The sequence below is a fragment of the Apibacter muscae genome (assembly GCF_007845635.1).
Classification (GTDB): domain Bacteria; phylum Bacteroidota; class Bacteroidia; order Flavobacteriales; family Weeksellaceae; genus Apibacter; species Apibacter muscae.
On the sequence record NZ_SELG01000031.1, the window covers coordinates 115,344 to 230,686 of the forward strand.

103 protein-coding genes and 2 pseudogenes (1 of these 105 only partly in view) are annotated in these 115,343 nt (G+C 30.3%); 38 read left to right on the top strand and 67 right to left on the bottom strand.

Annotation, left to right across the window (positions count from 1 at the left end):
- The 39 genes from ETU08_RS04565 to ETU08_RS04755 form a co-directional block, all read right to left on the bottom strand.
- Positions 1-758 carry the 5' portion of a cytochrome ubiquinol oxidase subunit I gene (locus ETU08_RS04565; protein ID WP_146261837.1) on the bottom strand. It extends 586 nt beyond the left edge of the window, so only the first 758 of its 1,344 coding nucleotides appear in the window; the start codon lies at positions 756-758; its stop codon lies beyond the left edge, outside the window.
- A 112-nt stretch (positions 759-870) separates the two neighbouring features.
- A complete protein-coding gene (yihA, locus tag ETU08_RS04570; protein ID WP_146261838.1) occupies positions 871-1,491 on the bottom strand; it encodes a ribosome biogenesis GTP-binding protein YihA/YsxC in 621 nt (206 codons plus the stop codon).
- A 17-nt stretch (positions 1,492-1,508) separates the two neighbouring features.
- On the bottom strand, positions 1,509-2,273 hold the full coding sequence (locus ETU08_RS04575; protein WP_146261839.1) for an alpha/beta fold hydrolase: 765 nt from the start codon (positions 2,271-2,273) through the stop codon (positions 1,509-1,511).
- A 295-nt stretch (positions 2,274-2,568) separates the two neighbouring features.
- Positions 2,569-3,702, bottom strand: a complete 1,134-nt coding sequence (locus tag ETU08_RS04580) for an efflux RND transporter periplasmic adaptor subunit (protein WP_146261840.1) — start codon at positions 3,700-3,702, stop codon at positions 2,569-2,571.
- A gap of 12 nt (positions 3,703-3,714) precedes the next feature.
- On the bottom strand, positions 3,715-8,022 hold the full coding sequence (locus tag ETU08_RS04585; RefSeq protein ID WP_146261841.1) for a CusA/CzcA family heavy metal efflux RND transporter: 4,308 nt from the start codon (positions 8,020-8,022) through the stop codon (positions 3,715-3,717).
- Positions 8,023-8,072: 50 nt separating this feature from the next.
- A complete protein-coding gene (locus tag ETU08_RS04590) occupies positions 8,073-8,654 on the bottom strand; it encodes a cytochrome b/b6 domain-containing protein (protein ID WP_146261842.1) in 582 nt (193 codons plus the stop codon).
- A gap of 93 nt (positions 8,655-8,747) precedes the next feature.
- Positions 8,748-9,140 (bottom strand): hypothetical protein, encoded by a 393-nt coding sequence (locus ETU08_RS04595; RefSeq protein ID WP_146261843.1) that lies wholly within the window; start codon positions 9,138-9,140, stop codon positions 8,748-8,750.
- An 80-nt stretch (positions 9,141-9,220) separates the two neighbouring features.
- Positions 9,221-10,636, bottom strand: a complete 1,416-nt coding sequence (locus ETU08_RS04600; protein ID WP_146261844.1) for an exopolysaccharide biosynthesis polyprenyl glycosylphosphotransferase — start codon at positions 10,634-10,636, stop codon at positions 9,221-9,223.
- Positions 10,626-11,870: an O-antigen ligase family protein gene (locus ETU08_RS04605; protein ID WP_146261845.1), complete on the bottom strand. Its 1,245-nt coding sequence runs from the start codon at positions 11,868-11,870 to the stop codon at positions 10,626-10,628. The genes ETU08_RS04600 and ETU08_RS04605 overlap by 11 nt, the downstream gene beginning before the upstream one ends.
- Positions 11,843-12,949 (bottom strand): DUF1972 domain-containing protein, encoded by a 1,107-nt coding sequence (locus tag ETU08_RS04610; protein ID WP_146261846.1) that lies wholly within the window; start codon positions 12,947-12,949, stop codon positions 11,843-11,845. The genes ETU08_RS04605 and ETU08_RS04610 overlap by 28 nt, the downstream gene beginning before the upstream one ends.
- A 65-nt stretch (positions 12,950-13,014) precedes the next feature.
- The gene (locus ETU08_RS04615; protein WP_221410413.1) at positions 13,015-14,673 is read right to left on the bottom strand and encodes a DUF6311 domain-containing protein; all 1,659 of its coding nucleotides are present in this window, start codon (positions 14,671-14,673) and stop codon (positions 13,015-13,017) included.
- Between the two features lie 64 nt (positions 14,674-14,737).
- Positions 14,738-15,520 carry a hypothetical protein gene (locus ETU08_RS04620; protein ID WP_146261848.1) on the bottom strand — a complete coding sequence of 261 codons (783 nt, stop codon included), beginning with the start codon at positions 15,518-15,520 and terminating at the stop codon, positions 14,738-14,740.
- A gap of 53 nt (positions 15,521-15,573) precedes the next feature.
- Positions 15,574-16,137 carry a glucosyltransferase domain-containing protein gene (locus ETU08_RS12105; protein ID WP_146261849.1) on the bottom strand — a complete coding sequence of 188 codons (564 nt, stop codon included), beginning with the start codon at positions 16,135-16,137 and terminating at the stop codon, positions 15,574-15,576.
- Between the two features lie 304 nt (positions 16,138-16,441).
- Complete coding sequence (locus ETU08_RS04630; protein WP_146261850.1) at positions 16,442-17,524, bottom strand: glycosyltransferase; 1,083 nt, start codon at positions 17,522-17,524, stop codon at positions 16,442-16,444.
- Positions 17,525-17,530: 6 nt separating this feature from the next.
- Positions 17,531-18,508 (bottom strand): glycosyltransferase family 2 protein, encoded by a 978-nt coding sequence (locus tag ETU08_RS04635; RefSeq protein ID WP_185145280.1) that lies wholly within the window; start codon positions 18,506-18,508, stop codon positions 17,531-17,533.
- Between the two features lie 5 nt (positions 18,509-18,513).
- On the bottom strand, positions 18,514-19,638 hold the full coding sequence (locus ETU08_RS04640; protein ID WP_146261852.1) for an O-antigen ligase family protein: 1,125 nt from the start codon (positions 19,636-19,638) through the stop codon (positions 18,514-18,516).
- 395 nt (positions 19,639-20,033) lie between these two features.
- On the bottom strand, positions 20,034-21,011 hold the full coding sequence (locus tag ETU08_RS04645; RefSeq protein WP_146261853.1) for a glycosyltransferase: 978 nt from the start codon (positions 21,009-21,011) through the stop codon (positions 20,034-20,036).
- On the bottom strand, positions 21,004-22,101 hold the full coding sequence (glf, locus tag ETU08_RS04650; protein ID WP_146261854.1) for a UDP-galactopyranose mutase: 1,098 nt from the start codon (positions 22,099-22,101) through the stop codon (positions 21,004-21,006). Before glf ends, ETU08_RS04645 begins: the two co-directional genes overlap by 8 nt.
- A 5-nt stretch (positions 22,102-22,106) precedes the next feature.
- On the bottom strand, positions 22,107-23,417 hold the full coding sequence (locus tag ETU08_RS04655; RefSeq protein ID WP_146261855.1) for a flippase: 1,311 nt from the start codon (positions 23,415-23,417) through the stop codon (positions 22,107-22,109).
- The gene (locus tag ETU08_RS04660; protein ID WP_146261856.1) at positions 23,410-24,435 is read right to left on the bottom strand and encodes a hypothetical protein; all 1,026 of its coding nucleotides are present in this window, start codon (positions 24,433-24,435) and stop codon (positions 23,410-23,412) included. Before ETU08_RS04660 ends, ETU08_RS04655 begins: the two co-directional genes overlap by 8 nt.
- Before the next feature lie 37 nt (positions 24,436-24,472).
- Positions 24,473-25,321, bottom strand: coding sequence for a dTDP-4-dehydrorhamnose reductase (gene rfbD, locus ETU08_RS04665; RefSeq protein WP_146261857.1), 849 nt, complete (start codon positions 25,319-25,321; stop codon positions 24,473-24,475).
- Complete coding sequence (rfbC, locus tag ETU08_RS04670; protein WP_146261858.1) at positions 25,318-25,872, bottom strand: dTDP-4-dehydrorhamnose 3,5-epimerase; 555 nt, start codon at positions 25,870-25,872, stop codon at positions 25,318-25,320. Before rfbC ends, rfbD begins: the two co-directional genes overlap by 4 nt.
- Positions 25,873-26,367 carry an acyl-CoA thioesterase gene (locus ETU08_RS04675; RefSeq protein ID WP_146261859.1) on the bottom strand — a complete coding sequence of 165 codons (495 nt, stop codon included), beginning with the start codon at positions 26,365-26,367 and terminating at the stop codon, positions 25,873-25,875.
- A 93-nt stretch (positions 26,368-26,460) separates the two neighbouring features.
- Complete coding sequence (locus tag ETU08_RS04680; protein WP_146261860.1) at positions 26,461-28,590, bottom strand: Tex family protein; 2,130 nt, start codon at positions 28,588-28,590, stop codon at positions 26,461-26,463.
- A gap of 88 nt (positions 28,591-28,678) precedes the next feature.
- Complete coding sequence (locus ETU08_RS04685; protein WP_146261861.1) at positions 28,679-29,125, bottom strand: GatB/YqeY domain-containing protein; 447 nt, start codon at positions 29,123-29,125, stop codon at positions 28,679-28,681.
- 9 nt (positions 29,126-29,134) lie between these two features.
- Positions 29,135-30,889 carry a cell division protein FtsZ gene (gene ftsZ / locus ETU08_RS04690; RefSeq protein ID WP_146261862.1) on the bottom strand — a complete coding sequence of 585 codons (1,755 nt, stop codon included), beginning with the start codon at positions 30,887-30,889 and terminating at the stop codon, positions 29,135-29,137.
- 13 nt (positions 30,890-30,902) lie between these two features.
- Complete coding sequence (gene ftsA / locus ETU08_RS04695; protein WP_146261863.1) at positions 30,903-32,261, bottom strand: cell division protein FtsA; 1,359 nt, start codon at positions 32,259-32,261, stop codon at positions 30,903-30,905.
- A 2-nt stretch (positions 32,262-32,263) separates the two neighbouring features.
- Positions 32,264-32,932: a cell division protein FtsQ/DivIB gene (locus tag ETU08_RS04700; protein ID WP_146261864.1), complete on the bottom strand. Its 669-nt coding sequence runs from the start codon at positions 32,930-32,932 to the stop codon at positions 32,264-32,266.
- A 43-nt stretch (positions 32,933-32,975) separates the two neighbouring features.
- Positions 32,976-34,337, bottom strand: coding sequence for a UDP-N-acetylmuramate--L-alanine ligase (gene murC / locus ETU08_RS04705; protein ID WP_146261865.1), 1,362 nt, complete (start codon positions 34,335-34,337; stop codon positions 32,976-32,978).
- Between the two features lie 2 nt (positions 34,338-34,339).
- Positions 34,340-35,446 carry an undecaprenyldiphospho-muramoylpentapeptide beta-N-acetylglucosaminyltransferase gene (murG, locus tag ETU08_RS04710; RefSeq protein WP_146261866.1) on the bottom strand — a complete coding sequence of 369 codons (1,107 nt, stop codon included), beginning with the start codon at positions 35,444-35,446 and terminating at the stop codon, positions 34,340-34,342.
- Complete coding sequence (locus ETU08_RS04715) at positions 35,433-36,620, bottom strand: FtsW/RodA/SpoVE family cell cycle protein (RefSeq protein ID WP_146261867.1); 1,188 nt, start codon at positions 36,618-36,620, stop codon at positions 35,433-35,435. Before ETU08_RS04715 ends, murG begins: the two co-directional genes overlap by 14 nt.
- 8 nt (positions 36,621-36,628) lie before the next feature.
- Complete coding sequence (murD, locus tag ETU08_RS04720) at positions 36,629-37,963, bottom strand: UDP-N-acetylmuramoyl-L-alanine--D-glutamate ligase (protein ID WP_146261868.1); 1,335 nt, start codon at positions 37,961-37,963, stop codon at positions 36,629-36,631.
- A 3-nt stretch (positions 37,964-37,966) separates the two neighbouring features.
- Positions 37,967-39,190, bottom strand: a complete 1,224-nt coding sequence (mraY, locus tag ETU08_RS04725) for a phospho-N-acetylmuramoyl-pentapeptide-transferase (protein WP_146261869.1) — start codon at positions 39,188-39,190, stop codon at positions 37,967-37,969.
- Positions 39,191-39,202: 12 nt separating this feature from the next.
- Complete coding sequence (locus tag ETU08_RS04730) at positions 39,203-40,657, bottom strand: UDP-N-acetylmuramoyl-L-alanyl-D-glutamate--2,6-diaminopimelate ligase (RefSeq protein ID WP_146261870.1); 1,455 nt, start codon at positions 40,655-40,657, stop codon at positions 39,203-39,205.
- Entirely contained in the window at positions 40,654-42,618 is a 1,965-nt protein-coding gene (locus ETU08_RS04735) for a penicillin-binding protein (protein ID WP_146261871.1), read from the bottom strand. The genes ETU08_RS04730 and ETU08_RS04735 overlap by 4 nt, the downstream gene beginning before the upstream one ends.
- Positions 42,611-42,958: an FtsL-like putative cell division protein gene (locus ETU08_RS04740; RefSeq protein ID WP_146261872.1), complete on the bottom strand. Its 348-nt coding sequence runs from the start codon at positions 42,956-42,958 to the stop codon at positions 42,611-42,613. Before ETU08_RS04740 ends, ETU08_RS04735 begins: the two co-directional genes overlap by 8 nt.
- Positions 42,958-43,860 (bottom strand): 16S rRNA (cytosine(1402)-N(4))-methyltransferase RsmH, encoded by a 903-nt coding sequence (gene rsmH, locus ETU08_RS04745; protein ID WP_146261873.1) that lies wholly within the window; start codon positions 43,858-43,860, stop codon positions 42,958-42,960. The genes ETU08_RS04740 and rsmH overlap by 1 nt, the downstream gene beginning before the upstream one ends.
- On the bottom strand, positions 43,844-44,314 hold the full coding sequence (gene mraZ / locus ETU08_RS04750) for a division/cell wall cluster transcriptional repressor MraZ (protein ID WP_146261874.1): 471 nt from the start codon (positions 44,312-44,314) through the stop codon (positions 43,844-43,846). The genes rsmH and mraZ overlap by 17 nt, the downstream gene beginning before the upstream one ends.
- A 302-nt stretch (positions 44,315-44,616) precedes the next feature.
- Complete coding sequence (locus ETU08_RS04755) at positions 44,617-45,303, bottom strand: potassium channel family protein (protein ID WP_146261875.1); 687 nt, start codon at positions 45,301-45,303, stop codon at positions 44,617-44,619.
- A 229-nt stretch (positions 45,304-45,532) separates the two neighbouring features.
- Here ETU08_RS04755 and sstT point away from each other — a divergent pair, with 229 nt between their 5' ends.
- From sstT to ETU08_RS04770, 3 genes are read left to right on the top strand one after another with little or no spacing between them, the layout of a single operon-like run.
- Positions 45,533-46,747: a serine/threonine transporter SstT gene (sstT, locus tag ETU08_RS04760; protein ID WP_146261876.1), complete on the top strand. Its 1,215-nt coding sequence runs from the start codon at positions 45,533-45,535 to the stop codon at positions 46,745-46,747.
- Positions 46,747-47,517: a Cof-type HAD-IIB family hydrolase gene (locus ETU08_RS04765; protein ID WP_146261877.1), complete on the top strand. Its 771-nt coding sequence runs from the start codon at positions 46,747-46,749 to the stop codon at positions 47,515-47,517. The genes sstT and ETU08_RS04765 overlap by 1 nt, the downstream gene beginning before the upstream one ends.
- Positions 47,518-47,559: 42 nt before the next feature.
- On the top strand, positions 47,560-48,234 hold the full coding sequence (locus ETU08_RS04770; protein ID WP_146261878.1) for a TIGR02117 family protein: 675 nt from the start codon (positions 47,560-47,562) through the stop codon (positions 48,232-48,234).
- Positions 48,235-48,253: 19 nt separating this feature from the next.
- Here ETU08_RS04770 and ETU08_RS04775 read toward each other — a convergent pair whose 3' ends face one another.
- The 4 genes from ETU08_RS04775 to ETU08_RS04790 form a co-directional block, all read right to left on the bottom strand.
- Positions 48,254-48,772: a hypothetical protein gene (locus ETU08_RS04775; RefSeq protein WP_146261879.1), complete on the bottom strand. Its 519-nt coding sequence runs from the start codon at positions 48,770-48,772 to the stop codon at positions 48,254-48,256.
- Positions 48,773-48,788: 16 nt separating this feature from the next.
- Positions 48,789-49,814, bottom strand: a complete 1,026-nt coding sequence (gene hemE, locus ETU08_RS04780; protein ID WP_146261880.1) for a uroporphyrinogen decarboxylase — start codon at positions 49,812-49,814, stop codon at positions 48,789-48,791.
- Positions 49,807-50,463, bottom strand: coding sequence for a uroporphyrinogen-III synthase (locus tag ETU08_RS04785; protein ID WP_146261881.1), 657 nt, complete (start codon positions 50,461-50,463; stop codon positions 49,807-49,809). The genes hemE and ETU08_RS04785 overlap by 8 nt, the downstream gene beginning before the upstream one ends.
- A gap of 137 nt (positions 50,464-50,600) precedes the next feature.
- Positions 50,601-51,173 (bottom strand): anthranilate synthase component II, encoded by a 573-nt coding sequence (locus ETU08_RS04790; protein WP_146261882.1) that lies wholly within the window; start codon positions 51,171-51,173, stop codon positions 50,601-50,603.
- Between the two features lie 43 nt (positions 51,174-51,216).
- On the opposite strand from ETU08_RS04790, the gene ETU08_RS04795 reads away from it, so the two are divergent.
- Positions 51,217-52,203 carry an aminodeoxychorismate synthase component I gene (locus tag ETU08_RS04795; RefSeq protein ID WP_146261883.1) on the top strand — a complete coding sequence of 329 codons (987 nt, stop codon included), beginning with the start codon at positions 51,217-51,219 and terminating at the stop codon, positions 52,201-52,203.
- Positions 52,187-52,786, top strand: coding sequence for an aminotransferase class IV (locus tag ETU08_RS04800; protein WP_146261884.1), 600 nt, complete (start codon positions 52,187-52,189; stop codon positions 52,784-52,786). The genes ETU08_RS04795 and ETU08_RS04800 overlap by 17 nt, the downstream gene beginning before the upstream one ends.
- A 6-nt stretch (positions 52,787-52,792) precedes the next feature.
- Here ETU08_RS04800 and ETU08_RS04805 read toward each other — a convergent pair whose 3' ends face one another.
- The 4 genes from ETU08_RS04805 to ETU08_RS04820 all read right to left on the bottom strand — a co-directional run bounded on the left by ETU08_RS04805 (position 52,793) and on the right by ETU08_RS04820 (position 58,232).
- Complete coding sequence (locus ETU08_RS04805) at positions 52,793-53,776, bottom strand: ABC transporter ATP-binding protein (RefSeq protein ID WP_260391064.1); 984 nt, start codon at positions 53,774-53,776, stop codon at positions 52,793-52,795.
- 248 nt (positions 53,777-54,024) lie between these two features.
- Positions 54,025-55,725 (bottom strand): MBOAT family O-acyltransferase, encoded by a 1,701-nt coding sequence (locus tag ETU08_RS04810; RefSeq protein ID WP_146261885.1) that lies wholly within the window; start codon positions 55,723-55,725, stop codon positions 54,025-54,027.
- Positions 55,709-56,923, bottom strand: coding sequence for a GDSL-type esterase/lipase family protein (locus ETU08_RS04815; RefSeq protein ID WP_146261886.1), 1,215 nt, complete (start codon positions 56,921-56,923; stop codon positions 55,709-55,711). The genes ETU08_RS04810 and ETU08_RS04815 overlap by 17 nt, the downstream gene beginning before the upstream one ends.
- A complete protein-coding gene (locus tag ETU08_RS04820; RefSeq protein ID WP_146261887.1) occupies positions 56,901-58,232 on the bottom strand; it encodes an SGNH/GDSL hydrolase family protein in 1,332 nt (443 codons plus the stop codon). The genes ETU08_RS04815 and ETU08_RS04820 overlap by 23 nt, the downstream gene beginning before the upstream one ends.
- 88 nt (positions 58,233-58,320) lie before the next feature.
- Here ETU08_RS04820 and ETU08_RS04825 point away from each other — a divergent pair, with 88 nt between their 5' ends.
- Genes ETU08_RS04825 through mscL form a run of 3 tightly spaced genes read left to right on the top strand, consistent with a single transcriptional unit; the run spans position 58,321 to position 61,552 of the window.
- Positions 58,321-58,983, top strand: coding sequence for a YceI family protein (locus ETU08_RS04825; protein ID WP_146261888.1), 663 nt, complete (start codon positions 58,321-58,323; stop codon positions 58,981-58,983).
- A gap of 47 nt (positions 58,984-59,030) precedes the next feature.
- Positions 59,031-61,154 (top strand): type IA DNA topoisomerase, encoded by a 2,124-nt coding sequence (locus ETU08_RS04830; RefSeq protein WP_146261889.1) that lies wholly within the window; start codon positions 59,031-59,033, stop codon positions 61,152-61,154.
- Positions 61,155-61,156: 2 nt separating this feature from the next.
- Complete coding sequence (gene mscL / locus ETU08_RS04835) at positions 61,157-61,552, top strand: large conductance mechanosensitive channel protein MscL (RefSeq protein WP_146261890.1); 396 nt, start codon at positions 61,157-61,159, stop codon at positions 61,550-61,552.
- Between the two features lie 36 nt (positions 61,553-61,588).
- Here mscL and ETU08_RS04840 read toward each other — a convergent pair whose 3' ends face one another.
- The gene (locus ETU08_RS04840; RefSeq protein ID WP_146261891.1) at positions 61,589-63,031 is read right to left on the bottom strand and encodes an OmpP1/FadL family transporter; all 1,443 of its coding nucleotides are present in this window, start codon (positions 63,029-63,031) and stop codon (positions 61,589-61,591) included.
- Between the two features lie 34 nt (positions 63,032-63,065).
- Positions 63,066-64,250 (bottom strand): hypothetical protein, encoded by a 1,185-nt coding sequence (locus tag ETU08_RS04845; protein WP_146261892.1) that lies wholly within the window; start codon positions 64,248-64,250, stop codon positions 63,066-63,068.
- Positions 64,251-64,436: 186 nt separating this feature from the next.
- Between ETU08_RS04845 and proS the strand changes: the two genes are divergently transcribed.
- The 9 genes and pseudogenes from proS (at position 64,437) to ETU08_RS04895 (ending at position 72,360) form a co-directional block, all read left to right on the top strand.
- Positions 64,437-65,909: a proline--tRNA ligase gene (proS, locus tag ETU08_RS04850; protein WP_375762808.1), complete on the top strand. Its 1,473-nt coding sequence runs from the start codon at positions 64,437-64,439 to the stop codon at positions 65,907-65,909.
- A gap of 65 nt (positions 65,910-65,974) precedes the next feature.
- Entirely contained in the window at positions 65,975-66,646 is a 672-nt protein-coding gene (locus ETU08_RS04855) for an SRPBCC family protein (RefSeq protein WP_146261894.1), read from the top strand.
- Between the two features lie 14 nt (positions 66,647-66,660).
- Positions 66,661-66,903 (top strand): hypothetical protein, encoded by a 243-nt coding sequence (locus ETU08_RS04860; protein ID WP_146261895.1) that lies wholly within the window; start codon positions 66,661-66,663, stop codon positions 66,901-66,903.
- A 164-nt stretch (positions 66,904-67,067) separates the two neighbouring features.
- Positions 67,068-67,423: pseudogene (locus tag ETU08_RS04870) on the top strand (3-deoxy-D-manno-octulosonic acid transferase).
- A 118-nt stretch (positions 67,424-67,541) separates the two neighbouring features.
- Positions 67,542-68,366: a glucosyltransferase domain-containing protein gene (locus ETU08_RS04875; RefSeq protein WP_146261898.1), complete on the top strand. Its 825-nt coding sequence runs from the start codon at positions 67,542-67,544 to the stop codon at positions 68,364-68,366.
- 10 nt (positions 68,367-68,376) lie between these two features.
- Complete coding sequence (locus tag ETU08_RS04880; protein WP_146261899.1) at positions 68,377-68,760, top strand: hypothetical protein; 384 nt, start codon at positions 68,377-68,379, stop codon at positions 68,758-68,760.
- Positions 68,761-68,778: 18 nt separating this feature from the next.
- On the top strand, positions 68,779-68,988 hold the full coding sequence (locus ETU08_RS04885) for a hypothetical protein (protein WP_146261900.1): 210 nt from the start codon (positions 68,779-68,781) through the stop codon (positions 68,986-68,988).
- 62 nt (positions 68,989-69,050) lie between these two features.
- Positions 69,051-70,298 (top strand): 3-deoxy-D-manno-octulosonic acid transferase, encoded by a 1,248-nt coding sequence (locus ETU08_RS04890; protein WP_146261901.1) that lies wholly within the window; start codon positions 69,051-69,053, stop codon positions 70,296-70,298.
- Positions 70,299-70,356: 58 nt separating this feature from the next.
- Complete coding sequence (locus ETU08_RS04895; RefSeq protein ID WP_146261902.1) at positions 70,357-72,360, top strand: ComEC/Rec2 family competence protein; 2,004 nt, start codon at positions 70,357-70,359, stop codon at positions 72,358-72,360.
- Here ETU08_RS04895 and ETU08_RS04900 read toward each other — a convergent pair.
- On the bottom strand, positions 72,344-72,847 hold the full coding sequence (locus ETU08_RS04900) for a thioredoxin family protein (protein ID WP_146261903.1): 504 nt from the start codon (positions 72,845-72,847) through the stop codon (positions 72,344-72,346). The genes ETU08_RS04895 and ETU08_RS04900 overlap by 17 nt on opposite strands.
- A gap of 197 nt (positions 72,848-73,044) precedes the next feature.
- Between ETU08_RS04900 and ETU08_RS04905 the strand changes: the two genes are divergently transcribed.
- Entirely contained in the window at positions 73,045-74,571 is a 1,527-nt protein-coding gene (locus ETU08_RS04905) for a hypothetical protein (RefSeq protein ID WP_146261904.1), read from the top strand.
- A 108-nt stretch (positions 74,572-74,679) separates the two neighbouring features.
- On the top strand, positions 74,680-79,272 hold the full coding sequence (locus ETU08_RS04910; RefSeq protein WP_146261905.1) for a T9SS type B sorting domain-containing protein: 4,593 nt from the start codon (positions 74,680-74,682) through the stop codon (positions 79,270-79,272).
- Positions 79,273-79,651: 379 nt separating this feature from the next.
- Here ETU08_RS04910 and ETU08_RS04915 read toward each other — a convergent pair whose 3' ends face one another.
- From ETU08_RS04915 to nadE, 3 genes are all read right to left on the bottom strand, one after another.
- On the bottom strand, positions 79,652-80,605 hold the full coding sequence (locus ETU08_RS04915; protein WP_146261906.1) for a PorP/SprF family type IX secretion system membrane protein: 954 nt from the start codon (positions 80,603-80,605) through the stop codon (positions 79,652-79,654).
- Between the two features lie 95 nt (positions 80,606-80,700).
- A complete protein-coding gene (locus tag ETU08_RS04920; RefSeq protein ID WP_146261907.1) occupies positions 80,701-81,441 on the bottom strand; it encodes a YebC/PmpR family DNA-binding transcriptional regulator in 741 nt (246 codons plus the stop codon).
- A 188-nt stretch (positions 81,442-81,629) separates the two neighbouring features.
- On the bottom strand, positions 81,630-82,415 hold the full coding sequence (nadE, locus tag ETU08_RS04925; protein WP_146261908.1) for an NAD(+) synthase: 786 nt from the start codon (positions 82,413-82,415) through the stop codon (positions 81,630-81,632).
- Between the two features lie 43 nt (positions 82,416-82,458).
- Between nadE and gldB the strand changes: the two genes are divergently transcribed.
- The 15 genes and pseudogenes from gldB to ETU08_RS05000 all read left to right on the top strand — a co-directional run bounded on the left by gldB (position 82,459) and on the right by ETU08_RS05000 (position 98,021).
- Positions 82,459-83,496, top strand: a complete 1,038-nt coding sequence (gene gldB, locus ETU08_RS04930) for a gliding motility lipoprotein GldB (RefSeq protein WP_146261909.1) — start codon at positions 82,459-82,461, stop codon at positions 83,494-83,496.
- A 6-nt stretch (positions 83,497-83,502) separates the two neighbouring features.
- Positions 83,503-83,829, top strand: coding sequence for a gliding motility protein GldC (gldC, locus tag ETU08_RS04935; protein ID WP_146261910.1), 327 nt, complete (start codon positions 83,503-83,505; stop codon positions 83,827-83,829).
- Between the two features lie 25 nt (positions 83,830-83,854).
- Positions 83,855-84,832, top strand: coding sequence for a porphobilinogen synthase (gene hemB, locus ETU08_RS04940; RefSeq protein ID WP_146261911.1), 978 nt, complete (start codon positions 83,855-83,857; stop codon positions 84,830-84,832).
- 75 nt (positions 84,833-84,907) lie between these two features.
- Positions 84,908-85,465, top strand: a complete 558-nt coding sequence (locus tag ETU08_RS04945) for a copper resistance protein NlpE (protein ID WP_146261912.1) — start codon at positions 84,908-84,910, stop codon at positions 85,463-85,465.
- Positions 85,466-85,587: 122 nt separating this feature from the next.
- Positions 85,588-86,517: a PstS family phosphate ABC transporter substrate-binding protein gene (locus tag ETU08_RS04950; RefSeq protein WP_146261913.1), complete on the top strand. Its 930-nt coding sequence runs from the start codon at positions 85,588-85,590 to the stop codon at positions 86,515-86,517.
- Between the two features lie 14 nt (positions 86,518-86,531).
- Positions 86,532-87,428, top strand: coding sequence for a phosphate ABC transporter permease subunit PstC (gene pstC / locus ETU08_RS04955; protein ID WP_221410538.1), 897 nt, complete (start codon positions 86,532-86,534; stop codon positions 87,426-87,428).
- 3 nt (positions 87,429-87,431) lie between these two features.
- A complete protein-coding gene (gene pstA / locus ETU08_RS04960) occupies positions 87,432-88,280 on the top strand; it encodes a phosphate ABC transporter permease PstA (protein WP_146261914.1) in 849 nt (282 codons plus the stop codon).
- Positions 88,277-89,146: a phosphate ABC transporter ATP-binding protein gene (locus ETU08_RS04965; RefSeq protein ID WP_146261915.1), complete on the top strand. Its 870-nt coding sequence runs from the start codon at positions 88,277-88,279 to the stop codon at positions 89,144-89,146. Before pstA ends, ETU08_RS04965 begins: the two co-directional genes overlap by 4 nt.
- A gap of 437 nt (positions 89,147-89,583) precedes the next feature.
- Positions 89,584-90,981, top strand: a pseudogene (locus tag ETU08_RS04970) (RtcB family protein).
- Between the two features lie 34 nt (positions 90,982-91,015).
- On the top strand, positions 91,016-91,636 hold the full coding sequence (prfH, locus tag ETU08_RS04975; protein ID WP_146261916.1) for a peptide chain release factor H: 621 nt from the start codon (positions 91,016-91,018) through the stop codon (positions 91,634-91,636).
- Positions 91,637-91,865: 229 nt separating this feature from the next.
- Positions 91,866-92,375, top strand: coding sequence for a tetratricopeptide repeat protein (locus ETU08_RS04980; RefSeq protein ID WP_146261917.1), 510 nt, complete (start codon positions 91,866-91,868; stop codon positions 92,373-92,375).
- A gap of 182 nt (positions 92,376-92,557) precedes the next feature.
- Positions 92,558-94,492, top strand: coding sequence for a DNA primase (gene dnaG, locus ETU08_RS04985; protein WP_146261918.1), 1,935 nt, complete (start codon positions 92,558-92,560; stop codon positions 94,490-94,492).
- A gap of 272 nt (positions 94,493-94,764) precedes the next feature.
- Positions 94,765-95,382: a 16S rRNA (guanine(527)-N(7))-methyltransferase RsmG gene (gene rsmG, locus ETU08_RS04990; RefSeq protein WP_146261919.1), complete on the top strand. Its 618-nt coding sequence runs from the start codon at positions 94,765-94,767 to the stop codon at positions 95,380-95,382.
- 85 nt (positions 95,383-95,467) lie between these two features.
- Positions 95,468-97,153: a glutamine--tRNA ligase/YqeY domain fusion protein gene (locus ETU08_RS04995; protein ID WP_146261920.1), complete on the top strand. Its 1,686-nt coding sequence runs from the start codon at positions 95,468-95,470 to the stop codon at positions 97,151-97,153.
- Positions 97,154-97,160: 7 nt separating this feature from the next.
- A complete protein-coding gene (locus tag ETU08_RS05000) occupies positions 97,161-98,021 on the top strand; it encodes a DUF2911 domain-containing protein (protein WP_146261921.1) in 861 nt (286 codons plus the stop codon).
- A gap of 125 nt (positions 98,022-98,146) precedes the next feature.
- Here ETU08_RS05000 and ETU08_RS05005 read toward each other — a convergent pair whose 3' ends face one another.
- From ETU08_RS05005 to ETU08_RS05020, 4 genes are all read right to left on the bottom strand, one after another.
- Entirely contained in the window at positions 98,147-98,653 is a 507-nt protein-coding gene (locus ETU08_RS05005; protein WP_146261922.1) for a DUF2480 family protein, read from the bottom strand.
- An 18-nt stretch (positions 98,654-98,671) separates the two neighbouring features.
- Complete coding sequence (trmD, locus tag ETU08_RS05010; RefSeq protein WP_146261923.1) at positions 98,672-99,346, bottom strand: tRNA (guanosine(37)-N1)-methyltransferase TrmD; 675 nt, start codon at positions 99,344-99,346, stop codon at positions 98,672-98,674.
- Positions 99,347-99,523: 177 nt separating this feature from the next.
- On the bottom strand, positions 99,524-99,925 hold the full coding sequence (locus ETU08_RS05015) for a hypothetical protein (RefSeq protein ID WP_146261924.1): 402 nt from the start codon (positions 99,923-99,925) through the stop codon (positions 99,524-99,526).
- A 90-nt stretch (positions 99,926-100,015) separates the two neighbouring features.
- Positions 100,016-100,492 (bottom strand): Lrp/AsnC family transcriptional regulator, encoded by a 477-nt coding sequence (locus tag ETU08_RS05020; RefSeq protein ID WP_146261925.1) that lies wholly within the window; start codon positions 100,490-100,492, stop codon positions 100,016-100,018.
- Positions 100,493-100,708: 216 nt separating this feature from the next.
- Between ETU08_RS05020 and ETU08_RS05025 the strand changes: the two genes are divergently transcribed.
- Positions 100,709-101,599, top strand: a complete 891-nt coding sequence (locus ETU08_RS05025) for an ion transporter (protein ID WP_246118424.1) — start codon at positions 100,709-100,711, stop codon at positions 101,597-101,599.
- Between the two features lie 11 nt (positions 101,600-101,610).
- Complete coding sequence (locus tag ETU08_RS05030; RefSeq protein ID WP_146261926.1) at positions 101,611-102,042, top strand: nucleoside deaminase; 432 nt, start codon at positions 101,611-101,613, stop codon at positions 102,040-102,042.
- Between the two features lie 15 nt (positions 102,043-102,057).
- Here the strand turns inward: ETU08_RS05030 and ETU08_RS05035 are convergent, their stop codons facing one another.
- The 8 genes from ETU08_RS05035 to eco form a co-directional block, all read right to left on the bottom strand.
- Positions 102,058-103,122 carry an inorganic phosphate transporter gene (locus ETU08_RS05035; protein WP_146261927.1) on the bottom strand — a complete coding sequence of 355 codons (1,065 nt, stop codon included), beginning with the start codon at positions 103,120-103,122 and terminating at the stop codon, positions 102,058-102,060.
- Between the two features lie 9 nt (positions 103,123-103,131).
- On the bottom strand, positions 103,132-103,773 hold the full coding sequence (locus tag ETU08_RS05040) for a DUF47 domain-containing protein (RefSeq protein ID WP_146261928.1): 642 nt from the start codon (positions 103,771-103,773) through the stop codon (positions 103,132-103,134).
- A 311-nt stretch (positions 103,774-104,084) separates the two neighbouring features.
- Complete coding sequence (locus ETU08_RS05045; protein ID WP_146261929.1) at positions 104,085-105,431, bottom strand: sensor histidine kinase; 1,347 nt, start codon at positions 105,429-105,431, stop codon at positions 104,085-104,087.
- Entirely contained in the window at positions 105,428-106,111 is a 684-nt protein-coding gene (locus tag ETU08_RS05050; RefSeq protein ID WP_146261930.1) for a response regulator transcription factor, read from the bottom strand. Before ETU08_RS05050 ends, ETU08_RS05045 begins: the two co-directional genes overlap by 4 nt.
- A 42-nt stretch (positions 106,112-106,153) precedes the next feature.
- Positions 106,154-109,252 carry an efflux RND transporter permease subunit gene (locus tag ETU08_RS05055; RefSeq protein WP_146261931.1) on the bottom strand — a complete coding sequence of 1,033 codons (3,099 nt, stop codon included), beginning with the start codon at positions 109,250-109,252 and terminating at the stop codon, positions 106,154-106,156.
- A 6-nt stretch (positions 109,253-109,258) separates the two neighbouring features.
- Positions 109,259-110,338, bottom strand: a complete 1,080-nt coding sequence (locus tag ETU08_RS05060) for an efflux RND transporter periplasmic adaptor subunit (RefSeq protein ID WP_146261932.1) — start codon at positions 110,336-110,338, stop codon at positions 109,259-109,261.
- A gap of 4 nt (positions 110,339-110,342) precedes the next feature.
- Positions 110,343-111,629, bottom strand: coding sequence for a TolC family protein (locus tag ETU08_RS05065; RefSeq protein WP_146261933.1), 1,287 nt, complete (start codon positions 111,627-111,629; stop codon positions 110,343-110,345).
- Between the two features lie 218 nt (positions 111,630-111,847).
- On the bottom strand, positions 111,848-112,348 hold the full coding sequence (gene eco / locus ETU08_RS05070) for a serine protease inhibitor ecotin (protein WP_146261934.1): 501 nt from the start codon (positions 112,346-112,348) through the stop codon (positions 111,848-111,850).
- 104 nt (positions 112,349-112,452) lie between these two features.
- On the opposite strand from eco, the gene ETU08_RS05075 reads away from it, so the two are divergent.
- Both ETU08_RS05075 and ETU08_RS11880 read left to right on the top strand, forming a co-directional pair.
- Positions 112,453-113,994 carry a M20/M25/M40 family metallo-hydrolase gene (locus tag ETU08_RS05075; protein ID WP_146261935.1) on the top strand — a complete coding sequence of 514 codons (1,542 nt, stop codon included), beginning with the start codon at positions 112,453-112,455 and terminating at the stop codon, positions 113,992-113,994.
- Positions 113,995-113,996: 2 nt separating this feature from the next.
- Positions 113,997-114,167, top strand: coding sequence for a hypothetical protein (locus tag ETU08_RS11880; protein ID WP_185145284.1), 171 nt, complete (start codon positions 113,997-113,999; stop codon positions 114,165-114,167).
- Positions 114,168-114,232: 65 nt separating this feature from the next.
- Here ETU08_RS11880 and ETU08_RS05080 read toward each other — a convergent pair whose 3' ends face one another.
- Together ETU08_RS05080 and ETU08_RS05085 are read right to left on the bottom strand one after the other, a co-directional pair.
- Positions 114,233-114,634: a hypothetical protein gene (locus ETU08_RS05080; RefSeq protein WP_146261936.1), complete on the bottom strand. Its 402-nt coding sequence runs from the start codon at positions 114,632-114,634 to the stop codon at positions 114,233-114,235.
- Between the two features lie 4 nt (positions 114,635-114,638).
- The gene (locus ETU08_RS05085; protein WP_146261937.1) at positions 114,639-115,208 is read right to left on the bottom strand and encodes an RHS repeat-associated core domain-containing protein; all 570 of its coding nucleotides are present in this window, start codon (positions 115,206-115,208) and stop codon (positions 114,639-114,641) included.
- Positions 115,209-115,343: the final 135 nt, after the last annotated feature.

Consider the following 115,343-nt stretch of genomic DNA (forward strand, 5'->3'; position numbering starts at 1 on the left):
TCCATTGCTGCAAGTTTTTCTGGTTGTCTTTTACTTACATCTTTGGCAGAAATATCTCCGCTAAGTGGTTGTATTAGGGCAGCTATGGATGCTGAAATAGCGGCAATTTTGAATGCTTTGGTATGAAATACTAAATTTTTCCCTTTTAGGATCATAAAAGCGTGAACTCCTGCAACAGCAAAGCCTGTAGCAATAAATGCAGCTATTATCATATGCAAGGCCTGAGAAAACCATGCATCATTAAACATGGCTTTTACGGGATTTACATTTAGGTATTCACCATTCACAAAATCAAAGCCCGCGGGACTATTCATCCAAGCATTTGCTGCTAGAACTAATATACCGGAAGCTAATCCACTTATACCTACCAATAATCCTGTAAACCAATGAAACCATGGATTTAATTTCCCCCAACCATATAGAAAAAAACCTAGAGCAATAGCTTCTACAAAGAATGCTGTTCCTTCTAGGGAGAAAGGCATACCAAAAATAGATCCGGCATGTTCCATAAATTTGGGCCAAAGTTGCCCAAGTTCAAATGACAGCATGGTTCCTGAAACAGCTCCGGTAGCAAATAATATTGCTATTCCCTTGCTCCAAGCTTTTGTTAGTCCTTTATAGATTTTGTCTCCGGTTTTTAAGTATTTGCAATGAGCTATAGCCATAAAAAATGGCATTACCATACCTACACAAGAGAAAATAATATGAAAACCTAAGGACAATGCCATCTGAGAACGAGCAGCAATAAAATCATCCATTATATAATTTTTTAGTCTTCTACAAAGTTACATAAGAATTTATAAATAAATTCCTTAAAAGATCTACATATTTATAAAAGAGTTAAGTAAATACAATTAGATGTTTAAAGACTTAGGTGAAAGTAATCTTGTTTCTTTCAAGATATTTGTTTGTATCTTCAATAAAGGATAAAATTTCTTCTTGACCAATTTTTTTTTCTGCTGAGGTTTTAAAAATTGGGGGTACTTCTTCCCAAGTTTTTCTAAGTTCTTGCATATATTTTTTAAAATTGAAAGCAAATTCTCTTTGAGATACTTTGTCAATTTTGGTAAAAACTACGGAAAACGGTATTTCTTTTTCTCCTAACCAATTAATAAATTCTAAATCATTTTCTAATGGTAAATGTCTAGCATCCACCAATATAAATACATTGACTAGATTTTTCCTATTTAAAATATATTTTTCAATCATTTTAGAAAAAATCTCCCTCGTCTTTTTAGATACTTTGGCATATCCATACCCAGGTAGGTCTGCTAGATACCAGCTATTATTAATGAGAAAATGATTAATTAATTGGGTCTTCCCAGGGGTTGAAGATGTTTTCGCTAAACCTTTTTTATTGGTTAACATATTAATAAGAGATGATTTACCTACATTTGAACGGCCTATAAATGCGTATTCTGGAAAATCAGGTTCTGGACACTCTTCTATCTTAGGACTACTTTTAATGAAATCTGCTGAATGTATGCTCACAATTTAATTTATTTGAATTATAATTCTCTACTTTTTAACCATTCGTAAAGAATACTATTAAATTCTTCAGGCTTTTCCATCATTGGTGAATGCCCACATTTATCTACCCAATATAACTTTGAATCAGGGATAAATTGATTAAATTCTTCTGCAACTTCAGGTGGGGTAACATTGTCTTGTTTTCCCCAAATTAAACAAGTGGGTATCTTAATATTTTTTAATTCTTCAGATAAGTTATTTTTCATTGCACTTCTTGCTATCTGAATTGTTTTTATAGCTTTTAATCTATCAGTTACAGTCTCATAAACTTCATCTACTAGCTCCTTAGTTGCTATGTCAGGATCGTAAAAAACATCTTGTGCCTTTTTTTTTATGTATTCGTAACTTCCTCTTTTTGGATATGAATCACCAAAACTTCTCTCGTATAGTCCAGAACTTCCTGTTAAAACAAGTGCTTTAACATATTGAGCTTTTTTTAAGGATGTAATTAGTCCTAAGTGACCGCCTAGTGAATTTCCTATTAGTATAGCCGGTTTATCCACTACTTTTTCAAGAAATTTTATTACATAGTTGGTCAATCCTGAAATATTCGTTTTTAACTGAGGCAATGTATACAGTGGTAATTGCAAAAAATAAACTTTGTAACCTTTTTGTGAAAAATATTCTATTTGATATTTAAAGTTACTTAATCCTCCCATTAATCCATGTAACAATACAATTGGACTTCCTTCTCCAACTTCTGTATATATAAATTTATTTTTTTTAGGAAGACTAAAAATCATATTAAGCTCATCTTATGCAATCATGCAAAAATACATCATTTTTACTAATATAATAGTATTATTTTATCCCACATTTTATAAAAAACATATCATAACTGATTTTCAGCTTATTAGACGCATTTTATCTATTTATTTATATGTAACTTTAACGTATTAATTCGATACATTCTTTTTATTGAAATAATCTTGAAAATAGATTAAGATTTATATGTTTAATCGAATTATAAATTCATTTATAATAAGAAACACAAGGGAATAATTTCCCTTGTGTTTTTGTACTATGTTTTTTAAGAATTTAGTGGCTATGTCCAGATTCAATCTCTCCAGCCTTTAAATAATAAGTTCCAGCAGTGACAAGTTCTTGATTATTATCTAAATCTAACACTTCTACATATTCAGAATTCTCGACTCCTGTTTTAATTTCTTTTTTATCGAATTTAGATCCATTTTTAATAAAAATATATTTTTTTCCGTTTTCTTCAAACACTGCATCTCTAGGAATTGTCAGAAGTGGATGAGTTTTATTAATGATTGAGGCATTTACAAAACGTCCCTCATAGAAATCATTGGCAGGTAATTTTGTCTTAATATCTACATGTACCTGAATTGTATTATTTTCTGTGTTAGTAGCCCTTCCTATCAAATGGATTTCTCCTTTTAATGTATCTTTTATTTCTGGTAAACTAAATTCAACTTCTTGCCCTGCAAATAGTTGAGATGCGTATTTAGACGGCACATTTAGTTCCAAATGTAATTCGTCTTGATTTATAATCTTAAATAATTCATCTGCTGTTGAAATTTGCTTTCCTGGAGAAATTTCTTCGGCTTGTATAAATCCGTTTTGCGGACTAATTATTGGTAAAATTGGATTTATAGTTTTAGTTTTTATAATCGTTGAGGGTGAAAATCCCAAAACTTTTAATTCAGAATGCAAACTTTCATACTCAGCGGAGGATACTTGATAAAGTGCTAAGGCTTGTTCGTATGCTTTCTGACTTATAGCATCAGCAGCTAATAAAGATTTCTTCCGTTGGAAATCTTTTTGATTTAAAAGCATATTATAGTACGATTCAAGAAACTGTTTTTGCAAAGGAATGAAAGATGGATTTCTTAATGTGGCTAAAACTTGTCCTTTTTTAACATACTCACCGGTAATGAAGTTTACTTTATCAATAAATCCATCTACTTGACTATGTACGGAGGACATATTTTGCGGTAAAGCATGTATTACTCCACTTACTGTTATTCGGGAATCAATAGATTTTAACTCGGGTTTCCCTATTTGTATATTATTTATTTTAATTTGTTCAGGAGTAATTTCTATTTCTGTATTTTCTTTTGTTACAGCTTCATGGTTTTCTTGCTTTTCTTTGCTGCAAGAAATAATAATTAAACTTAAAAATAGGGTTATATATATTCGTATATTCATTGCGTGATCAATTTAATTTTGTTGAGTTAAATATTTTATTTCTATAAGTACTTGATTGTAATCATGTATTAAGTCTAGATAGGTTAAGTGGGCTTCTACAGATGCTTTTAATAAGCTACAATATTGCAGATAATCAATTTCACCATATTTATATTTGGTAAGAGCTACCTTCCTCATTTTTATTAGTTCATTTAAATGATTCTCTCCTAAAGAAGCTATTTCTTTATTAAATAAATCTTCTTGTTCTTTTAACTGTTTAATCCTTAATTCTAAACTTCTTACTTTTTGTTCTTTATTATTTTCTATGAATTGATTTTCAATATATGATTGTTCTTTTAGTTTTTTATAGGAATTGTTAAATAGAGGTATATTTATCCCTACTACTCCAGAAAAATATGCAGATCTTTGGTCTATACTATGCATTATGGTTCCTACTGATAATTCTGGTAGTCTTTGTGATTTTCCAAGCATTACGGTTTGGTTATTAAATTGCATTGCTTGATCGAACTCTTGAGTAAATAATGGCAGTGGAGTACTTGATATGTAATCATTTTCTAATCTTGAAAAACTTTCAATTGGAATAATTTTATTATTTAAATCTATTTTACATAAGTTGTACAATTGATTTTCAACGTTTAAGTATTCTTGTTCATTGCTGGTTATTCTTCTTATTATCTGATCTAACTCTACTTTAAAAAATTGTTTCTCCATATAATCGGTTTCTCCTTGTTGATACCTGAATTCTGCTCTTTTTAAGCCTGATTGGTACAAAGAATCCATTTTAAGTAGTAAATTCCTCTTCTCAATAGAGTATAACCATTGGTTATAGGTTTGTTCTACTTGTAGTTCTAAAGTATGTTTCTTTAATAAGAATAGGGAATTTAACCAGTTGATTTTTGAATCGGATAAGTTTTGCATACTCCTATAAGAGAATAAGTTTCCTAAATTTTGTTCTAATTCTACTTGATAGTCCCCTTTTCTATCATTGTACTCTCCATAACCAGCAGTTATAGATGTATTTTGGACCGTATAGGCATATTTTTTTTCTAATTGCTCTTTTTCTATCTGCATACGATCTCCTTGGAGTTCCATATTTTCTGTTGAAACTCTTTGTAAAAGTTCAGGCAATGCTACTCTAGTTTGTCCCTGTATGGACATGATTCCTCCTAAGATGAATACTCCTAAGGTAGTATTTGTTTTATTTAAGAGTTTTTTAAAACTTTTGTTCTCTACTATATAATAAATTGCTGGTACAATTAACAGGGTTAATAAAGTAGAGGTTACTAATCCTCCTATAACCACTGTTGCCAATGGGTGTTGTACTTCGGAACCATTTGAGGAGGATATAGCCATTGGGTAAAATCCTAAAGTAGCTACCATAGCCGTCATAAATACTGGTCGTAAACGTGTAAGGGAACCTTGTATAATTAGATCTTTCAAAGAATTAAATTTACCCGATTTCTTTAAATCATTTAATTCTCCTACTAATACAATTCCATTTAAAACGGCTACTCCAAATAAGGCTATAAATCCTACTCCGGCTGATATACTAAACGGTAGTCCCCTTGCCCATAAGGCTATAATTCCTCCTATCGATGCTAAGGGTACAGCTGTAAAAATTATAAGAGCATCTTTTAAGCTTTTAAAAGCAACGTATAATAGAAAAATTATGGTTATAAGGGCTATAGGAATAACTATACTTAATCTTGCACTTGCTTGTTGCAAATTTTCAAATGCTCCACCGTATTGAATGCGGTAGCCTGGGGGTAATTTAATGTCTTTATCCAACTTTGTTTGGATATTTTTTACTAAGGTGGCAACATCTACTCCTCTTACATTCACTCCTATATTAATTTTTCTTTGGGCTTGTTCTCTAGATATCATCATAGGACCTGATTCATAATTCATGGATGCTACTTCTGACAATGGAATGAGTATTCCTGTGGGTGATTTTACATAGATTTGATTTAAATTCAAATCTTTTCTATAGTTTTCATTTAATCTTAAAACTATATCAAATCTTTTTTCACCTTCAAGTACTACTCCGGCAGATTGCCCTGCGATCGTTGATCTTATAATCTGATTTAAAGAATTAATATTTAGACCGTATTGTGCTATTTTTTCTCTGTTGTAGCTGATATTCATTTGTTTTAATCCTTCCGTCTGTTCCACTTTCACATCTGCCGCTCCTTTTATGTCATGTATACTTTCTGCTGCTTTGTCTGCTATCTTTTTTAATTCTTCTGTATCTTCTCCAAATATTTTTATGACTACATCTGCCTTTGCCCCTGTCATCAACTCATTAAATCTTAGTTGTATAGGTTGGGAAAACTCAAAAGAAGCACCCAATATAACAGATAATTTTTCTTTCATTTTATTGACTAGTTCTTCTTGTGTAGTCGCTGATATCCAATCTTTTTTTTCTTTTAGAATTATCATTATATCAGCATCTTCAATACCCATGGGATCTGTTGGCACTTCGGCAGTTCCAATTTTAGAAACCACATGTAGTACTTCTGGGAAATTCTCTTTCAATATTTTTTCTGCTTTCGTTGTAGTTGCAATGCTTTCATCTAAGGAGCTTCCAGGTTGAATACTCATTTGCATTGCAATATCTCCTTCTTGTAAGGTTGGTACAAATTCTGACCCCATCTTCATGAATACAAAAACAAACATAAGCCATATAGCCACTACTAAACTCACTATTGTATAAGGTATTTTTAAAACTTTCTGTAAAACGGGTAAATACAACTTTTTCAGGAAATTCATTATTTTGTCTGCAAATGTTATTTTCTGTTTTATGTTTTTATTTATAAACATTGTTGTCATTACAGGAACATAGGTAAGAGAAAGTATAAATGCACCTAAAATCGCAAAACTTACGGCTAATGCCATAGGTCTAAACATTTTACCCTCTATACCTGTTAAAGTCATTATAGGAACAAATACTAAAATAATTATCATAATCCCAAAAGAAGCTGATTTATATATATCTCCTGCTGCTTTAGTAACTACTCCATCCATTTCTTTTTGGGTGAGTTTCTTACCTAAATAACTAGTGTACAATACATGTATAACACTTTCTATGATAATAATTGCTCCATCTACTACAATTCCAAAATCCATAGCTCCTAGCGATAGTAGATTTGCTGAAACTCCAAATAGATCCATCATTGCTAAAGCGAAAAGTAGGGACAATGGAATTACAGAAGCAACTATAAGCCCAGCTCTTAGATTACCTAAAAGTAGTATTAAAACAAAAATAACGATGAGTCCGCCTTCTATTAAGTTTTTGGTTACTGTAGATATAGTTTTATCGATTAGATTAGCTCTATCCAAATATTCATAAATATCTAATCCCTCCGGTAGGTTTTTTTCAATTTCTGTGACTCTTTGTTTTACATTTTGTACTGTTTTATAGGAATCAGCTCCTTTTAGCATTAGAGTTATACCTCCAACAACTTCTCCTTGACCATCCATAGTCATTGCTCCAAAACGTTGTGCCGAACCTATTTTTACTTGTGCTACATCGGATATTTTAATAGGAACCTTATTGTTTAGTGATATAACAATATTTTCAATATCTTGAAAGTTTTTTATCATCCCTTCGGTTCGGATATAAAATAGGTTATGTTTTTGTTGTATATAGCCAGAACCTGAATTTTGATTATTATTTTCTAAAGCTGTGTGAACTTCTTCCAATGTTAAATTATAGCTTTGTAAAGCTACTGGATCTATAGATATTTCATATTCTCTAATATTTCCTCCGAAACTTGATATTTCAATTATTCCTTCTACTCCATTTAGTTGACGTTTAATGATCCAATCTTGTATGGTACGTAATTTTTCTGTATTATATTGATTCTCATACCCTGGTTTTACCTTTAGTACATATTGATAAATTTCTCCTAATCCTGTTGTTATAGGCATTAATTCAGGATCTCCTAACCCATCAGGTATTTCTGATTTTGCAATATCTACTTGTTCTTTAACCAACTGCCTTGCTTGTAAAGTAGGTATATTTTCTTTAAAGACAACCGTTATTATGGAGAGTCCAAATCTAGATATGGAGCGTACTTCTGTTGTTCCTGGAATATTTCTTAATTGTGATTCTAATGGGAAAGTTATTAACTTTTCAACTTCTTGAGGTGCTAAAGTTGGTGAAGTGGTTACTACTTGCACTTGATTATTTGTAATATCGGGAGTTGCATCAATAGCAATATCTTTTACTGAGTAAACCCCACCTATCAATAAGGCAAGTGTTCCTACAATAATTAATAATTTATTATTTATAGAGAATTCTATAATTTTTTTAAACATAATTTTATTATTAGTATTATATAATTAGAATGGGTATATAAAAATTAGTATTATCTGCTAATATTGTCTCCACCATTAATCATGGCAGAAACAATTCCTTTATCCGTTGATTTTTCACCTATGAATATTCCAATCATATGAAAAACCAAGAAAATCAACATAAAATATAATGATAGTTGATGAATTGATTTTAATGATTGAGCATATTCTTTAGGTGCATTTTGAATTAATAAACCTGTAATAAGAGTTATTCCTAAACCTATATAAAAAATTAAATACACCAAAGACTGAAATTTCTTTTTTAGGGAATATTTTATTAGTGATGAGGTTCTAAACTTCCCTTTTTTAATAATTATATAAGTAATTCTTAATAAGTATAATCCTAGCAATACATACCCAATGTATACATGCCAATTAAACATATTTCCCCTAATGTTTTTTGCTATACTTACTGCTTCCTTTTGGGTAATTTTAATATTATTTTCTTGTAAATTATTGAATATAATAGTAGCCATTATGTTTTTGTTCATCCAACCCAATCTAAGAAAAATAGTAATGAGTATAAAAATAATTGTGAGAGCCATAGACCAATGTAATAATCTATGTATTAATGAAAATTTATAATTATTCATTAGTGTTTATAATAAATTTGTTAACAATAAATAAAAATGAGATTACCTAATTCCAGCTGAAAAAAGATAAGATAAAAATATTGTGTGGATTTATTATATAATAGGAGGCGCTCTTAATCTAAGATTTCTAGGATGACTTTGATGTGAAAATAATAGATTAAAATCTGGGAAAATTGTTGATCTTTTTAATTCTTTAAATTGAAAACTTAAAAAATTTATTTCTGGAACCTCAAAGATTGAGATAGAATTTATTTGATATTTGTAATTAGAAATTTTAAAAATTTCTAAATGCTTTTCACCTAAATTTACATGCTTTATTAAATCAGCGATCGCACCAATAAAGGTACTATCATCCTTTTCCAATAAATCGTTATTATCAAATAAACATTCGTGAATAACTGTTTGTAATTTGGCTTTGTGCTGATGAGGAATAACCATATGTGCTACAACTATTAGTGTAGCTAAATACATAGATATTTTCCCCATAATTTTCATTCACGCAAAGTTAATTTATTTCCTATAAACTTAAGAGCTATTATTTAATTTAGAATTAATTTACACAATAGTTAAAATGCTTTTTTATCTCCTGAAATTATATTAAAAAATGTTCTTACAATAATTATTACATCAAGCAAAAACGACCAATTTTTTACGTAATATGCATCAGCAATTACTCTTTTATGAATGTCTTCCTTAGTGGCTATTTCTCCTCTAAAACCTTTGGACTGTGCTAAGCCTGTAATACCTGGTTTTACATAATGTCTTAAACTATACTTCAATATAATATCGTTATAATGCTCATCCTGTATTATCATATGTGGTCTAGGACCTACCACAGACATATTTCCAATCAAAACATTTATAAATTGTGGAAATTCGTCTAGACTAGTCTTTCTTAATATTTTACCAAAGCGTGTAATTCGTATATCTCCTTTAACTGTTGCTTTAATATTGTTATCTACACTTTTTTTCATGGTTCTGAACTTAAAGCAATTAAATACTTTCCCTCTTAACCCTACTCTTTTTTGAAGATAAAATACTGGACTCCCAGAATCTAGCAAAATTACCAATCCTATTAAAGGAAAAAGCCAACTTATGATAAATATTATAACGACAAGTGAAAAAACAATATCAAACATTCTTTTTAAAAATTGATTCCAAAAATTATCCAAAGGGAATTTTTTAAATGTTAATATGGGATATGTGTCATAATACTCTAAGTTCAAACTGCTATAGGAATCATAAATTTCACTAGGAATAAAACTTATTTCTATATGTAATTTCTGTACTAAATAAACAAGGTCATCATGTATTTGTTGTGAAAAATTACCATTTAAGGAATAAAAAATAATCTGTATTTTTTCCTCTAAAAGGAAAGATTTAAATTTATTAAGTTCAAAGTTATATTTTTTTCTTTTTTCATTATCTTTTATACTGGATAGAAAAAAACCACAATTAACTAAACCATAATCTTTCCTTTTAGATAATAATTTAATAAATGAATAGGTATTTATATTCTCATCAACAAAGACAACTCTCCGATAATTACCTCCATAACTCCTATATATTTTTATAGTAAAAAATAATATAATTTTAACAAAAGAAGTTACAATGAAAAGAGTAACTAAAAAATATATAGACAATCGATTGGAAAATAAATCACTTGTTTTAAATCCTGAAACAGCAAATACTATAATACTAAATAAAAGTACTTGATAAAGGTTCTTTCGAAGAATAGCTATTATTCCACTAAATCTACCACCTACATATAATTTTACATTTACAGATATAAAATACCAGCTTACTAAAAATAAAATTATTACTTTGTAGTGATAAATTATTAAATATTGAAGTGTATATTTATACCCTACACTCTCTACATATTGTATATTTAAAAAACATAAGGATAGAGATACTAAAATAGAAAAGTCTATTATATATTGTATAGATAATAAATTTCTAGAATATCTACTATACTTCATTTTTTATTTTTTTATCCACATTTAAAATCCCTTTTTGAGACTTAAATAGTATAGAATATGCAAATGTAAAAAAAAGTATTCCTTTTTGCCTATTTAAAAATGATTCTGTAAAGAATAATAGTATCATTATTATAACAAATGAAAATAAAAATAAATTATGTCTTTTTATTGATTTTACTAGTGGATAAATCAACATAATAAATAATAATATACCACCTATAATCCCCAATTCTATACATGTCTGCATATATTGATTATGAAAATTATATGTTTTATATCGAGGAACTTCATAATGATTATAATAATCATCTAACAGCTTTTGTGCAGAGGATAGACCTAAACCTTTAATACCAATATTTTCTTTTGAAAACATTTCAATACCAATTCTAAATTCTAATAACCTCAAAGTCGTTCCTCCAAAATAGTAATCTTTAAATGAATTATCCTTAAATATCTGTTTATAATTAGATTTATTTTCCTCTAAATAACGATTCTTTAGAGGCGAGTCTAAGAATATAAGTGTTATAAAAAATATAGCTGTAACTAATAAACTAATTATTATGAATAATTTTTGTTTTCTAGTTTTATTAAAAAATATAATAATTAATAACTGAATTAAAAAAGTTGTAAAAATGATATTTTTTGAAGATAGTAAAATTAAATAAATCAATAAAAATAAAATTATTATATAGTCATATATATTTTTTTTAGCTAAATTAATTGATCCTAATAGGGCAAAAGAAGTAAATACGGATATATAAATAGCATTATTTTCAAAGATTAAAGAAAGGTCATGATAAAAAAAATGATCTATATTATGATCTAAAGAATATAATTTATACGCTTTTATAATTGATACTCCAAAATAAATTAATAAACATAAACTCAATGTTCTAAAAATTATAAAAATATTTTCTTTTTTGATTGTAGGATACTGAGATATAAATAGTGGAATTAAACAAAATCCTATCAGTTTACTTATTCCTTTTACTGTTTGATGTTCATCTATGGTCCAAAACAATGAAAGAACAGCCCATAAAAAATATAATAAAAGTGGAATATAATTTTTATCATATTTTATTTTTTTATTTTTCACACAAAAATATATACTTCCTATCCCTAATAGAATTAGCATTACATTACTGAGAGCAAACCCAGGAATTAAAGAACCTAAGAATAGCCCATAAAATATTGCCAATAAAAAATTTATATTTGTACTTTCTCTTCTAAACATTGTATGATAAATTCTAAATATTTATTATTTATTATATCCCAAGTATAGTATTTTTGTATTTTTTTCGTATTATTTTCTATTTTTATACGATTATCCTGTTTATTTAACTTTTTTACTGTTTGCGTTATTTCCTCTTCATTAGAAAAATAAAATGCATCTTCACCTAAAATAGATTTATTAAAAATATTATTATGTGCTACAATTAAACAATTACTTGCCATAGCTTCTAAAAGAGAAGGATTAGTACCTCCTACTGAATGTCCATGAAAATATAGATTTGAATAGTACCTAATATTATTTAACATTTCTAAATCATAAATAGCTCCTATAAATTTTATTTGAGTATTATCTTTATAGCTTGAATACAAATATTTGCCATACTCTGTATTTTTATAATTCCCTATGATTATTAATGGCTTAAGATCATTTGAATTAATTATACCTTTAATAATTGTTTCTATATTATTTTCAGGTTCCATTCTAGCTATTAATAAGTTATATTGATAGGGAGTAAGCTTATAATCTTTTAATTTATCTTCTTTTGGATTTAAAAATAATTCTGCACCATAAGCAATAAATTGGGATGATTTATTGTATTTACTTTTTAAATATTCCTGAATCCCTTTAGAATCTGAAATGAGGAAATCACTATGATTGGCTCCTAATTTTTCTGCAAATTTTAAAAATTTCTGAACTTTTTTAGAGTATTTACTTCGTTTCCACTCTAGCCCATCCATATTCGTTATTATTATGGGTTTCTTTGGTAATAAAAAATACCAAATACTACTACTTGTATACCCTAATTGAAGTATTACATCAAAATTTTTTTTTCGACTATCTAAAATACAATTTAAATCATATATAAATTGCCCTGCTGTACCTATTTTGTTTTCAGGGTCTTTACAATGTATAAGATTAACTCCTTTAAATATATTATCTTTATAGGGATGTAGGGAAGAGTTATAAACATAAACCTCATGTTTCTTTTCTACCAAAAATATAGAAAAAAACTCAGCAAATTGTTCAAATCCACCATGATAATTAGGAACTCCTCTTGTACCTAATATAGCTATTTTCATTTAAAGTTAAATATTTTGCAAAGTTAGCTATTTATATCAGCTTATGAATATAGCAATGCTGAAAATTATTTTATTTTTTTATATATGAGATAATAATTATCAATTTCTTCACAGGATATATTCTCATCCTTAATTATATCTGAAAAAAAACTTAGATTTTCCTTTGTTGTAATATAAACATATTCATAATTAAGTGTTTTCTCTTCTATATTTTTATTAAATTCCTCAATAACTTTTCTTTTATCTCTACCTCTTGCATCTCTTGCAACATAAAAAGAAGATATTTTCACATTATTCTTTAGTGCTAAATATGATAATTCAGAGAAATCATTTTCTTTTAATAAACTTTGAGTAAAGATTGGGTAAGTTTGAATTACTTTAAAATTAAAAAGAATTTTATTCCATTTATTTTCAGTTAAATATGTATGATAATCTCCCATTGGGATTTCTTTGATATTACTTTCAAATAAAAGAGGCTTAATATCATATAATTGAAGAATAACTAGGAAAGATAAAACTACCGCTTTACCTTTTTTTGTTATTTTTTCTATTTTATTAAAATAAATTAAAGAAAAAATAATAATTACATAATAAAAAATCCATCCCAACCTACCACTAGCCCTAAAAGTTCCTAAAGAATCTAATATTTTCAATGGAAGATTAACTTGAAAAAATTTCTGATTAAAAACTATAATATTAGTGATAGCTAATAAAACATAAGCAAAACTAGCTATAAATAAAAGAATATATACATAATATTTACTAAATATTATTTTACTTTTACATAAATATGCAATTCCAATTCCTATTGATATCAAAACTAATGAAATCATCCCTAGTCCTAAATAAAGATACCCCTCATACTGGCCTTCATTTATATTAATTCCTTTTAATATAGATGAATATTGAAGGGGATTGTATAAAGCATTGAGATTTAACGAGAAATGTCCATATCCCCAAGCTGAACTAGAAGTTTTGTGTTTTAAATCAATTATCCCAATTAAAAAACAAGTTACACTAAGAGAAAAAATTGAAGCTATTGGTAATACAATTAACTGTTTTATTGTTAGTGTTTTATCAAAAAAATAGTTTTTAATTGGTAAAATTAAATTAAACAATAATACCATAAAGGTTAAGTAAGGATGTATCATAATGCTTAGATTAAGTATTATGATTTGATATATATTGATTCTAATTACATTATTTTTATTTGTTTTAATCAGATAATAATAAATAGAAGCAACTAATAACCATTGAGCACATAGACTATCATGTCCGCCCCCTCTAAATAAAAATACAGGGTTAAAAGTTAATAAAATTGCACTTAAAAGCAAAAGTATTCCTGTAATTTTATATAATTTGAATATTCTTATTGAATAATATGATAATAAAAGATAGCTCAAAAACATTGATAATCCTATATATTGGAAATTTTGAGGTAGAAAAAAATTAAACAGTTTAAAAAAAATAGCAAATAATGGAGTTGAATCTGTATTGGAAACAGTTGTACCTAATGGATAATAAATACTTTCTATCCTTCCTAAAGGAAAATCCCAAGATTCTTTACTATAAAAAGCCCACCCCAAATAATGTTGGGCTAAATCTCCTCTTGAGGACATAATCCAATTTATGTTTGTTGGTATTATAGTTTCTAAACCAAATTTTATATGATAAAATAAACATATAATAATTAACATAAGTATATAAATAAGCTTATTTTTCATAATAATTACTTAATTAACACAATATTAAAATTTGCTATTCTTAGCAAAGTTAAATACATTGAGGTTAAGGGAACCAAATTATATATTCATCCCCATCCCTATATATCTTATATATTCCTTGGTTAATATTAGGTTCATCTTTTACTTTTATTTGCTTATAAGTATCTAATTCTTTTTCAAAATTAAACATTTCTATTTTTAAATTATGTAAAATAAAAAATTCATTTATAAAATATTTATTACTATTAAAATTATTAGCTAGAAAAAAATATCCTGTAAACTTATGTTTACTTATAAAAAGAGAAACTGGAGGAGGATATTCTGGAGACCCTAAAATATATAGTTTATCTCCATTTTTAATGCCTAATTTATATAAATCATGATTAATTTGAGAAATAAGATACTCTTTATGATTTTTATATATTGTTAGAGATGCTCCATAAGAATACATTAAAGAAAAGAAATATATATATGGCAAAATTAATAAGTATTTCCAATTCTTCTTCATGACTTCATTAAAGGAATAAAGAATAAATATTATAAATATGGATGATCCTACTAATACCCTAGGAAGAATATTAAAATTTTCTGTAAAGATTAAAGCCCCTGGTATACATATAAAAATTATAATTGGAGAAACCATATATATAAGTGTAGTAACTTTATCTATAATTTTTTTACCAAATTTTATTGATCTTAGAGTTATAATACAAGATAATATAAAAGCTACTTCGAAAATTAAAATAATTTTCTTATTAAAACCAGCATTTATATAAACTAAGAAATTAAAAAAAATATTCCATACTTTTTTCATTCCTTCCTTATCTAAAGACACTGTTTGACTCATTAATTTCATATAAGGACTGGGGGTTTCTATATATACTAAGTATATTTTAATAATTATAATATAATATAATATAGAATATACCCTAATATCATTATTAAGAATGATTGAAGTAATATTTTCAATGCTTGAATCCGATTATTTTTATAATCATGTATAAAAAACAAAAATGAAAGAGAAATAAAAATATTTAAAGATGTTTGATAAATTCCAAGAGCTATAAAAAATAAAAATAACTTTATAAGAAATAGGTGCTTCTTTTTACAAACTATTGTTGTAGATATAATTGTTAAACCTAATGCTAAAGACATAGTTGCGTTATCATTTCTAAATGATAAATTCTCAAGAAATAATGGACTACATAAAATAGGTAGTACCACTAAATATGAAAACAAATTATAGTCAAGAGAAAGCCTTTTAATAAAGAACAAAGAAGAAACAGATATCAATATACATGTCATTATAAGAGTTAGTGGAAATATATCAATAAAAGTACCTCCTGTTATAATATAGTAAAAAGCATCTGCAAATGGCCTCCCCTCCCATCTCCAGCCAAATGGATGATTAATTCTTGCTGCGTCATCTAGATAACTAAAATTAGCTAAAATTAAAGGTAACACATAAAAAAAGAAAGAAGAAAAAGAGAGAAGAAACTCTTTTTATATTTATTCAAATCCATGAATTAATTTTTCTTTAAATGTAATTAATATAATATAAAAAGAATATTGTTTTATGTTTTTTTATGCTAAATTTAATTACACCTAGTTTTTGTATAATTTTACCCTATATCAGTCTCAAAGATTAAAAATTACTTCTAAAATTTAAGATCCAAAAAAATATATTTCCCATAGTTTATGAATAGTATAAAATTCTACTAAGACACTTGATAATGTATTTTCTTTCTTATTTCTATTATATAGTAAATTATAATATTAAACTTTTATTCAACTGATAAAAAAATTGATCTATCTCCTCTTTATTTAAATAATTATTATAATCCTCTTTATTTATATCTTCTTTCTTTTCAACACAAAGGTTTTGTATAGTATAAAGAAATTCTTCTGCTGAATTAAATAAGAATCCAAAACTTTTATATTTTTTTATTATTTCTCTAAAATAATTAATATTAGAACAAATACTTTTCTTTTTAAAATAAATAGCAGTCTCTAGTACACCACTTTGAGATATTTCTTTATAAGGAAGTAATATGTAGTCTGCATTTGAGTATAAATAATTTGCTTCTTCACCAGTAATATATCGAGTTATTTTTTTTATGTTTTTTATATCTGAATAGGATATTAATAAATTTTCCGGATCTTTGCCTGCTATTATAAAATTAGATTTCAATAAATATTGATCTTCCAATTTATTAATAACTTCAAATAATAAATCAATTCCTTTTGATTCTCGAATATTTCCAAAAAATAAAAAATTAACCTTATCCCTGTTTATTAATTCTTCTATTTCTTTTTTTATGTTTTTTAAATCATATTCCTTAGAATAGATATATTTTAAATGTGGACAATAGTATATTTCACCACTATACTTAATATTTTCAATAATTTCCTCTGTTCTACTGGAGTGATAGATAATTTTACCTGAAATTAATTTAACAAAAAATATTATAGCCCTACTTTTAATTTTATTTTTAATATCCAGCCCTACTAGTTCATGTACATCCAGAATAATTTTTTTTTTAGAAAAAAATAAAAATGGTATTAAAAAAATTACATCTTGTACCTCTCCATAAAAGGATGTGATAAAATAATTATTTTTACGAAGTTTGATAATTTGAACAATATAAGCAATATAGCTTATTATAAATAAATATATTTTTTCTGAAATATTACCCCCTATATAATAGTTTTTAAGAATAGATTGTTTTCCTTGATAATTAGAGACTATTTTTGTTTCATATTTTCTTTTTCTCAATTCTGAAACAAATGCATCTATATAATGATTCATTCCTGAATAAATTCCTATTCTATCTATTAATACCATTCTCATAATAAATCATTTAATAAACATCGACTCTAAAACAATTCTAGCTTCAGTAAAGTTAAACCTTCTAATCCTATTAAAAAACATTAAAAATGTTGATGTATAAAACTGAAAGGAAATTTTATAATATTTTTCACAAAATATTTTTCTACTTCTAAACATATGCTTCTGGGATAAAATACTTCTTTTTTTATGATTTGATGAAGTACCTATGCTTTTTCCTTCCTTATGGTATACTATTGCTTCTGGACACCAATCTGTCTTTAACCCTTCTTGTTTTGCTCTGTATGACCAATCTAATTCTTCATAATATAGAAAATAATCTTCACACAAAACTCCAATTTTATTTAAATTTTCATATGATACAAATAAAGAAGCCCCTATTGCATAATCAATTTTTTCTTCTAATTTATTTATTGTTGCTTTTAATCCCTCTCCTACAAGATATGGATAATAAAATTTTGGATGAAACTTACCACCAATTGCTTGAATTTTAGAAGGCTCATAATAATATAAAAGCTTAGCCCCCAATATTCCTACTGATTTATCCTTCTCATAGCAAGCGATTAAACTTGATAAAGTATTATTTTCTACTATTGTATCATTATTTAATAGCCATATAAAAGAATCTTTATTTCCATATTTTAAAATATAATGCAATGCTATATTATTTCCTGCAGCAAATCCTTTATTTTCTTTAGCTTTTGTGAAAATAATTTTATTTTTTTTGAAATTTATTAGCTCATTTTCCTCTATGAATATGCAATCAATTGGTTTCTCTTGTAGTGGATATATTATAGATGGAAAAGATGTTACTATACTCTCCCTCTCTCCTTTAGCCCACTTTTGAAAATAATTTATTGATGTATTAGTTTCACTATTATCTATTACTATAATTTGATAGTTGATTATTTTCAATTTTAACAGACTTTCTAAACATTCTATAGTATCTTCATACCCATTATAATTTAATAGTATAATATAGGTCATACCCATTATTTAAGATGATTTATTTTCTGGAGACTTAATGTTGCTCCTTTCGTATAAATAGACAAAAACAGAGTAGTTATAGTAAATATTCCTGGATCTCCATTTAGGATAATGATTAAAAAAAAATAAGAAAAAATAGATATATTACATATACCAAAAAAACTAGCTTGATTTTTATATTTTATAAAATTATAATTATATACCAATATGGCTGTAAAAAGTAATGTATATGCTATTATCCCTATTATTCCAAATTCTATCAAAACTATATAAAAAAATGATTCAAAGCCATAATACCCTCCCTCTAAAATAAAATCATTACGTAAAGGATCAAAACCTAAATTTTCACTTAACCATCTATAACCATTCCCTTTCCATACATCAGATTTCATTAATTCATATGATTTTTTTAGCTGCATCGTACGCATGGAGATAGTACTTCCTGAATTTTCATATGTTTTATTATCTAATTTAAAATTATCTACATCTGAATTTTTATTATCAGACTTAATTATATAATACTTACTTATAAAATGTTCACTGATATATCTTAGATTTAATTTTGTGGCAAAATTAAGTAATAACAAATAACAGATAGCTACTATAAAAAAAACTACCTTTTGTTTAATTTTAAATTTATAAAGCGATATAAATATAACAAACCCTAAAATCATTCCCCAACCTACTGATCTTGAATTCGAAATTAGTTGACTTATTATCATTATCACCAAAATAAAAATTTGAAATAAATTAAAATGCCATTTATTTTTTTTATTTACCCAGAAGAAAAAACGTATAAGAATTGCTATTGCAATAAAAGCTCCATTTTTATGCGGATGTGTTATAACAGAAGATATTGCTACTCTTGTTCTATTTATAAAATGACCTGATATATCATTAACATTATAAACTTTACTTATCAATAATGAATATGGATTATGTAAGGAAAAAAGCACATAAATACTGTACAATGCACATCCAAACATTAAGTAATAGAAGAACTTTGATAGCTTAATAACTTCATTAGTATTTTTAATAAAATAGCTAGAAAGTAATAAAATTAGAAAATAATCACACATATATGTAAATGCTCTAATTCCATTTTTTATAAGAGAATGTCTCTCATCCATTAAACATAAAATTAATATACTAATTGAAAATAAAAATATAATTTTTGTATATTTCGAATCTAAAACACTTATAGCACTACTCCTTGACTTTGTTTTATATAAGTCCCATAAAATTGAAAGAAAAAGGCCTAAAACCCAAACCCTTACTATTGGTGCTAAATAATTATAGATAATAATTCCATTATCTAAAAAAACAATACCAAAAAGGATCCAATACAATTTCTTATACCCCTTACTAAAGAGTATTCCCAAAAAAACTATGCCAATAATTGATAAGAATAAAAACTTCATCTAATTTAATTCAAGAAAAATCATATTATTGTAATAACTATTTTTTTAATTAATATTAATCATTACCTTATTTTCATTTAATATACTCTGCATTTTAAATCAATTTATTTATCATAATAATCTTTTATTTTTTTATTATTTATATTCCTATGTAATCCCTGTATAAGAGAAATATATAATAAAAAAACCGTCTTTTTTCCCTCTTTGAAAATAAATAAAGATTTTAAACTTTGTTTTAAAAAATAAATTATTATAAATATTTTGTTTGTGGTTATTTTATTACTATAATCTAATACATTTATTATTGAATTTCTAAATTCTAATAACCGAAAATAAGGTATTTTTTTTTCTTTTTTAAATTTTTTATAAAAAAAAATGTTTTTCACCTCTTTTCTAAAGAATTTATAATTTCCTAATTCAAATTTATTTATCTCATATTTTTTATGATATATACATGTGTTTTTAATAAGTAAACACTTAATACCTTTCTTTTTAATTCTTAGAGAATATTCAACATCATCATTAAAAATAAAATATTCTTTTTTAGGATAACCTACTTCTTCTATAATATCTCTATTCATCAAAAGCCCTATAAAAGAAATAAAGTCTATTGTAATAGAGATGTTTTTATCTTGAAAAAGGTCATAATTATTTATTGGTATCTGAAATATAGGGATATTTATTCTATCAAAATTTATTCTTCCTCTATGTAATTTATCAATATTTTCATTTTCTATAACTAATGGAGCTAAAACTCTTGCTTCCCCAGAGTACAACATTAACTTATTTAAGCAATCTTTTTCTGGAAAAGCATCATCATCCATTACCCAAATCCAATCATATCCTCTTTCATAGGCTTCTTTCATACCTCTATAAAACCCTCCTGCTCCACCTTCATTTTCTTGATTTATGACTACAATATCTTTTTGTTCTAAAAGCCAATTTTTAGTCCCATCTGTACTTCCATTATTTACAACTAATATATGTGTATTCAATGTTTGATCTTTTAAACTTTGAATACATTTTTTAAGTAATTCTAGTCTATTATATGTAACAATAACAGTAACTATGGTATTATTCATTTATAATTTTTAAAGCTTCTTCTATTACTTGGTCCATATTTAAATATCTATAGGTAGCTAATCTCCCCAAAAAAGTATATCTTTTTAATTCTTCAACCTCTTTTAGATATAATTCTAATTTATATAGATCTTCTTCTAATCTTTTAGGATAGTAAGGTTCATCATTATTACCTGTTTCTTTGCTAAATTCCTTAAAATAAATTGTTTTCTCATGATTTTCCCATGGAGTGAAGTGCTTATGCTCATGAACTCTTGTATAGGGTACATTTTCTTCTGCATAATTTATAACTGCATTTCCTTGAAAATCTCCAATTTCTTCTCCTCTTTCAAAATAAACGGTACGATAACCTAACCTGCCGTATTTGTAATTAAAAAATGCATCTATAGGACCTGTATAATAAATATGCTCAAAATTATCTATATTAAAACTTCCATTAAACTTTGTTTGTAATTTTATTTCTATATTAGGATGTGACAACATTTTTCTAAAAATTTCTGTATATCCGTTTCTAGGTATTCCTTGATAAATATTGGAATAATAATTATCTTCATAGTTAAATCTTACTGGTAATCGCTTTAGTATGGAAGCTGGAAGATCTTTAGGCTCGCAACCCCATTGTTTTTTTGTATACCCGTAAAAAAAGGCTTGGTAAAGATCTTTACCAATAAATTTTAATGCTTGCTCTTCAAAATTCTTAGGCTCAGATATAGATTTGTCTGCTTGTTTTTCAATAAATTCTTCTGCTTCTTTAGGATTAAAATTCTTATTGAAAAATTGATTGATCGTATGTAAATTAATGGGCATTGAAAATATTTGACCATCATAAACAGTTTTAACCCTGTTAACAAATGGCATCATCTCACAAAATTGGTTAATATAATCCCAAACCTTTTTATTAGATGTATTAAAAATATGTGGTCCATATTTGTGAACCATTACATTTGTATTCGGATCTCTTTCACTATAACAATTCCCTCCAATATGAGACCTTTCATCAATAACCAAAATTTTGCAATTTTCATTTTTTGTTAATTGCTCTGCTACAACTGCTCCTGAAAACCCACACCCAACAATTAAATATTTTTTCATATTTATTATTTAGCTCTATTAAACATTAATTGAATACATTGCTTTAATCTTATTAATTTAAATTCTTTCCAACTGATTGGATTAATTCCCTGTTTTTTTAACATAATATACATAGTAATTGTAATATATAACTCTACTAAAAGCCAATTCCACGCTGTCCCTATATAGCCCAACCACTTAATCATTATCACATTCAATACTAGCCCAAATAAAGCTCCAGAACTTGTAATACGGAAAAATAATTTATCCATGTTTAAATTCATCATAATTTGTATCCCAAATGAATTGCTTATGGCAATTAATAAAGGTACTAGAGTAAGTATTCTAAATACTTGAATGGAAGGTCTAAAATCATTCCCATATAAAATGTTAATCCCAATGCCAGCAAATAAATACATAATAATCCCTGATATACTTGTTAAAATTATCACCCATGGAAATATTTTGTGAGTGGTTTGCAAACCTTCTTCCTTACTTTTCCCAAAAGCCTTTCCTATATATGGATAAAAGGCTTGTGATAATGGTAAATTTATTACTCCTATAGAAATCAATATTAATTTTTGTGCAGCTGTATAATAACCTACTGATTCTTCGTTCTGCAACATTCCTAAAACAACAATATTTGTTGCCGTATATAAGTTTATAACTACTGTCGAAAAAAAGATTGTCTTTTCCCTATTTAATAAATTAAAGATTTTTTTTAAAGATATCCTTCTAAGAATTATATTGTATTTTCTTATTCCCCAATAATACGAAATCCATCCAACTAAAATTGCTACTAAGCTTGTAATCAAAGGCATCCATATATAATCTTGTTTTTGCCTTACTAATAATAATACAAAAATGGTAAATAACAATTTAGAAAGGAAATTCAACACGGCTACTTTTGAAAGATCTTGCATTGCTTGAAAAAACCAATTCTGAGATAATAAAGACGCTATGCATGTTAAAAAAGTAAATACAGCGACTTTCTTTTCTAAATAAAGTGGTTCAAAAAATAGTACGCAGGGTATGAATAATACAATTGATATTAAAAATAAAAATATTTTCGCATATAATACTTCACTAAAGACTAAATCTCTTAGTTCTTTATTGTTAGGATTTTTAGCTACCCTTCTGATTGCTGTTAAATTGAACCCATAATCAATCAATAAGGTAAAATACCCAATAAATGTAGCTGCATAGTTTACAACTCCAAACTTATCTGGACCAATTATTCTAGAGATTATGGGAATTGATATTAATGGTAGAATTAGATTCGCTACCTGTACTACACCTAATGATGCAATATTTTTAAAAAGTCCATGTTTATTCATGAATCCTTTTTATAGGTCTAGCTATTATTAATAGATAATAGGGTACAAATATTACAATTAGATATATTATTATTGTATTAAATATATTCTGCTTTTCAAAAATAGAATCATATGCAAAAAGAAATATATTACTTAGTATAAGATAAAAAAGTGTATTTTGTCCTAATAATATGGCAAAATTAGATAAATTCTTCATATTATAATTATTATTCTTGACAATCCATTTGTCTAGACAAATAGAAATTACATAATACATATAAACAAAAAACATTGCTCCTACTAACCATTCAAATCTAGGAGGAAATCTAGTTGGTGGAACCCCTTTTTTATAGAAATAAACTATATAACTAGCTGTTCCAAACATTAGGAAAATTATAACAAAAACATTCTGTTTAATCCTTTTACTTTTTGAAAAATATACTCCTAGCAAAAAATATGGAAAATAAAGTAAAATTGGAAATAATGCATATTTTGTAGACCCTAAATACAAACCTAATCTAGCACCTATTTTATCATAGGGGATAATATAGGATAGAGAAAATAATAAAATTGAAAATAGGATTATATAGTACCCATTTAATTTAGATATTTTTCTAATCCAAGGAAAAAATATCAAAATAACTAACATCAGTCCAAAATACGCTAATATAAATTCGGAAAATCCTGGTACATCTTTCAGTTTTAAAATATTAATTACATTAGTTTTTTTTATACCTGGGTCAAAAAGAAATCTATACGAAAAAGCAGAAATATAATATGCTATAAGCATTCTAATGGCACTATAGAAAATTTTCTTTCTCACTTGCTTAGGCTTAGATGAGTTGAAATATACTATATTACATAAAAAACCCCAACAGAAAAAATAGCCTGAAAATGTAATTAAATGCAAAAATTCAGCTACTAAGGCTAGTAAAAAATATTTATTATCCACATAATATTTTGAAAAAAATAAATCTCTATCATAAACAAAAAATAAAGTATGCCCCAGTAACATCCCTAGCAATAAAAGGCATTTCATATAACTTATATAATTTATATTTTTCATAAAATATCAATCAAAAATAATTCTTTAAACTCTCTTTCCAATTGGGGATTGAAACGCCAAAAGTAGTCTTAATTTTTGTTTTATCTAGCAAACTATATTTGGGTCTTTTTGCAATAGTTTTATATTCATCTGTAGAAACTGGCAGAATACTAATTTGAGAATTGCTTATTTTTTTTATTTCATCTGCAAACTGAAACCAACTACATTCTCCTTCGTTAGAATAATGATAAATCCCATAGGCTTCTATATCATTTTGTATGATGGTAAGAATAGTTTCAGCTAAATCTAGCGCATTGGTAGGGGAACCTATTTGATCGTTAACTACACTTATCTCTTTTTTTTGATCAAATAAATTCAACATTGTTTTCACAAAATTGTGACCATACGGAGAATATAACCAAGCAGTTCTTAAAATATAATGCTTGGAATTATATTTTTGAGCCATCTTTTCACCTTCCAATTTAGTTAACCCATAAACACCTAAAGGAGAAACTGGGTCATCTTCTTTTCTTGGAGTTGATTCTTCTCCTGAAAACACATAATCAGTAGAAATCTGTATCAATGTGGCTTTTTGAGATGCACTTGCTTTTGCTAAATATTTTACCGCATAGGTATTGAGTTTTTCAGCTATTTCTTTATCATTCTCTGCTTTATCTACTGCTGTATAAGCCGCACAATTTACTATGTAATCAAATTTATTGGAATAGAAATATGTTTTCACAAACATTTCATCCATAATATCTAATTCCTGAACATCTGTAAAAACAAAAGTACAATCGATTGGAGGTTTTTCCTTTATTTTTTGTCTTAAAGACATTCCTAATTGCCCATCTCCTCCGGTAACTAAAATTCTTTTCATAAGTCCCTATTCTTTAATTGATTAAAAGATATAGCATTTCTATCTTTCTCAGAAAGAATTTCTTTTCCTTTCTCAATACCCCAATTAATATTTAAGGTTTCATCAAGAGGATTTATACCAAATTCACTTTCTTTATTGTAAAAACCTTCACATTTATAGGCAAATATAACTGTTTCAGATAGCACAGAAAATCCATGCAAAAATCCTTTGGGAATAAACAGTTGCTTTTTATTTTCTGAAGATAGTTCAACTGCAATATGCTGACCGTACGTTTCTGAATTTTCACGAACATCTACGGCTACATCTAAAACTTTCCCTTCTAATACATATACTAGTTTCGCTTGTGCGAACGGTGGAAGTTGCTGATGCAATCCTCTAATCACTCCAAAACTTGATTTAGAGAGGTTGTCTTGAACAAATTCTGGTTTATATCCGATTTGTTCTTGAAAAGATTTTAAATTATATGTTTCCATAAAAAAACCTCTAGAGTCCTCATAAACCTTAGGTTCAATAATAAAACAACCTTTTAATTCAGTTTCAACTACTTTCATTTATATTGTTTGAATTTCTTTGTTTTTATTATGAAATGCGCTTACTCTATTTTCGAAAGAATCTTCAGGTATATTTACCTTTAAATCTTCAAATAGATTTATAATATTGTGGGGTTGTTCTTCAGATTTTCTGGTTTTTAGATTAAAATAGATTAATGTTAACCATAACACAGCATGAATCATTTTTTTTTCTTTGTCATACATTAAAATTTCCACTGTATTCGTTTTGTCTGAAAACTTAATGATTTTACTCGTTATCTTTATCTGCTGGTTAAATTTAACCTCCTTGATATAAGCAATTTGATTTTGTAAAACTACCCACAAACAACCTGTTTTTTTGGACTGTTCATAATTATCTATTTGATAATTTTCTAAACAGTGATCTTCTCTTGCATTAAGCATATAATCAAAATAACGTATATTTGATAAATGCCCAATAGGATCACAATCCATAAATCTAATTTTATGAATCGATTCAGGTTCTTTCACCAACATAATTGTAAAATTTATACAAAGGTAATTGTTTTTATTGAATTGATTTTTATATTCTATGGGTTTGCATTGGTAATTTAATCTTTCACTATTTTTTTAATCAATCATGGATAGCTGAATTCTTTTTCTATCTATATCTACTTCAATTATTTTCACTTCCACTGTTTGATTAAGATGAACCACCGTATTAATGTCTGTAACAAATTCCTTGGCAACTTTAGAGATATGGACCAACCCACTTTCTTTAATTCCTATATCTACAAAACATCCAAAATTTGTTATATTATTGATTATACCCGGTACTTTCATACCTATTTTTAGATCTTCTATGGTTTTTAATGTTGAGTCAAAAGTGAAAATTTGTGATTTTTTTCGGGGATCTAATCCTGGCTTTTCTAATTCTTTGATAATATCTTTTAAAGTTGGTAAGCCTACTTCTGAAGTTATATAGCTATCTAATTTTATTTTTTTTATTTCTTCTGAATTGCAAACTAAATTCTCTACTTTCAGACCTAAATCTTTAGCCATTTGTTCTACAATAGGATAACTTTCGGGATGTACGGCTGAGTTATCTAAAGGATTTTTTGCATTTGGTATTCTTAAAAAAGCAGAAGATTGTTGAAACGCCTTGTCTCCTAAACGAGGGATTTTTTTTAATTCTTCTCTTTGAGTAAACAATCCTTTTTCCGTTCTATATTTTATGATATTTTCAGCTAACTTTTCACCTATTCCGGATACATAGGAAAGTAACGATTTACTAGCAGTGTTTAAGTTTACTCCTACATTGTTTACGCAAGACATAACAACTATATCTAACTCATTTTTTAACAATGTTTGATCTACGTCATGTTGATATTGTCCTACACCTATAGATTTAGGATCAATTTTAACAAGCTCTGCCAATGGATCTGACAATCTTCTTCCTATAGACACAGCACCTCGAACCGTTACATCATAATTGGGGAATTCCTCTCTCGCTAATTTGGATGCGGAATAGACTGAAGCTCCGGCTTCATTTACTACAAATACTTTTAAAGGACGATCAAAAGCTATGGATTGAATTAAACGTTCGGTTTCTCTGGATGCTGTTCCATTTCCAATTGAAATTGCTTCAATTTTGTAAGCGTTAATGAGAGACTTAATTTTTTTTATAGACTCTTTGATTTCTTTTTGTGGGGCATGTGGATAAACAGTATCGTTATGTAAAAGTTCTCCTTGTTCACTTAAACAAACGATCTTACATCCGGATTTGTATCCGGGGTCTATAGCTAAAATTCTTTTTTCTCCCAATGGTGGTTGTAACAAAAGTTGTTGCAAATTGGCTGAGAAAACTTGTATTGAAACCTTATCTGCTTGCACTTTAGCTTCTTGCAAAATTTCATTGCTTAGTGCTGGTTCTAACAATCGTGAAAATGAATCCTTAATGGCTAAGTTAATTTGTTTACTTATTTCTTTTTGATTGGTCTTTAGAATATTTCTCTCTATAATTTCTATTGCCTGCTCTTTATCAACTTTTATTTTAACTCTTAAAAAACCTTCATTTTCTCCTCTCATCATTGCTAATATACGGTGAGAAGGAGATCTCTTTAATGGTTCTGAAAATTCAAAATAATTTAGATATTTCTTTGCTTCTTCTTCGTTTTCTTTATTTTTAACAATCGCAGATTCAATTATTGCCGTTTGTTTATAAAGTTTTCTTAATTGTGCACGTATTATCTCATTTTCGTTCATCCATTCTGCCATAATATCTCTTGCTCCTTGCAATACTTTCTCTACATCGTTAAGCTCTTTATTTATATATTTATTGGCTAAAATTTCTAAATCTGTTATAGGATTTTGCTTCATTAAAATCTTAGCTAAAGGCTCTAACCCTTGCTCTTTAGCTACTGAGGCTCTTGTTTTTCTCTTCTTTTTATAAGGAAGATAATAATCTTCTAAAAGGGTTAAATCGTAACAGTTTACAATTTTATCATTTAGTTCTTGCTTTAAAGCTCCTTGTTCATCAATATTCTTTAAGATACTTTCTTTCCTCTTTTGTATGTCTTCAAATTCTGTTTTTAACTTAGCAATTTTCTGGATTTGTACTTCATCTAAATTCCCTGTCATTTCCTTTCTATATCTTGAAATAAAAGGAATGGTAGCCTCCTCATCAAGTAATCTTAATGTATTTTCAATTCCTTTTGTGGGCAGTTCTGTTTTTTTCTGTATGAAGGAAATTTTATTCATTTGAGTTATAAATTATATAGATATATAATTAAAAAAAGAGCTTACTTAAAGTAAGTAGCTCTTTTTTTAATTAAACGTTCAACTTATTTTAAGCTAATAAATTTTTGACAGTTTGAGAGATTAGTTTTCCTTCTGCTTTACCTTGTAATTTTTTGGAGGCTACTCCCATTACTTTGCCTAGGTCTTTGATATCTTTTGCTCCTACTTCTTCAATAATTGCCTGAATTTCATTTTCTAATTCTTCAGGCGTTAATTGTTCAGGTAAAAATTGCTCTATAACTTTTGCTTGTGCTATCTCATTATCTGCCAGTTCTTGTCTATTATTGGCTACGAATTGTTCGTAGGCTTCCTTTCTTTGCTTCACTAATCTTTGTAATAAGAGTACTTCTTGCTCTTCGGTTACTTCTCCATCTCCTCCTCCAGTTTTTAAAAGTAATAGTTGTGACTTTATAGCTCTTAGTGATTCTAATGCAACTTTATCTTTTTCTTTCATGGCTGCTTTCATTGCATCCATAATCTTAGTTTCTAAACTCATATTTTTTATTTAATCTACATTGTCATGGAAAAAATTGTTTGGACGAATCTTTATTTCATTTGAGCTTTTATTAAAATAAATCTCTGATTCATCTTCTGATTCTATTCTATTATCTAAATTAATTCCTTGTCTCAAATACGCTGGAACTCGTTCAACTTCATCTACATTTTGCTTGTTTAATCCTTGAAATTTACTATTTAATTTTTTTAATCTTGCTCTTCTTTCTTGAATTTTCTTGTCCATTAATTCCGCTAAAGAATTATCTTCATTTTCAATGGTATTCGTTTCAACTAAAGAAGATATTCCTTCGTTCGTACTTTCTATTTTTTGAGCAAAATTTTCTACTTCGTCTAACGTAAATATGGTTGACTGATTTCCAAATGAATTATTGGTTTTAGTTTCCTGTATGTTCGTTTGCTCCTTGTTTATAGACTTAATTTGTTTTAAATCTTCTCTCAATTTACTTTCATCTTTACTTATTATTCTAATATCACTATCTGAAGAGTATGTAGGTGCAATTATTTCTGGCTTATTGGATATTCCAAAAGATGTTAGTTCTTCTTCTTCCTCTAATGTGATAATTTTTTGAACGAACGGATCATTGTTTGTATTCAATGTTTCATTTTCGTAAATATAGGATTTTATTCTAGGTTCTTCATCGGTCTTTTCTTGTTGAATTTTTATATCATTTTTTTTAGATATATTAAATACTCTATCTTGTAAACCATCATCCGTTAATGTATGAATAATTCTTTCTTTTTCTTTTCCGCTATTTCTTTCATCATCTACGGGAAATCCTGTGGCTATAACTGTAACACTAATATTGTCTCCTAAATTTTCATCTTCACCAATACCCATAATAATATTGGTATTATTTCCTGCTTCTGATTGAATATGATCATTTATAATTCCTATCTCATCTACAGTTATTTCATCTTCTCCTGAAACAATTAATAGTAAAACATTTTTTGCTCCTGTAATTTTATTATCGTTTAATAATGGAGAATCTAGGGCCGTCATAATTGCTTCTTGAGCTTTGTTAGGTCCTGATGCAATGGCTGAACCCATAATCGCTGTTCCACTATTGGCTAGAACAGTCTTTGCATCCCTTAAATCTATATTTATTGAATAGTTTTTGGTAATTACTTCTGCTATTCCTTTAGCGGCGGTACTTAGTACTTCATTCGATTTGGAAAATCCTGATCTATAACCTAAATTCCCATATAGTTCTCTCAATTTATCATTTTTTACTACAATTAGGGAATCTACTGATTTTCGTATTTTTTCTAATCCTTTTTCGGCTTGCTCTAATCTACTTTTTCCTTCAAAAGAAAATGGTATAGTAACTATTCCTACTGTCAAAATACCCATTTCTTTAGCAATGCCTGCAATAATAGGTGCGGCACCCGTACCGGTTCCTCCTCCCATTCCAGCTGTTACAAATACCATTTTGGTTTGTTCACCTAAGGCATTCTTGATATCGTCCACACTTTCTAGAGCGGCTTGTTCACCCACTTCTGGGTTTGCTCCTGCTCCTAATCCTTCGGTAATGGTTGTACCCAATTGAATTTTATTCGGGATAGGGTTATTTATCAGCGCTTGAGCATCTGTGTTACATATAATAAAATCTACTCCTGTAATTCCTTGGTCATACATATATCCTACGGCATTATTTCCTCCTCCACCAACTCCAATTACTTTAATAGCAGAAGGTCTGTTTTTTGGTAATTCAAAAAATAATTTTTTGCTATCGTTATTCTCCATTTGATTCTTTTATTTATTCAGTATCGTTAATATATTTTATAAATTTCTCTTGAAAGGTTGAAAATATGGACTTCTTTTTTTCTTTTTTCTTTTCTTCTTTTTGAGAAATTTCTTTTATTTTTTTCTCTGTTTCTACACTTTCTTTTTTTATTTCAACTTTCGGTTGAATTTCTTTTTCTTGGGTATAATTAAATTTATTCTTATAATTTTCTAAATTGTTTAAACCTGTCATTAAAAGTCCTATAGCCGTTGCATATTCCGGGCTCGCTAATTCTTTAGGCTGACCACTGGCCAAATGCTCGTTACAATAACCTATACGTACATCCATGCCTGTTGTATATTCCGTTAATTGTCTTAGATGTTTCAATTTAGAACCTCCTCCAGTCATTACTATTCCTGCTATTAACTTTTTCTTTTGTTCCTCACATCCATAATTCCTAAGTTCTAAATATGATAAAGAAATAATTTCTTCAACCCTTGCATGGATAATTTGAGAAAGTTTTTTTACTGTAATTTCCTTAGGCTCTCTCCCATGGAGTCCTGGAATGCTAATTACTTCAATTTCTTTATTTTCAGATGGCCAAGCAGATCCATACTTAACTTTAAGTATTTCTGCTTGACGTTCAATGATTGAACAACCGGTTTTAATATCATCTGTTATTACATTGCCTCCAAAGGGTATAACGGCTGTATGCCTTATTATATTATCTTTAAAAACAGCTATATCTGTAGTTCCTCCTCCAACATCTATTAATGCAACTCCTGCCTCTTTTTCTTCTTGACTTAATACTGCATCTGAAGAGGCTAAGGGCTCTAATGTGATCCCAATTAAATTAAGTCCGGCTTCCTTAACGCATCTTGCAATATTCCTCATTAAAGATATTTGCCCTATCACAACATGAAAATTCGCTTCAAGACGACTTCCATGAAATCCTCTTGGCTCTATTATTTCTGATTGTGAATCAACTTTGTATTCTTGTGGTAATACATGAATAATTTCCTCCCCCGGCAACATTACCAGCTTATGAACTTGATCTTTTAATTTATCAATGTCTACATCATCAATTACATCTTCAAAATTTGAACGTGATATATAATCGCTATGTTGTAAGCTTCTTATATGTTGACCCGCAATACCAACCGTTACATCTGTGATCTTATAATTAGATGCTTTTTCAGCTTCGCTTACTGCTTTTTTTATTGATTCAATGGTTTGAGTTATGTTATTAACAACTCCACGATGAACGCCTAGACTTTTAGATCTTCCCATTCCTAAAATCTCTAGTTTTCCATGCTCATTCTTTTGCCCAACAATAGCTACAATTTTTGTTGTACCTATATCTAAACCTACTGCAATTTTATTCGTATCCATACTCATCTTTTTGTTGCAACAATTTGATTATCATACATTAAACTTATTTTTTTATAGGTACTAAACCCTACGTAATCTAAATATTTTGTATAGAATTCCTTTAAATTGGTTAACTTTTGTTTATTATTTTCAATTTTTCCGTATTCAATGTAGCAATCTGGAACATTAAGGATTAAATGATACAAATCTTTTTTCACCTTTTCAATTCCTACAATGTGATTTTTCAATAAATTGTCCTTACAAATAACCTGAACTAAATTAGCAATCCCTTCATATTCATCTTCTTGTATTTCTCCATTAACTAATAAACAAGGTAAAGAAAAATTTTTAGATAACGGAAAGCTATTTCCGTAATTATCCAAATAAAATTCATCCTTATTTGTCTTAATTCTAGCAATTGGTTGTTTTTGAACCACATGAATATTTATTTCACCATTTAAATCTATGTACACATTATTTTTCAATATAAATGGATTGGCATTTAAACTTTCTTCTGTTTTTATGGTATTTATATCTTTAATCTTATTTGCTTGAATTCCATTATGTGAGGATTGATCAACTATTTGTTTAACCATATCCTTAGTTATAAATTGAATTCGATCTGAATTATCAATTTGGATATTAATCTCATTTATATCTCTATTATCGTGTCTTTTTATTGCGAAATTCATTAAAAAAAACAGCGAGAGGATTAAAAACAATATTTTTATTAATCTATATTTCAGCTTCATTTAACCATTGTAATAAGGGTTGATAAAGTATATCTATATTTCCAGCTCCTACAGTTAACAGTATATCAAAATCTTTTTCTTTGATTATATCTAATGCCTTGTCTAGTGTGCTAACTTGCTTTTTATTTAATTGTATTTTTTTATTTAACCACTCAGAACTTACACCTTCAATAGGCAATTCTCTTGCAGGATATATATCTAATATTAATAATTGATCTGTTTGTTCCAAGCTTTTAGCAAAATCATTTGCAAAATCTCTTGTTCTTGTAAATAGATGGGGCTGAAATACTGTAAGTAAATTCTTCCCTGGATATAGGGATCTAATAGTCTCTATAGTTGCATTTAATTCCGATGGATGGTGTGCATAATCATCTATATAAATTTTACCATTTTTAAATGTATGATGGGTAAATCTTCTAGCTACTCCTTTGAATTCTGCTAAAGCTTTTCTTAACACACTTGGTGAAATACCCATTTTCAAGCCTATTCCTAAAGCTGCTATCGCATTTTCTATGTTATGTTTTCCTGGTATGGGTAGAATTAACCCTTCAATATTCAAATCAGGGGTTACCAGATCAAATGTAAATGTATGGTTCTCTATCTGTATATTTTCTGCATAATAATCTGCTTTTTCTGTTGCTGAATACGTAAAATGCTTTACATTTATGGGTAATCCTTTTTTTACTAACAAGAAACCTTCTTCTGGAATCAATTTCGCAAATTCATTAAAAGTATCTACTAAATGACTGGAATCATTATAGATGTCTAAGTGATCTGCATCCGTAGAGGTTATCGCAGCCATATTAGGAGACAATGCTAAAAAGGAACGATCGTATTCATCTGCTTCTACTACTGATATTTGATTACCGTTAAATATAAAATTTGTTTTGTAGTTGGCGGATATTCCTCCTAAAAAAGCGGTTGCTTTTAGATTAGCATATTTACACAAATGTCCTAACAGTGTACTTGTTGTTGTCTTTCCATGAGTTCCAGCAATTGCTAAACATTGTGTAAAACGAGTAATTTCTCCTAAAACTTTGGATCGTTTTAAAATAGTATAACCTTCTTCTATAAAATAATTCTTAATTTTTAAATGATTAGGTATAGCTGGTGTGTAAATGATTAATGTTTCTTCCTTATTAATATTTTCAGGTAACAATTCAGGATTATCATCATATATAATTGAAATATTCTCTTCTTCTAACTTTATGGTTAATTGAGTCTGTGTCTGATCATAGCCCCATACTTTAGCTCCTGAAAAGTTAAAGTATCTTGCAAGTGCGCTCATTCCTATACCTCCTATTCCAAGAAAATAAAAATTTTTATATGTATGAATATCTTTCATTATTAAAAATCTAAATTTATTTCTGTTAGTATTTGATCTACTATTTCTTCCGTTGCATTAGGCTTTGCCAATTTTCTAATATTTAAACTTAAGCTTTCTCTTAATTCCTGATTATTAATTAAATTTTCAATTTTTGGTAATAACTCCTGTGAGACATCTCTATCATTGACTTTTATAGCAGCTTCTTTTTTAACCAATTGTTCAGCATTTTTAGTTTGATGATCGTCTGCTGCAAATGGAAATGGAATTAATATGGTTGGCTTTCCTGCTAAACACAATTCTGAAATTGCTATAGCTCCTGCTCTGGATACAATTATATCTGCCGCAGCATAGGCAATTTCCATTTCTTTAATAAATTCTGTACAATGTATTTCTTTATTGTTAAAATTATTTTCTATATCTAGAGATGAAAAATCAGACTTACCTACCTGCCATAAAATCTGTGCACCTAAATTTATTACTTCGTTTGCCTTTTGTTTCCAAAAATTATTTATAGTTCTGGAGCCTAGAGAACCTCCAATTGAAAGTATCGTTAACTTTTCAGTATTCAATCCTAATTTTTCTTTGGCTTCCTTTTGTGAAATTTTATTTGTAAAAAGAGATTTTCTTACGGGATTACCTGTTAAACAAATTCTATTATTAGGGAAAAATTTATCCATACCTTCATAAGCTACAAAAATCCTTTTGGATTTAGCTGCCAACTTTTTATTTGTTATTCCTGCAAATGAATTCTGCTCTTGTAAAAAAATAGGAACTCCAGCATTTACAGCTGTAAATAAAGCTGGTCCCGAAGCGAATCCTCCTGTTCCAATAGCTGCATCCGGTTTAAATGTTCGTATGATTTTCTTTGCTTTTATTAAGCTTGAGATGAGTTTAATAGGAAAAGAAAGATTAGCTAACAGGGAAGATCGGGATAATCCTGAGATCCATAAACCTTCAATTTTATAACCTGCTTGTGGAACTTTTTCCATCTCCATTTTGTCTTGTGCTCCTATAAATAAGAATTCTGCATGAGGAATTCTACGCTTAATTTCGTCTGCAATAGCTATAGCGGGAAAAATATGTCCGCCAGTTCCTCCTCCACTTATTAAAAACTTAGGCGATTTCATAATTTTCTTTTTCTAGTTTACTGTTATTTTGATTCTCTTTATTAGGAATACCTCTACTTACACTTATTATAATTCCTAAAGCCATATACGTAACCCACATGGACGTTCCTCCATAGCTTAGTATGGGTAACGGTTGTCCCGTTACGGGAATTAAATTAACTGCTACTGCCATATTTGCAAAAGCTTGAAATATTACGGGTAAGCCTACTCCTACTACAAGTAAAGACCCAAAGGTATTTTCAATTCTTGTTGCTATTACTATAATTCTCCAGAGTATTAATATATATAGAAAAAAACATATAAAAACTCCTGCATACCCATATTCTTCAACGATAATGGCAAATATAAAATCTGAGGAGGATTGTGGTAATGTTTGTTTTAATGCGCTTTTCCCTGGACCTCTTGGGTTCATTCCTCCTTGTACTATGGCGGCTTTTGCTTGTTGTACTTGATAGCTTTCTTCATGTTCTTCTCCTAAGAAATTATCAACTCTACTTATCCAAGTGTGTACTCGATTGCTTGTAAAAGCATCTGGAAATTTCATTACTATAAAAATAAATAAGGTTATCGTAATTATTCCTATTCCTAATATTGATCCTATAATCTTTATGGGATAACCGCCTATAAATAATAGTGCTAGAGCCATAAAAAATATAATAAGCCCGGTGGAACCATTTGCTGGAAAAATTAATCCCACTATTAAAAATATAGGTAATAATATTGATACAAAGCTATTGTTAAATGTTATGAAAGAATTTCTGTTTCTATCTAAATATCTTGCTATATAAACGTTAAGCACTAAAGAGGCAAACGTGGATGTTTGAAAGGAAAAAGGCACTCCTGGCAATTTCAACCATCGAGAAGCATTGGCGCCTTCAATGTTATTACTCTGCATTAATGTTAACACCAATAAAAATATTACTATTGGAAGTAGTAATTTTGAAAATCCTCCAAAATATTTATAATCAAATTTTTGAAATATAAATACTATCCCTATTCCTACAATAATAAATCCTGCATGTTTGGCAAAGTGTTCCAATACGGATCCTTGTCCAACTACATATTGTAAGTTTGAGCTTGCTGAATAAACTGGAAGAAACGAGGTAAGCGATATAAGTATTATCGCTGCCCACAACGTTGAATCTCCTTTAAAATATTGTTTCAGTCTCAGCATTCTATGAATTATAGTTTTTTTACTTCTTCTTTAAATTGATTCCCTCTATCTTCATAATTTTTAAATAAGTCAAAACTTGCACAAGCAGGAGAAAGTAAAACTACATCATCTTTTTTCCCTAAAGAATAAGCTGCTTGCACCGCGTCTTTCATTGATTGTGTTTCTACAATTTCGGAAACTATATCTTTAAAAGTTTCAATTATTTTAGTGTTATCTAACCCCAGACATACGATGGCTTTAACTTTTTGCTCCACAAAGGGTATTAGCTCTGTGTAATCATTTCCTTTATCCTTTCCTCCTACTATCCAAATAACTGGTGAATTCATGGTTTCTAAAGCATAATAAACAGAATTCACGTTTGTGGCTTTGCTGTCATTTATAAAACTTATTCCGTTGATTTTATATGTAAATTCTAACCTATGTTCTACTGCCTCAAAATCTGCTAAACTTTGTTTTATAACTTCACTTTTAATTTTAGATAACTTGCCTGCAATTCCTGCTGCCATGGAATTGGCTACATTATGTTTTCCTGATAGTGCTAATTCATTAATTTTCATCTCTAATCTTTCTGAATTTACTTGTATTTTTATATTATTCCCATCCATGTAAGCTCCGTTTTTTACTTCGCTTTTTAAAGAAAAGGGGAATCGATTTGCTTCCGTGTTATTTTTATTAAACCATTCCAGTATCATTTTATCATCCTCATTGTATATAAAATAATCTTGTGGATCTTGATTTTTTGTAATTTTAAATTTTGCATCTATATAATTTTGATAATTATATCCGTATTCATCTAAATGATCAGGACTTAAATTCAAAATCATTGATATATGTGGCTTAAAATTTTGAATATCATCCAATTGAAAACTACTTATTTCCAAGATGTAGTAATCAAAATTTTCCTCTGACACCTGCCAAGCAAAACTTTTCCCTATATTTCCTGCCAATCCAACATTGTATCCAGCATTTTTAAAAATATGATAAGCCAATGAGGTTGTGGTTGTTTTCCCATTGGAACCGGTAATCGCAATTAGTTTTGCTCCTGTATATTGAGATGCAAACTCAATTTCTGACGATATTTTAATATTTTTTTCCTTTATTTTCTTAATTAATGCCGAATTTTTAGATATGCCCGGACTTTTGATGATCCAATCTGCATTTAATATTTTCTCCTCACTGTGTTTTTTTTCTTCATAGGAAATTTGCTTTTGGTTCAATACCATCTTATATTCTGGTTTGATTTCCCCTAAGTCGGTAAGGAAAACCTCAAATCCTTGCTTCTGTGCTAAAATTGAAGCACCAACTCCACTTTCTCCTCCACCTATTACTACCAACCTTTCCATAAGCTATCTTATTTTAAGAGTTATTATACATACTATGGCTAACATAAAACCTATAATCCAGAAGCGTGTTACAATTTTACTTTCATGATATCCTTTTTTCTGAAAATGATGATGCAATGGAGACATTAAAAAAATTCTTCTTCCTTCTCCGTATTTTTTCTTTGTATACTTAAAATAGCTTACTTGCATGATTACCGAAAGATTTTCAATTAAGAATATACCGCATAAAACTGGTATTAATAATTCTTTTCGTAAAACAATAGCTAATACAGCTATAATACCTCCAATGGTAAGACTTCCAGTATCTCCCATAAATACTTGTGCAGGATAGGTATTGTACCATAAAAATCCAATCAATGCTCCTGCAAATGCCGCTGAAAATATCACTATTTCTCCTGATTCTGGTATGTACATGAGGTTAAGATAATCTGCCATCATTATATTTCCCGAAACATAGGCGAATAGTGCTAAGGTTGCTACTATAATAGTGGAGCTTCCTGCTGCCAGCCCATCAATACCATCGGTTAAATTAGCTCCGTTGGAGACCGCTGTGATTATAATAATTACGATAGGGATAAAAACTATCCAGACTAAATTTTGTGCTTCACCTTCCTCTACACCTACCCAGGTTAGTATCTTGCTATAGTCAAATTGATTATTTTTAAAAAATGGTATCGTTGTTTTAAATGATTTTTCGCTAGGATAAAAGTCTTTTGCAAATTCTATATGGTGCGATCCTTCAATTTTTTCCTTGATTACAATATCATTATTCATATATAGAACAAGCCCGACAAATACACCTAACCCTACTTGACCTAATACTTTAAATTTCCCGTTTAATCCATCTTTGTTTTTTTTATGAATTTTTAAAAAATCGTCTAAAAACCCAATAATTCCCATCCAGATTGTAGATACAATTAGTATTATTACGTAGATGTTCTCTAATTGACAAAATAGTAACACCGGTATTAGGGTTGCTAAAATAATAATTACTCCTCCCATTGTAGGGGTGCCTTCTTTTTCTTTTTGACCTGTTAAGCCTAATTCTCTAACAGTTTCTCCGAGCTGTTTCCTTCTTAGTATCTTAATTATTCTTTTACCTATAATTAAGGATATAAATAACGAGGTAAAAACGGCTGCTAAGGCGCGAAATGTTATATATCTATACAATCCACTACCAGGTATATGGAAATGTTGATTTAAATATTCAAATATATCGTAAAGCATTTCTGTTAATCTCTAATTTGTTAATAATTCTTTTGCTATAAGCATGTCATCAAAAGGTAAACGTTCATCTTTCACTTCTTGATAGTCTTCATGCCCCTTACCTGCAATTAAAATAATATCCTTAGGTTTAGATATTTTAATTGCTGTTTTAATTGCTTGCTTTCTATCCGTAATTGAAAGATATTTATTTGTGTTTTGAGGTTCTATCCCACCTTCAATTTCTTTAATGATCTGTTCTGGCTCTTCATCTCTTGGATTGTCTGAAGTAATGATAGATAGATCCGAAAACCGAGTTGCTATTTTTCCCATAATCGGTCTTTTTTCTTTATCTCTATGCCCTCCACAACCAAATACAGTAATTAATTGTTCATTTCTTGTCCTTATCTGGTTTATAGCTTCTAAAATATTTTGGAGAGCATCTGGGGTATGTGCATAATCTACAATAATATATTTTTTATCATTTGATACATAGGTTTCAAAACGCCCTTTTACTCTGTTCAAATTACTCAAAGCTTTTAGAACTTCTGTTGACTCAAAACCTAGTTCTAAGGCTATCGAATATGCTAATAATTCATTATAGGCATTGAATTTACCTGCTAAAGAAGTCCAAAATTCTTGCTGATTAAAATTTAATAACATTCCATCCAATCGATTCTCAATTATTTTCCCCTTGTACATAGAATTTGATTTTAAGGAATAGGTTACTTTTTTGGCTTCGGTATTTTGAAGCATCACAAGTCCATTTTTATCGTCTATATTGCTTATAGCAATGGCTGACTTAGGCAAATCATCAAAAAATTTCTTTTTAGCTGCCAAATAATTAGCAAAAGTCTTATGATAATCCAAATGGTCGTGTGAAATATTTGTAAATGCACCCACTTTAAAGTTTAAACCTGCTAACCTTTCCTGATGTATTCCATGGGAACTAACTTCCATAAATGCATATTCACATTTTTTTTCTACCGCTTGTGACAACAATTGATTAATAGTTATTGGATCTGGAGTTGTATGTCGAGTATTTAATTTTTGATCTGCAATTCTGTTTTCAATGGTTGATAACAAGGCACAACGATATCCTAAATTTTGAAATAAATTGTATAATAAAGTAGCGGTGGTGGTTTTACCATTAGTCCCTGTTACTCCTACTAAAGTTATCTGATCTGAAGGATGATTGTAATAATTACTGGCAATAATTCCTAAAGCATAACTAGTATTTTTTACTTGTATGTACGTAACATTGGCTACAACATCTGTTGGAATTTCTTCACAAATAATTGCAACGGCTCCTTTATGGATTGCTGACTGTATATATTGGTGTCCATCTAAGTCATATCCTTTGATGGCTATAAAAACATCTCCCTGAACTATGGTACGGGAATCAAAAGATATATTAGAGATATTTATGTTAATATCTCCTATTTCCTTTTCTACTTTTATTTTATATATTATGTCTGAAAGTATTTTCATACACTTAATTTTAAATAAACAGTCATGCCTTTTTTTATTGGAATTCCTGTTATTGATTGTTGTACTACCTTCCCATTTCCTTTATATACTACCTTTAATCCTAAATTTTCCAACACTGGAATTGCATCTTTAGCATAATAACCTACCACATTAGGTACATTCTTGGTCTTTGGATTGACTTGTATTTTTTGGTTTTGGGTCAAAAATTGTTTTATGTTTTTAGAGATTTTTGTTTCATCCTCTTTAGGTAAGTTCAATGGTTTTTTTAAATACACTTTTCCTGCAATTTCTTTAAATACCGGTGAAGCTACTTGTGAACCATAAAATCCATTTTTCGGTTTATTAATCACTACAATGCATGAATATTCCGGGTTTTCAACTGGAAAAAAGCCACAAAAAGATGCTTGATACAATCTTCCTTTTCCTTTGGACCAATATTCCAATTGAGCGGTTCCGGTTTTGCCTGCCATAGATAAATTTGGAGTATATATACTTCTTGAAGTACCCTTTTCTACTGCATACGCTAACATTTGTTTTAAATCTTCTATAGCTTTAGACGAAGCCATATGTTTTTCTAAAACTATGGGAGAAAATTTTTTTATTATAATCCCTTTGTTTTCTATCTTATCCAGTAATTGAGGCTTCATTAATTTACCCCCATTTGCTACTCCATTGTAAAAGGTTAGTATTTGTAAAGGTGTTAATTTAACTCCATAACCGAAGGACATCCAAGGAAGTGTAACTGAACTCCATTTTTGGTCGTATTGAGGAATATAAGGAGCTCCTTCCCCCGGAATATCTATTCCTGTTTTTAAACCTATGTGCCAATTATTGATCTTCGCTAAGAAATCTTTTGGATTTTTTGAATAATATTTTACTACAGTTTTAGCTATTCCTACATTGCTTGATTGTGATAGTACTTGAGACAGGGTTATAGTACCTTGTCCATGATCATCTCTAACCACTTGATTTTTATATTTCCAAGCTCCTTCCCCTATGTCTACAGTTGTATTGGGTTCAACGTAGCCATCATCCAACAAGGCTAGCATTGATATTGTTTTGAATGTTGAACCTGGTTCAGATGCCTCCCAAACTGCAAAATTCCTTAAATCATCGTATTCTCCAGATTTTGTTCTTTGTAAATTGGTCAATGCAACTATTTTTCCTGTTTTTACATCCATAACTACAGCGCAACCGTGATCTGCTTCTGATTTCTCTAATTGATTTTGTAACGCAGAATAGGCAATGTCTTGAATTCGCATATCAATGGTCGTATACACATCGTTCCCATCTATAGGTTCCATTTCTATATTTATGGGCTTCCATTCTTTTTGATTAATTCTTTGTTGAATTTCTTTCCCGTTGGTTCCTTTTAAATATGAGGTGAATGCACCTTCTAAACCTGTTTTTCCTCGTTCATCGTCAAAGCCTAAAGTTCTATTTCCAAAACCTGAAATTGTTTTAATTCTTTCTAATCTTCTTTCGACTATAAAGCCTCCTTTATTTTGTCCTTTATTTAATATGGGGAATTTTTTAAGCCTAGTGAATTGTTCATAATCCAATCCAGTTGCTAATTTTAAATATTGATTATCCTTAATTCTAGCTTCATTTAATTTTTTATAGAAATAAAAGCTAGATTTACCAAACATTTTTCCAAGTGAATCGCAAAGAGATGATATATTTTCATCATACAATTTTTTGCGTATAGTTTTCATGTCCAACCGAATATCGTATTTCGTAATTGTTGTTGCTAACAATATTCCGTCTGACGCATATATGTTACCCCTTGCCGCTTGAATTTCTTCATTTCTAAAGTTTGTTGTTTGAGCAAGATTTCTATATTTTTCTGAATCTACGGTTTGAATAAATATAAGACGTGCAAATACTAGTACAGCAAATAATAGAACCATTGCTGCAACTAAATAAGTACGTGCTAATATGTCTTTATTCTCCTTATTCATTTTCTACATGCGGTACAATGATTTTGTACGGTTGTTTATCCAAAGCAAAAAGCGAATCAGACAGCACCATGCCTTCCAATTCAGACTCTACTTTCAGTTTCATTAATTTACTATGTACTAATGCATAACGTGCCTTATATTCTTCTGCTTCTTCTTTCAATTTAGATATGGTTACCACTTTCTGATCCACCAAATGAGAAGAAGTAATTGATATGAGTGATAAAAAAATAATAAACAAAATAAATCTCCATACAGAAATAGCATCCCCATCCACTAAAAATCTACCTTTTAGTATGTCTGAAATGCTTCTTTTTTTTATATTTTTTCTTTTTCTTGCCATTATCTTTTAATCGCTATTCTCATCTTAGCACTTCTGGCTCTTGGATTATCATTTATCTCATCTTCATCAGGAATTATAGCTTTTGATGATACTAAATCAAAGGGCTTATTCCAATTCCCATAAATATCTCTTTCAGGCTCTCCCTCAAATAAACCTGTTTTTAAAAATTTTTTTACCAAGCGATCTTCCAATGAATGATAAGAAATAAATACTAATACCCCACCCGGCATTAATAGATCATAACTCTGAACTAAAAGTTCTTTTAATGCATTTAATTCATCATTAACTTCTATTCTTAATGCTTGAAATAATTGGGCATAAAACTTATTCTGTTTGTACTGAGGGATTATCTTATCAAATATCTGCTTTAAATCCCCTGTAGTCTCCAACTCCTTCTCTTCCCTATTTTCAACAATTAAATGAGCTATCTTTCCAGGTCTTTGTAGCTCTCCATATAAATAAAAAATTTCTTTTAATTGCTCTTCAGAATAGGTGTGAAGTACCTCTTTAGCCGTTAAGGATTGTTGAATATTCATTCTCATATCTAAAGGTCCTTCAAAACGAGTAGAAAAACCTCTTTCTGGAACATCAAACTGATGAGAAGAAACCCCTAAATCCGCCAATATACCGTCAACATTTTCTATTTTATAGAATCGTAAAAAATTTTTAAGATACCTGAAATTCTGTGGAATTAGCGTAAATCTTGGATCTTCTATTTGATTGTTATAAGCATCAGAATCTTGATCGAACGCAAATAATTTACCTTCTGAATTTAGTTTTTCTAAAATCAAACACGAATGTCCTCCACCTCCAAAAGTGCAGTCTACATAAATTCCCTCTTTATTTTTTACCAAGGCTTCAACACTAGGGTGTAATAAAACCGGATTATGATATTCCCTCATCTTCAAAAATATTACCCATTACATCTTCCGCCAAACTAGCAAAATCATCATCATTTACACTAACCGCTTTTTCATAAAGATCTTTGTCCCATATTTCTATAACATTTATAGATGCCGCCACTACTACATTCTTATCTAGTTTAGCAAACTGAATAAGGTCTTTATTTACCTGCAATCGTCCATTGTTATCGATTTCTACATTTTTCAATCCTGCTGTAAACTGCCTAATAAAATCGTTATTTTTTTTAACGAAACGATTTAGCTTATTTATTTTACTCATCACCAAATTCCATTCAGAAATCGGATGCAATTCAAGACATGGTTGAAATACAGATCTTTTAAGCACAAAACCTTCTTCCAAAAGGGATTCCATCTGCTTTTTTAACCCTGAAGGCAAAAGCATTCTCCCTTTAGAATCAAGCGTACATTCATATGTTCCGATAAGATTCAACATGATGATAACAATATTTCAAAAGTAAAAAATAATTTCTACTTCCTCCCACTTTTACCCACTTTTGTTGAAAACTTTTACAACTTATTATGTATTAATAAGTTGAACGAAAAAATAAATTTTTAAAATTTATTTAACAGAACCAATCATATACTAGATCTTTTCTATAAGATTTTATTTACAAACATTTGTGAATCCATGAAATAATTAAAGAAATTCAAAATGATTTAATTCTAAATCTTTAGAACTTTATTTTTTAAATTATAAAGAGAGGGTCGGAACTAAGTGTTTTTTAAAAAAAATTACTATTCTCTTCCCAATTCTTTGGCTTTAGTTGTTATTAAGTTGGTAAGGTATATGGTAAATATGGGAAACATCATCATACCTATGGCAGCTAATAATACAGTTAATACTTTACCTGTAATTGAAATTGCAACTATGTTGCTACCTACAGTAGTAACATTCATAAATGCCCACCATATGGCATCTCCATAACCGTTTATTTGAGGATTTATCGTATATTCAATAGCATAAAAGGCTAGGCTAGAAAAGTAAACTGTTGCCATAAGCATTGATAGATAGGTAATAAACAAACTAGATATTTTATTATTTGTAAACCATCCCACTACTATTGCCAATGCATATCCACCGCGCAAAAGAGGAATAAAACGTATTAAATACATCGCTTCTGATGGCAATTGTATATGATATAAATAAATAATATTTTGATAAGGAATGGATATAATTAGGAATATAAAATGTGATTTAAAATATTTCCATCTATTCTCGGATAAAAATATTTCTATGAAGAAGCTAAATAAAAACCATAAACATATCCAGTATTGAATTTTTAAATAGTTGTTTTGTGCATACGTGTCAATACCTCTAAAGATATCAATAGACATACTAACAACCAAAAAAACTGATAGTAATAGAATTGAAATTTGTAAAAAATTTTTAATATACTTTTCTAATAAGTGAGATGAGTTCATTTCTAATGAAATTATATTTTATAAGTAGATATTCTTATATGTAAAACTTCTTTAACAAATACTATGCTATTACAGAGCTAGCACCAAAATCGTATAAACGATACATTATTAAAAAATAAATTTCATTCAATTTTATCACTAGATTCAAATTGAATTATAAAGCTCTATTCACAAAAATGTTTGATTAACTATTATTATTAGTATTTTTGAATGGTCTTTCGATAAAAATATGAATATAAAAAATTTTATTTTAAAAGGAAATTTAGTCCTACAAATTGCTATTGGTTTATTTTTAGGTGTTCTATTGGCAGTTTACTTACCTACCTATGCTATTTCTGTGAAGGTCTTAGGTGAACTTTTTTTAACTGCTTTAAAATCAGCAGCGCCTGTATTGGTTTTTATTCTAGTTATGTCTGCAATTACCAATCATAAAGTTGGACAAAAGACAAGTATACAATCTATAATAATTTTATATTTATTTGGAACATTTCTCGCAGGATTATTTGCTGTTATTTTTAGCTTTATATTTCCGGTAACTTTAACTTTAATACAGCAAAAACCTTTGGAAATGGTTCCTCCTTCCAGCATTGTTGACGTTTTAAAAGGCCTGCTACTAAATTTTGTAGATAATCCTGTAAATGCTTTAATTAATGGAAACTTTATAGGCATACTCGCTTGGGCTATAGGATTAGGAATCGCTTTAAGACATTCTTCTGAATCAACCAAAAAAGTAGTAACAGACTTATCCAATGCATTTACTCATGTTGTACGTATTATCATTCGTTTTGCTCCCATTGGTATTTTTGGTTTAGTAGCTTCAATTTTAGCAGAAACGGGTTTAAACGTTTTATGGGATTATATTAAACTTGTAAGTGTTTTATTAGGAACCATGATATTTATTGCCTTAGTGATAAACCCTATAATTGTCTTTTTTAAAATTCGAAAAAACCCTTATCCTTTAGCCATTAGATGTTTAAAAGAAAGTGGTATAACTGCTTTTTTTACTCGAAGTTCTGCCGCAAATATTCCTGTGAATATGGAATTATGTAAAAAATTAAATTTGCATGAGGACACTTATTCTATATCTATTCCTCTTGGAGCAACTATCAATATGCAAGGAGCTGCAATAACCATATCAATTCTTACACTAGCCGCAGTACATTCATTAGGAATAGAAGTAGATATTTTCTCTGCTATCTTATTGAGTTTAGTCTCTGCCTTATGTGCCTGTGGCGCGTCTGGCGTAGCAGGAGGTTCATTACTATTAATACCTTTGGCTTGTAGTTTATTCAAAATCCCTCAAGATATTGCTTGGTCTATTGTTGTAATAGGGATGACCATTGGGGTTGTACAAGACTCAGCAGAAACTGCTCTAAATTCATCCACCGATGTACTTTTTACCGCAGCGGCTTGTATTGCAGACGAGAATAAAAAAAACATATAATGGTAAAAGCTATTTTCTTTGATATTGATGGTACTTTAGTAAGCTTTAAAACTCATAAAATTTCAATTGATGTTTTAGAAGCCTTAGAAAAGCTTAGAAGTAAAGGAATAAAATTATTTATTGCTACGGGGCGTCATAAATTGGAAATCGACCAGTTCAATGATTTTATTTTTGATGGATATGTTACTCTAAATGGTCAATATTGTTATACTCCGGAAAAAGTTCTATACAAAAACCCCATTGATAAAGACGCTGTAGAGAAAATCATTTCTTTTTCTGAAAATACAGAAAATGCGTATATGCTTTTTGGTGAAAACTTAGTAGGTATAAATAGAATAAACCAAAGGGTAGAAGATACTTTAAAACAGTTAAAAATTGAGAATTTTAAAATTGGAGATCTTCATTCTTTTATAGAAATGGATGTGTTTCAAATGATTAGTTTTACTCCTTCTGAAGAGGAAAATACACTAAAACGAGAATTCCCTAACTGTGATTTTACTCGATGGAATCCCTTATTTGTAGATATAAACCCAAAGGGTGGAAATAAAAAAGCGGGGATTTTAAAAATATTAGACTATTTCAACATATCTACCAACGAAATTATGGCTTTGGGTGATGGTGAAAATGATATCTCTATGCTAGAATTAGCTAAATATAGTATAGCTATGGGAAATGCTTCTGATTTAGTAAAATCTAAGGCAAATTATATTACTGATGATGTTGATAACCATGGAGTCATAAAGGCGTTGCAACATTTCAATATTTTATAGATTTTTACTTATAAACTTTCCTGCTAATTTAAAACACTACTTATGAAAAAATTATTCAAAATTATTGCCTATTTCCTATCTTCCATAATCGTTTTTATAATCCTTTATTTTTTAGCAGCAAATATTCTTTCGAGAATAGTTATTCAAAAAGAAAAAGACTTTTCTAAAGATTTGGCCATTTATATTTCAACGAATGGAATGCATACAGATTTAATATTACCGGTAAAAACCGAAACTATAGATTGGAGTAAGGAAATAAAGTATACAGACACGAAGGGAAAGGATAATATTCAAAAGTATATTGCTTTGGGTTGGGGAGATAAAGGTTTTTACTTGGATGTTCCAGACTGGGATCACGTGAAACCTTCCATTGCGTTTAAAGCTGCCTTTGGATTAAGCACCACAGCCATTCATGCTACTTATCTTAAAGAGGTAGTGGAAGACAAAGACTGTAAAAAGATTATGATTTCTAAAGAGCAATATAATAAGTTAGTAGAATTCATAAAAAATGATTTTCAACTAGATGGTAATGGTCATATAATAAACATAAAAACTGAGAAAACTTATGGCAGTAACGATGCCTTTTATGAAGCTACAGGTACTTACCAAATGTTTTACACCTGTAATACATGGGCAAATACAGCTTTAAAAAAATCTGGACTTAAATCTTGTTTATGGACTCCTTTTCAAGAAGGTATTTTTAGACTTTATAAATAAAAATTCTTAAATGAATCACTTAAATTTTACCTATGCCATCTATATTTTCCTTTAATTTCATATTCATAATTTTCTCATAAACACTTTTGGTAGTTTCTCCTGATTTAGAAAAATTAAAAATTGTCATTCCAGTATCTAAATTAAAGTAAAAATTCCCTTCCTCTGATCCTTTAATTGAAAACCATTGCAAAGCTCCATTTTGAGCTTGCACCCCTATCCAATAAATGGAAACCTTATCTAAGTTAAATTCTAATAATTCAAATTGTTTTTTAGTACCTCTAAAAAACAATTTACCTTCATGGGCATAAAGAATTCCACTACATTCAAAAGCTGCAAATTTAAAAAAAGCATTATTCTTTCTTTCAGAATTAATCCTCATTGGAGCATAAAATTCTACATTGGAAGGCAATGTATTAATAATATTTTTCCTTTTTCTTTTTCTTGATTGTGAAGTTAAAAAGGCTACTAAAAAAATTGGAACAAGTATTAACATAATCATTCCTAGCACCCCAAGGATCAATACAACCATTATATTCATAGTTTAGTTTTTTTGATTATGCTTTATATTCAACAATTGCTTTCACAAATGAAGCTGCATTTTCCAGAGGAATATTGGGAAGTATTCCATGTCCTAAATTGGCTATATAATTTCTGACTCCAAATTCACGAACCATTTGTTGCGCTTCATCGTAGATTTTCTGTGGAGATGAAAGTAATTTTGCCGGATCAAAATTTCCTTGTAGCGTTATCTTACCTCCAGAAAATTCTCTAGCTTTTTGTGGTGTAATTGTCCAATCTACTCCTAAAGCGGATGCTTTAGACTTTGACATAGCATCTAATGCAAACCAACAACCTTTTCCAAAAACAATAACTGGTGCTTTTTCTGCTAAAGCTTCTACAATCTGATTGATATATTTCCATGAGAATTCTTCGTAATCTTTAGGAGAAAGTAAACCGCCCCAACTATCAAAAATCTGTACCGCATCTACTCCATATTCAACTTTCTTTAAAAGATATTCTATGGTATAATCCGTGATTTTTTGTAATAGTATATGTGCTAGTTCAGTATTTTTAAAAGCAAAGGCTTTAGCTCTGTCAAAGGTTTTAGAGCCTTTTCCTTCTACGGCATAGCAAAATATGGTCCATGGACTTCCTGCAAAACCAATCAAAGGAATTTCGTTTTTTAACAGTTCTTTGGTTATAGAAATTGCTTTAAAAACATAATCTAAACTTTCTTCTACAGGTGCATTTTGCAATCTATCTACATCTTCTTTTGAAGCTATAGGATTTGCTAAAAATGGTCCTACAGATTCTTTCATTTCGAAAGGCATACCCATTGCTTGAGGAATGACTAAAATATCTGAAAAAAGAATTGCAGCATCCAAAGGAAAACGTTGGATAGGCATTAGCGTAATTTCTGCAGCTAATTCTGGAGTTTGGCAACGTGTAAAGAAATCGTATTGATCTCTCATAGCCCTAAATTCAGGTAGAAATCTCCCCGCTTGGCGCATCATCCACACCGGTGGTCTTTGTACTTCTTTTCCTTTTAGTGCGTCTAAAAATAAAGTATTTTTAATCATTGATGGTTTCTTTTATTAGGGTAAGTAATGACTCTTTAGTAGTTTCTTCAGGATAATAAACCGGTAGGTCTCCGGCTAAATCTTTCACTGCTTTAGCAGTGGTTTTACCGCTTACAAAAACCAAAGCATCTCGAGGTATTTGATTCATGGAAAGATAGGATTTTACAGCGGAAGGACTCATAAACACCAAAGCATCATACTTTTCGTTAACTTTAGTAGGTTTTAAAGTAGTTTTATAACATTCAATCCCTATAACCTCCACTCCATTTTTTCTTAAAGAATCAGGCAGAGTACTTAACGAAAGATTACCTTTAAAAAAAACATATTTTTTCACTTCTGTTTCTAACATTCTTTCTAAAAGATCTTCTGCATAATTAGAAATAAAACTTATTTCTCTATTTTGCCCAAACAATTCTTTAGCTGTATTTTTTCCTACCACATAAAAATCTCCTTCTAACTCTATATTTTTGATCGCTTGCACAGCATTTCCACTGGTAACTATAAAAGAATTAACCTCATTAGGAAGATAAGGAATTATCTGACTTTCTGGATAAATCTCTGTTTCTATAAAAGGAATATAATCAATTTGCAACCTCTTATCATTTTCTTCTGGAAGAGTGAATGTAGAGGTAACTAAAACTTTTTTCATTACTTAATTAAGTTTAGATAACAAATATAAAGTAATTTCAATTTATACGTTTATATTTCAACAATCATATTCAAAGACGGTTATAAACTAAGCATTCAAGTATCCTCATTCATTAGTCTTATTATTTAAAAATTTGTTTACTGTTTAATCCAATTATTAATGATTTGCCTTCCATAAAAAGTCATGAAAGATTCCGGATGAAACTGTAACCCTTTTAAATCCCAAGTGGTATGAGAGACTGCCATAATTGAATGATCTATACTTTCTGCTATCACTTTTAAGCTAAGAGGTAAACAATCTTTATCTGCCAACCAAGAATGGTACAATCCTACTTCAATGGTAGTAGGTAGATTTTGAAATATTTTTTCTTGCTTATTGATAATTATTGTTTTTTTTATTCCGTGATTTACTTTTTCAAGATTTAAAAGCTTTCCTCCTAAACATTCAACAATTGCTTGGTGCCCTAAGCATATCCCTAATATACTTTTAGTTTGTTTAAATTCTTCAATTACTGAAAATAGATTGGGGGTATTTTTAGGTATGTCCGGACCTGGTGATAAAACAATTTTATCAAATTTAATTAGATCTTCCATTTGTATCCTATCATTGGGAATAACTTCTAGGGTACAATTTAAGTTTTCATCGAAAAGTTGAAATAAATTTCCTGTAAAAGAATCATAGTTATCAATTAAAGCTATCTTTACTTTCATATATACAGTTAATTATTTTATATTTTTGTTTTTTTTAAATTTAATGAAAATAAATAGGAGTGCTATTGAAAAAATGAATGACCTGGGGAGGAAACAAATTCCTTTTCTATTCATTCTTGATTTCTCTGAAAATGAAAACATCATCCTTCCTCTCTCTAAAATTAGTCCTGAATCTATTTTATATGATTTTGAAGGATTCACAAATCTTACACCTAATTTATTTCATATAAATACAATTCCTAAACTTAGTTACACCTACCACCCCATTGCCTTTGCTGAATACGAAAAACAGTTTAATTTAGTGAAAAAAGAAATTGCTTTTGGCAATTCTTACCTCATCAATTTAACTACAGCAACCCCTATAGATGTAAACATAGATCTAAAGGATATTTTTTTGGTTAGCAAAGCTAAATATAAACTTTGGCTAGACCATCAATTTGTATGTTTTTCACCAGAAACTTTCGTTAAAATAAATAATGGGAAAATTTATTCTTTCCCGATGAAGGGAACGATAGACGCTTCTATTCCCAATGCTAAAAAAATTATTCTTGAAGATCTTAAAGAAACCTCTGAACATTATACTATAGTGGATTTAATTCGTAACGATCTTAATTTGGTTTCCAAAAAAGTGAAAGTGGATATTTTCAGATATCTGGATGAAATAAATACACAAAGGGGTAAGTTATTACAAGTGAGTTCCCAAATCAGTGGTGAATTAGAACCTAATTGGCAATGCAATATAGGTAACATCTTTCATAAACTACTACCTGCAGGCTCTATTACTGGAGCTCCTAAAAAAAGGACCGTTGAAATTATAAATTCTATTGAAACTTTCCCTAGAAATTTCTATACCGGTGTAGCTGGAATCTTTGATGGTAGATCAGTGAATAGTATGGTAATGATTAGGTTCATTGAAGAAACGATAGACCATAAATATCTTTATAGAAGTGGGGGAGGTATCACTTGCTTTAGTGAGGTTCAAAAGGAATATAACGAGTTAATTCAAAAAATTTATGTACCGATTTCTTGAAACTATTTTAATTAAAAATCATTCTTTTCAAAATATTGCCTATCATAATCAACGAGCCAATAATACTTGCCAATTCTTTTTTAAAAAGAAACTAGTCCAAGATATTTCTGAAGTAATTTCTATTCCTCCTGAATTAGAATATAAAGAAACTTATCGTTGTAGAATTATTTATACAGATATAATTGAAAAGGTTGAATTTATTCCTTACTTACAAAAACCTATCAATTCTATTCAGGTAGTTTATAACGATGATATTGAATATTCTTTTAAGTTTGAAAACCGAAGCGCTCTTGATGCCCTAAAGATAAATTCTTCGGCAGACGATATTCTAATTGTTAAAAACAACTACATTACTGATACTTCGATTGCAAATATCTTGCTTAGAAAATATGGTCAATGGTACACGCCTAAGCATCCTCTTTTGCATGGAACTGAAAGACAAAGATTATTAGATTTAAATTTTATCATAGAGAAGGATATCTCAATTGATTCTATCGATGAATACGACTCATTTTGTTTAATTAATGCTCTTAGACCTTTTTCGAATAATCATGTTCTTAGTTGTAAGAATTTAATTTTTTAACATTAGTTATTCCCTTAAAATTTGGTAATCGTGGATTTGTAGTACACAGCTTTCTCCTATTGCATAATAATCCTCACTGGAAAACCATATGCGCTTTCTCTGCCCTATAGCTTCAACTAAATAAGAACTTCCTAAAAAATAACTTTTTAAAACTTTAACTTGTAATTCTCCTTCTTCTTCCGCATAAAGCTGATGGGGATAAACTAGAATTTTAGTTGCTTCTATACCTTTAAATAATTCTGGAAAGTTTTCTTTGGTAAATATATTAATCTCACCAAATAAACGAGCAACATATTCATTTACCGGATTTTTATATAAATAACTAGGTTTGTTTTTTTGTACAATTTTTCCGTCTTTTATAATTACCATTTCATCTGCATATGCCAAAGCATCTTCTATTTCATGTGTTGCTAATAGAATTGAAATATTGTTTTCTTTAGCAAAATCAAAGACAGCTCTTTTTAATATATTCTTTTTAAAAGTATCAACCTGAGAAAAAGGTTCATCTAATAATAACAAGGAAGGAGTTTGGGCTAGAACTTTTGCTAAAGCTACTCTTTGTTTTTGCCCTCCGCTTAAATGTATACATTTAGTTTCTATAAACGAAGACATCTCTACCAAATCTAACAAGAAGAAAATCCTTTCTTGCTTTTCATCCATATCAATATTCGATAAAAATCTGCCTACATTATCTCCAACGGTTGCATAAGAATCTAATCCAAATTCTTGTTCTAAATATTTAAATTCCGGTTCACCAGGAACTAAATTTCCTTTCATCCCAGATAACTTTCTATGATTGTAATAAATTTCTCCTTCTTGCCATTCTAACATTCCATAAATAAGTTTCAAGATGGTGCTTTTCCCACTTCCACTTTCACCTATTAATGCTAGCATCTTCCCTTGTTCCAAGTTAAAAGATAAGCCCTCAATATTTTTTTTATCCTCGTTGTAAGAGAAAGATATATTTTTTACTTCTAACATGGTAACCATTCATTTAAAAATTCAATTGTTTATAAAGGTAGTTAAAACAAATGCTTTGCTAAATTATAAATTCATTTTAAATTTAACAACGTATCTACCAACATGATTAATTTAATAATCATCAACATTATCTTTAAGCTATTTCAACGATTTAATAAACCGTCTGAACGAAAAAAATTGATGTGTTTTTTAGCAGTAAATAGTATTTAAAATTACTTTATTACTCTCTAAAGCTGAGTATTCAATAATTAATCCATCTAAAACTGAAAATAAATAAATGGTTGAATATCCGAAGATTTTACTTGCGCCACTAGTATAACCACTATAAATAAAAATAACAAGGCAACAAGATATGGGGCTTTTTCTATTTTTGTTTTGAATGATTCTTCCCATTCCACTGGAGTAAAATGCAGAATAAAACCTACTAACATAAGAAAAAAGACCAATTTATATCCACTTATCATTTGTACGAGAATATGGGGCTCAAATTTATAGATCACCTGCCCTAACATAGTCCAGGCAGTTTGCATATCTGAAACCCTAAAGAATATCCAACAAAAGCATACAAAATGAAAAGTAATTATTACAGCTAACAGATTAATCCAAATATTAGATTTTTTATTATTTTTTTCAGTTATTCCAAAAATATTCATGTAGGTTTTATGAATGGCTAATGCTAGTCCGTGCATGGCTCCCCACAATATAAATCGCATAGAAGCCCCATGCCAAAGCCCTCCCAACAGCATGGTGGTCATTTGATTGAAACTACCAAAAACTGCTTTTTTCTTGTTGGAAGAAAGTAAAATAGACAGGGAGAAAAATCCTATGAAAATTACAGCGATCAACATTTGCCAATAACTCTGATTTTGAATTCCTACAATTCCCCATACCAATAATCCTATAAAAAAGAGTACCGGAAAGAAATACCCAAAAAAATTCCCGTATCGGTTTCCTCCTAAAGAAAAATAAAGATAATCTTTTAACCAAGAGGATAAACTTATATGCCAACGATGCCAAAATTCTGTAATATTTTTTGCCTGATATGGGGAATTAAAGTTTTTAGGAAAATGAAATCCTAATAATAACGCAATCCCGATAGCCATATCGGAATAACCAGAAAAATCACAGTAAATTTGCAAAGCATAACCGTAAATACCAAAAAGGTTTTCTATACCTGAATACAATTGTGGCTGATCAAATATACGATCTACAAAATTAGCACCTATATAGTCTGAAATTACAGATTTTTTAAATAGACCTATGGTAATTAAAAACATTCCTCGCCCAATCATGGACTTAGTTATAATCGTAGGACGATTATACAATTGGGGTATAAAATCGTAAGCTCTAATGATAGGACCTGCTACAAGTTGTGGGAAAAAAGAAACAAAAAAGCCGTAATCTAACAGATTTTTCACGGGTTTAATTTTATTCCTATAAATATCTATTATATAACTCATAGACTGGAAGGTAAAAAAAGAAACTCCCACAGGAAGAAAAATATCAATTTTCTTATACTCGTTATGAGTAACAGCATTAAAAGAATCAATTAAGAAATTGGTATACTTAAAATGAACCAATATCCCTAAGTTTACAGCCAAACTAAAAAACAATAATGTTTGTCTTGCAATCTTATTTTTTGCTTTGTACAAAACAAAGCCTACAAAAAAGTCGAAAAACACACAAAAGATAAGAACTAAGTAATAATAACCACTAGATCGGTAATAAAAATATAACGAGAATAGTATAACATAAATTACTTTTGGAAAGTGGGTACGATGTACTAGTGCATACCCTATCATAAAGAAAGTAAAGATGAAAACAAAAAAGCCGCTATTAAAAATTAATGGCTCTAGGGGATTGAAATAAAATTGTTCAATTAATTTATGTGCATCTATATTCTGAATGAATTTTTGAAACACATTCAGTTCTTTTGCTTCATTACTTAGTGGTAACATATTCTTTGTAAGAATTTATTAAGGCATTGTACAATAATTCCCCTTGTAGTCTATACCCTTTCGCATTGTAGTGTATTAAATCTTTACTAATCAATTGATTATTTTTCCAATTTTGTGCATTTCCAGTAATTTCTTGTAAATCCCAAAAAGCTAATTGATTTTCTTTGCAATAAGCAACTAAAATATCTCTAACCCTTTTCAATTTAGGGTTTTGATATTTTTTATTAATATATGAATTGGCTGGAGTAGTGATTAAAAACGGAACTTCTGGGTTATATTTCCTTAAATTAGTTATAAATTTATGTACTTCTGATTTGAAATCTTCCTCATCAAAATTTTTTCTAAAGGCCTCATTAGTTCCTAAAGAAATTATGATTAAATCAGGGTTTAAAAATGGAGTTTCTTCATTAAAGTATTCTGAGGTATCGTAATGATAATACTCTGCACCATTTACCCCTATGCTATGATAGACAATACCATTCTCCTCGTTTTCTGTATTTATGCCTAAGATGGTTGTATGTGTTTGTTCCAAACTTGTTTTTAAACTTAAAATTTCTACTTCATTCGTGGGTTGACTAAACTTAATTTTAGATACATTAGGATTCTTTTCATCAATAAAATTTTTTAGATTTATAACTTCTCCATGAATCAAATCTTTAGCAAATAAATCATAGCTTTTACCATCATTTTCAAAAAAAACAGTCATTGAAGAAAAAGCGTATTCATGGGGTAATCTAAATATAAAAGTTGAAGCTGAATCCAAGGACTTTAAAGATATTCCTCCAATCCCCGTTGGTTGCGGTATTAATGGTTTACAATTTCTTTTGCCTTCCCATTTAAACTGAGAAGTAGAAATAATATCATCTGGAGAATTTGTTCCGGCAACTTTATAAGGTACTATTAATCCTCTTCCTGCATTTCCAAAAACTTTTTGCAACTGCTTACGTGGTACTTGGGTAATTTGATTGGGTTGCAAATGTGAATCTCCAATATGTAAGATATTAATTTTACGGCTCGATGCTTGATCTAGTTTTTTAAAAAAGGGCTGTAACTCTTGGGAATTATGGATTACATTTTTATTCTCTTGAACAAATGAGTATGTATTTTCAATTGTTAATTGTGAACATCCATATTGAAACCCAAATAAAAATGCTACAATAAAAAAATAAAAGGATTTAGTTATTTTTATATCTTTCATATTCAAACAATAAACTTTTATATAGTGATGAACCTATTTCCTTGCCTCCTAAAAAATTTAGATGAGTATAATCTAAATTAGCTTTGGGTGGTTTAGACTTTACATAATTAACCATGGAGTTCTCCCCACCCATTGCCTCATACATATTCCAGAAAGCGATTTTATTTTCTGCGGCTACGGAACGCTGTGCATCTATCATTAATTTTATCGTTGGCATAGTCTTGTATTGACCATTAATTTTTCTACTTCTATCTCCTACACCTACTAACAATATTGCGGCTTGTGGATAAGCTTCTTTTACTTCAGCCACAACCTTATTCATCATACGGGTATACCAACTTAAGTCTTTAGTCTTTTCATTCACAGCGTTAATTCCATATTGTAATATTACTAGCTTGTAATCTTGGATTTTATTTAGGGCTTTATGCATTTCATCTGAACTAGATAAAAGTGATAAGCCTGAATTCCCTCTTAATGAAAAATTATCTACATAAACACCAGAAGATCCTTCAAAGGAAACCCCGTAAAGGTAGGTATTAGGGGAAGTTGAAAATGATAAATTTACATTTTTTGCAGGGTGATAATTTACCTCAACTATATTCATCAACGTCCCTGCCTCTGCCTTTACTTCTTGAGTTTCTTTATCTGTCTCTACTTTAATCTTTAAAGTATTTGGAGTTTGATAAAAAAGTCGAAACCCGGGAATGTATTCTGTTCTAGATGAAAAATTAGTTCCATAAAAAGAAGCTTCATTTCCCGTTAAAGGGATTGTACATATTCCAAAGGGTGGATAAGGAACTTTTTCTTTAGGGTTATGCACCGCATCAAAATTTTTAAAACCTTTGAAATTTTCTTTTATTGTTTGTCTAAATTGAGCAACTTCTGAAGCAATGGGAACCCATCCCACTCCACTTCCTCCAAACTTATCTTGCAACAAATTTCTAAAATCTCCAGATAAAATATCTCCTTCAATGAAACTATCACCAAAAAAAGCTATACGAACTTTATCTTTTTCTAAACTTATATTTTGTAGATGATGAAATAAATTCCCAAAATAATTCTGATCTTCAGAATAATCTTCTATACAGATTTGCCCTTCTGGACATTGGATCTTATTCTGCGGTTTTATTGCTACTATTGGTAAATTTTCTTCTACCGTGGGTACTTCATTTTCAACATCTGAGAACATATCTATAGTCTTCAACTCATATCCCATTATATTGATAGGAGGAAGATAACGCATAGCAATCAATCCCGCTAAAAAAATTAGGCATAGTATAGGAATATAAAAGGTTTGATCTTTTTTCACTTTCTTTTAAAAAAAATTAAATCTAAATAGTTAGTTTTGAAACATAATTATTTCACAATCTTTTCGTTAATATTATAAAATATAATTAATGAAAAACGTTTTTTTGGGTAGTTTTATTACATTTTTTTTTATATTTTCTTGCAACAAAGATAATACAAATCAACACTCTAATAATATAAATGTAAACAATTCATTAAAAACAAAATCTCAAGAATATACTATAGATACTAATATCAGTTCAGTTAATTGGACCGGCTATAAAATTGAAAAGTCATTAAATCTAAGCCATTTTGGAACGCTATCTTTTAAAAAAGGATTTTTAAAAACCAAAAATAATAATGTTGAAAGTGGAATTTTATATATTGATATGAATTCTATAAAAAACCATGACATTCAAAATTCCTCCCAAAACAATAAATTAATAAATACTCTTAAAAACAAAGATTTTTTTTCTGTCACTAAATATCCTATTGCTGAATTTGTTTTAAACTCTGTACAAAAAATTGATGGAAATTCTGACTTTAATTTTTCACTTATTGGTACTTTAAAAATAAAAGGTCAATCAAAAAATATTCGTGTTAAAACAAATATTAGAAATGAGAATGATAAATTATTTCTAAATACTGAGAAATTCTCAATCAACAGAAAAGATTTTAATTTAAACTATCAAGGATTGCCTAATATTCTTATTCAGGATCATTTTGATTTACAAATCAGCCTAGTTGCCAATTCTAAAAACACTTGCAACTAGATTTTCAATTTTAAAATTTACTGAAATTATTGCATTTTTGCACTAACATGATTGTTTGCATTGCAGAAAAACCAAGTGTTGCTAAAGATATAGCTAAAATACTTGGTGCTATACATAGAAAAGATGGATATTTTGAAGGGAATGGCTACCAAGTCACTTGGACATTCGGACATTTATGTACACTGAAAGAACCTCACGATTACAATCCTAATTATAAATATTGGAATTTAGAGGACTTACCTATCATTCCCTCTAGTTTCGGAATTAAACTAATCGCTAACCGAGGGATTGAAAAACAGTTTAAAATCATTGAAACCTTAGTTGCAAAGTCCGATGAGGTGATTAACTGTGGGGACGCTGGCCAAGAAGGAGAACTTATTCAGCGCTGGGTTTTATTAAAAGCCAAATGCAAAGCACCAATAAAACGGTTATGGATTTCATCTCTTACAGAGCAATCCATTCAAGAGGGTTTTCAGAATCTTAAAGATTCCTCTTCCTATGAAAATTTATATGCAGCTGGAAGTGCTAGAGCGATTGGGGACTGGTTACTGGGAATAAATGCTACTCGCCTGTTTACAAAAAAATTTGGAGTAAATAAAACTTTACTATCCATTGGAAGAGTTCAAACTCCCACTCTAGCCATGATTGTACAACGACAAAAAGAAATTGATTCTTTTGTGGTCGAGGAGTATTGGGAATTAAAAACTATTTATAAGGATACAGAATTTAACGCCGATATAGACCGTTTGAAATCTCAAGATAAAGCCAATAAAGGTTTAGAATATTTAAAAAAATACCCTTTAATTATTCTTTCTTTTGAGATTAAGGAGGGAAGAGAAAAAAACCCTAGATTGTTTGATTTAACCTCTTTACAAGTGGAAGCTAATAAAAAGTATGGATTCTCTGCAGAAAATACATTAAAACTTGCGCAAAGCTTATACGAGGAGAAATATATTACTTATCCCAGAGTTGATACAACCTATTTGTCCGAAGATTTATATCCAAAAATTACAAATATTCTTTCCAATTTAAAACCCTATGAAAATTTCATCAACAGTTTACTGAATAATCCGTTACCAAAATCTAAAAATGTTTTTGACGATACAAAGGTTACCGACCACCATGCTATAATTCCTACCCATATATCTCCTACAAATCTCTCTTCGGATGAAAATAAAATTTATGATTTAATTGCCAGAAGATTTATTGCTGCATTTTATCCAGAATGTAAAATATCTAATACTTTAGTTACCGCAAAAGTGGGTGAAGTACCCTTTAAAACATCTGGCAAACAGATTTTAGAACTTGGATGGAGGGAACTTTATAAGAATGAGAGAAAAGATAATAATGGAAATGGGGAGAAAATCTTGCCTATTTTTATAAAAGGAGAAACTGGAAGTCATGAACCCTTTATACATCAGGGTAAAACCACCCCCCCTAAACCTTATACAGAGGCTAGTTTATTAAGAGCTATGGAAACTGCTGGCAAACAAGTGGACGATGAGGAAATGCGAGAATTATTAAAGGACAATGGCATCGGACGTCCATCTACTCGTGCCAATATTATTGAAACTTTATTGAAAAGAAATTATATTGAAAAGAAAAAAAAGAATATCTACGCTTCTTTAGCTGGCATAAGTTTAATTGATACGATTCAAAATGAGCTTTTAAAAAGTGCTGAATTAACCGGGGTATGGGAAAAGAAACTTCGTTTAATTGAAAAAGGTGAATATAAATTAGACATTTTTAAAGAAGAATTAATTCTCATGGTTAAGGAAATTACAAATGAAGTAAAAGCCAGTAATTATAAAAAAATATCAACAGAATCAGTTTCAACTTATAAACGCGAAAAAAATAACTCTCTTCCCCAAAATAAAAAGACCGTAATGAATGATAAATTGCTTTGTCCAAAATGTAAATCCAATACATTAATAGCGGGTAAATCAGCCTTCGGTTGTTCAGATTTTAAAAATTGCAATTTTAAAATTCCCTTTGTAATTTATGGTAAAAAGTTAACCTATAAACAACTGAATGATTTAGTTACCAAGGGAAAAACTTCTAAAATTAAAGGCTTTAAATCCCCAACTGAGAATAATTTTTTTGAGGATATCCTTTGCTTAGACGATAATTTTAGAATTATATTTGGAAATGAAAATCTAAAAATTGAATAATTATGGGATTTTTTAAAGAATTTAAAGAGTTTGCACTTAGAGGTAGTGTTATTGATCTTGCCATTGGGGTAATTATAGGAGGTGCTTTTAATAAAATTGTAAATTCATTGGTTGAAGATATAATAACTCCTTTAATTCTTGATCCGGCTTTGAAAGCTGCAAGATTAGACAACCTTTCTCAATTGGTAATTCCTGGAACTACTGTTAAATATGGAAATTTTTTATCTATAAGCCTTTCCTTTATAATTATTGCCTTCTGTTTATTTTTAATAATCAAAGGAGTAAATAAAATGAGAAAAGATGAAGATGATAAAAAGATTGAGCCTACTCCTACTAAACCTTCACAAGAAGAGTTGTTAACTGAAATTCGTGATTTATTAAAAAATAAAAAAAGCTAAGCCTAGGCTTAGCTTTTTTATTATAATTTATTTTTTTTAAAACCTCATTCCTAAGGTTAATACAAAATTGTTTTGAGTATTTTGAACCTTTCCTAAAATTGGATTCTCTAAACTAAAATTAACATTTGTATTTTGCGAAGGATTAAAAAAGTCTCCAGACAAAGAGGTGTAATAATCCGATTTTATATATTGATATGCGAAATCTGCAAAGAATGGTCCCATATCATATCCTACCCCCAATGAGAATTTATTTTTAGCCCCTGCTAAATAGTTTTTCACATATACAGGATCAGAATTTAAATCAAAAGATCCAGCTATAGTTTTGTCTTTAACCGGAGAAGTCATATAAGAGTACCCTGCTCTCAATTTAAGTTCTTTATATCTATATTCTAAACCGGCTCTATATTCTTGAGAATTTTTTGTGTAAAGATTAATAAAATTATTATTCAATCTATAATCTATATCTCCACCACCAAAATTCATATTATTATTAAAATAATTTAAAAAATCAACATTAAATGCCAAGGAATTATCATCGTTAATTATATTGGAAGCATATGCACCACTCAAGACCAATTTTCCAGCAGTGGTATTTTTATTTCTATCATAATAAACATAATTACCTATAACATTATTGGATTCATCGAAATTATAAATCCATCGATAATCATTTATATTCGACCACCAAACAGGTGAGTGATAAGCTATACCCAATCTTATTTCAGGAGTAACCTTACCTATAACCCCTACACTTAAACCAAAACCATTCGCTTCTTGGTTGTAAGGAGTTAGTTGTTCATTAAATGGCATGTATTCACCGTCAACAGAACTTCTTTGCGCATAGGTAGAATTTCTGTCAACATTTAAATATTGCCAATCCAAGCCCACCCCAAAGTAAAACCTATCCATGTAATTAGTTCCTAAACTAAATTTCATTTTAGATTTATATCCGTTTGTATATATATCATAGTTCTCCATGCTGTAGGTTTGCATTTCTCCATTTGCTCCTGGATACAGATAGGATAAATTTTTATTTTTACCAAAATAAACATCATTATCTAATCTTTGATAAGAATAGTTAACGCCCAAGTTTACACGTAAGGGTTGTGATTCTTGACCTAGAGCTAGCACAAAACCAACTCCGGGAATATTAAAATTAGTATTTGTGGTCGAATTAGAAGCGCTTCCCATGGATGCCTTATTTTTATGAGACGAAACACTCATGGTTAAACTAGCTTCAGAGTTTCTGAAAATCCCTAATCCAGCCGGGTTGGTTTCAACAGCACTTATGTCTCCACCCAAAGCCCCCATTGAACCACCCATACCTATACTCCTAGCGGTTCCACTAGAGCTTGAATTATCTCCATATAAATTTAAAAGGTCTGAAACATCATTTGGATAAAATTGTGTAGTCTGTGCTTTTCCTATTTGGAATATGGCTAACAAACCCAATCCACATATTAACTTTTTTTTATTCATTATTTCATATTATTTAAAAAATAAAACCCATTATCTATCTTCTACTTCCTACAGATCCGCTTCTTGCTCCGCCACCTATGGAACCGCCTCTACTTCCTCCCATAGAGCCGCTACCAAAACTACCTCTACTTCCTGCACTTGGCGAAGAATAAGATGGAGATGATGAACGTGAACCTACTCCATAGCTCCTACCTGAATTTCCAATAGAACTACTTCTAGAACCCCTATTGATAGTGCCTGTTGAGCTTCGCGTTCCATTGTTAATTGTTCCTCCTGTATATCCCCTTACTCTACCTGATGAATTTGCTCCTGTATTGTTAGGCACTCTTGAATTTGAATTCCCTATCACGCTTCCTCTAGTCCCTGATACCACTCCGCTTCTTGATCCAGAAATTGTTCCTGTTCGACCGCTGGACATCGTATTACTTCTTACAGACTGTCTTTGGATATCTCTTATTTGTTGGCTTCTTGATACTGTGTAAGATCTACCTAAGTTTGTACTTGAGCTACTTCTTCCAGAAGTGTACGCAGATCTTGGTCCATAATTGGGATAATTGTAGTATCCTCCAGGACGGTTCCATGTAGATCCATAATAGGGTCTTCCTCCCCAATAATTGGAATAAGGTCTGTAATACCATCCTCCGTAAGGGTAGCCCCAATAACTACTACCCCAATATGGGCTTCCCCAATAGGAATTGCCCCATCCCCAATTGGACCAACCCCAACCAAAACCAATGGAAAAACTACTGTTCCATCCGCCATAACTGTTCCATCCCCAATAAGGATTTCCCCAGTACGAGCTATAAAATGGGCTATATCCTCCGTAATAATAATTATTAACTACTGTGCCTCCATCATCTCCCCATCCATTTTCATTATTCAACCCATTGTATGCGGATGTATTTGAATTCGTATTGGAATTTGAATCCTCGTAAAGCAAATCGCTAGCATTGGGTGTAGTATCTATGTATTTTTTCCCTATACGAACATGGGATTGTTCTGTATCTTTAGATCCATCATCATTATACACATAACTATAAGACTGAGAAACATTATTTGTTCTTTGTTTTTTTTGGACTTTATTAGGATTATAGTAAACACCATCCTCCCCGGCATAAGAGGTTTGACCAACGTAACATGAAGTTAAAACTCCGGATAATAAAGTGGTAACACTTACTAACATTCCAAGCCGCATAATATTATTTTTAACAATCTTCATGATATTTTTTTTAATAATTTTATAAATTTTACCTTTGTAATTAAATAATAATTCATATATTTTGCTTAAAGAAGAGACAAAAGTCATACCAAGTAAGCCTTTTTTTACATGCTACTATAAAAACGACACAATATCATTTTTAGTATGACAATTTAAGTATTATAAAGTTTAAAATTTAAAATAATTATGGCGACACTTACATCCAGAGAGGATGATTACAGTAAATGGTACAATGAATTGGTAATCAAAGCAGATCTGGCAGAAAACTCGGGGGTTAAAGGCTGTATGGTGATTAAACCTTACGGGTTTGCTATTTGGGAAAAAATGCAAAAACAACTGGACCAAATGTTTAAAGATACCGGTCACGAAAATGCTTACTTCCCTCTATTCATACCTAAATCTTATTTATCTAAAGAGGCAGACCATGTAGAAGGTTTTGCGAAAGAGTGTGCCGTAGTTACTCATTATAGACTAAAAAATGCCCCAGATGGTAGTGGAGTTATCGTTGACCCTGATGCTAAATTGGAAGAAGAACTTATTGTTCGTCCTACTTCTGAAACTATTATTTGGAATACATATAAAAACTGGGTAAAGTCCCACCGAGATCTTCCCATTCTTATTAATCAATGGGCCAATGTTGTTCGATGGGAAATGAGAACTCGTTTATTTTTACGTACTTCTGAATTTTTATGGCAAGAGGGGCATACGGCTCATGCAACTAAAGAGGAAGCTGTTGAAGAGGCTAAAAAAATGCAAGGGGTGTATGCAGATTTTGTTGAGAATTTTATGGGGGTCCCTGTAATTAAAGGAACTAAATCTCCGGCGGAGCGTTTTGCCGGGGCAGAAGACACTTATACTATTGAAGCGATGATGCAAGACGGTAAAGCCCTTCAGGCTGGAACTTCTCACTTCTTAGGACAAAATTTCGCCAAAGCTTTTGATGTAAAATACCAATCCAAAGAAGGGAAACAAGAACTTGTATGGGCTACTTCTTGGGGGGTTTCCACCCGTTTAATTGGTGCTTTAATTATGACTCATTCCGATGATCATGGGCTGGTACTTCCTCCGAACATAGCTCCTATTCAAATAGTTATTGTTCCTATACATAGAACCGAAGAACAACTAGAAGAAATCTCTAATCTGGCCAATGATTTAAAGAAACAATTAAATCAATTAGGTATAAGCGTAAAATTTGATGATAGAACTGAATATAAACCAGGATGGAAATTTAATGAATATGAATTAAAGGGTGTTCCAGTTAGAATAGCTATTGGACCGAAAGACCTTGAAAATAAACAGGTAGAAATTGCTAGAAGAGATACATTAGAAAAACATTCACATCCCATTGAAGGACTCGTAGATCATCTTAAAAATCTATTAAACCAAATTCAAGAAAATCTTTACTTAAAGGCTAGAAACCATAGGGATTCCTTAATTACTAAGGTTGATAGCTACGAAGAATTCAAAACAGCGCTTAAAGAGAAAGGTGGATTTATCTCTGCTCATTGGGATGGTTCTATGGAAGTTGAGGAGAAAATTAAGGCTGAAACAAAAGCTACCATTCGTTGTATTCCTTTAAATGCTCCTGAAGAAGAGGGTATTTGTATTTATTCCGGAAACCCTTCTAAAAAAAGAGTTTTATTTGCTATTGCGTATTAATTATCAAAAATATTACAAACACTTTTTTAATAAAAAAGTGTTTGTATAAACTAAACAAACTACTTATGAAAAAATATTTTAAAGCGATCCCTATCAGCTTATTTACAATTTTAATTTGTTATGCCTTAGGCTATTTTTCAATTGAATATATAGATAGCTATGCCCTAACCATATTTTTATTTTTACCTAGTTTACTCGGCTTTTTACCTTCTTGGATTGTTTTAAAACAAAAGAATAATTCAATTAATGTTTATCGTTTATCCATTTATAACTTGATTATATCTTTACTCTTCCTGCTTATTTTTGCATATGAAGGATTGATCTGTATAGTGATGGCATTTCCTATATTAGCTTTATTAACTGCTATAGGTACTTATATTGCTAAAATAATATATAAATACAAATTCCAAAACAAGTCTATAGGAATAGTAATTTTCTTCTCATCTGTTTTATTCTTAAGTTTTGATTCTTTAAATAAAAATGTTACACTTATTCCTGTTTCAACAAGTGTTGTCATTCAAGCACCTATAGAAACTGTATGGCAAAATGTGATTGAGTTTGATTCAATTCCTACTCCTAAAGAATTTATTTTTAAAACGGGTATTGCATATCCAACACATGCCAACATTGTAGGTACGGGAGAAAACGCTATCCGTTATTGCAATTTTACAACCGGTAGTTTTGTTGAACCTATAACCCATTGGGGGCTCCTACATTATTACAATTTAGTGTTTTAGAGCAACCCACCCCTATGAATGAATTAAATCCTTTTTGGGATATACAACCTCCGCATTTGAATGGATATTTTTTATCAAAAAAAGGAGAATTTAAATTATCACCTATAAATCAAAAAGAAACTCAATTAACAGGAACTACTTGGTATGAAGTAAATGTAAAACCTGAATTCTATTGGAAATGGTGGTCAGATTTCATCATTCACAAAATACATTTGCGGGTACTTAACCATATTAAAGATCAAAGTGAAAAAATATAATATTATTTTTAGTTAAGTTTGCTTATATATGAATCCAACTGCTTGGCATGGGAATGAAATTAGCATCCCTCTTTCATCCTAAAGCAAAATTATGGATACAGGGAAGAAAGAATGTTTTTACTAACATACAAAGCAAAATCTCTAAAAATGATAAAGTTATTTGGATGCATGCTTCTTCTTTAGGAAAATATGAGCAAGGACTCCCTGTGCTTAACGCATTAAAATATAGATGTCCTAATTATAAATTTGCCGTAAGTTTTTTTCCCCTTCGGGTTACGAAGTGGTAAAAGATAAATCTTGGGCAGATATTGTCTTTTATCTTCCTTTAGATACTTCTCTTAATGCCAAAGAATTGATTAAGGCATTGCATCCTTCCTGTGCTATTTTTGTAAAATATGATTTTTGGTTTCACTTATTGAATGAACTTTCAAAGAATAAAATCCAGACCATTTTTATTTCTTATAGTTTATATACTTACATCATTTATACTTTTTTAACTTTTTTAATAAAAACTGGATAATCCTTATAGTGCATCATATATCATTTAAATTAACATATTCAGACTTAAATGAGTAATTTATATTATTTTAATATAAATATGTATTTTTACACCTGTTAACTTTTAAAAAGATACATGAATGAACTTAAGTGATAAATCCATAAAATTTTATACATTATTTTCTCTAATATACATATTCCCCTTACTTTTAGCATTGGAGAACTACTATTATATTGATGATTTAGCAAGAAGTCTTTGGGGATTTGGATGGGATCATGATGGGAGAATATTATCTACTAAAGTTATACAGTTAATATCCTTTGGAGAGAAATCCATTGATCTTTTCCCTTACTCCAATATTTTAGCATCCCTGATCCTAGCTTTAGGAGGGTTCTTTATTTCTGAAATACTAAAAATTGAAAAAAATCAAAAAATAAAATTTAGCGGATTACTCTTATTAACTAGCCCTTTCATGCTTGAAAATATAAGTTATAAATGGGATTCTCTCCCTATGTCTGTTTCTATAATTTCAGTAATTATACCTTTTCTTTTTATTAATAACTATAAAAAATTTATAATTACATCTACATTAGGTTTGATAATTTGTTTATTTACCTACCAAGCCTCTATAGTTATTTATGGGTTGATTACATTTTGTTTAATTATTTCTTATTCTATAAACAAAACCGAAATAAAAGAAATTATATATTTACTAAAATTTACTTTAATTTCTTGTATATTATCTTTTTTATTATTTAAGGCTACTATTTTATTTTTAAATATTGATTATAAAAATAGAGATTCAACTATATTTTCTTCCCCAGATACCTTTATTTTATTAAAAAATAATACAAAAAATTCTTTTAGATTGATTAAAAAAGCTTTCAATCTACCATTAAAAAATCATTTTTTCACTAACCTTTATTTTATTTTCTATTTCGATAGTGAAAATATTTTTATGTAAAAAAAAATGGTTGTTAAAAATAATAATTTTAATTGCATCATCATTCATACCTTTGATTATAATTTCAATATTAATTATACAAAAAGATGCTTGGTTTACCCCTAGAACTTTAATAGGATTTCCTTTTTTTATTTATCCTCTATTAATATTAATTAATTTTTATTCCGAAAAATTATGTAAATATATTAGTATTACATTCATCATCATATCTCTTCCTTTAATGGCTGTATATGCTAATTCTTTAAAGAATCAAAATAAATTTGAAGAATTTCTCATCAAAGATATATATGAAAAAATTGATATTCATCACAATAATAAAAATATCGCTTTTTATGGAGTTGAACCATGGGCACCTGAAATAGAAATTCCTATTAATAATTTCCCTATAATTTAAGTACTCATTCCCAGATATATGAGTAATGATTGGTACTGGGGAGGTATTTTATTATTAAAAAAAACATATTCAACTAATCCTAAATTTTTAGGAATTTTTGAACAGAAACAGTACAAGGAACTCATAAAAAGAAAAAAAACAATCCCTATTACAACTAAAACTAACTTTTATTACATTAGAGAAGACCAATCAAACATAATTATAGATTTCAATAAAGAAGAAGATTAAACTTTATAATAAAAAGAGTTATATTTTTTCAATATATTCTTTTTTAATTAAGTTTGTTCTTAATGAATTCAACTTTTTATAACCTAGGAATCCAACTACTTGGCATGGGAATGAAATTAGCATCACTTTTTCATCCTAAAGCAAAATTATGGATACAGGGAAGAAAGAATGTTTTTAATTACATACAAAGCAAAATCTCTAAAAATGATAAAGTTATTTGGATGCATGCTTCTTCTTTAGGTGAGTATGAGCAAGGACTCCCTGTACTTAACGCATTAAAAGATAGATATCCTAATTATAAATTTGCTGCAAGTTTTTTTTCCCCTTCGGGATACGAAGTGGTAAAAGATAAATCTTGGGCCGATGTTATCTTTTATCTTCCTTTAGATACTTCTCTTAATGCTAAAGAATTGATTAAGGCATTGCATCCTTCCTGTGCTATTTTTGTAAAATATGATTTTTGGTTTCATTTATTGAATGAACTTTCGAAGAATAAAATTCAGACTATTTTTATTTCTTCAATTTTCCGTGAAAATCAAATTTACTTTAAACCTAATGGTAAATGGATGGTTTCCATTCTTAAAAATATAAACCATTTTTTTGTTCAAAACGATAAATCTTTGAGACTATTAAACTCTATACATATATCTCAAGCTACTGTAGCTGGAGATACTAGATTTGATAGGGTAAAGATGTTGTTAAATTTAAAACATGATTTGCCTTGGCTAGCTCAATTCAAACAAAATAACACATTGGTTATTGCTGGTAGTACATGGAAAAAAGACGATGAATTGTTTATAAATTACATCAATTCAAATACTAATAAAAAGCTTAAGTTTGTAATTGCTCCTCATAATATGAATAAAGAGTACTTTAATGATTTAAAATATAAGTTTAATTGTAAAGTTTTATTCTATTCGGAGATTAACCCGGAACTTAATCTAAGTGATTTTTCAGTTCTCATTCTGGACACCATTGGCATTTTAAATTCAGTATATTCTTATGGAGATATTTCTTATGTTGGAGGAGGGTTCGGAAAAGAAGGTGTCCACAATGTTTTAGAACCTGCGGTTTATAATCAACCCGTAATTTTTGGACCGATCTATGATAAATTTATAGAAGCAGAAGAGTTGTCTAACTCAAACGGAGGAATAGTTATCAAAAATCAATTAGAGTTTAATTCAATTATTAGTTCTTTAGTTTTAGACCCCGATTATAGAAATTCTTTGGGAGGTAAAGCTCAAAATTATATATTGAATAAACCTAATTCCACCCAAATTATAGTAGATTATTTAGACAATCAATTATAAATTTTCTTATATATTTTTTATCTCTATTTTTATAGGGTTAAAAAATATAGGATTTTTTATGGATAAAAACCCGTATATCTTTTATTTATTATTTTTAATTATAGGAATTTTTTTAGGAGATTTTTTATTATTTAATTTCTATTTTTTAATCTCCATATTAGGGATTCTTTTCACTACTTTATTCTTTATTAGAAAGAACATAAAACTTAGAATTACTTTCTCAATACTTTTATTTATTTTTTGGACTGTCCTTGGAACTACTTTAGTTAAAATAAACTCATTTTTACCTCTGCATCATTATATTTATTTTAAAGAGGATAATGCTATACAGTTCATTTCTGTCACAGTTAAAGAACAAGGCAATTCCAATTCTAAAAGCAGAAAATATGTTGCAGAGGTGAACCAAATTGCCAACAAGGACAAATTTTATTCCACTTGTGGAGATGTGTTACTTTTAGTAGATAAAGAAAAATTTAATTCTGTTTTAACCTTAGGGAACCAATATGATTTACTTGTAGAATTGAAAGACCCAATCAAACCTTTAAATCCACATCAATTTAATTATTCCCAATACTTGCAACAACAATACATTTTGCAAATGGCTGATGTGAAAAAAATTCTGTCGATAACCCCTCATCAATCCATTCTATATAAAATAAAAAATCTTAATCAGAGAGTTGTTGAAAAAATAAATCATTCCAATCTTTCTAAAGGATCTAAGGAATTTTTAAAAGCTTATCTACTCGGTGATCGTTTTGAAATGGATAAGAATACCTTAGAGGCTTATTCCCAATCTGGAATTATGCATTTAATAGCCATTTCGGGAATGCATATTGCTTTTATATTTAGTATAATTTTCTCTGTTTTTCATTTATGCTTAGGGAGAAAAAGGAGAACTTTAGTAATTATAATTTCTCTTTTCTTTGTTTGGTTATTCGCAATATTGGTAGGTCTTTCATCTTCGGTATTTAGAGCCTGTTTAATGATAAGCTTGTTTTATATTTTTGAATTATTAAAAAGAATTTCAAATATTTATCACAGCATTGCTCTTTCTGCCATTGTCATTTTATTAATAAACCCTTATGAAGTCTATTCCATTGGTTTTCAATTGAGCTACTGCGCTGTATTTTTCTTATGTTGGCTTGCTAAACCTCTATCTTTAATACTAAAAACCAATTACAAAGGATTCAATCAATGGATTATAAATCCATTGTCTGTAACCCTTGCGGCACAATTGGGTACTTTGCCATGGGTAATCTTCTATTTTCATCAATTCTCCTTACTATCCATACCATTCAATTTTATCATAATTCCGTATTCATTTATCATTACTTATGCTTCAATTGTTGAACTTTTATTTCTTTATCTGCCTAATGATTTTCATTCCTACTCTGCATTTATTTATGATTTTCTAATAAAATTACTGGTAAATTCAACCTCATGGATTTCTTCACAAAATACTTTTATGTATAAAAATATTCCTTTGGGACTAGTGGAAGCATTATTTTTAACTTTCAGCTGTGTAAGTATTCGGTATATATTTAAAAGTCCTTATAAACTCAAATACTTTTTTCCTTTTTTATTAAGTTTAATAGCTTTTCAAATTACTAGATTAAGCTTAAAAATTAAAAACGATTATAAAAAGCAAGTGATCGTTTTTCATCACACTAAAACTTTGGTGGGTTTAAGAAACGGAAATCAACTTTTAATTTTAAAAGATTCAACTCTAAACCTTGCTGATATACAAAAGCATATTCTTATTCCTTACGAGGCTGGTGAAAGAATTTCGAATACTGAATATAGAAATTTTTATTTAGATAGAGATTATTTTTGGGAAGGTAAAATCATTAAAGCTTTAAACTATAAACAACTATCAGCACTAAATACAAATAAAACAACAATTATTGTATCTTCTTTTGAACCGTCCATAAAAAAGTCAAATTCTCATTCAATAATTATCTCAGATTCTCAAGCTACAAAAAGTAATGATTTAGGAGTCCCTTCCAAAGAAAATGTATGGATTACTAGCAAACAAGGGGCTTACATTACTTCCCTTCCTTAGCATAATATTCATCAATTTGACTTTTTAAATCCTTTAGAGCTTCCAAAAAGTCTTGAGCTGGAAAATATCCTGTAACTACCGTTAATGTTTGACCTTTGTCGTCTACTAAGGCTATGGATGGATATCTTAATTCTCCGTTCAAAAGACTATAAGCCAAAGACTGCACTCCCACTCTACCGTCGGTAACCCAAGAATAATATTTTCCTTTAAATTTTATATCGTCTTTGGATTCTGCGTTAAGCTTTACAGGTATAAAATTTTCATTTACGTATTCTGCCACGGACTGATTGTTAAATGTATTTCTATCCATCAACTTGCAAGGTCCGCACCAATCCGCATAAACATCTATCAACATTAAACGTTTATCGCCCTTTTGCTGTAAACTATCTGCATTTTCAATATTCATCCAATTGATTAAATGATTTTCTTGGCTTATCAAAAAATTTAATGAGAATATACTTATAATTATTACTGAAATAAACTTCATTTTAAAAGTTGGATTTAATTTTTACACTAATATAACTTACTTCTACAAAAGTAAAAATTAATCTCATTTAATTAATTTTAAATTATTATTTTTGGTTCGTATAAAATTTATATTTTTTACTTTAATAATTTAATTATTATATTTATTTTATTTTTTTTAAATAATATTATAACAAAATTAAAACTAATATTGCCATAATGAGATTTTTTTTTACTTTCTTACTTTCATTACTTTTTAGCCTTAAAAGTCTATTCGCTCAAGAAGTTATTGTACCCAATGTTACCATAAATGATCATAATGGTATTTCTGAAATCATAAACATTGACTGTGCTTATAACTTTTACAACGACCAACCCAACAGAATTAAATTAACTGCAAACTATAGCGATATACGAGTCACCAATGACTACACTGTAGCTTCAATAGAGTATAATCCTGTAGTAGATTTTGGTGCTGGATCTTTAATTCATATTGAAAGAAAAGATGGCATCAGAGATGATGCTTTTAGCTCCAAAATACCATTGCCTTTTAAATTTTGTTTCTACGGAAAAGAATATTCCAGCATTGTAATTAGTGACAATGGGGTAGTTAGTTTTAATACTTTGTATGCCAATGAAGAAAATCCTTACACGATTAGTGGAAGCATTCCAAATTCTAGTCTTCCTATTGCTTCCATTTTTGGAGCTTATCATGACATGCAACTAGTGGATGAAAATAAGGCTAGTAAAGATTTGGTAAAAATATACGTGGAGGGTACAGCACCTTATCGAAAATTTATTATCAATTACAATGAAATTCCACAATTTAGTTCAAACAAAAAGTCTACTTCACAAATTGTTCTTTATGAAACTACAAATGTTATTGTTATTTATGTAAAGAATAAAGATTTAAACAGCACTACAAGTAAAGAGCGGAAAGCTTTAATCGGTATTACCAATGCTACTGGATCTAACGGTATTGCTGCCCCAGGAAGAAATACAGGAGAATGGGAAGCAAAAAACGAAGCTTGGAGATTCTTACCTTCAGGCAGTTCAAGCATATCTGTTAAGTGGTACGACAGTTATAATAAATTAATTGGTTCGAATCCTACGTTGGTTGTTAATCCCAGCGTAGATACAAAATATAAAGTTGTTGTTACTTATAGCTTATGTACTACAGTTACTAAAGAATCCGAAATTGAAGTTAAGTTTCTACCGGACTTTCCAACCGCAAATAACGTGGAGATGGACCAGACTGCAATTCCATGTCTAAACGAAGGTGAAACGGCTGAAGTGGATTTAACCAAATTTCAAAAATCTATAAATAGCAGGGACGATCTGAAGTTCGTCTATTACACTTCATTATCTGGGGCTGAAAATGCAGAGGAAAAATATTTAATTGCTGATCCTAAACATTTCCAGTATAATTCTGATAACACCACCGTTTATGTACGTGTAATAAAAGAAAAGCTCTGCTATACCACTTCAACAATTAAACTACGCATAAATAGAAAACCAAAAATACAGGACAATAAAACCTTTAATTTTTGTAATACCAGCTCTAATTCCCCCCTTTACATCAATCTTATTTCAGATGTTGCCCATCAGCTAAGTGGTTTTTCTAGTTCCACGATGAATATAAAATTTTTTAATAACCAATCAGATGCAGCCTCAAATAAGAATGAAATTGTAAATCTTAGCAAATACCCACTTTCTTCATCAACAACTTTATATATAAGGGTTTGAAACAAAAGCTTTAACGACTCCAATTGTTCAAATATATTTTCAGTAAACCTGAATTTATCCTCTAGCTTGCGATTGGTTGACAATCTTGAAAAACTAGTTTGTTTTCTTTTGGAAGGCCAAGAAATAGAAATAGATCTTACTCAATTTGAGCAGGAATTATATATAAATTCCGATGGGAATCATACAAATAACATTGTTAAATATTATACTTCTCCTATTTATAATAGCAGTTACGAAATAAAAAACCCTAAGAGTGCTAAGATTACACTAGATGGTATTGTGTTTGTAAAAATTACGGATCCTGCTACCTCTTGCGAAGGCACAACTACAATTCATTTTAGAGCAGACGGAGATTGTGATGGCAAACCTGGGGGAGGAGAATTAGCAGGAGGCGGAGGAGGACCGATACTATGTGATGTTCCAGAGGGTACTCATGAAATAGATTTAATAAGGAACTACTTTGTATATAAACTCCCTAAAGGACTTACTTTAGACGATATTGAAATTTTAGATATTACAGATACGAATAACAAACCTGTTGAAAACCCTTACACCATTGAGTATACACCACCGTCCTATCAAAAAACTTTTATTGTTCGATATAAAATAAAAGAGACGGGGATTATTACCCGGAATACGTTTACAGTTCTACTTACCAGTAAACTTAAATTCAAACAAGATTACTTTAATGTATGTAATTATGAAAATGCAGACTCTAAGGAAGTTATAATCTCTCTTGACAAAGAATTTAACGAACTATATAAAAATACCAATTATAAATTATTATACTTTAAGTCTATTGAAGATATAGAGAATTACCTTAAAGATCCATTTAACAATCAAGATCTTCCTATTACAACCATTCAATTGTATTCTAACAAATACGTAAAAGTTTATGTTTTAATGAATTACGATAGATGTTCCTACAACTACGAAATTAATTTAAAACTTGAGAAGATGGATACTGTTAATTTAGATTATACCATTTGTGATTTTGGGGGGGATAATTATGAAAAAATAAACCTCAAACTTTACGAAGATGATGTAAAAAAACTGTTTAACGGTACTTCAAAAGATATTTTTGAAATTGTTTATTTAAATGTAGAAGATCCTAAAGAATTTGAAATGAAATCTAGCCCTTCTACCATAAGTTTAAGTGTAAGAAAAAACAACGGTTGCGCATATAAAATAACATTAAACTTCACCTTTACTACGGCTGTTGCCTTGCCTAAAATTATCAATCTTTTAAATGTTTGCTATGATGACACGGACAAAAAAACCGACCTGAGTTTGGTACTGAGTGAAATAGCAGAAAATACTAGGATAATTTTTTATTCTGATGAATATGCAGCGGAAAAAGGAGATGAAAATTCAGAATATTACATTGGAACATACGGAAATCTAAACCAACCTCCTCTTTACCAAGTAAAAGAAGAAACCACGATATTTATTCGTGTAGAAGACCTTACTACTGGATGTTTTAAAATTATTCCTTTGCCTGTAATTCCAATAAAAATAGAGGACTTGAGTAGTAATACAATATCCATTTGCGATTATGAAGAACCTAACATTGAGAACATTAAGATTATAGATATAAAAAATTATTTAATACAAGCCAAAAATTATTTAATACAAGCCAATAACTTTTTAAAAAAAGAAACATTGGATTTACAATTCTATCTTAATGAAAAAGATGCTAATGAAAATAAAAACGAGATCGCAACTTTCATACAAGCAACTCCAACTACTTATTTATATTTAGTAATTACTGATTCTCAAACCGGTTGCCGTAGATTATTTAAACTAAATTTTGAACTTATTCCTCCCCCCGTTATCCAAACCAATAAAGAATTTTGGGTTTGTGATAACGCTTCTAAGAACAGCAATAATACAACACTTGAAAAAATTAATTTAAATCAATTCAATTTAGATTTTATTACTGAAGGCACTGAAAATGATTATTCATTCTCATTCTCGTACGATGAGTACTTTGATCAACCTGTTGGAACATCTGGCATCGCAACCATTTCTTCATTTCCAATTACTTTATGGGTAAAGGTTACAAACAAAAAAACCAATTGTTACACTATAAGTCCATTTACCTTAAAAGCATATCCTTCAATGGAAAATAAATTTCAGAACAAGTTTATAAATTTCTGCGCTGATGTTAAAACGCAAATTATCGATTTGAAGGATTTAGCAAAAGATATGGTAATTAACCCAAAAAACATAGCTTTATATACCATTACTTATCATTATACTTTACAAGAAGCTGGAAATAATTTAACAAGTACTATTTCTCAAAGTTTAATTGATAATGGAATTACTGTTTCTGACAAAGATGCTTTCTACATAAAGTTTACCCACTCTACCACTGGATGTTTTATTATAAAAAGGCTGGATGTAGTAATCAATCCAACCCCTAAAGCACAAGTAATTTTCCCTTACTTGTGTGACGATACAGATGGAAAATTAGATGGAAAGTTCCTTATTGAAGATTTAAATGATTACAAACAATTTAGATCCCAAATAATTACGGGAGAACTGGAAAGTGTAATGGACAAAGTATATGACTTTAGTTTCTATATATCATTAACGGATGCTGAAAATAAACAAAACAAAGTAAACCATAAAAACTTTACTCTTACCGAGTCTGAATTAACAGCCCCCGACACTCCCGGAGATCCCTATTTTTATCAATTATGGGTGAGAATAGACAACAAAGAAACCGGATGCTTCTCTTTAGTTTCAATCATGTTTAATATGAATCCGAAAGTGAATTTAAAGAAAGAAGTTGTTGAACTGACAGAATGTGATAAGGTAGGATATGGAAATAGTATTTTTAATCTTACTTTGGCAAAAAATAACTTAACAGATCTTACTGATGCTCAATTCAGTTATTATTTATCTGAAGATGAGGCTAGAGACAACCAAGCTGTTCCGATAAATAATCCTTTAACTTATACTAGTCGAGTAACTAATGATAAAGAAGGTATATATACCATTGATTATATCTATGTACGAATTAAAGACCTGAAAGGTAATTATTGCGACCAAATTGCTAAGATTAAACTTCGTACTTATCCATACATAAAGATTACCAATATTCCTGAGATTACCATTTGCGAATTTCAATCCGACGGAAAAACTGAAAATACTATCAATTTAAATGATGAAACTAAAGGTCTTCTATCTGGATTAGACTTAGCCATACAAACAGATTTAGAGATAAGTTTTCATACCAGTAAAGAAAATGCGACAGGAGATATCTCCATCCCATCCTCAGAAATTGCCAATTATAAACTTCCTATAGGTATTACAAAAATCTGGGTTAAGTTCAAAAGTAAAACAACACAATGCTACCAGTTACAAGAGATAACCATCAACAAGCTTGAAGCACCAAAAATTAAGTCCGTAAACTATATTTTTTGTGATGACAATTTAGATGAAATCTATGAAGTTCCATTAACTGAATTGGAACATTTAATCCTTTCTAATCATGAGAACTATGACATCGGCTTCTATGAAAATTCCACCGATGCTGAGCTCGGTAACCATGCCATTGATAAGAATAGATTATATATTGTTCCTTTTTCACAATTCCCTAAAAAATTAGCCATTCGTGTTATTGAAAAAAACACTTCATGCGTAACTACGGGAACTTTAATACTAAATACTAATCCAAAAATAAATCTAATAAATAAAGAAGTGGAATTAGTTGGTTGTGATGAAGATAACGACGGATTTTCTTCTTTTGATTTAACTTTAGTTTCTGAGGAAATATCCGAGGATTCAGACATTTCCTTTTCTTATTTCTCTACTTTAGAAGATGCTCAAAATAATCAAAATCCAATTTTAAATTTCACCTCCTATATCAATAAAAAAGCCATTGAAGATTATGTTTATGTTAGAGTAGAAGAATATCCGGCAAGCCATACTAGATGTCCTTCTTTAGCTAAAATAAAATTAAAAACGTATTATTCCACCAATCCACTACCTGCTGAATATTTTATTTGTCCTAGGGGTAAGGGTACTTTAGATGGAGGAGATTATGATTTCTGGGAATGGTCCTTTAACGGTAAAGTAATTAGCAATCAAAGATATCTAGATATATCAGAAACAGGTATTTACACGCTAAAAGTTAGTAAAAACCTAAACTATGGCATCGCATGCCCTTCTACCTTTAGCATAGAAATTAAACTTTTAAGAGAACCTGTTATTATGGAATTGAAACAGGGCAAGGATTATATTACAGTAATTGCCCAAGGCCCTGCACCTTTAGAATATTCTTTGGATCAGATTCATTGGCAGGATGACAATACTTTCTCTAACTTATCCGAAGGTATATACACCGTTTATGTCCGCTCAAAAGCTAATGGGTGTAATTCAATATCTTCCAAAGGAATAATATTTGGAATACCTAATGTAATTACTCCCAATGGAGATAGACACAATGATGTTTGGAGACTTGGTGGATTAAGCATGTTTAATGGGGAATATTCCCATATAAAAATTTTTAATCGCTATGGTAAAATTGTATTTGAAGAATCCTCCAATACTTATTTCTTATGGGATGGAAAATATTTAGGCAGAGTTTTACCAACTGCTTCTTACTGGTACATTATCACTATTGCAGATGGAAGAAAATTTACGGGATGGATTTTACTGCGAAATTATGATGATATCGATACTTATAAATAAATCTCGATAAATTAAAAACAAAAGGCAAGGTTATAACCTTGCCTTTTGTTTTTCTAGTTATTTAAATTATATTAATAAAAGTAAAAATTAATGAAAACTAAAGCCTTTAACCTTAGTATATATAATTATTCAATGATGAACTTACAAAACAATTAATTTTTCAATAATTAATTTTAAAAATTCTTTGGTAAAAAAAGTCTTTAAGATTAAAAAATTCACATATGCTAAACATAAATTATATAATTTATATTTATACTTAAAATTTTTATTAAGCCATTATTTTTTAGAAATATAAATATCAAAAAAATACAAATGATTTATAAGCGAATAAGAAGCCATTTAAATAACTATAATATAGCTTAATAGCTTAATACCATAATTATCTATATCTAAAACCTCTGGAATTTATAAAGTTATCTAAATTATAACCTAACCCCACCAATAAACCATCTCCTCCTTCTTTGTAAATATCCGTCAACCCAAAGTTATAACCGAAAGAAAAATTAAGTTTATTTAATTCCGCTTGAAAAAATGGAGTCAAAGATAAAGGTCCATTAATTTTAGAGTCATTCGCAATTCTATAGCTTACACCTACTGCAAATAAATTAACCTCACTCTGATATTTAGCTCGAAGATTAAAATCTATCATTTTTTCAGCATTTGTATTAAGTGTAAACATCATTGATGGCTCAATAAATAGATTGGAAGGTAATTGCCAATCATACCCTAAATTAAGATAATACCACGAAGGCGAAGGCTCTATAGAGTTTACCACTGGCTTATTTTGACCCAAAGGTAAATCCAAGACAGAAACCCCGGCAAAAAAACCAGAATAATAAACAGACATACCTAAATTAAGATAAGGAAGAAATACTGTTTTATTATTATATATTAACGGATCAAATAGATCATCGGGACGAAGTCTTGAATAATCGAAAGATTGAGAAAACATACTTACTGAAGCTCCAAATGAAAATTGACTTTTGGTGCGATCTTCATCGCCTAAAGGAATATGATAGGCACTTGATAAGTTAAAACCTGTTAGCGACATCGGGCCGTTCTCATCTCTAAATAAATATATTCCCAAACCCACACGATCAAAAATATTTGAATGTAGGCTTATCGTTTGTGTATTTGGACTGGACTCTATGTTATTCCATTGTTGATGGTACGTAGCTTTAAATACAATGTCGTCTGTAGAACCTGTATAAGATGGATTTATTAATACTTTATCGGATAACAGATATTGCTGGTCAAAAGGAATACTTTGCTGAGCAAAATTTTTATTTAAAAAAAATATACTAAACAATAATAACAATTTAAAATTTTTCATAGAATATTTTATCCTTTATAAAGCAAAAATATGAAAAAAAAATAGCTTTTTAATATTTAAATTAAAAAGCTATTTTTAATCAGTTCTATGATTAATTATAAGGAACTCTGTAATTCTTCCGTTATTTCCATATTGTGAAAAACGTGTTGAACATCGTCGTCGTCCTCAAATTTTTCTAACATTTTCATAATTGTCTGTGCCTGATCTAAAGGCAACGTCTTCATCGTATTAGGCAATCTTTGTAAATCAGCACTTTTAGGCTCTATTTTCAATTCTTCAAACTTATGGTTTATAGAACCGAAATCTTCAAAAGAACTGGTAATAATAACTTCATTATCCTCGATATCAACCTCTTCAGCCCCTGCATCAATCATCTCCAATTCAAAATCTTCCCAATCCATTGCAATGGAATCTTTATCTAAAGTAAAAATACCTTTTCTATCAAAAACAAAGGTCAATTCTCCATTTTTCCCTAAATTCCCATCAAACTTATTAAAGATAGCCCTAACATTAGCAACGGTTCTTGTTGTATTATTGGTCGTGCATTCTAAAAAAATTGCAATCCCTCCAGGTCCATACCCCTCATAAGTTACCTCGTCGTATTGTTCCGCATCAGCACCGGAAGCTTTTTTTATAGCTCTCTCTACATTATCCTTAGGCATATTAACCCCTTTAGCATTAAGCAAACAACGACGTAAAGCTGGATTTGCTTCCGGGTTTGGTCCTCCTGCTTTTACAGCAATTGCAATTTCTTTTCCAATACGGCTAAATTGCTTAGCCATTTTATCCCAGCGGGCTAGTTTAGACGCCTTTCTATATTCAAATGCTCTTCCCATATTCAAGTTTAAAAAATTATAGACAAAAATAAGAATTGTAAGGATGGATTAAAAATTAAATTATGAATTCAAATGATTCCCTTTAATTCTTCTAAACAAGTTATAGCCAACACAATTGATTCAGTAAAAACAGCCTCCTTTATCAACTTAAATCTATAAAACTTAAATCCGGTACATCATCCGCATATCTACATCAACTCTTTAGGAATAATACAAATAGGTATCGGTTTAATTTTATGTTGTGCCGCTTTATTTAAACGCTCATAAATTTCAAATACTTCTTTTTGTCTACCCGAAAAATCAGAAGATACATGATTTTTATGTACACTCATAGCCCATTCCAATTCAGGATAGGTGGCCCCCAACTGATCTTCGTCCGAGCGATCATCTCCCCATAAACCATCGGTAGGTTTTGCCTTTTGTATTTCTTGAGATATCCCCATCTCTTTCGCCAATTCAAAAACCTGACTTTTTAATAAATCTGCAATAGGGCTAATATCCACTCCTCCATCTCCATATTTAGTAAAAAAGCCTACCCCAAAATCTTCTATTTTATTCCCGGTTCCACATACCAAAAAATTATACAATCCGGCATAGTAATAAAGAGTAGTCATTCGCAAACGAGAACGCGTATTAGCTAAAGACAAATTTGTATTTGTATTACCTTCATCCACCTCCAAAGCTTCAGTTAAAACATCAAATGAATTAGTTAAATCTACCCTCTTAGTTAAAACATTAGAAAATTTATTCTTTAAAAAATCCATATGTTCTCGAGCTCTAGAAACTTGTTCTATGGGCTGATGTATCGGCATTTCTAATAATAAAACCGGTTTACCTGTAGCAGCTACCAAAGTAGAAACCACTGCAGAATCTATCCCTCCAGAAACTCCCACTACAAAGCCTTTCATTCCTGAATTTTTAATATAATCATTCAGCCATTCTATAATATAAGAAATTACTTCTTGTGTTTTCATAATACGTATCTTTGCCTATTGTTTTTTAAATTTAAAAAATCCAATGGTAAAAATAACGAAGTTTTTATACTTTTTTCTAATCTTAGCACTAATTAGCAATTGCTCAAAAAAAAACAAAGCGGAAGAATATTCCAAACGTTGGAAAATTGATGTTGGCGGCTCAGAATCAGAAGTTGAAATTATAGATATTTCCAAAGACTTTTATAATTTAAACTCTCCCATTTCAAATTTTAAAGAGAAATATCCATTTTTTTTAGATGCTAGAATTTCAGATCAAAAATATGAAACTCAACGCAGGGATACTACTGAATTAAATATTTATAAAGAAATTGTAAAAAACGTAAATACGAGTCAAATCCAGAAAGATCTTACGGATCTTTTTAGTCATATTAAATATTATTATCCCGAATTTAAAATTCCTAAAGTTTATTTGTATTCTTCCTTTTTACAGGATTATTTAAACCCTGTTACTTACGTCCCTGAACAAAATGCAATATTTATAGCTACTGATAATTTTTTAGGTGCTGATAATAAATATTACAATCTATTTAGGATTGATAAATATCTTCAAAAAACTATGAGCCCAAACTATTTAAGTTCTAAAGTTACCGATGAAATTATTAAACAATTAAACTTATTACCTAAAAAATTAAACAGCCAAAATTTTGTTTCACAAATGATACGGCAGGGAAAAATCCTCGCTTTAAAAGATGCATTTCTCCCAGATTTACCCGATGAGTATAAAATGGAATATACAAAAGAACAATACGATTGGGCGAAAAATAATGAATTTGATATTTGGAATTTCTTTGTACAAGAGAATTATCTATTTAGTGACGATATTGGTTTATCCGATAGATTTTTATCTCTAGCTCCTTTTTCTAAATTTTATACAGAAGTTGATACCCATAGCCCGGGGAATATAGGATCTTGGGTAGGATGGCAAATAGTAAAAAAATATTTACAAGAAAATCCAGAAATAAAATTGCAAGATTTTATAAATAATACCAATCACGATCAAATTTTTTCAAAATCCAGATATAAACCCAAACAAAACGAAACCGTTGAATCAGAAAAATAATTAGAGATGAAAGAGACTGAAATAAACTTTGCTATTGATTTAGATGAAAATCATATCCCTGAAAAAATTATTTGGGCAGCTCCTGATGGAGGAGTGGTTGGACAAGAAACTAAATCTATCCTTCTATCCGTTTGGGACCACAAAACTAAAGAAGCGTTACGTATTGATCTTTGGACAAAAGAAATGCCTGTAGATGAAATGAAGCGTTTTATTCACCAAGTATTCATCTCTTTGGGGGATACTTACCAAAAAGCTACGGATGAAGAAGATGTTGCTGAGGAAATAAGAAAATTTGCCGAATATTTTGCTGATCGAAGCGGTATTAAAATGTAATGTTTCAATTTTAAAATAAATAATCATGATACTCCATAGTAGAAACAGAAGATTAAGAAGTAGTCAATCTATAAGGGATCTTATGCGTGAAACTACTCTAACAACTGATGATTTTATGCTTCCTTTATTTATAACTGAAGGAAATAATATAAAGGAAAAAATATCTTCCATGCCTGGAATCTATAGACAATCTTTAGATTTAACTCTGAAAGAAATTAAAGAATTATGGTCTTTAGGAATTAAGGCTGTTAATCTATACGTTAAAGTAAGCGATAATCTTAAAGATAATACAGGAAAAGAAGCATGGAACAAAGAAGGACTTATGCAACAAGCAATCAAAGCTATTAAAGATACTGTTCCAGAAATGATAGTTATGCCAGACGTTGCTTTAGATCCATATTCTATTTATGGGCATGATGGGATTGTTAAAGAGGGTAAAATCATCAATGACGAAACCGTAGATGCTTTAGTAAAAATGAGCTTATCTCATGCAGAAGCTGGTGCTGATTTTGTCGCGCCCAGCGATATGATGGATGGAAGAGTCTCTGCTATACGTAAAGCTTTGGAAGAAAATCACTTTCACGATGTTGGTATTATGAGTTATACTGCGAAGTATGCCAGTTCTTACTATGGACCTTTTAGAGACGCTTTGGATAGTGCTCCTGGTTTTGGTGATAAAAAAACCTATCAGATGGATTACTGCAATAGTAAAGAAGCGATTAATGAGGCTCTCAAAGACATTAATGAAGGTGCAGATATCATTATGGTTAAGCCCGGACTTCCCTATTTAGATATAGTTTCTAAATTAAATGAGTTAGTTGATGTCCCTATATCGGTATACCAAGTGAGCGGAGAATATTCAATGATTAAAGCGGCTGTAAATCAAGGATGGCTTGACAATAACAAAGTTATTATAGAAAGCCTTAGCTGTATTAAAAGAGCAGGAGCAAGTCTTATTACAACTTATTTCGCTAAAGAAGCAGCAAGAATATTAAACTCATAATTGAATACTTTAAAATTTTATCTCTGGCATTATTTTTGAAACTTTTAGGTTTAATTTAAAAAAGCTTTATTAAGAATGAAAAAAAATATTTTATTACTTTCTGCTATTTCTGCATTTATTTTTTTTACAAGTTGTGATAAAAAAGCAGAACAGAATCAATCAAATAATGATTCTATCCCTGTAGATAGCATTGAAATTACAGATCTAACCATTGAAGAAATCCCTGTTCCAGATGAAGTTGTCGGTACCTATGAAGGAACTTTCCCTTGTGCAGATTGTGAAGGAATTAAAACTCATTTAGAATTAAATAAGGACAAAACTTTTAAACGTACAGAGGAGTATCTTGGAAAGAAAAAACCAGAAGATAAAAATGTGTTTGAAACCAAAGGAAATTACAAAGTACTTAATAACAAACATGTGGTTTTAGTTCCTGACAGCACTGAATTTGTAATTGGAATTGATCAATTAACTCTTGCTCCTACTAATAATAACGCCTCTCCTGAAACTAATACCTCAAATTATGTTTTAACTAAAATTAAGATTAAAGAAGACAAAGAAAAAATTCAACAAGAAGTAATTGACAGCACTGGACAAGTGATTGACAAAACTAAAGAAAAGATTAAAGTACAATAACTTATAAAAAACCTAAAAGATTAACTTTTAGGTTTTTTTGTAAATAATCTAAATTAATTCCTACCAATTTGGTAGGAATAATTCTTATAAGTATATTTGTATTCACATTGATCGATAATATCATGAATTTTAGAAAATTAACCTATTTAACTTTATTACTTTTAACCATTTACTCATGCTCCAATAAAAACTCAGAAAAAATACAAATATCTGGAGCATTTGCCTTATACCCCATGATGGTTAAGTGGGCTGAAGAATTTAAGCATGAGAATCCCGGAGTGAAAATTGATATTTCAGGAGGTGGTGCTGGAAAGGGAATGACTGACGTCTTATCTGGAATGGTAGATATTGGAATGATTTCCAGAGAAATACACGACGAAGAAATAAAAAAAGGCGCTTATGCCTTTACCGTCGCTAGAGATGCAGTAGTAGCTACGATGAATACTCAGAATCCAGAATGGAGTGAAATGAAAAAGAAAGGTTTATCATCCGAAAAGGCTTCCAAAATATGGAACGCTGAATATAAAACTTGGGGCGAAATATTTAATAATACCAATCAAAATCCCCTAAATGTTTATACAAGATCCGATGCCTGTGGAGCTGGAGAAACTTGGGCTGCATGGATGGGTGAAAAACAAGAAGATTTGAAAGGTAGAGGGGTATTTGGAGATCCGGGAATTGCTTCCGCAGTTCAAAAAGATGTAAATGGTATTGGCTACAACAATATAGCCTATGCTTACGACATAAAAACAATGAAACCTCAAGAAAATTTAGGCATTATACCCATTGATATAAACAAGAATGGAAACCTAGAAGGGGATGAAGATTTTTATAAAGATCTGGGTTCTATGATTCAAGCAATTTCTAATCATAAATACCCTTCGCCACCGGCTAGAAATTTATACCTAGTTACTAAAAACAAGCCTACCAATCCAGTGGTTATTAAATTTATTGAATTCATATTAACCAAAGGACAAAGCTACACTGCTGAAAATGGTTTCATAAAAATATCTCCAGAAACAGCCAAAGAGGAATTAAAAAAAATAAATTAGAGAAGTAATTAAAGGTGAAATCTTTAAAATGTCGCATACTAAAAGATAAGCTAGCAAGGTCATACATGCTAGCTATAACTCTTTTATCTATCTTACTTTTATTTTTTATGGGTGGGGGACTTTTTAATAACTCCCTACCTTTACTTAAGTTACATTCTTTAAAAGATTTACTTAGTTCTTCTAACTGGAATCCTTTTAAAAATGAATTTGGCTTTTTCCCTTTCATTTATAGCACTTTGCAGGTTACCTTATTGTCCATTGTTTTAGCGTTTCCAGTCTCATTGCTCACTGCCTTACTTATAAGCGAGAAAGCATCTTCTCATTTTAAAAAGATTATAAGCCCTGTTCTTGATATTCTTGCCGGAATCCCATCTGTCATTTATGGGGTATGGGGAGTTTTAATCATAGTCCCATGGATTTCAAAGTACTTAGCTCCCAAATTCTCTATCTCTAGTAGTGGATATTCTTTATTAGCCAGTGGTATCGTCTTAGCCGTAATGATAATCCCCATATTGATCAGTTTATTAACACAAATATTTACAAATGTACCCGAAGATTTAAAAGAAGCCTCTACATCCTTAGGAGCTACCCAATGGCAAACCATTAAAAATGTGGTGATAAAAAAATCACTATCCGGTATCATAGCTTCTGTAGTACTAGGAATTTCTAAATCATTTGGTGAAACGATAGCTGTGGTTATGGTCTGTGGCAATTCCATACAGATCCCTCATTCAATTTTTGAATCGGGCTACCCTTTACCCGCTTTAATTGCCAATAACTATGGAGAAATGATGTCCATTCCCAATTACGAATCTGCCTTAATGTTTGCTGCCTTCTTATTATTTTTTATGATATTAATTTTTAACTTAATTTCTAGAATCATTCTCCATCGTTTACAAACTAAATTTTAAATTATGAAATTTAAATTTATAGAAGAACGTATTGCCACGCTTTTCATGTATCTAGCCGCATTTATAGTCGTAGCATTTTTAGGTAGTATTTTATGGACTATTATTAAAAATGGCTTCCCTTATTTAAATTGGTCCATGATTTCTAAACTTCCTTCCGGAGGGTTTTACATTGGAGGAGATGGTGGAATTTTAAACGCAATTGTAGGATCTCTCTATATAGTTGCAGGCGCCACTATTCTTGGACTATTGATTAGCATCCCTGTAGTTTTTTACCTAAATGTTTATTTAACAACTCACTCCAAATTTGCCCAGCTTTGCAGACTTACGTACGACGTTCTATTTGGTATTCCATCCATTGTTTACGGAGCCTTTGGATTTACTTTAATGATTTATTTTGGCTTACGAACCTCCTTGTTAGCCGGAATTATTGTAATAACTTTATTAATCATTCCGATTTTTATACGTTCTATGGATGAAGCAGCCAAAGAACTACCTAAAGATTTAATGGATGCTACCTATTCTCTAGGAGCTACTCGCTTAGAAGCCCTTAAGATTTTTATGAAACAAATAGCCCCGGGTATAGGTACGGCTACCTTTCTATCTATCGGTAGAGCGATTGGAGATACGGCTGGAGTTTTATTTACTGCAGGATTTACGGATAATATACCAACCGCTTTGGATGAACCTGCCGCTACTCTACCCTTATCTATTTTCTTTCAATTGAGTAGCCCTTCTTCAGAAGTTAGGGAAAAAGCGTATGCTGCTGCACTTTTATTAACCCTTATCATATTAGTTTTAAGTATTTTAGGTAGAATCTTTTTTCATAAATATTCAAAAAATAAATTACGATGAATTTAACTCTTCCCCATAAATTATTACAAACTTTTAGTAAAGACTCTATTACTGATACTAAGATCAATAATTCAGAATTTTTACCGTACGACAAGTTTAACAGTAAAAAAAGTTACCCCGATCTTCGGATCAAAGATTTTAACCTTTCTATACAAGGACATAAAATCTTAAAGAATATTAACACTACTATACACAACCAAAGTATTACTTGTATTATTGGTCCTTCAGGATGTGGAAAAACTACCCTTTTAAAAAGTATTAATCGATTAAATGAAAACCTGCCTAATGTCAAAATTCATGGAGATATACTCCTAGACAATGAAAATATTTATGGCAAAAATGTAGAACTTACCCACCTTAGAAAAAAATTAGGTTTGTTGTCTCAACGCCCCACCCCGTTACCTATGTCCATTTATGAGAATATTACCTACGGTTGTAAAATCCATGGACTTAAGAACAAAAAAAAGTTAAACATTGTCGTAGAATACTACTTGAAAGCTGTTGGCTTATGGGAGGAAATTAAGGACCGTTTGCATACTCCTGCTACCCGTCTTTCTATTGGTCAACAACAAAGACTATGCTTAGCACGAGGCTTGGCGGTCGAACCTGAATTTATCTTAGGGGATGAGTCCACTTCAGCCTTAGATCCTATTTCCAGCGGTACTATAGAACAATTATTTTTATCCTTAAAAGAAGAATATGGAATTATTTTAGTCACCCACACCCTACGTCAAGCCAAAAGAATTGCCGATTATGTCATTTTTATGTATATGGGTGAAATCATTGAACAAGGAAAGGCTCAAGAGATTTTTGAAAATCCACAGCAGGAACTTACTCAAAAATATATTTCAGGCGCATTCAGCTAACCATTAATCACTTAATTCATAAATCATCCAAAAAATTCAAGGAAAATAGAAAAATAATTTGCACAATTGAAATTTTATTCTATAAATTTGCAGAAATAAATATACAAAACATAATAATACGAAGCAAAATGTTCAAAGTAATTCACATATTAAATAACATTGATTTCCCATCTATGGGAAAATATTAGCTTCGGGAATAAACTTCAAAAAATTATCCAATAATCTATAATAGATAAACCCGAAGCAAAGTTTCGGGTTTTTTATTGTTCTATCGATAAATGATCATTTATCCTCCTACACTTTTTCGTATGGAATGCTCAATTTAAAGTCCGAGGCTTATGGAACTGTTTCTATTTGGTTTTTTATAAAATCAAACTAACTGTTAAGTATTCGTAAATAAGTATATCGTAACAGTTTTAACTAAAATATAAACCGTTATGGGCAAGATAAAATTAAAAGGAAAAGATTTATTAAAGTTGGGTTATCCCAACAATAAGATCGTAAACATAGCCATTGAAGTTATGCAAAAAAACTTTGAAAAAAAGAATAAAGCTTATGTACTAAGCATACTTAAAGACATTCAAAATCAACCCGAAGAATATAAAAATCATTTAATGCTCGGGCAAATAGCCAAAGAATTTTTGAATCTTACCAAGGTAGAGAAAAGAAAACTGGAAAGCCAAAGAGCACCATATAAAATTTTTGGCATTGAACAAATAGCCGAAGAAGCCATTCAACAATTGTACACCTCTTTAAAACTCCCCATTTCAATTCGAGGAGCTTTAATGCCAGATGCACATGTAGGTTATGGATTACCGATTGGTGGAGTCTTAGCGACTGAAAATGCAGTTATCCCTTACGGAGTTGGTGTAGATATTGGGTGCAGAATGTGTTTAAGCATATTAGATGTACCTACCTCATATTTGGAAGGTAGTAAGGATAAATATTTAAATGCATTGCAAGAGCATACTAAGTTTGGCATGTACGAAGCGCACCAAAACCATATTGAACATTCCATTTTTGAGGAGGAAGCTTTTCAAATGATTCCATTATTACGGCGTTTAAAAGCAAAAGCCATCAAACAAATGGGAACTTCTGGGGGTGGAAATCATTTTGTGGAATTTGGAGAAGTGGAAATTCTTGAAGAACATTCTATGAATCAACTACCCAAAGGAAAATATTTAGGAATACTTTCTCATAGTGGTTCGTGAGGCCTAGGAGCTGAAATTGCGCAAACCTATACCCGAATAGCTATAGAACAATGTCCCTTACCCAAAGAAGCTCAACAATTGGCTTGGTTAGATTTAGATTCGCATTTAGGAATAGAATATTGGACAGCCATGAATTTAGCCGGAGAATATGCGGCTGCTTGCCACACAGATATTCATCGAAGATTAATGAAGATTACCGGAGGTCGTTTATTAGCAAGGGTAGAAAACCATCACAACTTTGCATGGAAAGAAATTCACGAGGGTAAAGAAGTAATTGTACATAGAAAAGGAGCTACACCTGCTGCAGATGGTCAAATAGGATTTATACCCGGATCAATGACTTCCAAAGGGTTTATTGTACGTGGCAAAGGTAATGCAGAAGCGCTTCGTTCTGCCTCCCATGGAGCTGGAAGATTACTTTCTAGGCATAAAGCTAAAAACGTTATTACCAATTCTGAGATTTCTAAAGAACTAAAAAAACACCATGTAGAACTTATCGGAGGAAGTAAGGAGGAAGCTCCAATGGCTTATAAAAACATTAACGAGGTTATGAACTCTCAGTCTGATTTAGTAGATATTCTGGGAACTTTTAAACCTAGATTGGTAAGAATGGATAAAAAATAACTTTCATGATGAGAATAAATAATTCATAGAACTTATGTATAAGAAAACTTTACAACTTACTTCTGGTAGAGGTCCTGTGGAATGTGAATGGGCAGCAGCACAAATTTTAAAACATCTAATACAAGAAATAAACAAAGAGAAATTGAACTATAAAATTATTGAAAGAACTTCCGGAACTTTTCAAGGCACTTTACAAACGGCATGCCTTGAAATATATGGTGAGAAAGAATTGTTAAATCAATTCATTTGCTCTTGGTTAGGAGTTATTCAATATATAGGACAAAGCCCTTTTAGAAAATTTCATAAGCGGAAAAATTGGTTTATAGAAATTTCAGAAGTTTCAGAATTAAAAGAAATAAACATTTTAGAAACAGATATTAAGTACCAAGCTGTGCGTTCACAAGGCCCCGGAGGACAAAAGGTGAATAAGGTAAATACAGCTGTTAGGGCCACCCATCTGCCCACAAAAACCTCTGTATTTGTTATGGACTCACGTTCTCAATTTCAGAATAAAAAAACGGCTAGAGATCGTTTAATCGAAAAGATTAAACTTAAAAATTACGAAAATTTAAAAAGCCAGATTCAAGAAAAATGGAATCATCAAACTGATATACAAAGAGGAAATCCTATTCGTGTATTCACTCATAAAGATTAGTCTTAAACATGAAACAAAATAACCTAAGAAAATTATCAATTATAAACCTTTCAAGACATGAAATTTTGTACAAAATATACCTAATTCCTAAAACAATAATCAAGCAATGATTGATTTTCAAAACATCTCAAAACATCTCAAATTCTAAAAAATAGAGATTCTCCAAACTAATGAATCAAAAGATGTTATTTTTGCAATACAAATATGTATTTATAGTTAATAAATAAAGATGAACACCATACAAAATAAATATTATTTCCAAGCTTTAGACAACTTCCCGTACAATATGGAAGATACCATGGAAGCTCTAAACTACGCTTTGTCTTATGATCCAAACCAAGCCGATTGCTTATGTTTACTGGCAAGGGTGTATGCCGAAGTTCTTAATGATTACACCACCGCCAAGGAGTATTTTGAAAGAGCAATGGCTTCTAATCTACATTGTATATCATTGTACCCTCCTTATATCGAATGCCTTCTATGGAATGAAGACTTCCAAGAGGCGGAAAAGCTTATTCATTTCGCTTTAACTGTTAAAGGGATAGATAAAGCCGCTATTTACAATAAGAAGTCTTTGTGGTATGAATACCAAAGAGACTATAAAAATGCTTTAAAAGCCATTGATGAAGCTAGATTACATACCTATACCCAAAGCTTTATGAGCCATCTGGACGATCGTGCTAAACTTATCAAGCAAAAAGAAAAAAAAGTGAATAAAAAACCAAGGAATTCTAAATAGAATTCCTTGGTTTTTTTATTGGTATAATTATCCATTTCTCATCCGTTATCCTAAATATAATTCCAAATAAATTCTTAGAATTTCATATCTATTTTATACTTTAGTTCTAAGCACAAGATCAATAAAAAAGCTTTTTATAAAAACCATACGAACTCATGTAAGAATAACTTATTTTTGTACGTATGATTTCCAAAGAAACCATTGATAAGATTTTCTCCACCGCTAGGGTTGAAGAAGTGATTTCCGATTTTGTTAACCTAAAAAAATCCGGAAGCAATTATAAAGGTCTCAGTCCTTTTGTGGATGAAAAAACCCCCTCGTTTATGGTTTCTCCTGCCAAACAAATCTGGAAAGACTTCTCTTCTGGCAAAGGAGGGAACGTAGTTACCTTCATTATGGAGCAGGAGCACTACACCTACCCGGAAGCTTTGCGCTATTTGGCAAAAAAATACCACATTGAAATAGAGGAAGACGAAACCGAGCTAACCGAAGAACAAAAGGAGATACAGCTGAACAAAGAAAGCTTATACCAACTTTCTGAAGTGGCAAATGAATATTTCCAACAACAACTCTGGGATGAAGAAGAAGGAAAAACCTTAGCTCTTTCCTATTTTAGAGAAAGAGAAATTCGAGACGAAATTATTAAACAATTTCAATTGGGGTATTCGCCTAAAAGTAGAAGCGCTTTTACTACTTACGCCCTGGAAAAAGGATACAAACGAGAAGCTCTAGAAAAATCCGGACTTGGCATTTTTAAAGAAGATTCTGAAATTGGGTACGACAGATTTCGCGAAAGAGTAATTTTTCCCATTCACAGTTTTTCCGGAAGGGTTTTAGGTTTCGGGGGCAGAGTTTTACAAAACCATGGAAAAACTGCCAAATATCTAAATTCTCCTGAAAGTGAAATTTATCACAAAAGCCAAACTTTGTATGGGTTATTTCAAGCCAAAACCCACATCATTAAGGAAGATAATTGTTATTTGGTAGAAGGCTATATGGATGTTATAACCCTTTACCAAAATGGAATAAAAAATGTAGTTGCCTCTTCCGGCACCTCTCTTACCACAGACCAAATTAGACTAATTAAAAGGCTTACTCCCAATATTACCATTTTATACGATGGGGATCCGGCAGGTATAAAAGCTTCCTTTCGTGGAATTGATATGATTTTGGAACAGGAAATGAATGTGCGCGTTTTACTCTTCCCCCAAGGGGAAGATCCGGATAGTTTTGCCCGCAAACACACGACGGAAGAAATTGAGCTTTATTTTAAACAAAACATCAAGGATTTTATAAATTTTAAAACCGATGTTTTACTGGAAGAAACCCAAGGAGACCCTATAAAAAAAGCATCGCTCATCCGAGACATTGTAGGCAGCATTGCTTTAATTACCAATCTTATTCAGCAAGAAATCTATATAAAAGAATGTTCTCGTTTATTAGATATTTCTGAACAAGTATTGTTTAGCGAACTGGCACAAATTTCTCAACCAAAGGAAAATAAAGAAAATTCTTCTTCGGCTCCACGCCCACAGCTGCAAGCCATAAATAAACAATCCTCCAAAGAGGTTGATTTTACTTATAAGATAGAGGAAGATATTTTAGACCTTATGCTTTCTTATGGGGATTTTGAAATTGAAATAAAATATCAGGACGAGGATGAAACCTATTCTACCACAGTAATTGAAGAAATTGTTCAAAAACTACAGGAAGACGATATACAGTTTAGCATTGACTTTTATAACAAAATTTTCCATGACATTATAGAAGGTTTAGAAAATAACGAATTACGTACCGGTAGTTATTTTGTAAAATCGGAAGAAGAAGAATTTACACATTTTGCAGCGGAAAAAATGTTGAAAAAGTACTCCATTAGCAAAAATTGGGAAGCCAAAGAAATATTTGTGCCTACCTTAGAACAAAACCTAGCGAAAAATACTAAAGATGTTATTTTAACTTATAAATCTATGAAGATCATTCAAATGAAAAATGCTTTAGCTTTACAACTAAAAGAAGAGGATCTCACAGACGAAAAGAGAATAACCATTTTTAAACAATTGATGAATTTAGATACTCTTTTAAAAAGGATTAAACAATTGGAAAATCGGGTTATGTAATTTTTTGCTTCCTCTAAGACTATTCCGTTTAGATAGATTAAAAAACATACATTTCAAAATAACTAACGTATTACCTCCAAGGAGGCTCCTGGGTACGGGCGGTACAAATATATTTTATATTGAGCCATTTATAAATTTATTCTCCGAAATATGGCCGGTTTCCTTAAGAGTTTAACGTAAAATTGAGCTTCTGTCTATAAATAGGTTAACGTTGAAAAGGAAAGAAGTTATTGGCTTTAAATTTTCTATTTTTGTATTCATACTCTTTGTCTATGCAAACCTTAAAAAAATATTTCCCTTGCCTTACTGAAAAGCAAGAAAAACTATTCAATAAGTTACCTTCTCTTTACAAAGAATGGAACAAAAAAATTAACGTCATCTCCCGGAAAGATATTGATTTTTTGGGTGAAAGGCATATTTTGCACTCTTTAGGAATAGCCCAAGTACTTTCTTTCCAACCTAAGGCTAAGGTGCTCGATATCGGAACTGGTGGGGGATTTCCAGGAATTCCTTTGGCAATTTTATTTCCAGAAACCTCCTTTGTTTTGGTTGATTCCATTGGAAAAAAAATTAAAGTGGTACAAGAAATTGCAGAGGCTTTGTCATTAACCAACGTAACGGCTCTGCATTCTCGAGCGGAGGAAATTGACGATCGATTTGATTTTATAGTAAGCCGGGCTGTAACTCAAATGCCTACTTTTATTAACTGGACACATAACAAGTTTCTAAAAAAAAATATGCATTCTTTAAAAAACGGGATTCTTTATTTAAAGGGAGGAGATTTAACAGAGGAATTAAAAGAATTCCCTAAGGCAAAAATCTATCCGCTTTCTAATTTTTTTGAGGAAGATTTTTTTGAAACCAAGAAGGTGGTTTACTTGGAAAATTAAAGCGGCAGATACTGCTTTTAACTTTTTATTTTTGCGCTTTTTGGTAAAATATAATGTAAATTTGTTTTTCAATACCTAATACACTATGCACGAAGAAGAAAAAAAAACCTCTAATTTTTTAGAGCAAATTATAGACGAGGATTTAGCACAAGGGTTTCCTAAAGATAAACTTCGGTTTCGTTTTCCGCCTGAACCTAATGGCTTTCTACACATAGGGCATACCAAGGCTATATGGATCAATTTTGGATTGGCTCAAAAATACCAGGCGCCGGTAAACCTAAGATTGGACGATACGAATCCGGAAAAGGAGGAGCAAAAATATGTGGATGCGATTAAAAAGGATATTGAATGGCTGGGCTACCGATGGGATCAAGAATGTTACGCTTCTGACTATTTTCAGCAATTGTACGACTGGGCTGAACAGTTGGTAAAAGAAGGGAAAGCCTACGTGGATAGTCAAACTTCTGAAGAAATTGCGGAACAAAAAAAATCTCCTTACGAGGAGGGCGTGGAAAGCCCTTACCGTAATAGAAGTGTGGAAGAAAATTTAGATTTATTGAGAAGAATGAAGGCGGGAGAATTTGAGGAAGGTGCTCATTTGCTTCGTGCAAAAATAGATATGAAATCTCCCAACATGAATTTAAGGGATCCTGCCATGTATAGGATTATAAAAAAATCTCATCACCGAACGGGAGATCAGTGGTGCATTTACCCTTTATATGACTGGACACATGGAGAATCTGATTATATTGAACAAATTTCTCATTCTCTTTGTTCTTTAGAATTTGAAAACCATAGACCTTTGTACGAATGGTTCATTAACCAAGTTTACCAAGAGGGAACGGTAAAAAGTAAACAACGAGAGTTCGCTCGTATGAGTTTGGCTTATACTTTAACCAGCAAAAGAAAGCTTTTGCGTTTGGTGGAAGGAAACTATGTTTCGGGCTGGGACGATCCTCGTATGCCTACCATTTCGGGGATGAGAAGAAGGGGATATACCCCTGAGGCGATCCTAGATTTTTTAGAGAGGGTAGGCGTTGCAAAAAGGGAAAATTTGATTGACCTTTCTTTACTTGAATTCTCTGTTAGAAATCATTTAAATAAAATTGCTCCGAGAGTAATGGCAGTAAAAAATCCGGTAAAAATAATTATTACCAATTACCCGGAAGGAGAAATTGAATATGTGCGTGTGGAAAACAATCCGGAAAACCCAGAGAGTGGAGAGAGAGAAGTGCCTTTTTCAAGAGAGATATACATTGAAAGGGAGGATTTTATGGAGGAGGCTCCTAAAAAATTCTTCCGACTTACTTTAGGAGGGGAAGTTCGTTTGAAAGGTACCTACATTCTAAAAGCGGAAAGGGTGGACAAAGATGAGACCGGAGAAATTCAAACCATCTACTGTACCTACGACAAGGACAGTAAAAGCGGTAGCGGTACAGAGGCTAGTTTAAGAAAAGTAAAGGGAACTTTACACTGGGTTTCAGCCACTCAAGCTCTTCCTATTGAAATACGTATGTATGATCGTCTTTTCAAAGTTGAATCTCCGGATTCTATGGAAGGTGATTTTCTAGATTATTTAAATCCTGATTCTTTACAGGTGGTTCAAGGATATGCTGAACCTAGCCTTCTTAATGCTACCATTGGCAGTAAATATCAATTTCAACGTTTGGGTTATTTTGTGGTTGATGAAGATTCCACGAAAGAAAAACTCATTTTTAACCAAACGGTGGGTTTAAAAGATACTTGGAGTAAAATCGCTAATCAAAAATAATAGGCATATGAAAAAAATAATTTCTTTAACTGTTCTACTACTATTTACCTTATTTACTTATGCACAGGAAATTAAAGCTCCCGCAGCTAGTTTAAAAGCGAAAGTGGAACAAATGGTGGGGCTTACAGACGTTGAGTTTGAATATTCGCGTCCTAACAAAAAAGGTAGGGTTATTTTTGGAGACTTGGTGCCGTACAATAAAATTTGGAGAACCGGAGCAAATGAAAATACTACTTTTCAATTTGGTGATGATGTAGAATTTTATGGTCAAAATTTACCTAAGGGTAAATATGCTTTGTACACCATCCCTCACAAAAACAAATGGGATCTTATCTTTTATTCAGATTCTGAAAACTGGGGAGTACCTAAAGAATGGGACGAAAGTAAGGTAGCGCTTAAAATAACAGTTCCAACTAAGCAGCTGAATGATACTGTTGAAACTTTTACCATTGGTATTAATAATCTTTCCGACAATTCGGGGCATTTACAGCTGATGTGGGACCAAACATTGATCGATGCTAAATTTAATGTCCCAACCCAAAAAATTGCAAATTCCAGCATAGAAGGTATATTATCTAATCCTAATGCGGATGCAAATGCTTATTATGCTTCGGCAAATTACTATCTAAGATCCAACGGAGATATGAAAAAAGCGCTTAACTGGATCAATAGGGCTATTGATCTAAAACAAGGCGAGTCTCCTTATTGGTATTTTTGGATTAAGGCTCAGATACAAGCGAAGTTGGGTGATATTAAAGGAGCCATAGAATCTTCTGAAAAATCTTTAGAGGGCGCGAAAAAGGAGTCTAACGAAGAATACATCAAACTTAACACCAACGCACTTAAAGGTTGGAAAAAAGTTTTATAATAAGATAAAATATTAAGTTTTTTATTTCAGTATTCTATAAAATATTTTATATTTGCATATCGTTCTTTATATAGATAATAAGTTTTAGCATGCTTCAATCATAGGATCTTTTGGAGCATGCATTTTTATTTTTTTTGTTTGTAAATCGGTACTGTGCTACAAGCTTCTCCATACATTAATGAAAAAACCATGGGCTTTAATTTTTGTACCAATTGTACATATGCATTCTGAGGGATTGGTTTTCCTGAACAACCTTTAATTATAACTTTTTTATCCTTATAGGGATTAACATCAAATTCTTGAATAATTTTGGTATAAATATCTCTTTCCAATTCTTCTAATGACCCAAAAGAAATATGTTTAGCGATGTCTGTTAGATAAGTTGCTACCAACAAATAACCCCATGAGGGAATAATCGCCTCTGATGAACAATGAATGGCTACATAGCTATTTTTATAAATTTCCCAATTGAAATCTTTTAAATTTTGTCTAAAATCTTTTTCTTTTAGTACTAATTCTTGATACAGAAATTCTTTTAAATCAAATACTTTTCTAGGCTCAGTAGGGTAAAAATCCTCTAAATCTATGGTTATTAGTCCACTTTTTTCTACTTTGTTTACAATATCACTCATAAAAGTCTATCTTATTTATTATTCCAATAAATCGGGTCTTCTCTTTTGTGTATGCTGCAAAGACATTTCATGTCTCCAGTCTTCAATTTTTGCAAAATTTCCGCTGAGCAAAACTTCCGGTACTTTTAAATTTTTATATTCTTCCGGTCGTGTATACACCGGTGGAGCTAATAAATTATCCTGAAATGAATCGTACAATGCAGAGGTCTCATCATTCAAAACCCCGGGCAATAACCTTACAATGGCATCTACCAACACACAGGCGCCTAATTCTCCCCCACTTAGCACATAGTCTCCAATGGATATCTCTTTAGTTATGTGCAAGTCTCTCACTCTCTGGTCTACTCCTTTATAATGACCGCATAGGATCATTAAATTTTTTTTGAGTGATAGGGAATTGCAAGTTTTTTGATTTAGAGTATCTCCATCCGGAGTCATGTAAATAATCTCATCGTAATACCGTTCTTGTTTTAATTGGGAAATGCATAGATCTATAGGTTCTATCATCATTACCATTCCGGCACCTCCTCCATATTGAGTATCATCTACCTGCTTATGTTTTCCTTTGGCAAATTCTCGCAAATTATGTACGTATATCTCTACTTTATTTTTATCCTGAGCTCGTTTCATTATAGACTCTTGCAAAGGACTTTTCAACAAATCTGGCAGTACACTTATAATATCTATCCTCATTTTTGTTTAACTAAAATATCTAAATCTTTGTTTAAAATAAATCTTTTATCTTTTTTAACCCGTAATTTTTATATACTAATTATATTTACAAATATCTAAAAAATAAGATTTATTTAAATTATAATGAAGATTTAAATAATTATTAAACTAAAATTCAAACTTCCTTAATATAATTGTTTAGTTAAAGTATTTCCATCTTGGGATGATGGGAACTAAAGCAAAACCTATAAAAAAATACAACCCATGTATGGCGTCTAGTTCTTCAAATCCTAAGAACAAATGAAAAAGAATATCTAAAATTAGGGTTGCTGTAAATAGGTAAATACCATTTTTCTTAAAGTGGTAAGACCAATAGGAACCTAATATCATTAATACTCCAAAAAAAAGATTTATACCGAAAAACCAAAGTGGAGCTGAAGGAAAATATATTTTTTTAAATCCTAAATAGGCAAGTACTATAGGTATTAAACCCATAAACCCCATATATAAACAAGCCATCAAAAAGCCTAAGGATTTTTTTTCTTTAACTACAAAATATTCCTTAGGTCTTTTACCAAAAATTGAATCTTCCTCTTTCATAAAAATATTTTTTAATGTTACGTAAATATAAAAAAAATAATACAGAAAATTTCTGTATTATTTTTAAGACGTTCCTTTTAAAAAATATTTTTAGAGAAATAGAGCATCCATCAATCGGTTTTGATCATTCAAACTTTCTTCTAAAGAAATCATACTTTCAGTTCTTAATACATCTTCAATGTCATCTATTTTATAAATAACATTCTTTGCATCTTGTGGATCTTTTGCACTGATTTTACAATAAATATTATATTTTCCTGAAATCACATTTGCAGTAGTTACATTTGGTATTAAAGCTAATTTTTCTAAAACACTTTGTGTTTTACTTGATTTAGTAAGAAGAATTCCTACATAAACAATAAACCCATACCCTAAAATTGAATAATCAATATTTAAAGAAGTTCCTCTAATCACCCCTGCATCTTCCATTTTTTTCACCCTTACATGTATAGTACCGGCAGAAACATTCATTTTTTTTGCTATTTCTGTAAATGGCATTCTTGTATTGACCGATAGAAATTTTAAGATTCTCTTGTCTGTATCATCTATATAAAAGTTTTCTTTCATAATGAAACGCTTTATTTTTTTTGTTATTTTTCTTATGTAATGGTACAAATATATAAAATTATTCTAACCTTTATCAAATTATTACTATAAATTACAAGTAATTTATAAATTAATTAACAAAAGTGTCTAATTATCCCTATATTATGTCTACATCAATTTATTTTTATATTTGTGCATAATACTTAAAACCTAAATAATTACCGCTACTGACCCATTGTGAAAAAAATTGGAAGAAAAATAAAATTATTTTTTGACGGTTCTACTCCTGATCAAATTAATGGCTCCTTAAAATGGAAGTATGAACTGCACGAAATTATCTTTGAATCCGATACGGTAAAAGGTAAAATTTTTGATATTATACTTTTATTTTTTATTTCGCTTAGCACTCTTATAATAATGCTTGAAAGTGTTTCAAAAATAAACAATGAAATTGGCTTTTGGCTTTATATCTTAGATTGGTGGGTGACTATCTCTTTTACTATTGAATATTTTCTTCGGCTTATTAGCGTTAAAAACAGATGGAAATATATGACAAGCTTTTATGGTTTAATTGATTTATTAACCATTATACCTACTTATTTAAGCATCTTTTTTATTCAATCTCATTATTTGGCTATTATAAGAATTTTTAGACTTTTTCGAGTATTTAAGATTTTAAAATTAGCCAATTACATTGATGAGAGTAATACTATGTTAATTACTTTAAAAAATAGTAAACGGAAAATTTTTGTTTTTCTTTATTTTATTTTATTAATTACCTTAATATTAGGCGCTTTAATGTATGTGATTGAGGGTGAAAATTTCTCTAGCATTCCGCAATCTATGTACTGGGCAATTGTAACACTTACTACTGTTGGTTATGGAGACATTGCTCCCCACACTGTTTTAGGTAAAATTATTGCTTCGGGAATCATGATCTTAGGTTATTCAATAATTTCAGTACCTGCCGGACTTCTCTCTGTTGAATATAGAAGAAATAAAATTTATAAACAGAACACTCAGGTTTGCAGGTATTGTATGGCTGAAAATCATGAGGTTGATGCTATATATTGTAAACGATGCGGACATCTTTTGAATGAAAATTTAAATACTACCGACAATCCTTAATAATTTCACTTATGCTTAGCCACGAATATTTTATGAAGATTGCAATTGAACAAGCTAAAATTGCCTTTGATAAAGGAGAAGTTCCTGTAGGAGCTGTTGTTGTATCCAATAATCTAATTTTAGCCAAAGCGCATAATCTAACAGAGTCTTTAACAGATGTAACTGCTCATGCTGAAATCCAAGCCATAACTGCGGCAAGTAGCTATTTAGGCGCTAAATACTTAACTCAATGCACTATGTATGTAACCCTAGAACCCTGCGTCATGTGTGCAGGTGCCTTGTATTGGTCACAAATAGATAAAATTGTAGTGGGTGCCTCGGATGAAAAACGAGGATTTATATCTAAAAATATTTCTTTGCATCCCAAAACAATCTATGAATTTGGTATTTTAAAAGATGAATGCTCTGAATTACTTCAGAAATTCTTTAAACTAAGAAGATGAATTTATTTAATGCTTTTATATAAATAACTTAACAATCCAATAAACTATCATAGCAAGTATTGCACTAACAGGAATTGTTAAGATCCATGCCCATAAAAGTTTTATGGTTATCCCCCAACGTACTGCCGATACTCTTTTTACTAAACCAACTCCAATTATTGACCCGGTAATTGTATGGGTGGTACTTACTGGTATACCTAAATATTCACTTAAAAATAATGTAATTGCACCTGAGGATTCTGCTGCTACTCCTTCTAAAGGAGTAACTTTAGTTATACGAGTCCCCATAGTTTTAACAATTTTCCATCCGCCAGACATGGTTCCTAATCCAATCGCTACAAAACTGGCTATGGGAACCCACCAATAATCAATGGTAAAATGTTGAAAACGTTCAGAAGTGGAAAGGTTTACATATTCTGCTGCATGAACTACATTTACTTCATAAAAAATAAAGGCTGCCCCAATAATCCCCATAACTTTTTGTGCATCGTTGCCTCCATGACCGATACTAAAGGCTGCTGAGGAAACGAGTTGTAATTTCTTAAACCATTGATCGGCCTTATAAGGATTTGCTTTCCTGCATATGTTCATGATCAGTAAAGTAATAATTGAAGAAATAATCATCCCAATCAATGGAGCAACGAAAATAAAAAGTATGATTGGAATTACTACAGGATAATTGATAACTACATTCCCTGCTTCTGAAAAACCTCCCACATGTGCGATTGCTGCTCCTATAAATCCACCTATTAGAGTGTGTGAGGATGATGAGGGTATTCCTGCCCACCAAGTAAATAAATTCCATGTAATTGCAGCAATTAAACCAGAGAATATCACTTCAAGAGTTATAAAATTTTCATGTACAGCTTTGGCTATGGTGTTTCCGATCTTAAATTCCCCTATGATATATAAGGAGACAAAGTATGCTACAAAATTAAAAAATGCGGCCCATAAGACTGCTTGAAAAGGGGTTAAAACTTTAGTGGAAACAATTGTCGCAATGGAATTAGCCGCATCGTGAAATCCATTGATATAATCAAAAATTAAGGCTAATACTACAATGGTTATTAGTAAGGTCATTAAAAAAAATTATGAGTATTTTACTAAAATGGATTCAATAATATTTGCAGATTTCTCGCACTTATCAGTTACGTCTTCTAAATATTCTAAAATGCTTTTTATTTTAATAATATCTAAAACTTCTTTATTACTTTCAAATAAAGCACTGATTTCCTTACTGAATAGATCATCTGCCATATTTTCCATTCTATTGATTTCTACGCAATGCGCGAATACTTCCTTGGGCTTTTTTAAATCTCTCATAGCATAAATTGCTTTCTTTAATTCAAGAACACTATCATTGATAATGCTTGCAAAAGAACTATAACAAGGCATGACCGGAGATTTATATAACAATATATATTTGGTTGATGCATAAATAAAATCTGCAATATCATCTAAAGATGAAGTTAATTGATGGATATCTTCTCTATCAAAAGGGGTTATAAAGTTTTTCCCCAATTCAATATAAATGTTGTGTGTTAATTTATCATTAGCATGCTCGTAATCTTCCATTTTTTTATAAAACCCTTCGGTAATGGCTTCTTCTGATTTTAGACCATCGACCAAATCTTTAGACATGGCTGCCAAATTATCGGCTACTTGTTCAAACAAAGAATAAAATACTTTGTCTTTGGGTTGAAATAACCTGAAAAATGCACTAATATTCATAGTTGATTTATAGATTCAATTCTCTTATATGTGTAGCAAATATATTGATTTTAATTGAATACAAAACACTCACAATAAGTTCCTTTCTAATAAAAAATTTCTAAAAGCTTTCAGGGATATATAACAAACAGGAAAAATTTATTTTTACGCGTTTAATTATATCTACGATTTTTTTGAATTCTTGAATTTTTTTAGTGATTGATGATTCGTTCAATCTTAGAAATTAAATGAGTGAGATTAAATAAATATTTAAATGTTTATAAATTTTTATGAATTACATCCATCAGAATCTTTAGTAATCAAAAATATGTTTAAGTAAATCTTAGAAGAAATTCTGTGCCCTCATTTTCTTTAGAGTTAATTTGATACTTCACTTTATTTTTTTCCAGAATTCGCAATGCAATGGATAAACCTATTCCTTTACCAGGAATATTCTGCGCGTTTTTACCCCTAAAAAAAGGACGTATAATATTTCCCATATGTTCCTCCGGAATACCTATACCATGGTCTTTTATAGAGAGATACAATGCATTGTCCCAGTACAAAACTATTTCCACTGGATTTTCTTGCGAAAATTTTACTGCATTTTCAATTAAATTATACAAGGCCATAAATAACTGGGTGCGGTCTATGTTAATCTGTAAATGATCTTTGAATTCAGCGTCTATCATTTTTTTCCACTTAATTTGCTGGGATGCAGAAGGGTATTTTTCACAGACCTTACGTATGATTTCCTCAATCAATACATCTAAATGTATAACTTCAGCGATATCAGTGTTTTTTCTTAAATCTGAAACAATTAATAAAATGTCTAAAATCTCTTCCAATTGCCTGATTTCTTCAATAAGTAGATCACTAAGCTCTCTATACTCTTCGGGAGTTCTATCTTTTAAGGAAAATACTTCTAAATTTCCTTGTATTGCTGCTAAAGGGGTTTTGAATTCGTGAGAGACATAACTTACAAAGTTTTGTTGTATTTTAAATGTATCGGAAATCCGTTGTAGCAACTGATTGAAAGTGTCGGTTAAATCGTAAATTTCATCTTTTATTTTTGAGCTTTTTAATAGAGATAAGGAGTTGGGAGACATGTTTTTCACTTGCTTAATGGTTTCCCTAATCGGTCTATATGCTAGTCGGGATATCCATAAATTTAAAAGAATTGTTGCCAACATACCTACCACAAAGGCAGAAGTTAATATCCACCACAATGGTTTAATATAATTGGTTACTACTTCGTCTTTTTTATCTTTGGTTATAATTACAAAATCTCCTTGGTTATCTTTATAATAAACTCCGTAACATAAAAAACCTGGTATATTAAAGGTTAATTTACCTTTGTTACGAATTTCATCTATAATTTCTACTGGAATTTGAGGGGTTTTCAATCCAAATTCTAAATGATTATTCTTGTCATAAACTTGAAAATAAGCATTGGAAAGATTCTCGTATTGTTTTTTTATTTTTTCGTATTCTTTAAAAGAAATTTCGTCTTCTTCAAAAAAATAAAAAGCAATAATTTGTGCCGTTTTTTCTAAATTATGATAAACTGATTTTTCAATATTTTGTTTATATAAACTAAATATAAGTATTGATACAACAATAAATACAATTCCCCAAAGTGCCGAACTTAATAAGCTTAAACGGGTTTGTACTTTCATTGAATTGAATTTATTTTGTAACCTCTTCCTTTTACGGTTTCAATAAGTTTGGGCTTACCTTCAATATCTATTTTATTTCTAAGGTAGGATATATACACATCCACTACATTGGTGTTGGTGTCGTAATGAGCTCCCCATACGGCACTTAAAATTTGTGTACGTGTTAATACTTTATCTTTATTTTCCATTAGAAATTTTAAGAGCTTAAATTCTTGTATGGTTAAGATAATTTCCTCATCTCCTCTAGTAATTTTATGTGCTTCTAGATCTAAATATAAATCTGCACAACTGAGGCTGTGAGTAGGAACTTGATAGTTAAGGTTTGCTCGACGATTGAGGGCTTGAATTCTTGCTACTAATTCTTTGAAGTGAAAGGGTTTGGATAAATAATCATCCGCCCCCTTTTCTAATGCTTTAACTTTGTCATCCGGATCGCCCAATGCACTAATGACTAACACTGGACTTTCTATTTTTTTGTATCTTAAATACTGCAAAAGTTCCAAGCCGTCCAGATCCGGCAACATAATATCTAAAAGAATTACGTTCCATATCTTCTCTAAAAATAGTTTTCTTGCTTGCACTCCATTCTCAGCCAAAGTTACGGCGAAACCGCATTCTTCTAAACCTTTAACCATAAATTGGCTGATCTTTTTATTATCTTCTACTAATAGCAATTCCATATTTTTAATCCAGCAATTATATTTTACAGTATAGTAAATATATTAATTTTTACTTTTATCTTTTTTCCGATAGGCAAAATAAAAGACTTGAGGCAATACTGTGAATGACAATAACATACAAACAACTATTCCGCCTACAATCATTATCGCTAATGGCTTTTGTACTTCAGACCCCATACCGTTGGACATTGCCGCAGGCAATAAGCCCATAGAACCCATTAAAGCAATCATTAACACAGGGCGAACTCTACTTTTTACAGCACTGTCTATCGCTAGTTTTAAATTATGGGTTCTCTGCATTGTGTTTTTCATTAATGCTATAAGCAATATACTATCTATAGCAGTAATTCCAAATAAGATAATGAATCCAATTCCGGCAGAAATACCAAAAACTGTTCCAGTTGCCCATAGAGATATAAATCCTCCAATGAACGCATAAGGCATTGCACTAGCAGCAATTAGAGTGTCTTTTAATGTATGAAAGTTCATGTAAAGTAGAAATAAAATTAACAATAATGCACATGGAACAATTATCATTAAGCGATGGGTTGCTCTCTGCTGACTTTCAAATTCTCCTGCCCATACCATTTTATTTCCATGGTCTAATTTTATTTCTTTATCTACAATTTTCTGTGCTTCTGCTATGGTTGAGCCTAAATCTCTATCCCTTACACTAAATCCTACTCCTACATAACGACTACTTCCATCTCTGTAAATAAAGGTTGGTCCTGAGACAAATTGTATATCTGCAATTTCTTTCAGTGGAACATATTTTTGATCCATGGTAGGGATTAATATCTCTCCAATTTGGTCTTCGTTTTCTCTAAATTCTTTTTGAAAACGTACACGAACATCAAATATTCTTTCTCCTTCGTAGAAATTAGTTGCTGCTTTCCCTCCTATTGCCATTTCAACTACAGCTTGTGCATCTGCCATGGAGACTGCATAACGTGCCATTTTAGATTCTGATAATTTGATTTGTAATTCTGGCAAACCTATACTTCTAAAAACATTGACGTCCTCTACTCCTTTAACTTTACCAATTGCACTAGCTGTTTGATCTGCTAGCTTCTCCAGCTGTTTTAAGTCATCTCCATAAATTTTAATCACCAAGGCGCTTTTTACTCCTGCAACATATTCTTCTACATTGTCTTGGATGGGTTGACTAAATCCAAAAATGGTTCCTGGGTAAATGTCTAAGGAATCTTTCATTTGATTGATTAATTCATCTTTTTTAATCTTCCTTTTCCATTCTTTTTCAGGTTTTAATTCTGCATGAAATTCAATATTGAAGAAACCTGTAGGATCTGTACCGTCATTGGGTCTTCCGGTTTGGGTAAGCACAAATTTAACTTCGTCAAATTTTCTCAGCTTCTTTTTCATTTCTTTGGTAATACGAACTGATTCATCTAAATTTATACTGTTGGGCAAAGTTGCTCTTATATAAATTGCGCCTTCATTCATACTTGGAATAAATTCTGTTCCCCAAAAACTAAAACGTACCAAACATAAAATTAATAATGCTAAAAAGCTTAGAATCGTTCCTTTCCTGTAACGAGAGGCAAATGCGTATATGCGATAGAGATTGGTTGTAAAAAATCTGCTTATTCGGTTGGTTCTTTCTTTAATGGGTTTGTTTAACAATACTTTACACATTACCGGAACATATGTAAGGGCTAATATTAAAGACCCTAATAGTGCATAACCTAAAGTAAACGCTAAAGGGGAAAACATTTTGCCTTCTACTTTCTGGAAAGAAAATATTGGAAATAATGCAACTACTAGTATGATTTGAGCAAAAAAGATATGAGAGGCTACTCCTCCAGCACTTTTCTTAATCAATCCTCCTTTGGCTAATTTAAGAAAACGTTGATCTCCTAATTCTTCGTTCCTTTTAGCCATAGATACAAATATAATTTCTACAATTACTAAGGTTCCCTCCAATAAAAGTCCAAAATCTAAAGCTCCCATAGAAATTAAGTTTGCCGGAAGCCCTTGTATTCTTAACATTATAATTGCAAATAGGAATGACAAGGGGATTACCGTTGCAACTATAAGGGTGCTCCTCCAATTAAAGAGAAAAATAAACACGACTATAGATACTAAGATAACTCCTTCTATAAGGTTTTTCATTACGGTGTGAACCGTTGAATCTACTAGTGTTGTTCGATCAATAAATGGTTCAATTTTAACATCTTTAGGTAATATTCTTTCATTTAACTCTGTAATTTTTTCTTTAAGATGCTTAATAACCTCCCCTGGATTTTCTCCTCGCAGCATTACAACTATTCCTTGTACTACATCATCTTCATTATCCAATCCTACTTGTCCTAAACGTGGTTTAGCGGAAACACTTACTTCTGCTACTTGTTTTACTCGTACAGGTGTGCTACCTTTAACTTCAATTAGAATATTTTCTATATCCTCAATCTTATCTAACAATCCTATTCCTCGTACTACATAAGCTTGATTCCCTTTTTGAATAACATCTCCTCCAACATTTATATTACTATTTTCAACTGCTTCATATACTTCCAACGGCGATAGTCCATAATTGGCAAGTTCAATAGGGTTTACTTTAATTTCATAAATCTTTTCTTCTCCTCCAAAGCTATTGATATCTGCAACCCCTGGCACTGATAATAATTCTCTTTCAATTACCCATTCATTTAATGCGGCTACTTCTTTAATAGGTAAGTCGCTCTTTACTACATAGCGGTAAATTTCGCCTGTTGCACCGGAAGGTGGTTCAATGCTTGCATCTGCTCCTTCAGGCAGATCTATACCCTGCATTCGATTAGAGGCATATTGCTGTGCAAAAAAGTCATCCACTCCATCGTCAAATAAAACCGTTACTACTGATAATCCAAATAATGAGGTAGATCTTACATCTGTCTTTTTAGGTATTGTATTCATTTCCCTCATGATTGGGAGAGTAATGAATTTTTCAACCTCTTCTGCGCTCCTCCCTGGCCATTGGGTTATGATTCTTACCCGAGTATTAGTTACATCCGGATATGCTTCTATAGGGGTATTAAAGTAACAAAGAATTCCTCCTAGAAATAAAAGTACGGTTAAAAATAAAACTAGAATGGAATTTCGCAATGAAAAGGCTATACATTTTTCTACAAACTTGTGCATAAATTCTTATTTGTTTTTTAGTTGTGAATAGATAAGCAATTGATCTTTAATTACAACTTCATCTCCTTCCTTTAGTCCTGAAAGTATGTAAGCTGTATCTCCATTGTGCCCTTGTAATTTTACTTCTTTAATTACAAACTTATCCGCGCCTTGTTTTACTACAACAAAGTCCTTATTCTCATCAAAAATTAAAGCTTTCATAGGTATAGCTACCTTTAAATTCTCTGTATTGTTTTTGAGTTTTATCATCATAGCCATTTCGGGCTTCAACAATAAATCAGGGTTATCCATTACTATTCTTGCTTTTAGAACCCTTTCTTCTGAGTCAAATACTTGAGATATTTGATTAATTTTACCAACAAACACATCTCCCGGATATGAAAGGGTTGTCATATCTACCGGCATCCCTTCTTTTACAAATTTTAGATTGCTTGCATATACATTGGCGGTAATCCAAACTTGATTTAAATCTGCTATGGTAAATAATGGATCAGAATCCGGGCTTACCATGGTTCCTGGGGCAATATTTTTAGTAACGATATATCCTGATATAGGAGCCACGATGGAGAAACCTCCTGATTTGTTAGATCCAGTTACGGACATATCTGAATTTACTCTACTTAATTCTGCTTGGGCTTGCATTACTTTTGAACGTGCTTCTTGCAATTCTGCATCGGACAACATGCTATCTTTATGCATAGATTCTGCACTTTTTAGTTCTCTTTGAGCCGTTGCCAATTCTGCCTGCAATGATGATTTTTCTGAATGTAGGGAATTGATTTCCATACTTTTTACGTTGGCTAAGACCTGCCCTTTATTTACTTTATCTCCCAAAGAAAAGTAGGTTTGTGTAATAACTCCATTGACCAAGGGTGAATATTCCACTACTTTGTCTGGATTGTATTCTACTTTACCCGTGAGTACTAAATCTTCTTCTTGTGGTTTTAATTCTGCACGAACTGTTTTTAAATTATTTAGAAATGTTTGGTTTATGGTTTGTTTTTCTACTGTTTCGTTATTTTCTAATTTACTGCTACAAGCACCTAGTAAATAAAGGGTTGCTAATAAGATTGTTATTCTTTTCATAATTTTATTTTAGTTCAACGCCTGCTGCGTATTGTAGATTTTCAAATTGTATAAACATATTTTTATTGATGGTTAACATGGTTTGTTTATTTTCTTTATATGCTTCCATAAAGTCCATATATTCTACCATGCTTATGTTTCTATTTTTTAAATTTCTGGTGTAAGCATCTATCATAAAATCTAGATCTTTTGTTAGATCTTCTTTTTCAATTTCTTTGGAAAGCTTGTAAGTTTCTTCGTAATTATTATATGCTTCTACCAATTCATGCTGGGCTAGATTCATTTGTTGTACAGCCATAAACTCACTTTGTTTTTTGGCAAATTGAGCAGCTTTTATATTCCCTTGGTTTTTGTTTAATAGTGGTAGGTCAAAACTTAATCCAAATCCTACGTAATCTTTCCACACTCCACTAGCTCTGTCGTAATTGGCTGAAAAAGTAATATCTGGCACTCGTTGGGCTTTTTCATAAATTAAATCTTTATCTGAGTAATCAATCTGCAAATTTGCTTTTTTTACATCTGCTCTGTTTTCTAAAGCATTTTGCAATAACTGCTCTAAATGTATATTTTGCGGATCTTTTAATAATTTTTCCGTTGTCTCCTCAATTTCGATTGATACTTCAGGCTGAAAATTTAATAATGTTTTAAGTGTTTTCTGTTGTTCGTTAAACTCTGTTTTTACTTCATACAATTCGTTACTTATTTCCAATAAGGAGGATTGCAATCTTACCAATTCATTCTTAGCAATATTTCCCTGTTGAACCTGATTCTTGTAGGCTTGTATCAAACCTTTTAAAAGATCTTCTTGGTGCTGTAATATTTTTTGGTAATTCTGTAGATATATAATTTCTTGAATGGAGGTTCTTAATTCAAGTTTTAAACCTCTAAGCACATCTTCAAAATCTTGAATTGCTATTTCTTTGGAAACTTTTTCTCTATTAATTAATTTCCCTCTTTTTCTAGCCGTTTGTATTAACTGGCTAAGTTCTAATGAAAATTGTGTTCTTAAAGATTTCCCAATTATTGGAGATAATTCTTCTGTATTTCTCTGAGCTTTGGTTGTCCATAAATTAACATCCCCTAACTCAAACGATGGATTTTCCCACAACTTTGCTTGAATGATTGAAGCATCAGCAATGTCTATATTCATTTTCTCAGCAATAAGCTCCAAATTTTGATCTAGAAATTGGGCTTCTATTTGCTCTGGAGTCATCTTAATTACTCTGGAATCTTGAGCTGAAATTCTTTGAATAATTAGTAGTAATAGTATTAAAATTTTGTACTTGCGCATAACACGGGATCAATTTTTTACAAAATTATTTTTCTCCCATTAATACGATCTTTGATATAAATTAATTTTAATTAAGAAGTAGATTAGAAGTAGATTAGAAAATATGTTTTTTTATAAAAATAATCTTTTCTTTAGAAATAGAATTGAATAATACTAAAATAGAGAGATTATACGAAATTAAAAAAGAGAAAGTGATTTCACTTTCTCTTTTTTAATTTCTATTTTTCTTCTGCAGATGATTCTTTACCTGCTTTCCAAATTTTATAATTAACCTCTATACCTTTAGGTACATAGATAACTATGGGTAATTTACTGTTATAATCTACCCATATAGACTTACCTGCTACAAACTTATTCGTTTTCGTTTGTTCTGGACATGCCATCATGGTTGACATAGCTTCTCCTGAACTTGTGTATTGGTAGTAATTATACCCCCAACCGTCTAAATTTTTTTCTTCCATATTCCCCAATAAAGTGTAGAAATTGCAATCTACATTCATAATCTTACCAGGTATTAATTCTATCTTAAAATCATTTTCGTTAGATTTCTTTTTCAAAAAAATCACATAACGTGTCATACCTTCACCAGCTACTGGAAAGTTACCTAATTCTTTATAAGGATCGTTATTATTAAATTTCATTTTTTCATGTTTTGTAAATGACATTAAGATTATACCTACAAAAGTAAATATCAAGAATACTTTAAATAATTTCATCATTCTATTTTTAAATTTATTCTTATTTATGGGCAATAATTGTACTAAATATTTTAAAGTGGACTAATTTTTGATTTTGAAACAAATTCAAACACTGAATTTAACTTATGAAATTATCCAAAATATTCTTAGGCATTGCTATTTTAGCCCTTGTGCTTTTTTTAATTTTAATTATTAAAACCTATACTTATCCTTTCAAAAAAATTGTTGAATCTCAAGAAAAGGATAAGACTAGTGGAACTATCTCGATCATGGATGAATCTTTACAAAGATTAGCCGGCGGAATTAGAATTCCTACTATAAGTACGACTGATTATGAAGAAACAAATTTCAAACCTTTTGATGAATTTAAACAGTACCTTAGAGATTCTTACCCTAGAGTTTATAACAGTCTTGAAACTACAACTATAAATAATTACGGTTTGGTTTTTCACTGGAAAGGTAAAAATTCTACCAAAAAACCTATTTTATTTCTCTCTCACTATGATGTAGTGCCTGTAACGGGTTATGATCTAGATACTATTAAAAATTCTCCTATAATTTTTCAACCCAAGGACACACCGATTGCCCCTATACAAGAAAATAAAAATTCTTGGGATTATTCCCCCTTTTCTGGTGCTGTTGTCGATGGTAGAATATATGGTAGAGGTACGTTGGATATGAAAGGTATGCTTTTTTCTATTTTGGAAGCTGCAGATCAACTATTAAAGGAAGGATTTGAGCCGGAACAAGATCTTTGGTTTGCTTTTGGACATGACGAGGAAGTAAGTGGTAAGCAAGGCGCTGTAAACATTGCACAATTTTTTAAAAGTAAAAATATTGAATTTGAAGCGGTATATGATGAAGGTGGATTTATAATTGCTCCTCATTCCATCTTAGAATCTATTGGAAAGCCAATGGCTTTAGTTGGGGTTGGAGAAAAGGGCTTTTTAACATTAAATATTGAAGTAGAGGGAATTGGTGGTCATTCTTCTATGCCTCCAGAAAAGAGTTCTTTAGTCTATGCCGCTGAGATTATAGAACTTTTAAATTCTACGCAAATGGATGCTGAAATTATTGAACCTATTAATAATTTTTTGAAGAATGTAGGAGGAGAAATGGGCTTTACATCAAGAATGGCTATTGCAAACCAATGGTTGTTACAACCGGTACTTATTAAATCTCTTTCCAAAACACCTGCATCTAATGCTTTAGTTAGAACTACTACAGCCATTACAATGGCAAAAGGTAGTGATGCTCCTAATGTGCTTTCAACAACTGCTGAAATCACCGTTAATTTTAGAATTTTACCCGGGAATACGGTAAAGCAAGTAATGGATCATGTTGAAAATCTTTGCAAAGGATATAAAGTTAATATTAAAACAATTTCTTCAAGAGAACCTTCAAAAATTTCTTCCTCTCAAACTGACGGGTTTAAAAAAATTGAAAGTGCGGTAAATAAAATTTACCCTGGGGCTATTATTTCTCCTTATATTACTATTGGAGGAACAGATGCTTACAAATATCAAATTGTAAGTAATAATATCTATCGTTTCATGCCAATTATGGTAAATCAATTTGAACAAAGAACCATTCATAATGAGAATGAACATATTTCTATCGATAATTACAGTAAAATGATTGCTTATTTTAAAGAATTAATGCAGTAATTGTGTTTTTAATTACTAATACCATTCAGGCGCTTATTAAAGCTCTGAAAGTGGCTATTTTAGATCCTGCCAATTCTTTAAACAGGGACGAGTTTTTTTTGCTTTTGTCCTTACTCTTAGAGTTAATCCCTAAAAGCGAATGGGAACTCTTGGACAAACTAAATAAGAATTAATTAAATAAAAACACCAACCTTTAGGGTTGGTATTTTTCGGTTTATCTGAATAATAAATAATTAATTTATAAATAATCAATGTAATCATTTATTACATTTTCATATTTTTTCAAACAAGAGTTAATAAAGCTATCTATCTTTAATAATATATCTTCTTTACCTGAAATTATTAATTCATTGAGATTTTCTCCATTTGATAAAATAAAATTACCATTTACATATACAATTTCTTCTTTATCAATTACATCAAAAATAATGTCAAATAAATCAACATCTTTTTCATTTAAATATTTCTCTTTTATACCTATCGACATATACACATTATATCCATGAATATAATGTGCATAAACTTTTTTAATCGTTATATTATTAATTTCCTCTCTATTGGATAATTCTTCTTCTTTATTTAATAATATATTTTCTATACTTGAAGCTAACTCATCAGCATTTATAGTATTATCTTCCATTTTTTTATTTACATATAATTCGACTATTCATCAATGATTCAGTATAAGGATGAATTTCTCCTATTTGTCTAGTACTAGCCCATTCATTTAATTTTTTAAAATCTGGATCATTTTCAGGTCTAATAGAAACGTGGCTTCCATGATCATTAATTGCTTCTAAACCTGTTCCGTTAAGTTTAGCTACATCTACTGCTTGGTATTTACCTTCTGGCTTATCTAGTGAAAATGAAATTCCAGAGGTTGTATCTTTTCCTGGTCTTGGGGTCATTGAATCAGGAGTCCCTGAAGCCATTTTATAAACAATCCCTTCTGTAAGTTTTTCATTTAACCCCAGTGTATCAACCATCGTATTAGAATCATCTACATAGGCATAGGCATTGGGGTTATTTCCCTCTAGTCCGATGGGATCTTTGCTGATGTATTGTCCAGTTTCAGGATTATAGTAACGGAAACGATTATAGTCTAACTCTGCGCAACCTTTTGCCTCGCGCGAGTGAATACTTTTTGCTTCTACTCTATTCCAGTTGAAACAAATAGATAGGACTAAAAGTATAAAGTATAGATACTTTTTCATTGGCTCAAATTTATAATTTTTTATTCCATTTGATATTAAAAATGTCTGCTGTTTTTTATTTTCAGTTGAAAGGTTTTTTCAGTTGAAAGAAAAAGGGTTAACGGATTTTAAAAAGAACATAGGGCGTTGGGCTTT

What these genes read in the sequence shown, in the direction of transcription:
- eco (WP_146261934.1), bottom strand. Translation starts at nt 112,348, where the DNA reads ATGATGAAATTATTTAAAGTATTCTTGATATTTACTTTTGTAGGTATA.
- ETU08_RS04600 (WP_146261844.1), bottom strand. Translation starts at nt 10,636, where the DNA reads ATGAAGTATAGTAGATATTCTAGAAATTTATTATCTATACAATATATA.
- ETU08_RS04755 (WP_146261875.1), bottom strand. Translation starts at nt 45,303, where the DNA reads ATGAACTCATCTCACTTATTAGAAAAGTATATTAAAAATTTTTTACAA.
- rfbC (WP_146261858.1), bottom strand. Translation starts at nt 25,872, where the DNA reads ATGAAAGTAGTTGAAACTGAATTAAAAGGTTGTTTTATTATTGAACCT.
- ETU08_RS04585 (WP_146261841.1), bottom strand. Translation starts at nt 8,022, where the DNA reads ATGTTTAAAAAAATTATAGAATTCTCTATAAATAATAAATTATTAATT.
- ETU08_RS04905 (WP_146261904.1), top strand. Translation starts at nt 73,045, where the DNA reads ATGAGATTTTTTTTTACTTTCTTACTTTCATTACTTTTTAGCCTTAAA.
- ETU08_RS05080 (WP_146261936.1), bottom strand. Translation starts at nt 114,634, where the DNA reads ATGGAAGATAATACTATAAATGCTGATGAGTTAGCTTCAAGTATAGAA.
- murD (WP_146261868.1), bottom strand. Translation starts at nt 37,963, where the DNA reads ATGGAAAGGTTGGTAGTAATAGGTGGAGGAGAAAGTGGAGTTGGTGCT.
- ETU08_RS04630 (WP_146261850.1), bottom strand. Translation starts at nt 17,524, where the DNA reads ATGAGAATGGTATTAATAGATAGAATAGGAATTTATTCAGGAATGAAT.
- ETU08_RS04810 (WP_146261885.1), bottom strand. Translation starts at nt 55,725, where the DNA reads ATGTTACCACTAAGTAATGAAGCAAAAGAACTGAATGTGTTTCAAAAA.
- ETU08_RS04645 (WP_146261853.1), bottom strand. Translation starts at nt 21,011, where the DNA reads ATGAATAATACCATAGTTACTGTTATTGTTACATATAATAGACTAGAA.
- ETU08_RS04715 (WP_146261867.1), bottom strand. Translation starts at nt 36,620, where the DNA reads ATGCTGAGACTGAAACAATATTTTAAAGGAGATTCAACGTTGTGGGCA.
- ETU08_RS04765 (WP_146261877.1), top strand. Translation starts at nt 46,747, where the DNA reads ATGGTAAAAGCTATTTTCTTTGATATTGATGGTACTTTAGTAAGCTTT.
- prfH (WP_146261916.1), top strand. Translation starts at nt 91,016, where the DNA reads ATGTATAAGAAAACTTTACAACTTACTTCTGGTAGAGGTCCTGTGGAA.
- ETU08_RS05045 (WP_146261929.1), bottom strand. Translation starts at nt 105,431, where the DNA reads ATGAAAGTACAAACCCGTTTAAGCTTATTAAGTTCGGCACTTTGGGGA.
- ETU08_RS04825 (WP_146261888.1), top strand. Translation starts at nt 58,321, where the DNA reads ATGAAAAACGTTTTTTTGGGTAGTTTTATTACATTTTTTTTTATATTT.
- ETU08_RS04900 (WP_146261903.1), bottom strand. Translation starts at nt 72,847, where the DNA reads ATGAAGTTTATTTCAGTAATAATTATAAGTATATTCTCATTAAATTTT.
- ETU08_RS05075 (WP_146261935.1), top strand. Translation starts at nt 112,453, where the DNA reads ATGAAATTATCCAAAATATTCTTAGGCATTGCTATTTTAGCCCTTGTG.
- mraY (WP_146261869.1), bottom strand. Translation starts at nt 39,190, where the DNA reads ATGCTTTACGATATATTTGAATATTTAAATCAACATTTCCATATACCT.
- ETU08_RS04580 (WP_146261840.1), bottom strand. Translation starts at nt 3,702, where the DNA reads ATGAATATACGAATATATATAACCCTATTTTTAAGTTTAATTATTATT.
- ETU08_RS05085 (WP_146261937.1), bottom strand. Translation starts at nt 115,208, where the DNA reads ATGAAAAAGTATCTATACTTTATACTTTTAGTCCTATCTATTTGTTTC.
- dnaG (WP_146261918.1), top strand. Translation starts at nt 92,558, where the DNA reads ATGATTTCCAAAGAAACCATTGATAAGATTTTCTCCACCGCTAGGGTT.
- ETU08_RS04660 (WP_146261856.1), bottom strand. Translation starts at nt 24,435, where the DNA reads ATGAAATGCCTTTTATTGCTAGGGATGTTACTGGGGCATACTTTATTT.
- ETU08_RS05065 (WP_146261933.1), bottom strand. Translation starts at nt 111,629, where the DNA reads ATGCGCAAGTACAAAATTTTAATACTATTACTACTAATTATTCAAAGA.
- glf (WP_146261854.1), bottom strand. Translation starts at nt 22,101, where the DNA reads ATGAAAAAATATTTAATTGTTGGGTGTGGGTTTTCAGGAGCAGTTGTA.
- ETU08_RS04995 (WP_146261920.1), top strand. Translation starts at nt 95,468, where the DNA reads ATGCACGAAGAAGAAAAAAAAACCTCTAATTTTTTAGAGCAAATTATA.
- trmD (WP_146261923.1), bottom strand. Translation starts at nt 99,346, where the DNA reads ATGAGGATAGATATTATAAGTGTACTGCCAGATTTGTTGAAAAGTCCT.
- ETU08_RS05005 (WP_146261922.1), bottom strand. Translation starts at nt 98,653, where the DNA reads ATGAGTGATATTGTAAACAAAGTAGAAAAAAGTGGACTAATAACCATA.
- ETU08_RS04620 (WP_146261848.1), bottom strand. Translation starts at nt 15,520, where the DNA reads ATGAGTCAAACAGTGTCTTTAGATAAGGAAGGAATGAAAAAAGTATGG.
- ETU08_RS04575 (WP_146261839.1), bottom strand. Translation starts at nt 2,273, where the DNA reads ATGATTTTTAGTCTTCCTAAAAAAAATAAATTTATATATACAGAAGTT.
- ETU08_RS04735 (WP_146261871.1), bottom strand. Translation starts at nt 42,618, where the DNA reads ATGAATAAGGAGAATAAAGACATATTAGCACGTACTTATTTAGTTGCA.
- ETU08_RS04815 (WP_146261886.1), bottom strand. Translation starts at nt 56,923, where the DNA reads ATGAAAGATATAAAAATAACTAAATCCTTTTATTTTTTTATTGTAGCA.
- ETU08_RS04920 (WP_146261907.1), bottom strand. Translation starts at nt 81,441, where the DNA reads ATGGGAAGAGCATTTGAATATAGAAAGGCGTCTAAACTAGCCCGCTGG.
- ETU08_RS04980 (WP_146261917.1), top strand. Translation starts at nt 91,866, where the DNA reads ATGAACACCATACAAAATAAATATTATTTCCAAGCTTTAGACAACTTC.
- ETU08_RS04965 (WP_146261915.1), top strand. Translation starts at nt 88,277, where the DNA reads ATGAATTTAACTCTTCCCCATAAATTATTACAAACTTTTAGTAAAGAC.
- ETU08_RS04730 (WP_146261870.1), bottom strand. Translation starts at nt 40,657, where the DNA reads ATGAAAATACTTTCAGACATAATATATAAAATAAAAGTAGAAAAGGAA.
- ETU08_RS04845 (WP_146261892.1), bottom strand. Translation starts at nt 64,250, where the DNA reads ATGAAGATTGTTAAAAATAATATTATGCGGCTTGGAATGTTAGTAAGT.
- ETU08_RS04605 (WP_146261845.1), bottom strand. Translation starts at nt 11,870, where the DNA reads ATGTTTAGAAGAGAAAGTACAAATATAAATTTTTTATTGGCAATATTT.
- ETU08_RS04800 (WP_146261884.1), top strand. Translation starts at nt 52,187, where the DNA reads ATGTACCGATTTCTTGAAACTATTTTAATTAAAAATCATTCTTTTCAA.
- ETU08_RS04950 (WP_146261913.1), top strand. Translation starts at nt 85,588, where the DNA reads ATGAATTTTAGAAAATTAACCTATTTAACTTTATTACTTTTAACCATT.
- ETU08_RS05035 (WP_146261927.1), bottom strand. Translation starts at nt 103,122, where the DNA reads ATGACCTTACTAATAACCATTGTAGTATTAGCCTTAATTTTTGATTAT.
- ftsZ (WP_146261862.1), bottom strand. Translation starts at nt 30,889, where the DNA reads ATGGAGAATAACGATAGCAAAAAATTATTTTTTGAATTACCAAAAAAC.
- ETU08_RS04615 (WP_221410413.1), bottom strand. Translation starts at nt 14,673, where the DNA reads ATGAAAAATAAGCTTATTTATATACTTATGTTAATTATTATATGTTTA.
- ETU08_RS04635 (WP_185145280.1), bottom strand. Translation starts at nt 18,508, where the DNA reads ATGACCTATATTATACTATTAAATTATAATGGGTATGAAGATACTATA.
- ETU08_RS04795 (WP_146261883.1), top strand. Translation starts at nt 51,217, where the DNA reads ATGAAAATAAATAGGAGTGCTATTGAAAAAATGAATGACCTGGGGAGG.
- pstA (WP_146261914.1), top strand. Translation starts at nt 87,432, where the DNA reads ATGAAATTTAAATTTATAGAAGAACGTATTGCCACGCTTTTCATGTAT.
- ETU08_RS04590 (WP_146261842.1), bottom strand. Translation starts at nt 8,654, where the DNA reads ATGAATAATTATAAATTTTCATTAATACATAGATTATTACATTGGTCT.
- ETU08_RS05030 (WP_146261926.1), top strand. Translation starts at nt 101,611, where the DNA reads ATGCTTAGCCACGAATATTTTATGAAGATTGCAATTGAACAAGCTAAA.
- ETU08_RS04895 (WP_146261902.1), top strand. Translation starts at nt 70,357, where the DNA reads ATGGATAAAAACCCGTATATCTTTTATTTATTATTTTTAATTATAGGA.
- ETU08_RS04860 (WP_146261895.1), top strand. Translation starts at nt 66,661, where the DNA reads ATGAATGAATTAAATCCTTTTTGGGATATACAACCTCCGCATTTGAAT.
- ETU08_RS04655 (WP_146261855.1), bottom strand. Translation starts at nt 23,417, where the DNA reads ATGAATAAACATGGACTTTTTAAAAATATTGCATCATTAGGTGTAGTA.
- ETU08_RS05040 (WP_146261928.1), bottom strand. Translation starts at nt 103,773, where the DNA reads ATGAATATTAGTGCATTTTTCAGGTTATTTCAACCCAAAGACAAAGTA.
- ETU08_RS04770 (WP_146261878.1), top strand. Translation starts at nt 47,560, where the DNA reads ATGAAAAAATTATTCAAAATTATTGCCTATTTCCTATCTTCCATAATC.
- ETU08_RS04915 (WP_146261906.1), bottom strand. Translation starts at nt 80,605, where the DNA reads ATGAAAAATTTTAAATTGTTATTATTGTTTAGTATATTTTTTTTAAAT.
- ETU08_RS04775 (WP_146261879.1), bottom strand. Translation starts at nt 48,772, where the DNA reads ATGAATATAATGGTTGTATTGATCCTTGGGGTGCTAGGAATGATTATG.
- murC (WP_146261865.1), bottom strand. Translation starts at nt 34,337, where the DNA reads ATGAAAGATATTCATACATATAAAAATTTTTATTTTCTTGGAATAGGA.
- ETU08_RS05050 (WP_146261930.1), bottom strand. Translation starts at nt 106,111, where the DNA reads ATGGAATTGCTATTAGTAGAAGATAATAAAAAGATCAGCCAATTTATG.
- mraZ (WP_146261874.1), bottom strand. Translation starts at nt 44,314, where the DNA reads ATGTTGAATCTTATCGGAACATATGAATGTACGCTTGATTCTAAAGGG.
- gldC (WP_146261910.1), top strand. Translation starts at nt 83,503, where the DNA reads ATGAAAGAGACTGAAATAAACTTTGCTATTGATTTAGATGAAAATCAT.
- ETU08_RS05055 (WP_146261931.1), bottom strand. Translation starts at nt 109,252, where the DNA reads ATGCACAAGTTTGTAGAAAAATGTATAGCCTTTTCATTGCGAAATTCC.
- ETU08_RS04610 (WP_146261846.1), bottom strand. Translation starts at nt 12,949, where the DNA reads ATGAAAATAGCTATATTAGGTACAAGAGGAGTTCCTAATTATCATGGT.
- ETU08_RS04640 (WP_146261852.1), bottom strand. Translation starts at nt 19,638, where the DNA reads ATGGATGAGAGACATTCTCTTATAAAAAATGGAATTAGAGCATTTACA.
- ETU08_RS04855 (WP_146261894.1), top strand. Translation starts at nt 65,975, where the DNA reads ATGAAAAAATATTTTAAAGCGATCCCTATCAGCTTATTTACAATTTTA.
- gldB (WP_146261909.1), top strand. Translation starts at nt 82,459, where the DNA reads ATGGTAAAAATAACGAAGTTTTTATACTTTTTTCTAATCTTAGCACTA.
- rsmH (WP_146261873.1), bottom strand. Translation starts at nt 43,860, where the DNA reads ATGAGGGAATATCATAATCCGGTTTTATTACACCCTAGTGTTGAAGCC.
- ETU08_RS04890 (WP_146261901.1), top strand. Translation starts at nt 69,051, where the DNA reads ATGAATTCAACTTTTTATAACCTAGGAATCCAACTACTTGGCATGGGA.
- ETU08_RS04685 (WP_146261861.1), bottom strand. Translation starts at nt 29,125, where the DNA reads ATGAGTTTAGAAACTAAGATTATGGATGCAATGAAAGCAGCCATGAAA.
- ETU08_RS04790 (WP_146261882.1), bottom strand. Translation starts at nt 51,173, where the DNA reads ATGAAAGTAAAGATAGCTTTAATTGATAACTATGATTCTTTTACAGGA.
- ETU08_RS05000 (WP_146261921.1), top strand. Translation starts at nt 97,161, where the DNA reads ATGAAAAAAATAATTTCTTTAACTGTTCTACTACTATTTACCTTATTT.
- hemB (WP_146261911.1), top strand. Translation starts at nt 83,855, where the DNA reads ATGATACTCCATAGTAGAAACAGAAGATTAAGAAGTAGTCAATCTATA.
- ETU08_RS04805 (WP_260391064.1), bottom strand. Translation starts at nt 53,776, where the DNA reads ATGGTTACCATGTTAGAAGTAAAAAATATATCTTTCTCTTACAACGAG.
- murG (WP_146261866.1), bottom strand. Translation starts at nt 35,446, where the DNA reads ATGAAATCGCCTAAGTTTTTAATAAGTGGAGGAGGAACTGGCGGACAT.
- ETU08_RS05060 (WP_146261932.1), bottom strand. Translation starts at nt 110,338, where the DNA reads ATGAAAAGAATAACAATCTTATTAGCAACCCTTTATTTACTAGGTGCT.
- hemE (WP_146261880.1), bottom strand. Translation starts at nt 49,814, where the DNA reads ATGATTAAAAATACTTTATTTTTAGACGCACTAAAAGGAAAAGAAGTA.
- ETU08_RS04700 (WP_146261864.1), bottom strand. Translation starts at nt 32,932, where the DNA reads ATGAATTTCGCAATAAAAAGACACGATAATAGAGATATAAATGAGATT.
- ETU08_RS04785 (WP_146261881.1), bottom strand. Translation starts at nt 50,463, where the DNA reads ATGAAAAAAGTTTTAGTTACCTCTACATTCACTCTTCCAGAAGAAAAT.
- ETU08_RS04875 (WP_146261898.1), top strand. Translation starts at nt 67,542, where the DNA reads ATGAACTTAAGTGATAAATCCATAAAATTTTATACATTATTTTCTCTA.
- ETU08_RS05015 (WP_146261924.1), bottom strand. Translation starts at nt 99,925, where the DNA reads ATGAAAGAGGAAGATTCAATTTTTGGTAAAAGACCTAAGGAATATTTT.
- rfbD (WP_146261857.1), bottom strand. Translation starts at nt 25,321, where the DNA reads ATGAAAAGAATTTTAGTTACCGGAGGAGATGGGCAATTAGGAATGTCT.
- ETU08_RS04945 (WP_146261912.1), top strand. Translation starts at nt 84,908, where the DNA reads ATGAAAAAAAATATTTTATTACTTTCTGCTATTTCTGCATTTATTTTT.
- proS (WP_375762808.1), top strand. Translation starts at nt 64,437, where the DNA reads ATGGCGACACTTACATCCAGAGAGGATGATTACAGTAAATGGTACAAT.
- ETU08_RS04740 (WP_146261872.1), bottom strand. Translation starts at nt 42,958, where the DNA reads ATGGCAAGAAAAAGAAAAAATATAAAAAAAAGAAGCATTTCAGACATA.
- ETU08_RS04675 (WP_146261859.1), bottom strand. Translation starts at nt 26,367, where the DNA reads ATGTTGGTGAAAGAACCTGAATCGATTCATAAAATTAGATTTATGGAT.
- ETU08_RS04595 (WP_146261843.1), bottom strand. Translation starts at nt 9,140, where the DNA reads ATGGGGAAAATATCTATGTATTTAGCTACACTAATAGTTGTAGCACAT.
- ETU08_RS04680 (WP_146261860.1), bottom strand. Translation starts at nt 28,590, where the DNA reads ATGAATAAAATTTCCTTCATACAGAAAAAAACAGAACTGCCCACAAAA.
- ETU08_RS05020 (WP_146261925.1), bottom strand. Translation starts at nt 100,492, where the DNA reads ATGAAAGAAAACTTTTATATAGATGATACAGACAAGAGAATCTTAAAA.
- ETU08_RS04840 (WP_146261891.1), bottom strand. Translation starts at nt 63,031, where the DNA reads ATGAATAAAAAAAAGTTAATATGTGGATTGGGTTTGTTAGCCATATTC.
- rsmG (WP_146261919.1), top strand. Translation starts at nt 94,765, where the DNA reads ATGCAAACCTTAAAAAAATATTTCCCTTGCCTTACTGAAAAGCAAGAA.
- ETU08_RS04885 (WP_146261900.1), top strand. Translation starts at nt 68,779, where the DNA reads ATGAGTAATGATTGGTACTGGGGAGGTATTTTATTATTAAAAAAAACA.
- nadE (WP_146261908.1), bottom strand. Translation starts at nt 82,415, where the DNA reads ATGAAAACACAAGAAGTAATTTCTTATATTATAGAATGGCTGAATGAT.
- ETU08_RS04830 (WP_146261889.1), top strand. Translation starts at nt 59,031, where the DNA reads ATGATTGTTTGCATTGCAGAAAAACCAAGTGTTGCTAAAGATATAGCT.
- ftsA (WP_146261863.1), bottom strand. Translation starts at nt 32,261, where the DNA reads ATGGATACGAATAAAATTGCAGTAGGTTTAGATATAGGTACAACAAAA.
- sstT (WP_146261876.1), top strand. Translation starts at nt 45,533, where the DNA reads ATGAATATAAAAAATTTTATTTTAAAAGGAAATTTAGTCCTACAAATT.
- mscL (WP_146261890.1), top strand. Translation starts at nt 61,157, where the DNA reads ATGGGATTTTTTAAAGAATTTAAAGAGTTTGCACTTAGAGGTAGTGTT.